The organism is Marinomonas sp. SBI8L (genome assembly GCF_001624705.1).
Taxonomy (GTDB): Bacteria; Pseudomonadota; Gammaproteobacteria; order Pseudomonadales; family Marinomonadaceae; genus Marinomonas.
This window is the reverse complement of sequence record NZ_JSEO01000005.1, coordinates 288,358-385,654: the sequence shown is the minus strand read 5'-3', so window position 1 is coordinate 385,654 and position 97,297 is coordinate 288,358. Positions and strand designations below refer to the sequence as shown.

Annotated in this window: 89 protein-coding genes (1 of these 89 cut by a window edge); 47 read left to right on the top strand and 42 right to left on the bottom strand. The window is 41.6% G+C overall.

Annotated features, from left to right (window positions below):
• Positions 1-179: 179 nt before the first annotated feature.
• The 6 genes from OA91_RS10170 to OA91_RS10145 form a co-directional block, all read right to left on the bottom strand.
• Positions 180-1,304 (bottom strand): LPP20 family lipoprotein, encoded by a 1,125-nt coding sequence (locus OA91_RS10170; protein ID WP_063338110.1) that lies wholly within the window; start codon positions 1,302-1,304, stop codon positions 180-182.
• A 1-nt stretch (position 1,305) separates the two neighbouring features.
• Positions 1,306-1,905: a penicillin-binding protein activator LpoB gene (locus tag OA91_RS10165; RefSeq protein ID WP_046015588.1), complete on the bottom strand. Its 600-nt coding sequence runs from the start codon at positions 1,903-1,905 to the stop codon at positions 1,306-1,308.
• 63 nt (positions 1,906-1,968) lie between these two features.
• Positions 1,969-3,660, bottom strand: a complete 1,692-nt coding sequence (locus tag OA91_RS10160) for a hypothetical protein (RefSeq protein WP_046015589.1) — start codon at positions 3,658-3,660, stop codon at positions 1,969-1,971.
• Between the two features lie 208 nt (positions 3,661-3,868).
• Positions 3,869-4,327: a protein-export chaperone SecB gene (gene secB / locus OA91_RS10155; protein WP_046015590.1), complete on the bottom strand. Its 459-nt coding sequence runs from the start codon at positions 4,325-4,327 to the stop codon at positions 3,869-3,871.
• Between the two features lie 54 nt (positions 4,328-4,381).
• Positions 4,382-4,636: a glutaredoxin 3 gene (gene grxC, locus OA91_RS10150; protein WP_046015591.1), complete on the bottom strand. Its 255-nt coding sequence runs from the start codon at positions 4,634-4,636 to the stop codon at positions 4,382-4,384.
• Positions 4,637-4,646: 10 nt separating this feature from the next.
• Positions 4,647-5,063, bottom strand: a complete 417-nt coding sequence (locus tag OA91_RS10145; protein ID WP_046015896.1) for a rhodanese-like domain-containing protein — start codon at positions 5,061-5,063, stop codon at positions 4,647-4,649.
• Between the two features lie 127 nt (positions 5,064-5,190).
• Here OA91_RS10145 and OA91_RS10140 point away from each other — a divergent pair, with 127 nt between their 5' ends.
• The gene (locus tag OA91_RS10140) at positions 5,191-5,877 is read left to right on the top strand and encodes a hypothetical protein (RefSeq protein WP_063338109.1); all 687 of its coding nucleotides are present in this window, start codon (positions 5,191-5,193) and stop codon (positions 5,875-5,877) included.
• Positions 5,878-5,920: 43 nt separating this feature from the next.
• Here the strand turns inward: OA91_RS10140 and OA91_RS10135 are convergent, their stop codons facing one another.
• Both OA91_RS10135 and OA91_RS10130 read right to left on the bottom strand, forming a co-directional pair.
• Positions 5,921-6,718, bottom strand: coding sequence for a DUF1338 domain-containing protein (locus tag OA91_RS10135; protein ID WP_063338108.1), 798 nt, complete (start codon positions 6,716-6,718; stop codon positions 5,921-5,923).
• Between the two features lie 156 nt (positions 6,719-6,874).
• On the bottom strand, positions 6,875-7,741 hold the full coding sequence (locus OA91_RS10130; protein WP_046015594.1) for a LysR family transcriptional regulator: 867 nt from the start codon (positions 7,739-7,741) through the stop codon (positions 6,875-6,877).
• A gap of 165 nt (positions 7,742-7,906) precedes the next feature.
• On the opposite strand from OA91_RS10130, the gene amaB reads away from it, so the two are divergent.
• From amaB to OA91_RS10070, 12 genes are all read left to right on the top strand, one after another.
• Entirely contained in the window at positions 7,907-9,454 is a 1,548-nt protein-coding gene (gene amaB, locus OA91_RS10125) for an L-piperidine-6-carboxylate dehydrogenase (RefSeq protein WP_063338107.1), read from the top strand.
• 79 nt (positions 9,455-9,533) lie between these two features.
• Entirely contained in the window at positions 9,534-10,802 is a 1,269-nt protein-coding gene (locus OA91_RS10120; protein ID WP_063338106.1) for an NAD(P)/FAD-dependent oxidoreductase, read from the top strand.
• A 175-nt stretch (positions 10,803-10,977) separates the two neighbouring features.
• Entirely contained in the window at positions 10,978-11,904 is a 927-nt protein-coding gene (locus OA91_RS10115; protein ID WP_046015597.1) for a LysR substrate-binding domain-containing protein, read from the top strand.
• 103 nt (positions 11,905-12,007) lie between these two features.
• A complete protein-coding gene (gene gpmI, locus OA91_RS10110; RefSeq protein WP_063338105.1) occupies positions 12,008-13,537 on the top strand; it encodes a 2,3-bisphosphoglycerate-independent phosphoglycerate mutase in 1,530 nt (509 codons plus the stop codon).
• Positions 13,538-13,574: 37 nt separating this feature from the next.
• Positions 13,575-14,714 (top strand): murein hydrolase activator EnvC family protein, encoded by a 1,140-nt coding sequence (locus tag OA91_RS10105; protein WP_046015599.1) that lies wholly within the window; start codon positions 13,575-13,577, stop codon positions 14,712-14,714.
• A gap of 81 nt (positions 14,715-14,795) precedes the next feature.
• A complete protein-coding gene (locus OA91_RS10100; protein WP_046015600.1) occupies positions 14,796-16,055 on the top strand; it encodes a S41 family peptidase in 1,260 nt (419 codons plus the stop codon).
• A gap of 22 nt (positions 16,056-16,077) precedes the next feature.
• The gene (locus OA91_RS24025; RefSeq protein WP_082827865.1) at positions 16,078-17,337 is read left to right on the top strand and encodes a divergent polysaccharide deacetylase family protein; all 1,260 of its coding nucleotides are present in this window, start codon (positions 16,078-16,080) and stop codon (positions 17,335-17,337) included.
• Between the two features lie 395 nt (positions 17,338-17,732).
• Positions 17,733-18,854, top strand: a complete 1,122-nt coding sequence (locus tag OA91_RS10090; protein WP_063338104.1) for a branched-chain amino acid ABC transporter substrate-binding protein — start codon at positions 17,733-17,735, stop codon at positions 18,852-18,854.
• A 101-nt stretch (positions 18,855-18,955) separates the two neighbouring features.
• Positions 18,956-19,867 (top strand): ABC transporter permease subunit, encoded by a 912-nt coding sequence (locus OA91_RS10085; protein ID WP_046015602.1) that lies wholly within the window; start codon positions 18,956-18,958, stop codon positions 19,865-19,867.
• Positions 19,868-21,139 (top strand): high-affinity branched-chain amino acid ABC transporter permease LivM, encoded by a 1,272-nt coding sequence (livM, locus tag OA91_RS10080; protein WP_046015603.1) that lies wholly within the window; start codon positions 19,868-19,870, stop codon positions 21,137-21,139.
• Positions 21,136-22,020, top strand: a complete 885-nt coding sequence (locus OA91_RS10075) for an ABC transporter ATP-binding protein (RefSeq protein WP_063338103.1) — start codon at positions 21,136-21,138, stop codon at positions 22,018-22,020. The genes livM and OA91_RS10075 overlap by 4 nt, the downstream gene beginning before the upstream one ends.
• The gene (locus OA91_RS10070; RefSeq protein WP_046015605.1) at positions 22,017-22,730 is read left to right on the top strand and encodes an ABC transporter ATP-binding protein; all 714 of its coding nucleotides are present in this window, start codon (positions 22,017-22,019) and stop codon (positions 22,728-22,730) included. The genes OA91_RS10075 and OA91_RS10070 overlap by 4 nt, the downstream gene beginning before the upstream one ends.
• A gap of 98 nt (positions 22,731-22,828) precedes the next feature.
• Here the strand turns inward: OA91_RS10070 and OA91_RS10065 are convergent, their stop codons facing one another.
• The 5 genes from OA91_RS10065 to glnA all read right to left on the bottom strand — a co-directional run bounded on the left by OA91_RS10065 (position 22,829) and on the right by glnA (position 28,285).
• Complete coding sequence (locus OA91_RS10065; protein WP_063338129.1) at positions 22,829-23,386, bottom strand: L-threonylcarbamoyladenylate synthase; 558 nt, start codon at positions 23,384-23,386, stop codon at positions 22,829-22,831.
• Between the two features lie 125 nt (positions 23,387-23,511).
• On the bottom strand, positions 23,512-23,892 hold the full coding sequence (locus OA91_RS10060; protein ID WP_046015607.1) for a DUF3461 family protein: 381 nt from the start codon (positions 23,890-23,892) through the stop codon (positions 23,512-23,514).
• Between the two features lie 265 nt (positions 23,893-24,157).
• Entirely contained in the window at positions 24,158-25,585 is a 1,428-nt protein-coding gene (gene glnG, locus OA91_RS10055) for a nitrogen regulation protein NR(I) (protein WP_046015608.1), read from the bottom strand.
• Between the two features lie 17 nt (positions 25,586-25,602).
• Positions 25,603-26,667, bottom strand: coding sequence for a nitrogen regulation protein NR(II) (gene glnL / locus OA91_RS10050; protein ID WP_046015609.1), 1,065 nt, complete (start codon positions 26,665-26,667; stop codon positions 25,603-25,605).
• Positions 26,668-26,878: 211 nt separating this feature from the next.
• The gene (gene glnA / locus OA91_RS10045) at positions 26,879-28,285 is read right to left on the bottom strand and encodes a glutamate--ammonia ligase (protein WP_046015610.1); all 1,407 of its coding nucleotides are present in this window, start codon (positions 28,283-28,285) and stop codon (positions 26,879-26,881) included.
• 339 nt (positions 28,286-28,624) lie between these two features.
• On the opposite strand from glnA, the gene thiI reads away from it, so the two are divergent.
• The 4 genes from thiI (at position 28,625) to dtd (ending at position 34,366) form a co-directional block, all read left to right on the top strand.
• Positions 28,625-30,076 (top strand): tRNA uracil 4-sulfurtransferase ThiI, encoded by a 1,452-nt coding sequence (thiI, locus tag OA91_RS10040; protein WP_063338102.1) that lies wholly within the window; start codon positions 28,625-28,627, stop codon positions 30,074-30,076.
• Positions 30,077-30,297: 221 nt separating this feature from the next.
• Positions 30,298-31,860, top strand: a complete 1,563-nt coding sequence (locus OA91_RS10035; RefSeq protein WP_063338101.1) for a methyl-accepting chemotaxis protein — start codon at positions 30,298-30,300, stop codon at positions 31,858-31,860.
• A gap of 134 nt (positions 31,861-31,994) precedes the next feature.
• Positions 31,995-33,806, top strand: coding sequence for a translational GTPase TypA (gene typA, locus OA91_RS10030; protein ID WP_046015613.1), 1,812 nt, complete (start codon positions 31,995-31,997; stop codon positions 33,804-33,806).
• Positions 33,807-33,931: 125 nt separating this feature from the next.
• On the top strand, positions 33,932-34,366 hold the full coding sequence (dtd, locus tag OA91_RS10025) for a D-aminoacyl-tRNA deacylase (RefSeq protein WP_063338100.1): 435 nt from the start codon (positions 33,932-33,934) through the stop codon (positions 34,364-34,366).
• Positions 34,367-34,395: 29 nt separating this feature from the next.
• Here dtd and OA91_RS10020 read toward each other — a convergent pair whose 3' ends face one another.
• A complete protein-coding gene (locus OA91_RS10020) occupies positions 34,396-35,292 on the bottom strand; it encodes a LysR family transcriptional regulator (protein WP_046015615.1) in 897 nt (298 codons plus the stop codon).
• Between the two features lie 161 nt (positions 35,293-35,453).
• Between OA91_RS10020 and OA91_RS10015 the strand changes: the two genes are divergently transcribed.
• The 3 genes from OA91_RS10015 to OA91_RS10005 are packed head-to-tail and all read left to right on the top strand — an operon-like array spanning position 35,454 to position 38,040.
• Positions 35,454-36,152 (top strand): CoA transferase subunit A, encoded by a 699-nt coding sequence (locus OA91_RS10015; protein ID WP_046015616.1) that lies wholly within the window; start codon positions 35,454-35,456, stop codon positions 36,150-36,152.
• 33 nt (positions 36,153-36,185) lie between these two features.
• Positions 36,186-36,842 carry a 3-oxoacid CoA-transferase subunit B gene (locus OA91_RS10010; protein WP_046015617.1) on the top strand — a complete coding sequence of 219 codons (657 nt, stop codon included), beginning with the start codon at positions 36,186-36,188 and terminating at the stop codon, positions 36,840-36,842.
• A 22-nt stretch (positions 36,843-36,864) separates the two neighbouring features.
• On the top strand, positions 36,865-38,040 hold the full coding sequence (locus tag OA91_RS10005; RefSeq protein ID WP_063338099.1) for an acetyl-CoA C-acetyltransferase: 1,176 nt from the start codon (positions 36,865-36,867) through the stop codon (positions 38,038-38,040).
• 115 nt (positions 38,041-38,155) lie between these two features.
• On the opposite strand, the gene OA91_RS10000 is transcribed toward OA91_RS10005, so the two are convergent.
• Positions 38,156-38,674: a thioesterase family protein gene (locus OA91_RS10000; protein WP_063338098.1), complete on the bottom strand. Its 519-nt coding sequence runs from the start codon at positions 38,672-38,674 to the stop codon at positions 38,156-38,158.
• Positions 38,675-38,800: 126 nt separating this feature from the next.
• Here OA91_RS10000 and OA91_RS09995 point away from each other — a divergent pair, with 126 nt between their 5' ends.
• From OA91_RS09995 to OA91_RS09975, 5 genes are all read left to right on the top strand, one after another.
• Positions 38,801-39,757 (top strand): GlxA family transcriptional regulator, encoded by a 957-nt coding sequence (locus OA91_RS09995; protein ID WP_046015620.1) that lies wholly within the window; start codon positions 38,801-38,803, stop codon positions 39,755-39,757.
• Between the two features lie 213 nt (positions 39,758-39,970).
• Complete coding sequence (locus tag OA91_RS09990; RefSeq protein WP_063338128.1) at positions 39,971-40,861, top strand: 3-keto-5-aminohexanoate cleavage protein; 891 nt, start codon at positions 39,971-39,973, stop codon at positions 40,859-40,861.
• A 10-nt stretch (positions 40,862-40,871) separates the two neighbouring features.
• Positions 40,872-41,840, top strand: a complete 969-nt coding sequence (locus tag OA91_RS09985; RefSeq protein ID WP_046015621.1) for a 3-hydroxyacyl-CoA dehydrogenase NAD-binding domain-containing protein — start codon at positions 40,872-40,874, stop codon at positions 41,838-41,840.
• A 124-nt stretch (positions 41,841-41,964) separates the two neighbouring features.
• Positions 41,965-43,644 (top strand): BCCT family transporter, encoded by a 1,680-nt coding sequence (locus tag OA91_RS09980; RefSeq protein ID WP_046015622.1) that lies wholly within the window; start codon positions 41,965-41,967, stop codon positions 43,642-43,644.
• A 76-nt stretch (positions 43,645-43,720) separates the two neighbouring features.
• Entirely contained in the window at positions 43,721-44,719 is a 999-nt protein-coding gene (locus OA91_RS09975; RefSeq protein WP_046015623.1) for a GlxA family transcriptional regulator, read from the top strand.
• Between the two features lie 44 nt (positions 44,720-44,763).
• On the opposite strand, the gene OA91_RS09970 is transcribed toward OA91_RS09975, so the two are convergent.
• From OA91_RS09970 to OA91_RS09925, 10 genes are all read right to left on the bottom strand, one after another.
• A complete protein-coding gene (locus tag OA91_RS09970) occupies positions 44,764-45,948 on the bottom strand; it encodes a TauD/TfdA family dioxygenase (protein ID WP_063338097.1) in 1,185 nt (394 codons plus the stop codon).
• Between the two features lie 205 nt (positions 45,949-46,153).
• A complete protein-coding gene (gene tatC, locus OA91_RS09965; RefSeq protein WP_063338096.1) occupies positions 46,154-46,924 on the bottom strand; it encodes a twin-arginine translocase subunit TatC in 771 nt (256 codons plus the stop codon).
• A gap of 22 nt (positions 46,925-46,946) precedes the next feature.
• The gene (gene tatB, locus OA91_RS09960) at positions 46,947-47,339 is read right to left on the bottom strand and encodes a Sec-independent protein translocase protein TatB (RefSeq protein WP_063338095.1); all 393 of its coding nucleotides are present in this window, start codon (positions 47,337-47,339) and stop codon (positions 46,947-46,949) included.
• Positions 47,340-47,342: 3 nt separating this feature from the next.
• Positions 47,343-47,552, bottom strand: a complete 210-nt coding sequence (tatA, locus tag OA91_RS09955) for a Sec-independent protein translocase subunit TatA (RefSeq protein ID WP_046015627.1) — start codon at positions 47,550-47,552, stop codon at positions 47,343-47,345.
• Positions 47,553-47,580: 28 nt separating this feature from the next.
• Complete coding sequence (locus OA91_RS09950) at positions 47,581-47,913, bottom strand: phosphoribosyl-ATP diphosphatase (protein WP_046015628.1); 333 nt, start codon at positions 47,911-47,913, stop codon at positions 47,581-47,583.
• Between the two features lie 16 nt (positions 47,914-47,929).
• Positions 47,930-49,573: a ubiquinone biosynthesis regulatory protein kinase UbiB gene (gene ubiB, locus OA91_RS09945; RefSeq protein WP_046015629.1), complete on the bottom strand. Its 1,644-nt coding sequence runs from the start codon at positions 49,571-49,573 to the stop codon at positions 47,930-47,932.
• 2 nt (positions 49,574-49,575) lie between these two features.
• Complete coding sequence (gene ubiE / locus OA91_RS09940) at positions 49,576-50,331, bottom strand: bifunctional demethylmenaquinone methyltransferase/2-methoxy-6-polyprenyl-1,4-benzoquinol methylase UbiE (RefSeq protein WP_046015630.1); 756 nt, start codon at positions 50,329-50,331, stop codon at positions 49,576-49,578.
• Between the two features lie 179 nt (positions 50,332-50,510).
• Positions 50,511-52,025: a GGDEF domain-containing protein gene (locus tag OA91_RS09935; RefSeq protein WP_063338094.1), complete on the bottom strand. Its 1,515-nt coding sequence runs from the start codon at positions 52,023-52,025 to the stop codon at positions 50,511-50,513.
• A 14-nt stretch (positions 52,026-52,039) separates the two neighbouring features.
• Positions 52,040-52,669 (bottom strand): thiol:disulfide interchange protein DsbA/DsbL, encoded by a 630-nt coding sequence (locus OA91_RS09930; protein ID WP_046015632.1) that lies wholly within the window; start codon positions 52,667-52,669, stop codon positions 52,040-52,042.
• A 202-nt stretch (positions 52,670-52,871) separates the two neighbouring features.
• Positions 52,872-53,474 carry a c-type cytochrome gene (locus tag OA91_RS09925; RefSeq protein ID WP_046015633.1) on the bottom strand — a complete coding sequence of 201 codons (603 nt, stop codon included), beginning with the start codon at positions 53,472-53,474 and terminating at the stop codon, positions 52,872-52,874.
• A 203-nt stretch (positions 53,475-53,677) separates the two neighbouring features.
• On the opposite strand from OA91_RS09925, the gene yihA reads away from it, so the two are divergent.
• Entirely contained in the window at positions 53,678-54,313 is a 636-nt protein-coding gene (yihA, locus tag OA91_RS09920) for a ribosome biogenesis GTP-binding protein YihA/YsxC (protein WP_046015634.1), read from the top strand.
• Positions 54,314-54,390: 77 nt separating this feature from the next.
• On the opposite strand, the gene OA91_RS09915 is transcribed toward yihA, so the two are convergent.
• Together OA91_RS09915 and mutY are read right to left on the bottom strand one after the other, a co-directional pair.
• On the bottom strand, positions 54,391-54,675 hold the full coding sequence (locus tag OA91_RS09915) for an oxidative damage protection protein (protein ID WP_046015635.1): 285 nt from the start codon (positions 54,673-54,675) through the stop codon (positions 54,391-54,393).
• A gap of 100 nt (positions 54,676-54,775) precedes the next feature.
• Positions 54,776-55,825 carry an A/G-specific adenine glycosylase gene (gene mutY, locus OA91_RS09910; protein WP_063338093.1) on the bottom strand — a complete coding sequence of 350 codons (1,050 nt, stop codon included), beginning with the start codon at positions 55,823-55,825 and terminating at the stop codon, positions 54,776-54,778.
• A gap of 608 nt (positions 55,826-56,433) precedes the next feature.
• Between mutY and hisB the strand changes: the two genes are divergently transcribed.
• Genes hisB through hisF form a run of 3 tightly spaced genes read left to right on the top strand, consistent with a single transcriptional unit; the run spans position 56,434 to position 58,541 of the window.
• A complete protein-coding gene (gene hisB, locus OA91_RS09905; RefSeq protein ID WP_009834134.1) occupies positions 56,434-57,027 on the top strand; it encodes an imidazoleglycerol-phosphate dehydratase HisB in 594 nt (197 codons plus the stop codon).
• 25 nt (positions 57,028-57,052) lie between these two features.
• Complete coding sequence (gene hisH, locus OA91_RS09900) at positions 57,053-57,715, top strand: imidazole glycerol phosphate synthase subunit HisH (RefSeq protein ID WP_063338092.1); 663 nt, start codon at positions 57,053-57,055, stop codon at positions 57,713-57,715.
• 52 nt (positions 57,716-57,767) lie between these two features.
• Positions 57,768-58,541 carry an imidazole glycerol phosphate synthase subunit HisF gene (gene hisF / locus OA91_RS09895; RefSeq protein ID WP_046015638.1) on the top strand — a complete coding sequence of 258 codons (774 nt, stop codon included), beginning with the start codon at positions 57,768-57,770 and terminating at the stop codon, positions 58,539-58,541.
• A 47-nt stretch (positions 58,542-58,588) separates the two neighbouring features.
• Here the strand turns inward: hisF and OA91_RS09890 are convergent, their stop codons facing one another.
• Entirely contained in the window at positions 58,589-60,745 is a 2,157-nt protein-coding gene (locus OA91_RS09890) for a helix-hairpin-helix domain-containing protein (RefSeq protein ID WP_063338091.1), read from the bottom strand.
• Between the two features lie 270 nt (positions 60,746-61,015).
• On the opposite strand from OA91_RS09890, the gene OA91_RS09885 reads away from it, so the two are divergent.
• The gene (locus OA91_RS09885; RefSeq protein WP_046015640.1) at positions 61,016-61,411 is read left to right on the top strand and encodes an H-NS histone family protein; all 396 of its coding nucleotides are present in this window, start codon (positions 61,016-61,018) and stop codon (positions 61,409-61,411) included.
• A gap of 55 nt (positions 61,412-61,466) precedes the next feature.
• Here the strand turns inward: OA91_RS09885 and trmB are convergent, their stop codons facing one another.
• The 5 genes from trmB to OA91_RS09860 all read right to left on the bottom strand — a co-directional run bounded on the left by trmB (position 61,467) and on the right by OA91_RS09860 (position 64,819).
• Positions 61,467-62,192: a tRNA (guanosine(46)-N7)-methyltransferase TrmB gene (gene trmB / locus OA91_RS09880; protein WP_063338090.1), complete on the bottom strand. Its 726-nt coding sequence runs from the start codon at positions 62,190-62,192 to the stop codon at positions 61,467-61,469.
• Between the two features lie 63 nt (positions 62,193-62,255).
• Positions 62,256-62,657, bottom strand: coding sequence for a DUF423 domain-containing protein (locus OA91_RS09875; protein WP_063338089.1), 402 nt, complete (start codon positions 62,655-62,657; stop codon positions 62,256-62,258).
• A 1-nt stretch (position 62,658) separates the two neighbouring features.
• Complete coding sequence (locus OA91_RS09870; protein ID WP_046015669.1) at positions 62,659-63,627, bottom strand: WD40 repeat domain-containing protein; 969 nt, start codon at positions 63,625-63,627, stop codon at positions 62,659-62,661.
• A gap of 4 nt (positions 63,628-63,631) precedes the next feature.
• Positions 63,632-64,102 (bottom strand): Rsd/AlgQ family anti-sigma factor, encoded by a 471-nt coding sequence (locus tag OA91_RS09865; RefSeq protein WP_046015670.1) that lies wholly within the window; start codon positions 64,100-64,102, stop codon positions 63,632-63,634.
• A gap of 171 nt (positions 64,103-64,273) precedes the next feature.
• Positions 64,274-64,819: a disulfide bond formation protein B gene (locus OA91_RS09860; RefSeq protein ID WP_052701815.1), complete on the bottom strand. Its 546-nt coding sequence runs from the start codon at positions 64,817-64,819 to the stop codon at positions 64,274-64,276.
• Positions 64,820-64,914: 95 nt separating this feature from the next.
• On the opposite strand from OA91_RS09860, the gene OA91_RS09855 reads away from it, so the two are divergent.
• A complete protein-coding gene (locus OA91_RS09855; RefSeq protein WP_046015671.1) occupies positions 64,915-65,319 on the top strand; it encodes a flagellar basal body-associated FliL family protein in 405 nt (134 codons plus the stop codon).
• 59 nt (positions 65,320-65,378) lie between these two features.
• Here the strand turns inward: OA91_RS09855 and gshA are convergent, their stop codons facing one another.
• Positions 65,379-66,965: a glutamate--cysteine ligase gene (gshA, locus tag OA91_RS09850; protein WP_063338088.1), complete on the bottom strand. Its 1,587-nt coding sequence runs from the start codon at positions 66,963-66,965 to the stop codon at positions 65,379-65,381.
• A gap of 275 nt (positions 66,966-67,240) precedes the next feature.
• On the opposite strand from gshA, the gene OA91_RS09845 reads away from it, so the two are divergent.
• The 6 genes from OA91_RS09845 (at position 67,241) to OA91_RS09820 (ending at position 74,120) form a co-directional block, all read left to right on the top strand.
• Positions 67,241-67,726: a hypothetical protein gene (locus OA91_RS09845; protein WP_063338087.1), complete on the top strand. Its 486-nt coding sequence runs from the start codon at positions 67,241-67,243 to the stop codon at positions 67,724-67,726.
• Between the two features lie 62 nt (positions 67,727-67,788).
• Entirely contained in the window at positions 67,789-68,391 is a 603-nt protein-coding gene (locus tag OA91_RS09840; protein WP_063338086.1) for an SCO family protein, read from the top strand.
• 38 nt (positions 68,392-68,429) lie between these two features.
• On the top strand, positions 68,430-69,269 hold the full coding sequence (locus tag OA91_RS09835; protein WP_063338085.1) for a LysR family transcriptional regulator: 840 nt from the start codon (positions 68,430-68,432) through the stop codon (positions 69,267-69,269).
• A 117-nt stretch (positions 69,270-69,386) separates the two neighbouring features.
• Positions 69,387-70,754, top strand: coding sequence for a bifunctional UDP-N-acetylglucosamine diphosphorylase/glucosamine-1-phosphate N-acetyltransferase GlmU (glmU, locus tag OA91_RS09830; protein ID WP_063338084.1), 1,368 nt, complete (start codon positions 69,387-69,389; stop codon positions 70,752-70,754).
• A 109-nt stretch (positions 70,755-70,863) separates the two neighbouring features.
• Complete coding sequence (glmS, locus tag OA91_RS09825; protein ID WP_063338083.1) at positions 70,864-72,696, top strand: glutamine--fructose-6-phosphate transaminase (isomerizing); 1,833 nt, start codon at positions 70,864-70,866, stop codon at positions 72,694-72,696.
• A 179-nt stretch (positions 72,697-72,875) separates the two neighbouring features.
• Positions 72,876-74,120: an O-antigen ligase family protein gene (locus tag OA91_RS09820; RefSeq protein ID WP_157203818.1), complete on the top strand. Its 1,245-nt coding sequence runs from the start codon at positions 72,876-72,878 to the stop codon at positions 74,118-74,120.
• A gap of 81 nt (positions 74,121-74,201) precedes the next feature.
• Here OA91_RS09820 and OA91_RS09815 read toward each other — a convergent pair whose 3' ends face one another.
• The 3 genes from OA91_RS09815 to mqo all read right to left on the bottom strand — a co-directional run bounded on the left by OA91_RS09815 (position 74,202) and on the right by mqo (position 76,982).
• Entirely contained in the window at positions 74,202-74,909 is a 708-nt protein-coding gene (locus OA91_RS09815) for an FKBP-type peptidyl-prolyl cis-trans isomerase (protein ID WP_063338081.1), read from the bottom strand.
• A 220-nt stretch (positions 74,910-75,129) separates the two neighbouring features.
• Positions 75,130-75,393: a YfcL family protein gene (locus OA91_RS09810; protein ID WP_046015691.1), complete on the bottom strand. Its 264-nt coding sequence runs from the start codon at positions 75,391-75,393 to the stop codon at positions 75,130-75,132.
• A gap of 95 nt (positions 75,394-75,488) precedes the next feature.
• On the bottom strand, positions 75,489-76,982 hold the full coding sequence (mqo, locus tag OA91_RS09805) for a malate dehydrogenase (quinone) (protein WP_063338080.1): 1,494 nt from the start codon (positions 76,980-76,982) through the stop codon (positions 75,489-75,491).
• Between the two features lie 414 nt (positions 76,983-77,396).
• Here mqo and OA91_RS09800 point away from each other — a divergent pair, with 414 nt between their 5' ends.
• Positions 77,397-77,810 (top strand): CBS domain-containing protein, encoded by a 414-nt coding sequence (locus OA91_RS09800; protein WP_063338079.1) that lies wholly within the window; start codon positions 77,397-77,399, stop codon positions 77,808-77,810.
• Positions 77,811-78,139: 329 nt separating this feature from the next.
• Here OA91_RS09800 and hslO read toward each other — a convergent pair whose 3' ends face one another.
• Positions 78,140-79,033, bottom strand: coding sequence for an Hsp33 family molecular chaperone HslO (hslO, locus tag OA91_RS09795; RefSeq protein WP_063338078.1), 894 nt, complete (start codon positions 79,031-79,033; stop codon positions 78,140-78,142).
• Between the two features lie 51 nt (positions 79,034-79,084).
• The gene (locus OA91_RS09790) at positions 79,085-79,681 is read right to left on the bottom strand and encodes a TIGR02444 family protein (protein WP_063338077.1); all 597 of its coding nucleotides are present in this window, start codon (positions 79,679-79,681) and stop codon (positions 79,085-79,087) included.
• A gap of 113 nt (positions 79,682-79,794) precedes the next feature.
• On the opposite strand from OA91_RS09790, the gene OA91_RS09785 reads away from it, so the two are divergent.
• From OA91_RS09785 to ppk1, 3 genes are all read left to right on the top strand, one after another.
• Positions 79,795-81,717, top strand: coding sequence for an ATP-binding cassette domain-containing protein (locus OA91_RS09785; protein WP_063338076.1), 1,923 nt, complete (start codon positions 79,795-79,797; stop codon positions 81,715-81,717).
• Positions 81,718-81,757: 40 nt separating this feature from the next.
• Positions 81,758-82,747: a porphobilinogen synthase gene (hemB, locus tag OA91_RS09780; protein WP_063338075.1), complete on the top strand. Its 990-nt coding sequence runs from the start codon at positions 81,758-81,760 to the stop codon at positions 82,745-82,747.
• A gap of 209 nt (positions 82,748-82,956) precedes the next feature.
• Positions 82,957-85,299: a polyphosphate kinase 1 gene (gene ppk1, locus OA91_RS09775; RefSeq protein WP_052701818.1), complete on the top strand. Its 2,343-nt coding sequence runs from the start codon at positions 82,957-82,959 to the stop codon at positions 85,297-85,299.
• A gap of 70 nt (positions 85,300-85,369) precedes the next feature.
• Here the strand turns inward: ppk1 and OA91_RS09770 are convergent, their stop codons facing one another.
• Entirely contained in the window at positions 85,370-86,887 is a 1,518-nt protein-coding gene (locus OA91_RS09770) for a Ppx/GppA phosphatase family protein (protein WP_063338074.1), read from the bottom strand.
• 508 nt (positions 86,888-87,395) lie between these two features.
• On the opposite strand from OA91_RS09770, the gene rho reads away from it, so the two are divergent.
• The 3 genes from rho (at position 87,396) to OA91_RS09755 (ending at position 91,056) form a co-directional block, all read left to right on the top strand.
• The gene (gene rho, locus OA91_RS09765) at positions 87,396-88,661 is read left to right on the top strand and encodes a transcription termination factor Rho (RefSeq protein WP_046015699.1); all 1,266 of its coding nucleotides are present in this window, start codon (positions 87,396-87,398) and stop codon (positions 88,659-88,661) included.
• Positions 88,662-88,767: 106 nt separating this feature from the next.
• Positions 88,768-90,261: a 4-hydroxy-3-polyprenylbenzoate decarboxylase gene (gene ubiD / locus OA91_RS09760; RefSeq protein ID WP_063338073.1), complete on the top strand. Its 1,494-nt coding sequence runs from the start codon at positions 88,768-88,770 to the stop codon at positions 90,259-90,261.
• A gap of 81 nt (positions 90,262-90,342) precedes the next feature.
• Complete coding sequence (locus OA91_RS09755; protein WP_063338072.1) at positions 90,343-91,056, top strand: NAD(P)H-flavin reductase; 714 nt, start codon at positions 90,343-90,345, stop codon at positions 91,054-91,056.
• Positions 91,057-91,152: 96 nt separating this feature from the next.
• On the opposite strand, the gene OA91_RS09750 is transcribed toward OA91_RS09755, so the two are convergent.
• Positions 91,153-92,073: a lysine exporter LysO family protein gene (locus OA91_RS09750; protein ID WP_063338071.1), complete on the bottom strand. Its 921-nt coding sequence runs from the start codon at positions 92,071-92,073 to the stop codon at positions 91,153-91,155.
• Positions 92,074-92,314: 241 nt separating this feature from the next.
• Here OA91_RS09750 and OA91_RS09745 point away from each other — a divergent pair, with 241 nt between their 5' ends.
• A complete protein-coding gene (locus OA91_RS09745; RefSeq protein ID WP_046015703.1) occupies positions 92,315-93,691 on the top strand; it encodes an MATE family efflux transporter in 1,377 nt (458 codons plus the stop codon).
• A gap of 305 nt (positions 93,692-93,996) precedes the next feature.
• Here OA91_RS09745 and OA91_RS09740 read toward each other — a convergent pair whose 3' ends face one another.
• Positions 93,997-95,478, bottom strand: a complete 1,482-nt coding sequence (locus tag OA91_RS09740; RefSeq protein ID WP_063338127.1) for a cobyric acid synthase — start codon at positions 95,476-95,478, stop codon at positions 93,997-93,999.
• Positions 95,479-95,609: 131 nt separating this feature from the next.
• Here OA91_RS09740 and cbiB point away from each other — a divergent pair, with 131 nt between their 5' ends.
• Both cbiB and OA91_RS09730 read left to right on the top strand, forming a co-directional pair.
• The gene (cbiB, locus tag OA91_RS09735; RefSeq protein ID WP_063338070.1) at positions 95,610-96,545 is read left to right on the top strand and encodes an adenosylcobinamide-phosphate synthase CbiB; all 936 of its coding nucleotides are present in this window, start codon (positions 95,610-95,612) and stop codon (positions 96,543-96,545) included.
• 50 nt (positions 96,546-96,595) lie between these two features.
• Positions 96,596-97,297, top strand: the 5' portion of a protein-coding gene (locus tag OA91_RS09730; protein WP_063338069.1) for an aminotransferase class I/II-fold pyridoxal phosphate-dependent enzyme. It continues 405 nt past the right edge of the window; the window shows 702 of its 1,107 coding nt (coding positions 1-702); the start codon lies at positions 96,596-96,598; its stop codon lies off the right edge, out of view.

The following is a 97,297-nucleotide window of genomic DNA, read 5'->3' as shown; positions in this document are numbered from 1 at the left end:
AATATTGTTTTTCAAGTTGGCAAGAAGATGTGCTATCTAAACACGCCTTGGCAACGAGAAGTTTTAACTCACGACTATATTTGGACATAAAAGACCCCCAGTAATTAGTTTGTCCAACTATTGGGGGTCAGTTCATAAGAGGCTTTTTTTATATAGCTTTCAGAAGGTTTTAGCTTTGCTTATTGAGCATTGGCCAAATTACCTTGCGTTAAATAGGTAAAAACTTCATCGGCTAAAGATTTAGCTGCTTTTTTATAGGCAGACTGAGTGGCTTGTTCTGGTGTGGCAGAAATACCTCGACCAGTTAAGCTCCAGCTTGCCAACATTTTAGAGCTATCATGGCTAACTTCATCAAGTGATGCATTCAGGTTAACAAACTGATAAGTGCGTCCTTCTTTTACTTGCTTGTTAGTACTAATGTGCAAGTTAATACGGAGAGGACTGCTGGCTTTACTCGATGGGGTTAAGCCCTTATCTGTTAGCTCACTGCGTAGCACCTTGATTAAAGATTGGCTTCTTGCGGATTGGCTACTCACTTGAATTGAGAGTTGCGTTAACAGACTAGATAGCTGCTTTTCTAAGCCTTTAATCGTCTCGCTTTTAGCTGACGCTAGGTTAGCGCTTGTGCTGTATAGCTGTAATAGATCAAGCTTTTGTGCACGTTCTGACAAGATAGGGAGAGCCGGCAAAATGGATTGCCATTGCTCAACCAGATTACCTTGGGTTTTTGCTTCAAGGGCGATGGCTTCTAGTTGAGAGTCTAGTTCTGTTATCTCACGACGTAAACGCGCCGTAATTTTTGCTCTATCAAGGCGTTGCAATACATAAACGTATTTGCCTGTGGCAACATTTTCAACCGTTTCACTTTGCTCTAATACTAAAGACTCAGTGTCCATATGCGTGGTTGATGAAAAGGATTTCAACACCTGCTCAGACTGTGACGTGTTTTGGCTAACCTGAGTACTTTGTACATTGCTTTGAGAAACCGTGACTCTTAGCTGATTGGCCATGTCTGCATTAGCTTGCTGACGTGCGCCTTTAATATCGGCGACCAAATCTTCCGACTGAATCACACTGCCAACACCATAAAGGTAGCGTGCATCACTTGGCGGTGATAGCACCCAGCTAGGAGTCGCATTTTTTGCGGCTGTATTAAGCGTGCTGCTGCTTGCTTTAGCGGCAGGCGCTGCTTGGTTTGTATTAGCAACTTGAGTTGGTTCGCTTGAGTCATCTGATTTCACAAATAGCTCGGTGCAAGCACCGAGCATCAAGCTAGAAACGAGAATTAAAGAGCGGGACCACATGTTAGAAGAAGCTCTTATCGGCAAGTTTCTTAAGTTTTTTCTGTCCATTCCAAACTTCCCTATTGGTTGTCATATCAATCAATTTTAGGTCAACTTGATAGAAGGTCACACGCTTGTCCCCATCGGAATCAACAATAGAGTTGATTGTGCCTGAAAGAGCAAATCCAGCACCTTGTTCTTCACCAAATTGTGCAGCAGTACCTTCGGCAGCATTTAGCTCTTGGTCTTCTCTTTCGGTACGAATGTCAGCTCGTTCGCTACCTGATGCAACAAAATCAACTTTGCCAGCACGTAATAGAGAGCGCTTTATATCGTTGATAAAGGTATCAACAGGAATATGTTCATGACTCTTGTTGCGGATGCTTTGTACGATAACAGTTGGGTTGCCTGAGTTTTTGAAACTAAAATCTCTAAACCAAGGGAAAGACAGCATGTCTGTCATCATCTCTTCAGCAACTAGGCTAGAGTCTTTATCGTTCCAGCGGTCTGATAAAGCAATTTCTTCATCAACTGATACACGTTTTACACTGGTTGAACCACATGCCATCAACATCAGGCTTAGGATACCAACCGCAAGGGTTTTCCAAGAAAAACTAGTCATTTTGTGCTTCCTTTATTAGCAATGTCTAAAACCTTTATCTCTAGGATGAGGTTATATCAAAAGTTAGTTTGGGTTACGAATATTCCAAACTTTAATTTGGTTTTTATTTAATTCAAATGGGTCTAACGTGAAGTTTCTACCATTGGTTTGGTAATTTAGAGATTGTAAGCCTGTATCCGCTGCTTGTCGTGTTAAACGTATTTGAGCTGGTAGAGTCGACCAATTTCGAGTTTCAGATGATGCGGATGCCAATACGGCGATTTTGCCGACAAAGCCTAGCAACAAGCTGGCTGTCTCATCTTGCACTTCACTAGACACTTTATAGGCCAAGTAATTACGCAAAAGTTCCCTTAGCAAGGTCTCATAGATATCACGGCTTGCTTGGCTGAGTTGTACTTGCATAGTGATGTCAGCCAAGGACGTCATACGTACGGAATCATGCTTGCTAGCACCAGAGGTTGCTAAACTTGAGCTGAGTTTGGTTTTAGTGCTGTCTAGCACTACAGGGTCGTAATAAGGGACAGCAATGCGAACAGGGGCTTCGCTTAGCATCTTATCTATGCCGACAGAACGTAATGAACGCCAGCCAGCATTGCCTAAAATAATGCGTTTAGTGAATACGCCAGCAAAAGTATTCCAAGCTCCCCCCGCCTGATAGTTAGCAAAGAGGTTTAGTAAACCCTGATCAGCATAAACCATGCTAAACCAGCGTGAGGCATTATTCGCATCTTGGTGGGTGCCTGTGTAAAGCGGCTCTAGTACTAATGAATAACTTTGTGGGGATGCATATAACATCAAGTTGAGCTCTTTTCGTTCAGGTACAAAGCCCTGTTCTTCAAGAACAATAATTTCAGCTGGCTTTTTATCATAGTCTGCTAGCAATGCTTGATACTTTTTGTTGAGCTTTTCTTTGGCAAGGCTTGGGTATTCACTTTGCCAACCGCCTGCTTTTTTCATCATGCGTATGGTATCAAGCCAAGCTCTTTGGCCTGCATCTTTAGGTAGATTGTATTGCTTGGTATAACCTTTGTCGTAAAGGTTTGCTGAGGCTTGGTAAGCGATACGAGCATCGTCATACTCGCCACTTATTTCATACTGTAAGCCTTCCATGTACCTGGCCCAGGCATCGTCGCGGTAAACATAGTCATCACTATTTATGCCGCCAGTATAGAAACCAGAAAGCCAATCCACCGCCTTAGATAGAAAAGCCTTGTTAGCGCCATCTATGTCTTCATAGCTTGGGTTAAGTGCCGCAATTTCATTTAACTTAAGATCAATACGGCGGGATTCAACTAGGGCAGCATCAAGTAGGCTTTGACGCTCTTGTCGAGATTTCGCTTGTTCGGCAAGTGCAAGATAGTTGAGAGACTTGAAAAAGTTGATGTAAACACGTTCAAAGCCAGTTGGTTGGAAATCTCCTTGCATAGGGTTAGCAAGCAAGGCCCAAGAACGGCTACTAATACTCTCTTCTAGGAAGGTGTCGCTAAGTCTTTCTGCCTGTTCAAGAAGTTGATTACTGCGCTCATAATCACCTTGATACTGAGCTAATGCCCCTTTTTCTAATAGGCGTAATAGGTGGTCCTGTGAGCTATCTAGTGTCTCAGAGATAATCTCTTCGGCTTCATGCCATTGGCCTTGTTTAGCAAGGTCTCGGCTATCACTGATACCTTGATTATAAGTGGCACAGCCAGATAAAAATAAAACAGAAAGAAGGGCTAGGTAGGCGCTTCTAAAGTCCTTTTTGCATATATTCATGGGTAAACAACACAAGTATTAGGGCAATACAGGCACAGTAAAGGACCATCCAACGTATTTTCATACATCGGGCACAAGGTTTTTTCTTGCGGACACTTTTGGTTTTTGCCATGTTCTTCCCTGGGTGAGTGGAAACAATAAGCTGCGGTTGATTATTTATAACACAAAAAAAAGGGCAATTAAGCCCTTCTTTTTATCACTCAATAATTTATTGAGATGTTTCTTCAGCTTGCTGCTTCTTAAGGCTATCCATATAAAGCGCATCGAAGTTAACTGGTGCAAGCATCAAAGCAGGGAAGCTGCCTTTAACGCAAAGTGCGTCGATGTTTTCACGAGCGTAAGGGAAAACAGTGCCTGGGCAGAAAGCGCCTAGAGCGTGGTGTAGCTGCTGATCGTCAAGACCTGCAATGGCAAACAGACCACCTTGTTGAACTTGAACTAGGAAAGCACTCTCGCCGTTGTTTTTAACATTAACAGTGACTTCTAATACTACTTCATACAGGTTTTCGCCTACTTGACGACTTTTAGTATTCAGTTCTAGACCAACTTCTGGTTTCCACTCTTCTTGAAAAACCATAGGTGAACGTGGAGATTCAAACGAGATGTCTTTTAAAAAGATACGTTGTAGTGCAAGTTGCGGTGCAACTGCTTCTGTAGTTTCAGCCATTGTATTTCCTTAGTCTTATATATTTTTTAGTATTTTTAGTCAGGTTTTAATGCATTACTGAGACAGTAACGCATCTAACTTACCATTACGTTCCAAGGCAAATAATTCATCACAACCGCCGACATGATGCTCTTGGATCCAGATTTGAGGAACCGATGTACGGCCGCTCTTTTCTGTCATTTCTCGGCGTAGCGCAGATTGTCCATCAACATTAATTTCGTTGAATTCTACCTGCTTCATTTTCAACAATTGTTTCGCTCTAATACAAAAAGGACAATAGTCACTTGAGTAAATAGTTACCTGAGACATTTTGACCTCTCTAGTTAGTTACTAATGGCAAATTAGCACCTTGCCACTCAGCGATACCGCCTTGCATTTTATAGACAGTGTAACCTTCTTTTTGCAGCTCTTTCGCGCTAGCACCAGAAGTCATACCTGTTTTACAAACTAAGATGATGGGGTTTGATTTATGATTCTCAAGTGTCGCCATCTGATCTTTTATTTTTGTCGCTGGAATATTGATTGCACCGGTAATATGACCAGTTTTAAACTCAGCAGCAGGACGAATATCAAGGACAACAGCGGATTCGTTGTTCATCATGTTAGTGGCTTCTCCTGTGGACAAGCTACCAGCGCCACCTTTCTTCTCAACCCAAATAACAAGTGCTAGTAAGGCAATAAAAAGGGAAACCATTTCCCAATGGTTGGTGGAAAACTCAATTAGTTGGTTCATCATACGCGTAAGACCCATTAGACCTATCAAAAAACTGCAGGCATTATACACGGCAAAAGCAGGGCGTACATGATAGAAATAGAATCTCAGGGCGACTTGAATAAGTAGAAGAGGTAAAAGACGTAAGGATATGAATACTAAATTATTAAAAGCGGGTCTTGGTGTCTTACTGATTATCTTAGTGACGGGCTGTACCAGTCAGGTTAAACCGTCTCAAACACAAGCTAAAATAGAACCGCCGCTTGACGAAGTTCAGCTGCTTAAACAGCAAAGATCACAATTACAGTTTCAATTCTCTCGCCTAACCGATGAGTGGTGGCAAAGAAGCGGTGAACTTGCCTCGACCCAATCTGAATTACCTCTCCTATCCAATAACCCAGATACTATTGTTGAAATTAATCGTGTACTAAAAAACAAAAACGAGGCGCTGACAAAAAAGTTAATCGCACTTAATAAGAAAGTTGAAGCGAGAAAAAGAGGGGATATTGAATGCATAAAGCTGAACTTAGCGCTTAAATATGCGGGTTATAAAGCGGCAAATGCGGAAAAATCCAAAGCGGTACAGCCAAGCCAGATTAATCTAGTGCAAGGTGAAACGCAGCTTTGGCAGCTTTATACGAAACAAGGTTTAGTATTACCCAAAGTTGCTGTGACTTTAAGTGAAGCTAATCAGCTTTTTATTGAAAACCAATTGATTGCACAATTAGAACTCGATAAACCTAGCTCAAACTTTATTACCAGTGTCACTCTTTATGGTCAGCAAATTTATGCAGCAGGTCAGCTAGATATGATGTTGGCACCGACTATCGCGAAATAGTGGTGCCAACAGATTGGTCGTGCCAGAGAATCTTGGTGTGCAATTATTGATTAGTAGAATCAAAAATTTTGTCGGCATTACCTTCGATAAAGCTATCAAACACTTCACCGTTTTCCATCTTGTGTCTTAGGGCAAATTCATAGAAGCAAGATGGAATTTCAACCTTCTTAGCTGAAGAGAATTCAAACTTAATCTTATCCGCCATAGTTGAAGACTGCTCTAGGAAAAGCTCAGGTGTGCCTTTAATCAGACCGCCAACTTCGTTTAGGGTATAACCTTCATCTATCAATAACTGATTCACGCTTTCGATAGTTTCGAAGTTCTCTAGGTGGTTGATGCTAACAGTAAAGTGGTTAGCTTTAAGGCCCATAGTCGATAACCAGGCCGCATATTCACTTTCAGCAGCAAGGACTTGATACTCTTCGTAACTAGGCTTGCTCCACAAACGGCCTTGCCAAAAAATACTTGGAGATTGAACAACCTGTGCAGGAATTTGGTTAACTAATTTGTTAATCACCTCTTGCGCAACCTCAGACAGTTCATGAGATAGAAGCTCACTGACAAAAATCTTAGGTTGGGTTGGATCTGAATGTTTGAAACATTTAGCAAACAGGTGTTTCTTTTCAAAAGTGAAAGCGCCATAGGCTTGGTAGCCGATTTGCTCAAGCATAGGTGTTAGCTTGTCTAGGCTAATAGGAGAGTTCGCAAAGGTACGAAATGCCACGTGGTCATTCAGTACTTTTTCACCCTTACTTTCAAATAATTCTTGGATGCGTTTTGCTTGTGGTGTGACTGCAATATAGCTGTGCCATAGGGAGTTGAAAAAATCTTGAACTAACATCTTGGAGTATCCTGTTTCAGTTGAGCTGCATTTAACTTGCATTAACTGTAGCGAATTATAGGACAAGTTAACAAAAGCTTAATTATCATCTTCTCATGCAAAAAAGTTGGGCATGACTTATATCATGGCTATTTAAGTCTTCATTGCTGTTTTCAGTTAAGTCTCTAGGGCTTGTTTTTGAAGCGCTTTTTGCAAGTCCATTTTACTGTTTAAAATACTTTGTAAGAGCCTATTTGGCAGGCTTTGCGACTTATGATGCGCTAAACCAACTAGGCGTTTAAAGTTGGCATCATTAAGTGGCCGTAAGCAGATGTCTGATCTTTGTCTGGCTGAGTGCTCTGGAATCAGGGAGATACCAAGGCCTGCTGCTACTAAATCGAGTGCGTATTCTTCGGTTTTTACCTGAGCTCTTACATCCACCTGAATACCTTGTTTGTGAATTAAATAATGCCAAGACTCAATAATGTCGCAAGGGGTGCGACTAATAAAAGGTAAGCCGTCTATTTGTTTGAGGCTGATATCTTTTTGTTTCGCTAGAGCATGGTCTGGTGCCATCGCAAGCACATAATCGTCTTCCCACAAGGGATGGAAAATATCTTCACTGGTTAGGTAGCGTTGGCAGGTAAACCTCAAATCCGCTTGTTCAGATTCATCCACCAAATTGAGTTGTAAGTTTGGTACCTGTGCCAGCATGGTTTTAATCACCTGACTGACCAGAGAACCTGATAAAAATGGCATTAATGAAATAGATAAATCAAGGTTGCTTTGTTGAGTGTTGAAGAGGCTAGGCAAAGCTTGTAAATCATTAATGACTTTACAGGCATGAGGATATAAGTCCTTGGCGTTATCGGTTGCAGTGACCCCTTTAGAGTGACGAGTAAAAAGGGAGACTTTTAATGCTTCTTCTAATTGCGCAATGGCGGCAGAGATAGAAGGCTGGGCAACAAAGCAGCGCTTTGCCGCTGCGCTCAAGCTTCTTTCTTCATAGACGGCTTTAAAATACCTGAGACTGCGAATATCCATAGTTTTGAGCTCTATTAAACCAAGTAAAGTGTGATATTGGCTAAGAGTATGCGTTTAGCTATAGGAAAAAACTAGAGCATTACTAGGAAAAGTGTATTTCCTCTTTGTATTTGCTGGCAGTAGTCTTGATGGAAATCGTCACAATTTTTTCTATTTGAGGTGTCTATGTCGACTTTAACTTGTCTTGAAACCATTGGTATTAATCGTCTTCGTCAAGGTGATCATTTTTTTAGTGTGTTAACAGGTAACCAAGAAGCGTTGGGCCAAGGTGATAGCTTTACCGCCTCTAGCCCTATTAATGGTGAACCTCTGTCTTCTTTCAAAAATGCGAGCCTTGATCAGCTTGACTCGATTAACGAAGAAATGACCCAAGCTTTTAAAACCTTTCGTACTATTCCTGCGCCTCTTCGTGGTGAGCTAGTGCGCCGTATTGGTGATGAAGCGCGTAAATATAAGACGGAACTTGCTCAGATTATTTCTTTGGAGGCAGGCAAAATCATGCCTGAAGCCCTAGGTGAAGTACAAGAATGGATTGATGTGTGTGACTTTGCTGTTGGCCAATCAAGAATGTTACATGGTTTGAGTATTGTGAGTGAACGACCAGGTCATAGAATGATGGAGCAATGGCATCCGTTAGGCCCTGTTGCTGTGATTACTGCATTTAACTTCCCTATGGCCGTTTGGTCTTGGAATGCCATGCTAGGTTTAGTTTGTGGTAACCCAATTCTATTAAAACCTTCTGAAAAAGCTCCGCTCTGCGCGCTTGCCATGTATAGCATTGCTCAAAAAGTATTGGCTGATATGCCTGAGATTCCAAAAGCCGTATGCAGTGTGGTTATTGGTGATCGTAACGTGGGTGAAGCTATGGCGGCAGCGCCAACTTATCCACTTGTTTCTGCCACTGGCTCAACGGCTATGGGGCGTCAAGTGGCACAAACGGTAGCCGCTCGCTTAGGTCGCTCTTTATTAGAGCTTGGTGGCAACAATGCCATGATAGTGTCGAAAACAGCCGATCTTGATTTAGCTTTAAGAGCCATTGTTTTCTCAGCAGCAGGTACCGCAGGTCAGCGTTGTACGACTTTAAGACGCTTGATTACTCACTCTTCTGTTGTGGATGATCTAGTTGCACGCCTTGTTAAATCTTATGCCTCCTTGCCTATTGGTGATCCAATGGTAGAAGGGTCATTGGTTGGCCCTCTAGTGGACGAACAAAGCTTTAATGCGATGCAATCTGCTTTGGAGCAAGCTAAAGCTCAAGGTGGTGAAGTGGTGTTTGGTGGTCAGCGTGTCACAGCTAACGTGCCAAGTGGTGGTTTTTATGTACAGCCTGCAATCGTTCGTATTGCCCATGATGCCAAAATCGTTCAGCAAGAAACCTTTGCGCCAATTCTTTATGTACTGACTTTTGATGAGTTTGAAGAAGCCATTGAAATTCAAAACAATGTACCTCAAGGCCTATCCTCGGCTGTATTCACAGAAAGTATGCGAGAAGCTGAAGCCTTTATGTCTCCAGCGGGTTCTGATTGTGGTATTGCTAACGTCAATATTGGTACATCAGGTGCTGAAATTGGTGGGGCATTTGGGGGCGAGAAAGAAACGGGTGGCGGCCGAGAGAGTGGTTCTGATGCATGGAGAAACTATATGCGTCGTACCACAAATACAGTGAATTACGGTGGTGATTTGCCGCTAGCTCAAGGTATTGTTTTCGAGTAACGCTGTGTGATCTAAGTATCTCATTCTGGTTAGTCTTAAAAGGCTAACCAGAACCTTTCTTAATATGCGAGGTAATAGCATGACCGACGCGAATTTATCCCTATGGCAGGCCTCTGCAAAAGAACAGATTAATTTAACTTCTTTAAGTGAATCGATACAGGTCGATGTTGCCATTATTGGCGCAGGTTATTCTGGATTATCTTGTGCGCTTACTTTGGTTAAGCAAGGTGTGAAAGTCGCTGTGTTAGAGGCAAATACTGTAGGTTATGGTGGATCAGGTCGTAATGTAGGTCTTGTTAATGCGGGGTTATGGATGCCGCCAGATGAGGTAGAAGCTGTATTAGGTGTTGAGGCATCAAACACGCTTTATGAGGCACTGGCACAAGCACCTGATATGGTTTTTTCATTGATTAATGATAATCAGATTGAGTGTGAAGCGACACGAAATGGCACCTTACATGCGGGTGTTGGTCGTGTTGGTATGAAGCAGCTAGAAAGCCGTTATTTACAGTTAAACCAAAGACAAGCCCCTGTGATTTTGCTTGATGAAAATGAGGCAAGGGCTCGCATTGGTTCAAACGCTTTCTCTGGTGCCTTGTTCGATCCAAGGGCAGGGACAATTCAGCCATTATCTTATGCATTAGGGTTGGCTAGAGCTGCCATATCTCAATCGGTTAGTATTTATCAAAATAGCCAAGTAGTGAGTATTGATGCTCACGCTCAAAAATGGCGGCTTAAATCGAGCTCAGGTGGCGAGGTGCTCGCAAATAAGGTGGTCATGGCTACTAATGCTTATCCAGAAAAGCTTTTCCCTCAGCTGCAGCAGTCTTTTGTGCCGATTCAATATAGCCAATTTGCAAGCCAAGCGTTACCGGATGAAATTTTAAAGCGGATCTTGCCGAACAAAGAAGGTGTTTGGGATACCTGTACAGTGATGAGTTCAATTCGTCTTGATCAATCGGGTCGATTGATTTTTGGTGGTATGGGGGGAGCCGGGTTGAATACGCGTTTACGCGACTGGGCTGATAAAAGGGTTAAACAATTGTTTGATTACTTGCCTAAGCTTGATTGGCAATACGCTTGGAGTGGTCAGATAGCCTTTAGCCATGATCATTTACCCCACTGCCATTTGCTAGATGATGGCATTTATAGCCTTGTTGGTTATAGTGGCCGAGGTATTGGTCCTGGCACTGTAATGGGTAAAGAGTTGGCTCTACACCTTATTAATTCAAACCATAAAATGCCACTTGCAATGACTCAAGTGAACAAGGTTTCTTTGCGTGAAATGAAACGTTCCTTTTATGAGGTTGGGGCGCATATCTATCATTATGGTCAAGTTTTGACATGATCTTGATGGGTTTGAATCGGCTTTAAATATTGTTATCACAGTATTTTTATATTTTTGGGCTATTTCGGGGCGTTTTTTCGAAGAAATGGCTAATTTCCTCAGTTTTTTGTGTTGTCTTAGATCAAACTCGGTTACAGTTTCTACCTTCTTATGTAACAAGTTGTGGCAAATTTAAATGCGCCGATACCTACCGTCATCTACTGCCCTCAAATGTTTTGAAGCATCTGTTCGTCATCTGAGTTTTACCCGTGCTGCCCAAGAGCTACATTTAACTCAAAGTGCTGTGAGTCGACAAATTCGTAATCTTGAAGAGTTTCTCTCAAGGGATCTGTTTATTCGGCTTAATAAACGTTTGGTATTAACAGGGACAGGTGCGGCGTATTACAAAGAAGTGGTGCCCTTGCTAGATAGTATGGAAAGTGCCTGCTTAAAAATGCTACACAGGGAAGATGAAAAAATTTCCCTACAACTTGCTTCCTTACCCACTCTAGCTTCTTTCTGGCTAGTGCCTAAATTAGCTAACTTCCAACGTGCTCACCCACAATTTAATATCAAGGTGAATGCCATGGATGTTACCGATAATCTTGACCCTAAACAGGTCGATGTGATTTTGCATTATGGCGGTGATCATTGGCCAAAAGGGGTATCGCATCATCTAATGAATGAATATGTGATTCCTGTTTGTTCACCCGCTCTATTAGCTGAAAAAGGTTTAACGGTTAACACAGCTAAACGCAGTGATATTAGCCACTTTCCTTTGATGCATTTGACTTCGCGCAGCAATGCTTGGTCCGAGTGGATGGCACAACAAGAGTTAGCTGCTAGCCATTTAACTGGGCCGGGCTTTGAGCACTTTCATATGTTGTTAGAAGCCGCTAAATCTGGAATGGGTGTGGCGATTATGCCAACCATGATAGTAAAAGAGGCTCTTGCTTCTGGGGCTTTGGTGGCACCATTTGGTGAAGCTTGTATGACGCCTCATGAATACTTCCTTTCTTACCCTGCAAATAAAGCTGATTTAGAACAAGTGGTCACATTCCGTGATTGGTTGTTAGAACAGGTAGACCCGCAGACCCAAGTTGAGTCTCTAGTTGTTGGATAATCAACCAAAATTAGCCCTAATTCGCTGAGATCTTGTAACAAAATTACAAGCCTGTGTTAGTATCGAAAGACGATGATTATTTAACTTAACGGGTATCGGTACAATGGCGAAGAAGACAACCGCACTTTTTATTTTGGATGGCTGGGGCTATAGCGAAACATCTAAGTCAAATGCAATTGCAGCGGCAAATACGCCTAACTGGGATAAATTATGGCAAACAAGGCCACATAGCTTGATTCAGACTTCAGGTATGGCGGTTGGTCTACCAGAAGGTCAAATGGGTAATTCAGAAGTGGGTCACATGAACCTAGGCGCAGGCCGTACGGTTTATCAAAACTTCACCCGTATTGGTAAAGCCATTGACGAAGGTTCGTTTTTTGATAATGAAGCCCTAGTAAATGCGGTTGATACAGCCGTTAAAGCAGATAAAGCCGTTCATATATTAGGCCTATTATCTGCAGGCGGTGTACATAGTCATCACGAACAAATTATGGCTATGTGTGAAATGGCAGTAAAACGTGGTGCTAATAAGGTTTATGTACACGGTTTTACTGATGGCCGTGATACGCCACCTCGTTCTGCACAAACACCAGTGGCAGAGCTTGAAGCGAAACTAACTGAACTAGGTACGGGCCGTATTGCGACCTTGACTGGCCGTTATTTCGCCATGGACAGAGATAATCGCTGGGAGCGAGTTGAAACTGCTTACAATGCAATTGTTTGTGGACAAACTGAATACCAAGCACAAACGGCTGATCAAGCAATTCTAGCCGCATACGATAGAGATCAAAATGACGAATTCGTGCCAGCGACAATTGTTGGTGATGCCGTAAAGGTTGAAGATGGTGATGCCATTGTCTTTGCAAACTTTAGACCTGACCGTGCTCGTCAAATTACCCGCGCTTTTACAGAAGCAGACTTTGAAGGCTTCACACGTCAGGCAGTGCCAGAGTTAGGTGCATTTGTTACCTTCACAGAATATGCCTCTGATATTAAAGCTGGTGTGGCTTTCCCACCGCTTGCTCTGAGCAACACCCTAGGTGAAGTACTCGCTAAACTAGGTAAAACACAATTACGCATTGCTGAAACTGAAAAATATGCCCATGTGACTTTCTTCTTTAATGGCGGTGAAGAAGCGTTGTTTGAAGGTGAAGAGCGCGCTCTAATTCCTTCTCCTGATGTTGCTACCTACGATCTAAAACCTGAAATGAGTGCGCCAGAAGTTACCGATAAGCTGGTGGAAGTTATTACAGCTGGTACCTATGACACCATTATTTGTAACTTTGCCAATGGTGACATGGTAGGACACAGTGGTGTTTTCGAAGCAGCCGTCAAAGCTGTCGAGGCCGTTGATGCCTGTATTGGTCGTGTATTAGAAGCACTAGATGCGAATGGCGGTGCTTGTTTGATTACTGCAGATCATGGAAATGTGGAACAAATGTTAAGTGATGACGGAACTCAGCCGTTAACGTCACATACGATTGAACCTGTACCTCTGGTACTTGTCTCTCCTGATGCAAGTTTATCAATTAAAGGTGGTGCGTTAAGTGATATTGCGCCAACACTACTTGAAATGATGGCAATAGAAGCGCCGGCCGAAATGACAGGTCGTAGCTTACTATTACGAGATTAACCTGATCTGAATAGATTGAGAGTGTGGTAACGACTTTATGGGCAAATTGGTACTTATTTTGTTTGTGAGTCTTTGCTCCTTCTTTTCATTACATGTGTCTGCCGCAGAGCCCAAATCTGCGGCAGAAGCTGAGCAACAAATTAAGGCTTTGCAAGAAGAATTAAAGTCGCTCAATGTGTGGTTAAAAGAGGTGCAGTCAGAGAAATCACAAATTGAAGGGCAGTTAGAAGGTAAAGAAAAATCTATAAATGAGCTCTTGAAACAAATTAAAACCATTCAAGACAATATTAAACAGAGTGATGGTCAGCTCAAGGAGCTGGCCATAAAACAACGAAAGCTGAAAATAAGTATTCAGCAACAGAATCAACAGATAGCCGCCCAAATAAGGGCGGTTTATCGTTCTGGTGAGCAAGAAGGCATGAAATTTTTGCTCGATGGCCGTACGCCCGAAGAGATAATGCGTATGGTGAGATACAACCGATATTTCTCACAAGCACGCCAATCTTTAATTAATGGCTATGGAATACAGGTAAATGAACTAAGCTTAATTGAAAAGAGCATGCGCTCTCATAGGGCACAGCAAGCGCGAGAAGAAGCTCGGCTAGTTGAAGAGCGCAAAGTGTTAGCTAAACAACAGAATGAGCGTCAGCAGATTCTGGCTAAACTTCAAAAGGATATTCGATCGGGAGGTAATAAGGCAAAAACGCTAAAACGTAATCAGCAACAGTTACAAGCCCTATTGCTTAAGCTTGAAGAAGCCTTAGCAGAAATGCCTGTTATTGATGAGAAGGTAGCGTTTAGTTCCTTGAAGGGTAAGTTAAATAAACCCCTAGGACGGTTAAATGTACTGCAAGAGTCAGGGCAAGTGAACTTAGGTGGCGTTACATTGTCTGCCAAAGAAGGTACTGAAGTGAATGCGGTTTACCACGGAAGGGTGATTTTTTCTGATTGGCTAAGAGGGTTTGGCCTAGTACTGATTTTGGATCACGGTGATGGATATATGTCTTTATATGGCTATAACCAGAGCTTGCTCAAAGAAGTCGGAGAGTGGGTAAATACGAATGACCCAGTCGCGACGGTCGGGAGTTCAGGTGGTCGTACTATACCGGGGCTATTTTTTTCTATTCGTCATAACGGTACCCCCGTTAACCCGCTTAAGTGGGTCAAACAAGGCTAAGCCTGCTTATTTGCATTAATAAGGTTGGTAAGCAAAACAGCAATCTTGATGCTAATTGTAGGTACAGTCAGAGGTTCAAGTATGAAATGGTTAAAAGAAATAAGTACAGCGTTTCTTGTGGTTGTGTTGAGCAGCTCGGTTGCGCAAGCCAAAGAGCAACAGGTCCCATTAGCGGAAATTCAATCCTTTGTTGAGTCTTTTGAAACCATCAGCCAAGGCTATGTGGACGAACTTTCTGATCAACAAATTTTAAGCAAAGCATTAAAAGGCATGGTTGCGGCACTGGATCCGCATTCAGAATATTTAACCCGAGAAGAAATCTCCAAATTCAGAGAAATGACATCAGGCAAATATGCAGGTGTTGGTATTGAAGTTGAAATGATTGAAGGACAGCTTGTCATTGTTTCTCCAATCGATGGTTCACCAGCTGCAACGGCTGGCTTGTTGCCAGGCGATACTGTTCTTCGTATAGATGACACCTTAATTAATGATATGGGTTTACAAGAAGTGATAGTGCTCATGCGAGGTGAAGTGGGTACGAAAATTCATCTGACCATAGAAAGAGAAGGCGATTTAAAAAACTTTGATATCATGCGTGGCCTAGTACAAAGTGCCAGTGTGACAAATAAATGGCTAGAAAATGATGTGGGTTATGTGCGTATCAGCCAATTTCAAGGCAGCACAGGTGTTGAGTTTCAAAAAGCGCTTGAGAGCATGAAAGCTGAGCACCCATTAGAGGGTTTGGTTTTAGACTTAAGAAATAATCCAGGCGGAGTCTTGCAAGGTGCTGTCTCTGTTGTTGATGCGTTTTTAAGTGATGGCATCATAGTTTATACAGATGGCCGACATAAAATGTCTAAAGCCCAATTCAATGCGACAAAAACGAAATACCTAGATGCTGTTCCTACCGTCGTATTAGTGAACTCTGGCTCTGCTTCTGCCTCAGAAATCGTGGCAGGCGCATTACAAGATCACAAACGTGCTGTGATTATGGGGACTGAAACCTTTGGTAAGGGCACAGTACAAACCGTGGTGCCATTAACGGATGGTTCAGCAATCAAACTTACCACGGCGCTTTATTACACACCAAAAGGGCGATCTATTCAGGCCCAAGGTATTATTCCTGATATGGAAGTGCCTCAAGCTAACCTCGTAATACAGGATACGGGTTTTATTGTTAAAGAAGCTGATTTGAGTGGTCATATCGCAAATGGCTTAGGCGGTGAGGATAGAAATAGCCTAGATGCTGAAAATAGCTTCGATGATATTGCAAAAAACGACTTTCAATTGTTTCAGGCCTTGTCTGTACTGAAAGCCTTCCCTAAACTTGTGCCTCAATAAATCCTGTACTAGTTGAGAAATTATGTTTGACCCATTTCTGCGAGCAATAAAACGCTCGCAGCTTCTATTTGTAAGCCTATTACTAACGTCGTCTTCTTTCGTTTTTGCTGCTGAATCTGGCCCACTTGTCACTGAGGAGCCAGATGCACTTGTTAACTCACTTGAGTTGCAAGCGGCTGTCTCGGATGAGGCTGACAATCTTGAGGAACTAGCACCAGCATCAAGTGAGCTTGATTCAGAGTATGAGGTTCAAGCTGCAGGCCCTGAATTAGCGCTAGAAGCAGAGGCTGAAAAAGTAGAAGTGAAAGTGGCTGAAAAAGAGCCTGAAAAAGAGCTTCTTATTGTTCCGCAAGAAACGTCAGGCAGTGCCCAAGCACAAAACTCTCAGCTACTAGGACCTGTAATAACGACGCCAAAAGTGACGGCAGAAGTACCAACTAATCCATCAACACCCTTGTTGCCCAGCTACCCTAATATCAAGTTAACTGGTGCTGAAGATGAATCTTTAGACTTTCTGTGGCAAAAAACCTTCCCTACTCTCAAGCATTCAGAACCTGAAGCTATTCAGCTAGTTGAGCAAGACAAAGCCAAAACTAATACAGAAGATGTCACTGTAATTGATGATAGGCCAAGTATTAGCATTATTATCGATGACCTTGGTTATAACCGTAGAGGTATGGAGGAATCACTTTCTTTACCTATAGAAGTCGCCTTGGCGATTTTGCCTCACACTCCTTTTTCGAAAAAAACAGCACTGGCTGCAACAGAGCAAACTCGTAACATTATCCTGCATGTGCCAATGGAAAATGAGAGGGAGCTTAAGCTAGGTCCAGGCGGACTGTATAAGAGCATGGGGGAAAAGGAGCTAAAAGAGACTCTGAAGGCTGGCATTGATAGTGTGCCAGGTATTCAAGGTATTAATAACCATATGGGCAGCCTGTTAACGCAGGATACTCAAAGAATGGAATGGGTCATGGAAGTCATCCAACCTATGGAGCTCTTTTTTGTTGATAGTTTAACTAGCCCGAATAGTGTTGCCTTAACCAATGCCCTTAAATTTAATCTGACGACGACACGTCGTGATGTCTTTCTAGATAATGTTCAGGATGAAAAAGCCATAGATAGGCAATTTAAGCGTCTAGTCGCGATAGCGAAAAAACGTGGTAAGGCGCTAGCGATTGGTCATCCTTATCCTGCGACTATGAGTTATTTATCGAAACGACTAACTAAGTTGGAAGATGAAGGTATAAGACTAATCTCAATTTCTGAATACATTGAATAAGCCTCAATAAACTTAATTAAACGAAATTAGAAAAATTTAGATAAGAAGTTTTTAAGAAAAACTTCTTATCTCTGTCGAAACCTATCTGTCTCAATATCCTTCTGTATATCGTATAAAATCTGCTAAAAGCAATGGAAATGCCTAGTTTTTGCTTATTTTTCAGGCAATTTCTTTTGTAATCCTTTGTTCTGATAAAATATTATTTGGTTATTTATAACTCAATTGTGTTGACCTATCCGCTTGTTAAAGATTAATGTTTATCTCATATTAAGTCGCGAAACAGAGTTAATCTGGCACTTTATATGTTCCATTTGTTCGTTATTTCGAGCCAATGAATGGAACGCTTCTTGCTTTAATATAATAATCATAAACTGGAATGAGTAGGAGCTTGACTAATGTCAAATGCTATTGTGAAAAAATCTTTACTTTCTATCGCAATCGCTGGTGCTATGGGTGCATCAGTTCTAGCACAAGCGGATGTTGTAATTGGTGTAGCAGGCCCTCATACGGGTGCATATGCTGCATTTGGTGAGCAATTATGGCGCGGTGCTGAACAAGCCGCTAAAGACATTAATGCTGCAGGTGGTATTAATGGCGAAATGATTAAACTAGTAAAAGCTGATGATGCTTGTGAACCTAAACAGGCCGTTGCTGTTGCTAACCGTTTAGTAGATTCTGATGATGCTGTTGGCGTTGTTGGTCACTTCTGTTCTTCTTCAACTATGCCTGCTTCTGATATCTATGAAGAAGCTGGTGTATTAATGGTCACTCCAGCCTCAACTAACCCTCGTGTAACTGACCGTGGTCTATCTAACGTTTTCCGCGTATGTGGACGTGATGATCAACAAGGTGATGTTGCTGGCGCTTATATTATTAGTGAATTAAACGCGAAACGTGTTGCTATCATTCACGACAAAGATACTTATGGTAAAGGTCTGGCTGACGCAACTAAATCTGCGTTGAATAACTATGGTGTAACCGAAGTGCTTTATGAAGGTCTAACACGTGGTGAGAAAGACTTTAATGCCTTGGTTACTAAGATTCGTTCTGTTGATGCTGAAGTGGTTTACTTTGGTGGACTTCACTCAGAAGCTGGTCCGCTAGTACGTCAGCTACGTGAGCAGGGCTCTAAAGCTATCTTCATTTCTGGTGATGGTATCGTATCTAATGAGTTTGCAGCTGTTGCTGGTTCACCAGAATATATCGATGGTGTATTGATGACCTTTGGTGCGAACCCAAAATCTTATCCGGCAGGTAAAGCTGTAGTGGATAACTTCATCAAATCTGGTTATGACCCAGAAGGTTATACCCTGTATTCATATGCTGCAATGCAGGTTGTTGTTGAAGCCCTTAAGAATAATGACCTTGATCCTATCAAGGGAGCTGATTGGCTGAAAACAAACAGTGTTTCTACTGTAATGGGCGTTAAGGATTTCGACTCTAAAGGTGACCTTAAAGTGTCTGATTACGTTATGTATGAGTGGGACAATCAGGGTAACTATGCTCAAGTAAACTAATATTCTATTGGTTTACATTGGCATAATGCATGAAGATCACAGCCCGCCTTGGCTGGCTGTGATTCATTTCTACGTTTTTAAAATCCCCACGAGGTCTTACGATGGATATCGTTCTCCAGCAGTTGGTTAACGGTCTTACCCTTGGGTCTGTTTATGGACTCATCGCTATCGGGTATACCATGGTATACGGCATTATCGGTATGATTAACTTCGCCCACGGCGATGTATACATGGTGTCCGCATACATTACTGCGATTGTTGTCGCATTATTATCTTTCTTCGGAATAGAATCCTTCCCGATTATTATTATCGGTACTCTCTTTATCACAATTGCCATTACTGGCGCATATGGTTGGGCTATAGAACAAATCGCCTACCGCCCCCTTCGTAATTCCGGTCGTTTATCTGCTTTGATTTCTGCGATTGGTATGTCCCTCATATTACAAAACTATGTGCAAATCAGCCAAGGCGCACGCCAGCAGGGTATTCCTACCATGCTTACCGGTGCTGTTAGGTTTGATGTTGGTGATGGTTTTGTTCAGATCACCTATATGAAACTGGTAATTTTGTTAGTGGCCTTCTTAGGCATGGGTACACTGACCTACATTATTCAGAGAACCAAGTTAGGCCGTATGTGTCGAGCGACGCAACAAGATAGAAAAATGGCATCCATATTGGGAATTAACACTGATCGTGTAATTTCCATTGTCTTTGTAATCGGTGCTTCCATGGCCGCACTAGCAGGTGTGTTGATTACATTAGATTATGGTGCTTTTGATTTCTATGTGGGCTTTATTATAGGGATTAAAGCGTTTACCGCTGCCGTACTCGGTGGCATTGGCTCCTTACCAGGAGCCATGTTGGGAGGAATCATTCTTGGGGTCTCTGAATCCTTGTTTGCTGGTTTGATTAGCTCAGACTACAAAGATGTTTTCTCTTTCTCCTTGCTTGTGATTATTTTGATTTTCCGTCCAAGTGGTCTTTTAGGTAAACCTGAGGTGGAGAAAGTTTAGATGAACGCAACAATTGATTATAAAAAGAGCACCATAGATGCCATCATCGCAGGCTTAATGGCATTAGTGCTATTTGGCCCTGTAGTGGGTGTTGTTCTGCAAGGCTATGGCTTTACCACTGAGTTTGATCGAGTTGCTTGGATGGTTGCAGTGGTCGCGATTGGTCGCTTTGTTATTTCAAGTTTCTTGCAATCCAATAAGGGTAAAGAGATTCTCTTCAAGCACAGCTCTGGCGATGATGCTGGTGTCGTGGTTAAGTCACCCGACTATAAATCCAATATGGTCTGGATTATTCCTGTTGTCATCTTAATCGGCTTGATGGTGCCTTTTATTGCATCTAAGTATGTACTGACAGTCATTATCCTAGGTTTGATTTATGTCTTACTGGGTTTAGGTCTAAACATAGTGGTTGGTTTAGCTGGCTTACTTGACTTAGGTTTTGTTGGTTTCTATGCCATAGGGGCTTACGGTTTAGCGCTTGGTTATGAATACTTAGGTTTAGGCTTTTGGTCTATGTTGCCTATTGCCGCTATTTTGGCTGCTATTGCTGGCGCCATCTTAGGCTTCCCCGTATTGCGGATGCATGGTGACTATCTAGCTATCGTAACCTTAGGTTTTGGTGAAATTATTCGATTGATCCTGAATAACTGGTCTGCCGTGACTCATGGTCCTAACGGTGTATCTGCACCACTACCACAACTATTTGGTTTAGAGTTTAAGCGACGATCACGGGACGGTACGCCATTCCATGAATTTTTCAACCTAGATTACAACTCAGGTTTCAAGTACATGTTCGTTTACTTGATTCTATTTATTGTTGTGTTAATCGTGCTTCATGTTAAGCAACGTCTAGTGAAAATGCCGATTGGTCGTGCTTGGGAAGCCCTACGTGAAGATGAAATTGCCTGTCGTTCTTTGGGGTTAAACCACGTACTGGTTAAATTATCTGCTTTCATGATGGGCGCATCTGTTGCCGGCATTGCTGGTGTTTTCTTTGCAACCTACCAAGGCTTTGTTAACCCGTCTTCCTTCACCTTTATGGAATCCGCTTTGATTCTTGCGATTGTGGTATTGGGGGGAATGGGGTCAACCTTAGGGGTAGTGATAGCCGCCTTCTTCTTAACGGTAGCGCCAGAGTTGCTGCGGGAGTTTGCGGAATATCGTGTCCTCATGTTTGGTATCTTGATGGTAGTTATGATGATTTGGAAACCCCGCGGATTAGTCAGGGTGACACGTACCGGTTTTGCGACACGTAAGGGGGTATTGAAATGAAACAGGAAAATATCCTAGAAGTAGAAAACCTCGTGATGCATTTTGGCGGTATTAAAGCCTTAAACGATGTAACTTTTGATATTAAGCGTGGTTCAGTTTCAGCCCTTATTGGCCCAAATGGTGCGGGTAAAACCACAGTGTTTAACTGTCTGACAGGCTTTTATAAAGCCACAGGTGGGCAAATTACTCTGGGTGCGAAAGGTAAAGAAACGAGTGTGATTAAGGTTCTTGGTGAACCTTTTAAAACCAGCGATTACTTCTCCCCTGTGGCATTTGCCAACCGTCTTAAATATAAGATGTTTGGTGGTTCTCACCTAGTGAACCGTGCAGGACTTGCTCGTACTTTCCAAAACATTCGTTTGTTCAAAGAAATGTCTGTAGTGGAAAACCTTTTGGTTGCTCAGCACATGACAGTGAAGGGTAGTATCATGTCAGGCATTGCTAATACTGAGTCTTTCAAACAAGCGGAAGAAGATGCTTTGCAAAAAGCCTTTTACTGGCTTGGTGTGGTAGACCTAGTTGCCCATGCCAACCGTTTGGCGGGTGAGCTATCTTATGGCCAACAACGACGTTTAGAAATTGCACGCTCTATGTGTACTAATCCGGAAATCATTTGTCTTGATGAGCCTGCTGCGGGTCTTAACCCTTCTGAAACAGATGCTCTAACTAAAATGATTCGTATCTTACGTGATGAGCATAATGTCACTGTGCTCTTGATTGAGCATGATATGGGTATGGTGATGGATATTTCTGACTATATAGTGGTGCTTGATCATGGTCAGGTCATTGCCAAAGGCGGCCCTGATGATATTAAGAATAACCATAAAGTGATTGCTGCCTACTTGGGTGCTGAAGACGAAGATGAAGAGGTAGGCCTATGAGTGCATTAATGCAATTTAAAGACGTTGATGTCTATTACGGTCCAATTCAGGCCCTTAAAAAAGTCTCCCTGGATGTGAATACGGGTGAAATTGTGACCTTGATTGGTTCCAATGGCGCAGGTAAATCAACCTTGCTGATGTCTATTTTTGGTCAGCCTAGAGTGTCTTCCGGTGAAATTATTTATCGCGGAGAAGATATCTCTAAAAAGTCAGCCCACTATGTAGCCTCTAACGGTTTGGCACAATCTCCAGAAGGACGACGTGTTTTTCCTGGTATGTCGGTGGAAGAAAACCTCTTAATGGGGACGATTCCAATCGGAATGAAACATGCCGATGAAGATATGCAAAAGATGTTTGAGATTTTCCCTCGTTTAAAAGAGAGGCGAAATCAACGAGCATCCACTATGTCTGGTGGTGAGCAACAAATGTTGGCGATTGCACGAGCTCTTATGAGTCGTCCAAAGCTGTTATTGTTGGATGAGCCGAGTTTAGGTTTGGCCCCAATCGTAGTGAAGCAAATCTTTGAAGTACTCAAAGAAGTTGCAGCGTCTGGTATGACTATCTTCTTAGTTGAGCAGAATGCGAACCATGCGTTAAAACTCGCTGACCGTGGTTATGTGATGGTAAATGGTGAAATCCGTATGACGGGAACAGGTGATGAACTGCTGGTGAACCCAGATGTTCGTGATGCCTACCTTGGCGGACATTAAACCTAGTTAAAATAAAAAGCCTCGTCTTGGGTTCAAGGCGAGGCTTTTTATGAATTGGACAAAGCAATTATCTGATCAAATAGCTATTTGATATGACATTATTGCCTGATTACCTGATCATCCAATAAACTTTTTATTTGAGATGGTTGCTTTGATTGCCCTAATGGTACATCAAAAATTGCATCTATCTTATCTCTAAAATAAACCATTACCTCTTCTAAACTGAGGGCAGGATCTAACCCTGCAGGGTTTGCTGATGTAGAAACAATACAAGCATTAAATGCTTGGCAAATCGCTTGAACCCCCTCATGTTGGCTCAATCTTAGCGCAATACTTTGATGTTCTCCTCTTACCCAGGTTGGCGCTATGCCTTGGTCTGGTACTATCCAACTGGTGGGGCTAGGATAACGAGTCGTTAGTTTGGTCTGTAGTTCTGGGTTAAGTTGAGCTAACCAAGGTGCTAAATGGGTTTTATTCCCAGCGACTAGGATCATGCCTTTGTGCATAGGACGAGACTTAATATCAAGTAACTTGATAACAGCAGCCTGATTATGAGGGTTACAACCAAGCCCCCAAACGGCCTCAGTTGGATAGGCTATGATGCCGCCTTGTTGCAATACATGGGCAATAATATTTGGGTCAGACGTTATTATCATGGTGCGGTATTTATAAACTGATATGAATAGGAGAAGTGATAAATAGCTAGACAGACGTAAGCCCCAGAAATGCATCCGAGGCTAGCATCTATATCTTGCTTAAGGCGTTTGCTGAAGACGCTAACTTAAGACATAGTTTCGATTTTTTCTTTTAGCTCAGCAATTTTACTTGTCATTACTTTTTCTAGGTGTACAAGCTCTTCAACAAGTTCAGCTTTAGTGATCTTGTCTTCTTTCTGCTTGCCAACTATTTTACCTAGCTCTTCAACCGCTCTTAGTACGACAAGAGATGGCTCTTGTACTTGGCGATAAGTTTGTTGTCCGCCGTCAGCTAGTACGGTTTTTGTTGAACGACCAAATTTGAACTTTTTACTTTTTGGAAGTAACGAACCTTTTTCACGACGATAGTAAACTTTTAAAACGTCATATCCATTTTCATAACGAAGTGTAAATTTTTCGATGTCGTCAAAACTAGTGACGCCCATTGATTCCAAAGTTTGATACATATTGATTGTCCTATCAGCTTATTTTGCTTTTTAAAAATAAATCCCTTCCTACCTATTTAACAGGAAGTCGTGTGGTTCAAAAGCTGATGTCTCGGGTAGAGGCCTGTAAAGTCGCTTTCATAACCACATTAGTTCATTACTAAATTATTGTGGGTACGAAAGCAAGTTTTTAAAGGATAAATGAATGGAATTCGTGAAAACTCCATTTTAATTAAAAAATAAGCTGATTTAGGTCGATTTTTTAAGTTATTAATAAGAAGAGGACTTAGTCCTCTTGCTCATTGCTATCTATACCTAACTCTTTAATTTTGCGTGTTAAGGTGTTGCGTCCCCAGCCCAATAACAGGGAGGCATCACGTCGACGACCGGCAGTATGGGTTAATGCTGTTTCTATCATGATGCGTTCAAATTTAGGAACGGCATCGTCTAGAATGGCTTTTTGACCTTGTGCTAAAGCATTATCGACCCAAGTCTTCAGACCATCTTCCCAGCTTGCATAATTGTTTTCACTTGGTGTGGTTTCAAGCAATTCTGGCGGTAAGTCTTGCACCAAAACCTCGCGTCCTGATGCCATCACGATTAACCAACGACAAGTATTTTCTAATTGGCGCACATTACCGGGCCAATCCATACGAGCTAGGTAGTCTTCTGTTTCCTTGGTGAGCACTTTTGGTTCTACCGATAGTTCTTCTGCTGCTCGTTTTAAGAAATGGCGTGCTAGCTGAGGTATATCTTCACGTCTTTCTGATAGTTTAGGCAGGTGTACTCGGATAACATTGAGGCGGTGAAATAAATCCTCACGGAAAGATCCTTCGGTTACCTGACTTTCTAGGTTTTGGTGAGTGGCAGCAATAATACGCACATCAACTTTAACGGGAACATGACCACCCACGCGATAGAATTCGCCATCCGCTAATACGCGTAATAAACGTGTTTGCGTTTCTGCCGGCATATCTCCTATTTCATCTAGAAACAGGGTGCCACCATTTGCTTGCTCGAAGCGACCTCGTCTTAAGGTATTGGCACCAGTAAAAGCGCCTTTTTCGTGGCCAAACAATTCTGATTCAATTAAGTCGTGTGGAATGGCAGCCATATTAAGAGCGATGAAGGGGCTGGCAGACCTTGGGCTATGTTTATGTAACGCATGAGCAACGAGCTCTTTACCTGTACCTGACTCACCGTTGATAAGCACAGTGATATTTGAATTTGCTAATCGACCAATAGCGCGAAACACTTCCTGCATGGCAGGTGCTTCACCAATAATTTCTTTTTCAACAATTTCAAGCTCGGGTGCTTCTTCCTCTATGCTTGGCATAGATTTGTGATGATGCAAAATAGCGCGCTTTACTAAGCTAACGGCTTCTTCTACATCAAAGGGCTTAGGTAAGTATTCAAATGCACCACCTTGATAGGAGGCGACGGCACTATCTAGGTCTGAATGTGCTGTCATGATGATAACGGGTAAATAGGGGTTATCTTCTTGTATCTTGGTTAGCAGGGTTAAACCGTCCATGCCTGGCATACGGATATCGCTGATAATAACGCTTGGTTTTTCATGCTCTAGCAGATTCATTAGTGACTCTGCGTTATCAAATAGCTTGGCTTGAATACCTTCTTGCTCAAGGGTTTTCTCTAATACCCAGCGAATCGACCTGTCGTCGTCGACTATCCATACTGTATCTTGTTGTGACATGTAACTTTCTCCTTGCCTCAATTTGCGCTTTCAATTGGCAGCAATATATTAAATTGGGTCTGATGAGGCTCACTCTTACATTCAATGAGGCCGTGGTGTTGGTTTATTATGGATTGTGCAATAGATAGGCCAAGTCCGGTTCCATCCGGTCGACCACTGACCATGGGGTAAAATAGGGTCTTTAATATTGGCTCTGGAATGCCTGGGCCATTATCTATCACGCTGATTTTACAAACCAATTTATGGCGTTTTGAACCTATGGTGAACTGGCGTAAAGTGCGCGTCATGACGCGCACTTCTTTGTTATCTTGAGAGCTATCTTGCAGTAGAGCTTGCATGGCATTACGTACTACATTTAATAGGGCTTGGATGAGCTGTGAACTGTCCCCCATGATGTCTGGAATACTTGGGTCATAATCACGAATAAAGCGAACCTGCTCATTCGCTTCGACTGTCACCAGTTGATTCACTCTCTCTATTACCTTGTGAACATTGAGAAGCTCTATTTGAGGTAGTTGTCTTGGGCCTAATAAGCGGTCCACTAAGTCTCTTAGTCGATCGGACTCTTCGATAATAACTTGGGTGTAATCCTTCAGCCCTTCGTCTTTAAAGCTACGGCTAATAAGCTGGGCGGCACCACGTATGCCGCCTAAGGGGTTTTTAATTTCGTGTGCGAGACCGCGAATCAGCTCTTTACTGGTTTGATGTGTAACCAACAATTCGTCTTCTTGAGAAATACGTTTCATCCTATCTCTAGGGTATAACTCAATCAGTAAACTCTCTGTGCTATTAAGTGTGCCCATTACTGGCGTGACGGTATAATCCAAAAATAGTTTTTTGCCATTAGGCATTTCTAATCTGGCTTCACGTTTGGTAAAAGGGTAACCCGTATTAGCCGCATTATGTAGCGCTGAAATGCTGTCTTCGTCTTCAAAGAAAACATTCTCAATACTTTGTCCATAGACACGGCGACGACTCACTGCTAATAGCATTTCTGCTGCAGGGTTGAGGTACTCGATAAGTAATTCATTATCTAGCTTTACTACGGCGGTTGATAAATGGTCAATCAGTAAACTATGCACGTTAATATCCTCTTACTTCCCTTTAGCTTTGCAAGATACGAACCAATCTTATAAAAGCGTTAAAAGAGGTCATATCCTAATAAAGTGTCATTAATACTAGATATTTTAGCGCACCATTATTGTGCGTGCGAGGCAGGCGCTCTTTTTTGGGGCATAAAAAAACCCAGCCTAAGCTGGGTTTTTATTAAGCTTAAAGCCAGAGGCTTTAGTCTTATAGGCTGTAGTACAAGTCGAACTCAACTGGGTGAGTTGTCATAGATACTTGAAGCGCTTCTTCTGTTTTAAGAGCGATGTAAGCATCGATCATGTCATCAGAGAATACGCCACCTTGAGTCAAGAACTCACGGTCATTATCAAGCGCTTCAAGAGCTTGTTCTAGGCTGTTAGCAACAGTTGGGATTGCTAAAGCTTCTTCAGCTGGTAGGTCATATAGATCTTTATCAGCTGCATCGCCAGGGTGGATCTTGTTCTTAATACCGTCGATACCAGCCATCAACATTGCAGAGAAAGCTAGGTAAGGGTTAGCGGTTGGATCAGGGAAACGAGCTTCAATACGCTTGCCTTTAGGGCTAGCTACGTATGGAATACGGATAGAAGCAGAACGGTTACGTGCTGAGTAAGCTAGCATAACTGGTGCTTCGAAGCCTGGAACAAGACGCTTGTAAGAGTTTGTTGAAGCGTTTGTGAAAGCGTTTAGTGCACGAGCGTGTTTGATGATACCGCCGATGTAGTAAAGCGCCATTTCAGACAGACCAGCATATTGATCACCAGCGAATTGGTTCTCGCCGCCTTTCCAGAAAGATTGGTGTACGTGCATACCAGAACCGTTATCACCAACGATAGGCTTTGGCATGAATGTCGCAGTTTTACCATAAGCGTGAGCAACGTTATGTACGCAGTACTTCATTACTTGTACTTCGTCAGCTTTCTTAACTAGAGTGTTGAATTTAACACCGATTTCGTTCTGACCCGCTGTTGCTACTTCGTGGTGGTGTACTTCGATCACAAGACCCATAGACTCCATTGCGCCACACATAGCGCCACGAAGGTCGTGGTGAGAATCTACTGGTGGTACTGGGAAGTAACCGCCTTTAACTCGAGGACGGTGACCCATGTTGCCGCCTTCGAAAGACTTGTTAGATGCCCAAGCAGCTTCTTCAGAGTTGATTTCAACCATGGTGCCTGACATGTCAGTTTTCCACTTAACATCGTCAAAGATGAAGAACTCTGGCTCAGGACCAAAGAAAGCAGTGTCACCAAGGCCTGTAGACTTCAAGAACTCTTCAGCACGTAGTGCAACAGAACGTGGATCGCGATCGTAACCTTGCATTGTAGAAGGCTCGATAATAGTACAGCGAACAATAATAGTTGCTTCTTCTGTGAAAGGGTCGATTAGGCAAGAATCGTCTTCAGGCATCATGATCATGTCTGATTCGTTAATGCCTTTCCAGCCAGCAATAGATGAACCGTCAAACATTTGTCCGTTTTCGAAGAACTCTTCATCAACAGTAGATGCAGGGATAGTAACGTGCTGCTCTTTACCTTTAAAATCTGTAAAACGAAGGTCTACCCATTTAGCATCGTGTTCGGCAATTAACGCCAGAGTTTTGTTTGACATACTAGCTCTCCAGTAATTTAGTTTATTCCTAAGTGCGTGAGTAATTTTCACATAACTTTTGCTGTGCTTCACAATGAAGCGTTTCTTATTGGAAATAAAGCATTTTCTGTGCCACCTAACCTGAAAAATAATTAATGTCTTATTTTACAATGTGTTATGACGATTATTTTTTATTCTCGCCGTAATGCGAAAAATAAGTATAGAACACATCTCTCTTTATGCTCTTATTTGGTGCGCAATTTATTTTGTGTGTCACTTATTGGTGCGAATAAATAGTTTTCTGCTTTTCCGACTTTTCTTTATAATGTGTTCACATTATTTATTCAGTCGTAAGCAGCCATGAAATTCATTGTTAAGTTCTTTTCAGAAATCACTATTAAAAGTCGCCCTGTCCGTAAAACCTTCGTTAAACAGCTAAGGCAGAATATTCGTCAAGTGTTAACAGAGCATGACGAAAATGTTGTTGTAACAGGAAACTGGGACTTTATTGAGGTGTTATCTGAAAAAGATGAGCTGCGAGATGAATTTACCCATAGATTAGCGAATATTGCGGGTATTGCTCACTTTCAATATGTACGTGAATTCGAATTCACAACCTTAGAAGCTATCGTTGACGAAGCCATCGTCTCTTATGGAGATGTGTTAGAAAATGCCGTGTTTGCAGTCCGTGTAAAGCGTGTCGGTCAGCATGATTTTACATCAGTAGATGCCGAGCGCCAAATTGGCGGAACCTTAAAAGCACGCTGTAATGCGTTAGCAGTAAGGTTGAAGAACCCAGAAGTACTTGTACCTATTGATATTAGAGACAACCGAGTTTGGATTATTGAACAACGTATAGATGGCTTAGGGGGCTATCCTATTGGTTCCCATGACCCTGTTTTATCTCTTATTTCAGGTGGTTATGACTCTACCGTATCAACTTACATGACCATGAGTCGTGGCCTGAAAACCCATTTTTGTTTTTTCAACCTAGGTGGCGATGCCCACGAAATAGGTGTGAAGCAGGTTTCTTGGTATCTGTGGGAAAAGTACGGTTCTAATATTGGGGTTAAGTTCGTCACTATTCCATTTGAAGAGGTTGTTGGTGAAATTCTAACGAAAGTCGATAATTCGCAGATGGGCGTTATTCTAAAGCGCATGATGTTAAGAGCGGCTGGTAAGGTAATGGAAGATCTTGGTGCAAAGGCGTTAGTCACTGGTGAATGTGTTGCACAAGTATCGAGCCAAACCTTGGTCAACCTAAAAGTGATTGATGATGTGACAGATGAGCTAGTGATTCGTCCACTTATTACAACGAATAAACAAGAGATTATCGATCAGGCGACCAAAATTGGTACCGCTGCTTTCGCTGCTAGTATTCCTGAATATTGTGGTGTGATTTCTGTTAAGCCAACGACTCGCGCTAAGCTCCCTAAAATAGAGCATGAAGAAAGTAAGTTTGATTTTGCTGTATTAAATGCTGCCGTTGAAAATGCAAAATCAGTGTCTATTCGTACCGTAATGGAAGATGTAGATAAGCAATATCAAGGTGAAGTGCCGATTGTACGAGTACCTGTCTCAGATGAAGTTATTATTGATATTCGCCACCCGGATGAGATCGAGAAAAAGCCGCTTAAAGTGAGTGGTCGACCTGTGATCGAAATTCCGTTTTTTGCGTTAGAAAGCAAATGGTCAGAATTAGATAAAGAGACAACACACCTGCTTTACTGTGGTAAAGGAGTTATGAGTAAAATACATGCAGCTTCATTACTCGGAAAAGGTCATGAAAAGGTCGGTGTATATCTGCCTTAAGTAAAGAAAAGTCGCAACTTTACACTTAAAAAGCCAAAACTTGATCTAATCATCTTGTTTTGGCTTTTTTTATGTTTTTATAAAAAATGCTTGTTACGCAATATTACACAAAGGACAAAAAGTAACCAATAGCCCCCAAGTGAGTTTGATGCTGATCAAATAATGAGGCTTTTTAATGCCTTAATATTTTTCTCTCTGATCTATCTCACAAGGAAGGCAAAATGAGTTCTCATAATGAACAACTGCTTGCATCGGATGCAAACATACTTTCAACCACAGATCTAAAAAGCAAAATTCAGTACGTGAATCCCGATTTTGAAAAAATCAGTGGTTATAGTATGGATGAGCTAGTGGGTGAGAAGCATAATATTATTCGCCATCCTGATATGCCTGCTGCTGCTTTCTCTGACATGTGGCAGCACCTATTAGAGCAAAAGTCTTGGATGGGGGTAGTGAAGAATCGTTGTAAAAACGGTGACTACTACTGGGTAGATGCCTATGCTAGCCCTGTTATTAAAGAGGGTGAAGTACTTGAATATCAATCTGTTAGGCGACGCCCTAATGATGAGGTAAAAGCCAGAGCTGAAAATCTTTATCAAGCGCTTAATCAAGGCAAAAAGCCTAGCTATGCTAAGTTTCCTCGCTTTTCACTTTTTTCTAAAATACTGGCAGCCAACAGCTTTATCCTCTGCCTTTTGTTTTTATTGCTGCAAAACCAAACTTCAAGCTTTATCAGTCTAATCGAATTTATCTCATTACTGGCGCTATCAAGCCTAGTGACAGTCTGGCTATTTAAACCAATTCAAACCTCCCTTAAAAAAGCGGCAAAAATATCAGATTCAGATTTAGCCAAATACATTTATACCGGACGCGTAGACGAAGCTGGGCAGATAGAGTTAGCACTAACCCGTTTAAAAGGTGAAACGGCCGCCGTAGTTGGGCGTATTAGTAATTTCTCTAAAATTATACGACGTAAGCAGCAAGATCTTCAGGATTGTATTGCCGATAATCAAATGGGGCTAATGAGCCTTTCTAGTGATTTTAGCCATATAGAAAGTGCCATGAGCGATATGTCTGGCGCTATTAGTGATGTGGCCCATAACTCTACTCAAGCGGCGAGTATTGCGGGGCAAGCGGCTATGGATATGCAAGCCAGCTTAGCGGCAGTGAATGAAAGTGAGCAAGTAGTTGGTGGCATGATAGCGAAAGTTAAAGACGCTACCAATATAATGGATGACCTAGAGTCGCAAAGCTCGGCCATTAGTTCTGTGGTCGAAGTGATTCGAGATGTAGCAGAGCAAACTAACTTGCTTGCCTTAAATGCGGCTATTGAAGCGGCTCGTGCTGGGGAGCGTGGCCGAGGTTTTGCTGTGGTGGCCGATGAAGTACGTGCTTTAGCCACGCGCACCCATGATTCAACCAATGAAATCGTAAAAGCGATTGATAGTTTGCAGTTAAGCGCTGAAGCGGCCTCAAGGCAAATGCGTGATACTTTAGAGAGTGCCCATCAATGTGATACCCAGACACAGAATGCGGTTAACTCGATTGGTGCAGTGCAACAAGGTATAGAGGGAATCCATAGTCATGCGGATCAAATTGCACAAGTGATGGAAGAGCAGAATGCAGCGGCAAAAACCATTAATGGTTATATGTCTCAAGTGAGCCAAACAACCAACGAAATTGCCTCACGCAGCAAGCAAGATTTGAACACTTGCAACGAAATGCAAACTTTAGCGCAAAAAATGGATGCCTTAGCAGGACAATTTTGGGTGAATCTGACCTAGATCATCTTGTTTTGTACGATGTTTTTCAGAAACAGCAGAATAAAGTGATTTATTTGAGTGTTTTTTTAACAAATTGCTAGCAAGATCGCCTATAATGCGCGCAACTTTTTATCAGCTAGCCGAGAAACACTACTGTGATCGAGAATTTAAGAAACATCGCCATTATAGCCCACGTTGACCATGGTAAAACTACCTTGGTTGATAAACTTTTGAGCCAATCAGGTACCCTCGATCGCAAGGACGAAGGCGCTGAGCGTATCATGGACTCAAACGACCAAGAGAAAGAGCGTGGTATTACCATTTTGGCTAAAAACACAGCCATCAAATGGAATGACTACCGCATCAACATCGTAGACACACCTGGACACGCCGACTTCGGTGGTGAAGTAGAACGTGTACTATCTATGGTTGACTGCGTATGTCTATTGGTTGATGCCGTTGATGGTCCTATGCCTCAAACTCGCTTTGTAACTTCTAAAGCATTCGAACAGGGCCTACGTCCAATTGTTGTAATCAACAAGATTGACCGTCCTGGTGCTCGTCCTGACTATGTAATGGATCAAGTTTTTGACCTTTTCGATAGCCTAGGTGCAACAGAAGAGCAATTAGACTTTCCTGTTATCTACGCATCTGCAATCAATGGTATTGCTGGTGAAGATCCAGACGAAATGGCTGAAGACATGACGCCACTTTACCAAATGATCGTAGATAGCGTACCAGCACCTAAAGTTGACCCTGAAGGTGACTTCCAAATGCAGATTTCTGCATTGGATTATGACAGCTATGTCGGTGTAATCGGTGTAGGCCGTATCACACGTGGTAAGCTTTCTCCTAACCAACAAGTTGTTATTAAATCAGCTGATGGTTCTGAGCGTAAAGGTAAAGTACTAAACGTGAAAGGCTACATGGGTCTTGATCGCATCGATACTGAACTAGCGACTGCGGGTGACATCGTATGTATCAATGGTATCGACAAGCTAAGTATCTCTGATACCTTGTGTGAGCCAACAAATGTTGAAGCACTTCCTGCTCTAAGCGTAGATGAGCCAACCGTTAGCATGAACTTCATCGTTAACGATTCTCCATTCGCTGGTAAAGAAGGTAAGTTCGTTACGACTCGTAACATCAAAGACCGTCTAGACCAAGAGCTTATCCACAACGTTGCATTGCGCGTAGAACAAGGTGACACACCGGATAAATTCATCGTTTCTGGTCGTGGTGAGCTTCACTTATCTGTATTGATCGAAACAATGCGTCGTGAAGGCTTCGAAATGGGTGTATCTCGTCCAGAAGTTGTAACGAAAGAAATCGACGGCGTAATGTCTGAACCTTTTGAACAAGTGGTTATCGATGTTGAAGATCAACATCAAGGTGCCATCATGGAAGAGCTAGGTTTGCGTAAAGCAGAGCTAACTAACATGGAACCAGATGGTAAAGGCCGTACACGTCTTGAATTCATGATGCCTTCTCGTGGTTTGATTGGTTTCCGTGGTTTGTTCCTAACCCTTACTTCTGGTTCAGGTATCATGACCAGCGTATTTGACCACTATGGTCCAGTTAAAGTAGGTGAAGTACAAAGTCGTAAGAATGGTGTACTAGTTAGTATGCTTGCAGGTAAAACAGCTGCTTACTCACTATTTAACCTACAAAGCCGTGGTCGTATGTTCCTAGGTCATGCGGTTGAAGTATACGAAGGTCAAATTATCGGTATTCACTCACGTGACAACGATCTAGCGGTTAACCCTGTTAAAGGTAAGCAGCTAACTAACGTACGTGCATCTGGTACTGATGAAGCTCTAACGCTTACTCCACCAATTCGTCACACACTTGAGCAAGCGCTTGAGTTCATCGAAGATGACGAACTAGTCGAAGTAACACCGGACAGCATCCGTGTACGTAAGAAACTATTGACTGAAAACGAACGTAAACGTGCGGGTCGTAAGTAAGTTAGACAATCTAAGTAATTAGAATGTCATCAAAAAAGCGCCTTCGGGCGCTTTTTTTGTGGGCTTGATTTATTAATGGATAAATGAACAATCATTTCATTAGCGATAAAAAATTAAGGGTTCAAATGAAACTACTGATACAAAGAGCAAAACAAGCCAGTGTGACTGTGGCAGGTGAAGTGATTGGCGCCATAGACCATGGGCAAATGGTGTTGGTGGGCATCGAAAAAGCCGATACAGAAGCAGACCTTCAACGTTTAGCGGATAAGCTTTTGAAATACCGCATGTTTAGCGATGAAGCAGGCAAAATGAACCTTAACGTTAAACAGGTTGAAGGTGGCGTGCTCTTGGTGTCTCAGTTCACCTTGGCTGCTGAAACTAAAAAGGGTCTAAGACCTGGGTTTTCAACAGCTGCTGTGCCTGCTGAAGCAGAGCGTTTGTTTAATGTGTTTGTCGATATGGTGCGCAAGCAACACGACAAGGTGGCAACAGGTGAGTTTGGCGCAGACATGCAAGTGGCATTAATCAATGATGGCCCAGTTACTTTTATGCTGGACTAAGAGTCTTATGTTGGATGAAGGTGCTTAACTTAATTCAGATTTTGGTCCGCCAAGGTTTCAATTAAGGTCTCGACCATGGCCTCTGCTGCAATGGATAGAGGTGTTTTGGCTCTGGTGATTATGCCAACATTTCTGGCGATAATGGGGGCTTTAATGGGTAAGCATATTGCACCTTGTTCCCTCATTTGACGCTCGCATAAGGCGGGCACTACTGCGACGCCTAAACCTTCTGCGACCATGCGACCTACGGTGGCAAGTTGGTGGGCATCAAAGGTGACCTGTAAATCAATTGATTCCTTAAACAGGGCTTCTTCAATCATACTTCTCACGCTCGAAGGCCTTTGTAGCGTGATAAAGTCGTAATCTAATAGTTGTGACCAAGTGAGTTCTTTGATGTCTTTTAAAGGGCTGTTGCTTGGAACGACAGCAATGAATCTATCATTAAACAGGGTTTGAAAATTCAAATCTTGCGTATTGTCTGGGGCAAAGGAAATACCAATTTCTATTTGTCCTGAGCGAACCAACTCCACCACTGTGTCTGCGAGTACGTCATGAACCTCGACCTTTATATTCGCGTGTTTTTGTCTATATTTGAGCAAGCCTTGTGGTAACAAGGAGGCTGCAAAAGATGGCATGGCAGCTAAGGCGATTTTCCCCATATTTAAGGTAAACCTTTGATGTAGCTCATGTTCCGCATCCGCCCAAGAGGCTAATAACGACTTTGCAATTGGCATAAGTGCCTCACCTTCTGGGGTGAGGTGAGTGGTTCTCGTGGTGCGGGTAAAGAGCCTGCCACCAAGGGAGTCTTCTAAGTTCTTAATGGATAAACTGACCGCAGGTTGAGACATATGTACCAAGGCTGCAGCTTCGGCAAAACTTTTGGTTCTTGCCACAGCAAGGAAGACTTTGAGTTGTTTCGGATTCATGTCAGTTATCCAGTCTTAATGATGCGAATGAAAGAGCTATCTATAAATAGAAAGATTAATAAGTAAAAAGTATTAATAGATAAAAATTATAAACTTAATTAATGAGTGAAGATGGTACAGACTAATATCAAATAAAGCATGTATTAATTTGAGGTGAACACATGGCTGGTTTTAATAAGGTAGTAGACACCTACGAGGAAGCCCTTGCAGGTCTAGAAGATGGAATGACAGTGTTAGCAGGCGGTTTTGGCCTGTGTGGTATTCCTGAAAATTTGATTAGTGAAATTAAGCGTAAGCAAACCAAAAACTTAACTGTGGTTTCTAATAACTGTGGTGTGGATGGTTTTGGTCTTGGCATCTTGTTAGAAGATATGCAGATCAAAAAAATGGTGTCTTCTTATGTGGGTGAAAACGCCTTATTTGAAAAGCAGCTATTAGAAGGTGACTTGGAAGTCGAGTTAACACCTCAAGGTACCTTGGCTGAAAAAATGCGTGCTGGCGGTGCAGGTATTCCGGCATTTTATACGGCAACAGGCGTGGGTACTCCCGTTGCAGAAGGTAAAGATACCCGTGAATTTAATGGTCGTGAATACCTGTTAGAAGAGTCTATTACAGGTGATTTTGCCATAGTAAAAGGCTGGAAAGCAGATAGATATGGCAATGTTGTTTATCGCCATACCGCGCAAAACTTTAATCCACTTGCGGCAACGGCAGGCAAGATTACCGTGGTTGAAGTAGAAGAATTAGTTGAAACAGGTTCTCTTGATCCTGCTCATATTCACACTCCTGGTATTTATGTGGATAGAGTGATTGTAGGTACCTTTGAAAAACGTATTGAAAAGCGAACTGTGTCTGAATAAGGCGTTTGATTTCTAAATTATATAGGTGATTTTATGACTCTTTCCCGTGATCAAATGGCCATTCGAGTGGCACGTGAACTACAAGATGGTTATTACGTAAACCTAGGTATTGGTATTCCAACTTTAGTGGCTAACTTCGTACCAGAAGGCATGGAGGTTATGTTGCAATCAGAAAATGGTTTACTTGGTATGGGCGCCTTCCCAACGGAAGAAGAACTAGACGCTGACATGATTAATGCGGGAAAACAAACCGTAACCGCTGTGTCTGGTAGTTCTATTTTCTCGTCGGCCGAATCCTTCGCTATGATTCGCGGTGGCCATGTGGATCTCACCGTATTAGGTGCTTTTGAAGTCGATGTGAGCGGTAACATTGCATCTTGGATGATTCCTAAGAAGTTAATCAAAGGCATGGGTGGCGCGATGGATTTGGTAGCAGGTGCTGACAATATTATTGTCACCATGACTCATGCATCAAAAAATGGCGACTCTAAGTTATTAGATGCCTGTACCTTACCTCTAACGGGTAAAGGTTGTATTAAAAAAGTACTGACAGATTTGGCTTGGCTTGAAATCGAAGATGGCGCTTTTATCTTAAAAGAACGTGCACCAGGTGTGTCGGTTGAAGAGATTCAAGCGAAAACCCAAGGCCGTTTGATCGTGCCTGATCATGTTCCAGAAATGACGTTTTAATTAAGAGACAGGTAGTTAAGTTATGCAAATTGTAATTGTAGCAGCAGGGCGTTCGCCAATTGGCGCGTTTAATGGCAGCTTATCATCTTTGTCTGCGGTTGAGCTGGGTAAGCAGGTATTAGCGGGTTTGCTGGAAAAGCAGCCAGTATTAACGAATCAAATTGATGAAGTCATTTTAGGCCAAGTACTAGCAGCAGGCTGTGGTCAAAACCCTGCGCGTCAAACAGCGCTTAATGCCGGACTGCCTGAGTCTGTATCTGCATTAACCATTAATAAGGTATGTGGCTCTGGCTTAAAAGCAGTACAAATGGCGGCTCAAGCTATCTTAGCGGGCGATGCCCAAATGGTTGTGGCTGGCGGTCAAGAAAGCATGAGTCAAGCGGCACATGTTTTACCTAATAGTCGTAATGGCCAAAAAATGGGTAATTGGGCATTAAAAGATACCATGATAAGTGATGGTCTATGGGATGCCTTTAATGACTTCCATATGGGGATTACCGCTGAAAACATTGCACAAAAATGGGATGTTAGCCGTGAAGATCAGGATGCGTTTGCGCTGGCTTCACAACAAAAAGCACAAGTGGCCATGGAAGCAGGTCAATTTGAGCAAGAAATCATCCCTATTCGGGTTCCGCAACGTCGTAAGGATGACCTGATTGTCGATACCGACGAACAGCCAAGACATGGTACTGAGTTAGCCTCACTTGCCAAGCTTCGTCCAGCTTTTAATAAAGAAGGAACAGTGACAGCGGGTAACGCATCGACCATTAATGATGGTGCGGCTATGGTGGTTGTCACTACCAAAGAGAAAGCAGACGAACTAGGTTTACCTGTGCTTGCTACTCTGGATGGTTTTGCGAGCTCAGGCTGTGCGCCAGAAATCATGGGGACAGGGCCAATTCATGCTAGCCGTAAGTGTTTGGATAAACTGGGTTGGGATATCGCCAGCCTTGATCTAGTCGAAGCCAATGAAGCGTTCGCGGTACAAGCGATGACAGTGAATAAAGAGCTTGGCTTTGATACCGCTAAAGTGAATGTGAATGGTGGAGCCATTGCGCTTGGTCACCCCATTGGTGCATCCGGCTGTCGTATCTTAGTGAGCTTGATTCATGAGATGCAAAAACGTGACGCTAAACGAGGCCTTGCGACCTTGTGTATTGGCGGTGGTATGGGAATCGCAGCAGCGCTTTCTAACTAATCGTTTTTTTTGCTCTCTTGTAGCGCTCATCAATAAAAAGGGTGTCCATTGGACACCCTTTTTATTTTGTCTGAGAAAGTAGCTCTCTAAAAAGTAACGGCTTTAAAAGCTAGCGTTAAAATTTAGGGCGCCTAATCGCAATGGCTTTACCTGCATTTATAGGTGTGTCTAATAGGTTGTGGGCGGCCTGTATTTCATCAACAAATGCTTGTGTCTGTGTTAAGAAAGGTGCGGCTCTATGTGCTTGCATATCCATATGTAACAACAAGGTTTCCATTGTGGCTAATTCATCATGGGTTTGTCCGTGGTACATGGTCATGAAGAGTCTTAGTTTTTTATTATCACTTTCTAATAATTGCCCTTGGATAATGATGGGCTCAGCTTCAGCGACCTCTTTTAGGTAAGTCACCATACTTTGTAGGGTGTAAATAGAAACACAGTGTTCTTCTCTAAAGGTTTTATCCAGACCAATATGCAACATAAAGGCGTCAATAGCCTGACTAAAAGCGACCACATAATAGGCATCATTCATGTGTCCGTTGTAATCTATCCATTCAGGTAAAACTGGGCTTTCGAATAAGTTAATCATATCAGGCTCGTTTGGCTGTTCAGCCAGTGCAGTTTGGTTTGGCATTTTTTCTCCTAGTTCAGTAAGTAGTGTGGCTGGCTCCTATGCTAGGCATAAAAAAACTATGCTATTGATTAAAGTCGCATATAAATTGATTATTATCGACAACTTAATCGGGAGAGGAGATGAAACTTGTTTGGTGATCCATCAAGAACGAAAGTACAAAAGATTCACTTTTTGTTACTACCAGGCTTCTCTCTGTTTGGCTTAACCTCCATGTTAGACCCTTTACGCCATGCAAATCGTACTCAAGGAGAAGACCTGTATGAGTGGCAACTTATCTCAGAAAGCGGTGGTTTAATCTCAAGCAGTGATAGCATTGAGATAATGACTCATACCCAGATTCAAGCCATAGATAAGTGTGAAACTTTGATTATCTGTTCAGGCAGTGATCCTGATTTGGTAACGACACCAGCCCTATTAGGTTTTATTCGACAGCAAAGCCATTATGGTGCCGATATTGGTTGTCAGGATACAGGTGCTTATATTGCGGCTGCGGCGGGCATTTTAGATGGCTATCGAGTCACTATGCATTGGGAAAACCATGAAACAACTCAGGAGGCTTTCCCTAAGGTAACCTTAGTGCAGGAGTTGTTGGTTATAGATAGAAAGCGTTTTTCTTGTCCTGGTGCCTTAGCGGGTTTAGATATGATGCTGTATCTGATTAGAGCCCAGCATGGACAAGAGCTAGCCACCTTAGTGGCTGATGAGCTTGTTTATACCCACCAAAGAGAGCATAGCGAACCTCAGCGACGTTCCTTGCAACTTCGTCTAGATAGCCGCAATCCAAATTTGCTCGAAGCAGTGCAATTAATGGAACAAAATATTGAAGAGCCTCTGTTGATAGCAGAGCTAGCTGAGCATATTGGTATTTCAGATAGAGAGCTTGAACGTTTATTTAAACGACATCTAGAACAAACCCCAAAAGCATTTTACCGTCAGCTTAGGCTAGAGAAAGCCCGCTGGATGTTACAACAAACTAAAGACAGCGTAACCTCGGTGGCGACTGCTTGTGGCTTTGTTTCTCTTTCTCATTTTACCCGCTGTTATCAAGAGCAATTCTCCAAACTTCCTAGCCGAGAAAGGTAGCTCTAAAGCAAAATATCCATCTCAATATGTCGTAAACAGATAGGTGTATCTATTTACGACATCCCTTCTTTTTTGTGGTTTTTAGGTTATTAATCATCGATTTTAGACAAAATCATCCTTTTTTAAGGTGTAACTTTGATGTCACTTGATGATGAGAGCGAGACATACCGACTTGTCTCTCGTTTTTATTTAACCCATGAAAGAGTCCTTATGATGAATCAAGATGTCATTATTACTTGCGCTATTAATGGTGCTGGGGATACAGCAGATAAAAACCCGAATGTGCCCGTTACCCCAGAGCAAATTGCTAATTCAGCGATAGAAGCTTGGAATGCAGGTGCGGCCATTGCCCATATTCATGTTCGAGACCCAGAAACAAAGCAAGGCTCTAGACGAGTCGACCTTTACGCTGAAGTATGTGAGCGTCTTCGAGCATCTAACTGTGACATTGTCATTAACCTAACCGCTGGTATGGGTGGCGACCTTTATATTGGACCCGAAGAAAACCCAACCGCATTTTGCCCAGAAACAGATCTGGTCGGTGGACTCGAGCGTCTTGTTCATATTGAAGAGCTCAAACCTGAAATCTGTACCCTAGATTGCGGTTCATTAAATTTCGGTGATAACAATCTTGTCTATGTGTCGACACCCGACATGCTTCGCCTCGGCGCTGCTCGTATTAAAGAGCTCGGTGTGACGGTTGAATTAGAAATCTTTGATACCGGTAATCTTTGGTTTTCTCTGCAAATGATGAAAGAAGGTTTGCTTGATGACAATGCTATGTTCCAGCTGTGTCAGGGGATACCTTGGGGAGCACCACCGGACTTTACTTTATTGAAAGGTATGGTGGATATGCTGCCTGATCACAGCCAATGGACAGCGTTTGCCTTGGGCCGTAACCAATTACCTTGGGCTGCTCAGTCTGCCTTGTTAGGTGGTCATGTCCGTGTTGGCTTGGAAGACAACTTGTATTTAGGTAAAGGTGTATTGGCAACAAATGGTCAATTGGTAGAGCGCTCAGTCAATCTTATCGAGAGTATGGGAGCACGTATTTTAAGCCCAACTCAAGCCCGTGAAAAATTACGCCTACGTGGCACTCAATAGGAGATAGATTATGGCGCGTCCTAATCCGGATCAGGTATCAAAAGTTGGGGTAATAGGTACAGGTGTTATTGGTGGCGCTTGGGCTTTGCATTACCTTCGCATGGGAATGGAAGTTGTTGCGTACGACCCTGGCCCTAATTCAAAAGAAAAATTGTTGACCATGGTCGACAACATTTGGCCCACGATTGAAAAGTTAGGCTTAAGAGAAGGGGCAAGCAAAGATAAATTACGTTTTGTTGACTCTCTTGATGCTTTGGCTAATCAGGTTGAGGTTATCCAAGAAAGTACGCCAGAGCGACTAGATGCTAAACGTAGTTTGTTTGCGGACCTTGATCGTATTGTTCCTGCTGATGTCGTGATTATTTCCAGTACGTCAGGATTTGCCATGACAGACATGGCAAATGAGCTTGAGGCTCAGCCTGATAGATTTGTCGTTGGTCATCCTTTTAACCCGCCTTATCTAGTGCCTTTTTGTGAGGTTTGTGGCGGTGAAAGAACCAGTCAAGAAGTGGTTGACTGGACTGCGGCTTTTTATGAAGCAACAGAAAAACAAGTCGCCAAAATGGATAAAGAATTGCCGGGCTTTATTGGTAACCGTCTACAAGAAGCTTTATGGCGTGAAGCCTTGCATATGGTGGCTAACAAAGAATGTTCGGTTGAAGACATTGATAAGGCGATCGCCTATGGGCCGGGTTTACGTTGGGCCATTATGGGGCATTGTTTAACCTTCCATTTAGGTGGTGGGCAAGGCGGTATGGCACATCTATTGGATCACTTTGAAGATGCATTAGAAGAGCCTTGGACGCGTCTTAAAGCGCCGAAACTGACACAAGAATTGAAAGATGACATGGTGGCTGGGTGTTTGACACAAGCCAATGGCGCGTCCATCGATGAACTTGTGCAAGAGCGTGATGATTGCCTGATTCGTATTATGCAGACACTAGACGAATATCGAGCGGAGAAAGGCATTAAACGCTAAGCGTTTGATATGTGTGAGTTCAGGATGACTGGTCTGGCATGGATGCCAAAGAGGTGAAAATGAAGTTGTAAAAGTAACAAAGAAAGCTCTCTTAATAAAAACTATAGAAATGGAGAATACGCTTATGTCGTCTACCCCTCAAGAAGGCTTTGAAGCATCAGAGTCTAGGGTATTTAAAGCTGAAAAACTGGCCCAAACAGGGCTATTTAAAGGTATGCATAAAGGCATGACGATTAGTTCGTCACTCTTAGTGCTCTTGTTCGTATTATTTACTGGATCGAATACAGAATTAGCTGGGGAGCTATTTGGCAGTATTCGTACCTGGATCGAAGTGACCTTTGGTTGGTATTACATGGTCACCATTGTTTTCCTAATCGCTGTTTGTGCCTTTATCGTCTTTAGTCGATTCGGTAGCGTGCGTTTAGGTGACGATGATAGCCGACCTGATTTTAGCAATTTCGCTTGGTTCTCTATGCTATTTTCTGCCGGTATTGGCATAGGCATCTTATTCTTTGGGGTTGCTGAACCGATTTTCTATCTGGATAACAGTGGTGCGTTTGGTTACCCAAATAACCCTTATGCCGATATGGCAGGTGCGGGAGCAATTGGTTATGAAAGGGCGGTAGATGCTCTGAGAGTGACATTTTTCCACTGGGGTTTTCATGGCTGGGCTGTTTACGTCATCGTTGGTATGTCGTTAGCTTACTTTGCTTATCGTAAAAAGCTTCCTCTGGCGCTACGTTCTGCACTTTACCCTTTTATTGGTGATCGTATTTATGGGCCTATAGGGCATATTGTTGATATCTTCGGTGTGCTAGGTTGTGTGTTTGGTGTGGCTACTTCACTGGGGTTAGGTGTCAGTCAGATGTCGGTTGGGCTTGAAAGGCTCATTGGCGTTGATTCTGGTGTACCGACACAACTTGTTTTGATTGTTTTGATTACCATAGTTTCTGTGTTGTCTGCGCTGTCTGGGGTTGGACGCGGTATTAGAATTATCTCTCAGTGGAATATTATTGTCTCCATTCTCGTCGTTGCTTTCTTTTTATTCGGCGGACCAACAAGTTGGTTATTAGCTATTTTTGGTGCTTCGTTAGGAGATTATCTCGCAAACTTTGTTCAAATGGGGCTCTGGTTCCCAGAAGAAGATGGCCCTGCAAAATGGCAAAACGGCTGGACAGTTTTTTACTGGGGCTGGTGGTTAGCTTGGGCACCTTTTGTTGGCTTATTTATCGCGCGGATTTCTCGCGGACGTACCCTAAGAGAGTTTGTGATTGGTGTCTTGCTAGTACCTACTATCATTATCTTTGTATGGCTAGGTATCTTTGGTGGCACTGCACTTTTCCAAGAATTAACCAGCAGTGCTGGAGTGGGTAACGCCGGAATTATTGAGCTTGTTAAAGCTTGGAACTTGCCTGCTGCTTTATTTGCGAGTGCTGACGGTATCTTTGGCGAAGGTGTTATTGGCTGGATAGTATCTGCCATGATGGTATTCCTACTAATGAGCTGGTTTGTGACATCGTCAGATTCAGGTACCTTGGTATTAACGACTATCCTATCCTTAGGGAATGAAGAGCCACCAAAAGTTTTCCGTATCTTTTGGGGTGTTGTTATCGGATTAGTTGCAGCAGCCTTGTTAGTTGCTGGCGGTTTAAGTGCTTTGCAAACTGCAAATATTGCAGCCGCGCTGCCGTTAAGCTTGATTATTATTGTGATGACGCTAGGTGTCCTTAAATCTCTCTTTAGCGAAGTGAGTGGTCTGGGTAAAACTGGAGGCGATAGCGAAACGCAATTAGTAAAAGATTAACAACCTTTAGCTTGTTGGCTAAAACTTTAAGATACGGCTGTAAAATCAAGGTCGTATCTTTTTTTTAGGAGTTTTGATGCAAACCTCGCCATACCCAAAAACGCAAAAGCCTTTAATTGCAGATGATGATGGGGTTTTTACCTTATCTTTTTTGCTTTTACCTGAATACGCTATGGCGTCGCTGCTTTCTGCTATCGAACCTTTGCGCATAGCTAACCGTTTAGCGGGTAAAACGTTATTTAGGTGGCAGTGTTTTAGTGAAGAAGGGGAAGCGGTTTTTGCCAGTAATGGTTTAGCTTTGCAAGAATCTAAATCAATAAAGAGCGCTGAGAAACCGAGAAACCTCTTTGTGAATGCGAGCTTTCATCCTGAAAAACACACTTCAGACAAATCTATTAAATGGCTACGTGAACTGCATCGTCTCGGGTTCATGATAGGTGCCCTAGATACCGGGTGTTATTTGTTAGCTAAGGCAAAGTTATTAGAGGGCTATCAAATTACGTTGCACTGGGAAGCTAAACCAGCTTTTCAAGAACGTTATCCCGAACTTGAAATTAGTGACGAACTCTTTGAAATTCAGGATAAGCGCATCACCTGTGCAGGTGGTACTGCTGCAACCGATATGATGCTGTATTTAATAGAAGCCTATTTTGAACCAGAGCTGGCGATTCTAGTGTGCGAGCAACTCATTAAAAGTGAGGCTCGAAATCCAGCCGATCATCAAAGGGTTAGCCAAGGTGAAAAACTCAACTTACATCATCCTAAAATTTTAAAAGCCTTGGAGTTAATGGCATCCAATATTGAAACCCCGCTAACCACATCGGATCTAGCTGACTGTTTGTCTATTTCAGTTAGGCAGCTCGAAAGATTGTTCTTACAGTATTTAGCATCAACGCCTTCAGCTTATTATGTGCAATTGAGAGTGGAGCACGCACGCTACCTCTTGTCTGATTCTGGTCTTAGTATCTCAGATATTGCGCTTGCCTGTGGTTTTAGCTCAACCGCGCATTTTAGCCGTCGTTATCGAGCGCTTTATGGTACAACGGCCAGCCAATATCGCTCAGGCATAGAATAGCGGCCTATTTTTATGACCGCTAAACCTCTATTTTGTTTGAACCCTTAGAGCGCATCCCTTTCAAGTACTCTTATGCGAGATAAGAGCTCGTCTCTATCGACATAACAACCTTGTAGGTGTCTTGATCCTGTTTTCAGGTCGAACGTATTACGGGCGTGTAAGACTCTACGATTATCAAAGACGATGAGGTCGCCGCTATTCAGGCGATGGAAGAACTGAAACCTTTCTTCTCGAGTGAGTCGTATAAAGCAACGGTAGGCTTTATATAGGGCTATGGTCTGATGTCCTGGTACATCAATTGGCCCTCTTAGGAAGTTAGCAAGGCGAACTTCAATAACCTGTTTTTTTTCATCAAGCACTATCGCTGTGCCTCGAAAGCGATAGTCACTGTGTTTGTCTTTATTATAAAAGGCCATGGGGATACTGGATAAGCTTTCAAACTCTTCTGGGTAATGTTCGCGCATATGCTCGGCTATCTTAAAACCATCTACCAAAATTGATTCGCCACCTGCTGCATCGTTGACTAGGCAGTGTAAAAACTGCAACCCAGGTTGTAACTCTCGGGTCGGTAAATCTGTATGCAAAGGTAAGCGTAAATCGGTATAAGCGGTACTATTGGCATCGGCTTTTGCCTGAACATTAAAAATAGTGCCAAAGTTAGTTTCTCGAATAAAAGAGATGCGGTTTGCCACCTTAATCAGAGTGTTTGGCTCTCTTTCTACGCTCTTAATAAGCGCTATTCCATAGTCCCTTAAATCTTTTAGCCAAGTTAAAAGGTGTTGGTCGCTTTGCATGATATTGACGCAAGTATTGGTGGGTAACTCTTGATGTATTGTTTCTTTATCCCACACTTTTGCATGCCACTGTTTAGCCTTTAAGGCGCTGTCACTATAACAATGACTGAATAACCAGCCGGGGTGATACTGGCTAATATGATCAGCATGATCCCACTTGATTACTAGTCTATTATCATCGGATAAGTAGGCTTCTTGAGGTTTTATTGTTTCTGGCACATCACAAATTTCAAATACCTGCTCCCTTGTGAGTGTGGCAATACATTCAGAACAATGACAGTTATCTCTTAACCAAAGGTAGTGGTATTCGCTCTCATGGCCGTTATCCCATGTGATTAAAAGCGATTCGTTTCCTAGTTGAACAGTTAGCGGAATTTGCTTTATAGGGTAAGGGGTAAATGATGCAATTTCTGTATGGGCGTCGGCTAATGTCATGGTACTTTCCTAGTTAATGTTTCAATGAGAGAGGTAACTCTTTGAATCATCTTATAACGAGGATTAACGATTTTTGTGGTACCGAGTCGACATCATATTGCACCAATCCGACAAATTTATGAGGGTGTTTTTCTCGCCAATCATAAGTTTTAGCCATAAAAAAAGAGAAGCTAGGCTTCTCTTTTTAATTTGCTTGTAAGAGTCTTTATTCTGTCTGAGTGGATTCTTCACCAGGCTTTTCTTCTTCGACTTTGACGGTTCGTCCTGCTAATAAACCAACTTCAAATAACATCCACATAGGGATAGCTAACAGGGTTTGAGAAAAGATATCAGGTGGGGTGATCAACATTCCCATAACAAAGCAGCCAAGAATAATATAAGGGCGCTTTTTAGATAAGGATGCAACGCTTGTGACACCCGCTTTGATCAAAAGATAAGTCGCAATAGGGATCTCAAAAGTAACACCAAAAGCAAAAAATAGTTTTAAAACAAAATTAAGGTAACTATTTATGTCTGTCATGACGGTTACTTCACTTGGGCCGACCGAAGTAAAGAAACCAAATACAAGTGGCAATACCACGTAATAGGCAAAAGCTACGCCGCCATAGAAAAGAAGAACACTCGAAACGAGTAAAGGAATCGCGAGCTTCTTTTCATTTTTGTATAGGGCTGGGGCAATAAAAGCCCAAGCTTGGTATAAAGTAAAAGGAATGGAGATTAAAACGGCAACAAAAAAAGTTAGCTTTAACGGCGCTAAAAAGGGAGAAGCTACTTCTGTTGCAATTAACGAACTCCCTTCTGGCAATAACGCCCTAAGTGGTTCTGAAATTGCTAGGTATAGTTCGTTAGCTATGGCATAAAGCGCCAGAAAACAAATCAAAATAGCCAAAACAGATTTGAGTAAGCGGTTTCTTAATTCGATAAGGTGAGAAACTAGCGGCGCTTGGCTCTGATTATTTTGTGTTTCACTGCTCATATTAACATCTTAAATCTAGGGATTAACCAGTAACAGATTTGTTATCCGCTTCATTGGGTTGGGCTGAGGTTTGCGTTTGCTCAGATGCTTCAGCAGAGGTTTCTTTAGACACGTCTGGTTCATCTTTGGTCATAGCACTTTCAGGCAAGGGAGTGATGGTGTTTTGAATCACATCTGGCGAGTTGGACGCCGGGTTTTCTTGCATGATGCGTTGGTTATTTAAATCCAATTTACGCTGCAGCTCTTCTTGGTCTAGTTGTGCATTGATCTCACGTTGAACCGAGTTGATACTTCGTCGTATTTTACGAACCCATAATCCAGCTGTTTTTGCGGCGTGAGGTAGGCGTTCTGGTCCTAAGATCAGAAGGCCTACAATAAACACGACGATTAACTCAGAGAAGCCAATATCGAACACGGATTATGCGCTCTTGTCGTCTTTTTTAGATTCGCCATCAATTGCTTTTGCTTGGGCGTTCTTATCATCTTCGTCTTTGTTAACGGCTTCTTTAAAGCCTTTAACAGCACCGCCTAAATCACCACCTAGGTTTTTAAGCTTCTTAGTGCCAAAAATTAAAATAAGAATGGCCAAAACGATTAATAGTTGCCAAATGCTGATTCCACCAAGCATAGTTTTTCTCCTAAATTAGGTTATCTGGTTATTTAGTACGGTTGGCTTTTTCTTCCAAACCGGACAAGTTAAAACGACGGGCCAGTTCATTTAAAACATCTTCTGGACCTAAATCTAGGTGAGAAAGCATGATTAAAGAGTGAAACCATAAGTCAGCTGTTTCATAGATAAGTTCAGACTTATCGCCAGATGCTGATGCATCTTTTGCCGCTATAATAGCTTCAACAGATTCTTCGCCGACCTTTTCCAATATCTTATTTAACCCTTTTGCGTGCAGGCTAGCAACATATGATGAATCTGGGCTAGCTGTTTTACGCTCTTCAATTGTTTGTGCGAGCTGGGCTAATACTTCTTCTTTCATTGTAAAATCTCTTGTACTACTTCTTTAATACTAACAGGTATATACCAATAGCGAATAGGGCCAAGCTAGTTAAATCAGCATTTGCAATACGGGTGAGGCTAATCTCATCTGCATTTAACCAAGCTGTTACTAAGCTAATAACACCTAATATTTTAAAAGGTAACATCCGATTGTTACGTTTTAGCTCTTGTTCTAATTTAATAATTGCTTGAGTGTTTTGTTGATGTCTCACATCTTGATGACTTATCTGCTCGAGTGCTGAATAAACGAGATTTGGGATCTTAGGTAAATGTCCTGCCCACTCTGGTGCTTGTACTTTTATCTCTTCAAAGACTCTTTGTGGACCAATTTGTCCTTTTAACCAACGCTCTAAGAAGGGTTGTGCGGTTTCCCATAGATCTAAATCTGGATAAAGCTGACGACCTAGGCCTTCAATATTGAGTAGGGTTTTTTCTAATAATACAAGCTGAGGTTGGACTTCCATATTAAAGCGACGAGCTGTTTGGAATAAACCAATAATGACTTGGCCAAAAGAAATGTCTTTTAGCGGTTTTGCAAACATAGGCTCGCAAACACTACGAATAGCTGATTCAAATGCGTGCACCGGTGTGCCTTTTGGAACCCAGCCACTTTCAACATGGAGTTCGGCAACCAGTCGATAATCGCGTTTGAAAAAGGCAAGCAAGTTACGCGCAAGATAGCTTTTATCCTCATAGGAAAGGCTACCCATGATGGCGCAATCAATACCTATGTATTTTGGTGATTTAGGGTTAGTAATATCGACAAAAATATTACCTGGGTGCATGTCTGCATGGAAAAAACTGTGGTCGAAGACTTGAGTGAAAAAGATCTCTACGCCACGAACAGCTAAGCACTTCATGTCTACATCTGCTTGTTTTAACTCATCGATGTTAGCGACAGGGATACCAGAAATTTTCTCTGCTACCATGACGTTTTGGCGAGTGTAATCCCAGTAGATATTAGGAACATAGAGTAGGTCTGAGTCTTCGAAATTGCGCCTTAGTTGGGCTGTATTAGCGGCTTCTTTAGTCAGGTCTAACTCATCAAGAATGGTATGTTCGTAGTCTTCAATAACTTCAACTGGTCTTAAGCGACGACCATCATCGTTGATGTTTCTAACTAGTTTCGCGATGGCATAAAGTAGACCTATATCTTTACGAATTGTCTTCTCTATTTTTGGTCGAATAACTTTAACAACAACTTCTTCACCGCTGGTTAAGGTCGCACAATGAACTTGTGCAATAGAGGCTGAGGCAAGAGGCTCTATGGTAAAGTCTTGAAAAACATCTTCAACACTTGCACCTAGGGCTTTTTCAATAAGGCTACGCGCTTCTTCTTTATTAAATGGCGGGACTTTATCTTGTAATTTAGCCAATTCATTGGCGATATCATCATCAAGTAAATCACGGCGTGTTGATAAAATCTGTCCAAATTTGACAAAAATAGGCCCAAGAGAGATTAAAGCCATGCGTAATCTCTCGCCTCTTGTATAGCGCTTACTGGGTTTAAGTAAGCGACTAACCAGGCCAACCGAGTACTTTAGGTACCAAGGGAGTTTGTCGTAAGGTAAAAAAGCATCTAGACGAAAGCGTATAATTACGGCCAGTATCCGTAGCGCTCGTGATAAATTTTGAAACATTTTTACAGCTTAAATCCCTTGTGAAGTGCAACTATGCCACCTGTCATATTTTGGTAGCTAGTGCGCTCAAAACCTACATCATCCATCATGCCTTTTAGTGTTTCTTGATCTGGGTGCATGCGGATAGATTCTGCTAAGTAACGATAGCTTTCTGAATCATTGGCAATGAGCTTGCCCATCATAGGTAATAAACGGAAAGAGTACTGATCATAAATATTGGACAGACATTCAGATTCAGGCTTTGAGAACTCAAGAATGAGAAGACGACCACCTGGCTTCAAGACACGATACATAGAAGCAATGGCAGCATCTTTATTTGTTACGTTACGAAGGCCAAATGCAATAGTGATACAGTCGAAGGTGTTATCGGGAAAAGGCAGGGCTTCAGCGTTGGCTTGAACGAATTCAACATTACCTACAACGCCTCGATTAGCCAGCTTGTCACGACCTACTTTTAGCATGGAGTCATTGATATCAGCTAAAACAACTTTACCTTGAGAGCCGACAATGCGGGAGAACTTAAGGGTCAAATCGCCAGTGCCGCCTGCGATGTCTAGTACCTTGTTACCTGAACGAACACCTGACTGGTTGATCGTATGCATCTTCCATAAGCGATGAATACCACCAGACATAAGGTCATTCATGATGTCGTACTTTGCCGCTACAGAATGAAAAACCTTGGCTACGGCGTCGACTTTTTCATCAACTGGAATTTCTTGAAAGCCAAAGTGTGTCGTTTTGTCGTGTTGATCTTGCATGAAAATGTGTCCTAAACCCTAATCTTAAGGGTGACTAGTATTCCGCTTTTGCATGTTTGACTAATAAAGTGAAACGAAGAAGACGGCTAAAGGTTAAAATATAAGGCTATTATGAAGATCTATGAGTAAAAACTCTATTGATCTCACATAATTATTATTAGATTTTTGACAAAACAGAGTTACTCACTAATCACTCTGTTTCTGCCTGCACTCTTAGCTTGATAAAGCAGTTTGTCAGCTCGCTCAAATAAGGCTTCGTGAGACTCACCCGTAGCTAGTTGAGCTATGCCTATCGAGATAGTAATAGGTACAGGTTCACCGTTAACGTTGAATGGCATCTTTTCAACGGCATCACGAATGGCTTCTGCTTTGTTTTTAGCATCCGAGAGGTTGCAATTAGGGAGCAGAAATACGAACTCTTCACCACCATAACGGAACACCATGTCTTTTTCTGAAAGGACGTTTTTTAGCTGTCGAGGTAATAGATTTAAAACTTTATCACCAGCTAGGTGACCCCAGGTGTCGTTCACATTTTTGAAGTGGTCTATGTCGAACACGCCTAATATTAGAGGCTTTTTGCTCTTTTGCGCTAGCTGACACATGGGCATGATAGTGTCTTGGTAAGCGCTACGGTTAGGCAGGTTAGTAACAGTATCTGTAGTTGCTTGTGCAATTTTTTGTTGCAGGTTTATTCGTAAGTTTGAACTGTCTTTCTCCATCTTGGAGACTTTTTGTCTGAGCTGAGTGATAGATTGAGTGGCAGTTTTCTCTTGCTCTATCATTTGCTTTTGATACTCAGTCATGGTGTTAGAAATATTATCTAAACGCACAGATATGAGTTTCTGTAATTCGGTAAGGTTGTCAGCTTCATCAACGGCGGTAGAGGTTTCACTTACTTGCTGCTGAATCTTGTCATTAAAGCTTTCCCTATGGGTAGAAAGCGTTTTTTGCGCCTTATAACTATTGCCAACACTGATGTTAATTGAAGCTAGTTGTTTATTTAGCTTGCCTAGGTAAGAGGTTAGCTCTTGCTGAGATGAGCCTAGCGCTATCATAGTTAAATTAATACTTTCAGATAATATCTGCGGCACAATTTGAAGTTTCTTTTCCTGTTCAAGCAAAGACTTAAGTTCGCTTACTTGTTCATCGTATTCGATTGGAAGTGCCAAATTGCCTAACAAGTTTAATAGAGTGCGCGAGATATCGTTAACGACGTCCTGTTCGGACTTTTCAGATTTTGTTTCTTCTTTGGCAAAAAGGCGACTGAAAAAAGAACGTTTTTTGACAGCCTCTTGATTAAAGGTCGCTTTAGTTAGGATTAAAAACTCTGCTAAAAGAGCGGGCCATTGGTAACTACTTTGCCAGTGAGAGCGAATGTTGGTTTCTAACGCGCTCTTTTTTTGATTAGGGATATGATGATTTGGCAGGCTATTTAACGACTCGATGAGATCCAACAAGCTGTCTTTAAATAGTTTGGCTCTTTCTGCTCTTGATTTATCTGCAGCGATTAACCTTGGTTCAGCTTCTTTCAAAGCGAGGCGAACATCATTTTCGTCCGCCTCACCAGAAATTGTACGCCTGATTTGAGCTAATGTTTTATCTAGCTCAGGGTCCATGCCCTCAGCCATCATACTTGTTCTAGAAACGGCCTTCCGTAAGGCTTCGACAAGGTTATCACTAGATGGATCAGGCATTGGGCCTCGCTTAATTAATTTTTCATAGTTTGGCGTTCTTGTTCGATCAAGAAATCAACCACGCTATAAATTTTATTATTACCACCTGCAGATTGCGCTGTGACTAGGTATTTTCCGTTTACGATTAAACCTGGAACACCACGTGCGCCGTAAGCTCTGATTTTTGCATCAGCTTGTGACAGACGGCTATTTACTGCAAATGAGTTAAATTGCTTTTTAAAGTTAGCTTCACTTACTCCGAATTGAGTGAAGAACTCAGCAAGTTTATCTTCAGAGTTTAGCCTACGTTTGTCTAGATGAATTGCATTAAATATTGCGCCATGTGTTTTTTCTTGTAAACCCAACAGTTCTGAAACGTAATAAGCTTTAGCTTGAGCTTGCCAGCTACGACCGAAAACAGCAGGCATAAACTTAAAATCTACATCGTCTGCGATGTTCTTGCTCCAAGCTTGAGTAACAGGTTCAAGGCTGAAACAGTGTGGGCATCCGTACCAAAAAATCTCAACAACTTCTATTTTGTTTGGGTTTGCAGTACGTACAGGGTTTTTAATCAGTGTATAGCCGTTCCCCGGACTATAGTCAGCTGCCAATAAAGATGCAGGTAAGCATAGTAATACAGCTAAAGTGATTAAGATCTTTTTCATGAAATCATCCTATGTATTAGAAAAAACTAGGGGCATGTCTATGCCAATAAGGTTGCAAGCAGTAAGTTAGGATTCCGCTAGCAAACAAAAGTTCATTCGAATGTTGGAAAAATACAAAAAAACCTCCACGTGGAGGTTTTTTTAGTCTCAAGCCTCTGTAGTAATGCACTCACTCAGAGGTTTGAGTTAGGTTTGGATTCCACTAGTACAAACCTTGAATGTAGCTAGAAACCGCTTTGATTTCGCGATCATTCATTTTGAATGCGATATCTTGCATGATTTTAGCTGGGTCATTTACACGCTCGTTGCTTTGGAATTTCTTCAACTGAGCTGCAGTGTAGTCTGCGTGTTGACCTGCAAGTGCAGGAAATGCTGCTGAACCTAGGCCTTTACCTGCTGGACCGTGGCATGCCATACAAGCAGGAACGCCAGTTTTTGGGTTACCTGTACGGTAAACCGCTTTACCAGCTTCAACAAGCTCTGGATCTGCCTGACCAGTAACCACTGGGTTGCTAGCAAAGTATGCTGCAATGTCACTTAGGTTTTGGTTGTTGTAACCATCTAACAAGCCAGTCATCTCTGTCACAGGACGTGAGCCAGATTTGATGTCTTTAAGTTGCTTTAGTAGGTAACCTTCTTGTTGACCTGCTAATTTAGGAAAGTTGGCAAGTGCGCTATTACCATCCGCACCATGACATGCTGCACAAACAGTCGTCAATTCTTTACCCGCTTCTGGGTTACCTTGCGCTACTGCGGCAGAAGATGCCCCCATTGCGACCAACATACCAATTAGTACTTTTTTCATTCGCTGCCCCTGACAATCCAATCAAAATGTGACGACTTTACCTGGCGAGTAGAGTCACCACCTAATTTGCCCGCCTATTAAACCAGATTTTCCAGCATGTTTAACTAGTTTAAACATGGTAAATAAGCAAATTAGCAGGCATTATATACAACCAGATGTAAAACGTGAACGCTAATCCTACTCTATTGACGAATATCAAGTATATGACACCCTTTGATTCCATTTTTCGCTCGGCTCATTTTATTAAAAGTGCTGAGAAATTATCCCAATGCCCAGTTGACCAAGGTTTAGAAGTTGCCTTCGCGGGAAGATCTAATGCGGGTAAATCAACTGCCCTAAATACCTTAACTGATCAGAAGAAACTGGCGCGTACTTCGAAAACGCCGGGACGTACCCAGTTGATTAACTGTTTTGGGCTAAATGTTGAAGATCGTCGTCTAATAGATTTGCCAGGTTACGGCTTTGCGAAAGTACCTGTTGCCATGAAAATGAAGTGGCAAGCGCATATGCAAGACTACCTAATGAATCGCCGCTCTTTGGCTGGTGTCGTTTTGGTTATGGATATACGTCACCCTTTAAAAGAGTTTGACCACATGATGTTGGACTGGGCTAAGTCTAATAAAATGCAAGTTCATGTGATTTTGACTAAATCTGATAAGTTAAAGCGTGGTCCTGCAAAATCAACTAAGTTGCAAGTGGCTAAAGCTCTTAAAGATTTAGAGGTAATAGGGACTGTACAAACTTTCTCCGGTTTGAATGGCGATGGTATTGATGAGCTTAGATTGAAATTAGCAACTTGGCTAAATCTAGAATTGTTTATTGAGCCTGAAGCAGAGTAATTCTGTAGAAGCTATAAAAAAAGCCGCGATTAATATTAATCGCGGCTTTTTTGTGTCTGTTATTACGGATTTAAGTTTTATAGCTCTTCTATATCGTCAAAATCTGTATGGCCTTGAATTTTGTCTGTTTCTTCATTGTTAAAAAACTTTTCCATCTGCTCCATTATGTATTTGCGTGAGTCTGCTTGCATCATGTTTAGTTGCTTTTCATTGATCAGCATAGTTTGCAGGGCTTGCCACTCTTGCCAGGCTTGTTTTGAAATGTTTTCTAGAACATCAATTCCTTTTTGGCCGGGAAAAGGTGCGCGATCTAAACCTTCAAGCTGCTTCTGATGTTTTTTGCAAAAAACTGTCTGTGCCATCTTCTCGGCCCTTATCTTGTTCGTATAAAAATGAATTATGTTTTAATAATGGGGCTTTAGCCCCAAGTTTCAAGCTATAAAGTTGGCTTGATTCATTGCCTTATTTATCTAATAAAGGCGTCAGAATTTTGCGAACCGGCGTTGGTAAACCTAAAGCCATGGTTTCTTTTAATGTATACCATTTGTATTTACCATCTTCACCTATTTCGTCGCTGGCTTGAATGCTTGCTAAGTAAGGCGTTATCTCTAAATGATAGTGGCTAAAGGTATGACGAAACTCTGTGAGAGTGCTTAGGTTTTCTATTGTTACTTTAAACCTTTGCTCTGTGGCTAACGTTATGGCCTCATCTTGGCTTTCAGGCAAACTCCACAATCCACCCCAAATACCTGTGCTTGGTCTTTTTTCTAACAAAACTTTTCCATCCGGGTTTTGTAGTACCAACATATCTGTTTGTCGTGTTGGAATACTCTTTTTAGGTTTTTTAATCGGGTAATCTGTTGGTGTACCTGAGGCAAGGGCTTGGCAATCATCTTGGATAGGGCAGAGCAAACATTGAGGCTTACTGCGAGTACAGAGAGTGGCACCCAAATCCATCATGGCCTGAGTGTAATCGCCACAACGTTTTGCCGGCATATAGCTCTCAGCTAGCTCCCACATGGCATTTTCGGTTTTCTTTTCACCTGGCCAAGTATCGATTGCATGGAAACGACCTAAAACCCTTTTAACATTGCCATCTAAAATAGCCGTTTGCTCATTACGAGAGATAGATAGAATTGCAGCAGCCGTGGATCTACCAATACCTGAAAGTTCACATACGCCTTCTAAGCTTGCCGGAAAAGTGCCATCAAGCTCATTAGCCAGCACTTTCGCTGCTTTATGAAGGTTTCTGGCGCGAGCGTAATAGCCTAAACCACTCCAGTGAGCGAGCACTTCATCTTCTGGGGCATCAGCAAGATGATATACATCCGGAAAGCTTGTCATGAATTTCTGATAATAGGGAATAACAGTCACTACTTGAGTCTGTTGTAACATAATTTCTGAAATCCAGACCCGGTAAGGCGTTTTATCCATTTGCCACGGAAGATCTTTGCGTCCATGTTGATCAAACCAAGTTAAAACTCTGTCTGCAAAATTATCGATAGGCTGCATTTTTGTGTCACTTAAATAAAGGTGGCGGCATGATATCACTAGTAATTAGCTTGCCATAACCTTTGCTTAAGGAAACTTCGAATCAGTCTCCTCTTCTCAGTCTCCTCTTTTAAGGTATATGGAAAAAAAGTGTCAAACAAGGTATCACGTTGATGCAATCTAGGCACATTTCGAGAAGAGCTAACACAGAATGACGCTTTTTCTGATATGCCGTTTAAGTATTCTTCAAAGACCCGGAGGGCGTGACCTAAAAGCCCTATATTTACGTTGAGGGCCTTATCAATAGAATAGCTATTAAGTTTCGCCCCTCGTCATAAATCTAGCGGCTTTTATCTACACGCTGAGACGGGAGTGCTTATTCATAGCTTCCTTAAAGTAGAACTTAATATATGCAAATAAAGTTGGTTTAATTTCCCGTTTAATTCCTTTATATAACTGCTTTTAGCGGCATTTTGAGTATATAATCGAGATCCTATGCAAATTTGAAAGTCGTTCAGCTTACTCGTTACGTCAGTCCGTATGAGTTGCACCCTCTTAGTGAGTCTAGAGAGAAGTCTTTTATTTTTATTGATTCAGCCAATACCAACAATGCCAGGAGAGTAATTCCTATGTCAGATCGGATCGCTAGTGTTGAGCGTAATACGCTTGAAACACAAATTAAGGTAAGTATTAACCTAGATGGAACAGGTAAATTTAACTGTGAAACAGGTGTGCCTTTTTTAGATCATATGTTAGATCAAGTTGCACGACATGGTTTGATTGATTTGGATATCCATGCAGTTGGTGATTTACATATTGATGCCCATCACACGGTAGAAGATCTAGGCATTACCCTAGGCCAAGCTTTTAATCAGGCTGTTGGCGATAAAAAGGGTATTAAGCGCTATGGACATGCTTATGTACCATTAGATGAAGCCTTGTCTCGTGTGGTTATCGACTTTTCAGGCCGTGCTGGACTAGAAATGCACGTGCCTTTTACTCGTGGCTCGGTCGGCGGCTTTGATGTTGATCTTTTCTCTGAGTTTTTCCATGGATTCGTTAACCATGCTCAAGTGACACTTCACCTTGATAACTTACGTGGTAAGAATACTCATCACCAAGCTGAGACAGTATTTAAAGCGTTTGGTCGCGCTCTACGTATGGCGCTAGAAGTTGATGAGCGTATGGCAGGTCAAATGCCATCTACTAAAGGTTGTTTATAAGCCGTAAGGCTCAGAGGGCATAAAAATGACACTAGCAAGTAACAAAACAGTTGCAGTCATTGATTACGGAATGGGAAACCTACACTCGGTAGCAAAAGCATTAGAGCATGTTGCTGACGAGAATACACAGGTAATAGTAACAAGTGATCCAGCCGTTATTGAGGCTGCAGATAGAGTGTTATTACCTGGCGTTGGAGCGATTCGTGATTGTATTGGTGAAATGTACAGCACGGGTTTGGTGCCAAGCATCCAAAAGGCGATGAAAGAAAAGCCATTTCTAGCGATTTGTGTAGGGATTCAATCCCTTATGTCTCATAGTGAAGAGAATGAAGGTGTTGATTGTTTAAATCACTTTGCAGGCAATGCGCTTTTCTTCGGTGAAGAGCACAAAGACTATGATGGCAGTAAGTTAAAAGTTCCTCACATGGGTTGGAATCAGGTTAAGCAAAGTATTGCGCACCCTTTATGGAAAGATATTCCTGATCAGGCACGTTTCTACTTCGTACACAGTTTTTATGTTGTGCCAGAAGATAAAAGCGAAGTGGCTGGGACCTGTGATTATGGCCATGAATTTTGTGTCGCTTTAGCAAGAGATAATGTGTTTGCAGTTCAGTTCCACCCTGAAAAAAGTCATAAAGATGGTTTGCAGCTTTATAAGAACTTTTTGAACTGGGATGGCAAGCCTTAGTTTGTTTTTGAATTATGCCTGAATATACGGCAGCAAGAGTTGAGGAGTCGAAATGGGCTTAGCAAAACGTATTATCCCTTGTTTAGATGTTGATAATGGCCGTGTGGTCAAAGGGGTTCAGTTTCTTGATATTCGTGATGCGGGTGACCCTGTAGAGGTCGCTAAGCGTTATGATGAACAAGGTGCTGATGAGATTACTTTTTTAGATATTACTGCCAGTTCAGATGATAGAGCGACTACTGTTCATATGGTTGAAGCCATCGCTAGTCAGGTATTTATTCCTTTGACGGTTGGTGGTGGTATTCGCACTTGTGATGACATTCGTCGCATGCTGAATGCGGGAGCGGATAAGGTTGGCATTAATACTGCTGCAGTGTTTAATCCTGAATTTGTAAGAGAAGCTGCCCAACGTTTTGGTTCACAATGTATCGTAGTTGCAATTGATGCAAAAAAAGTGAGTCAAGAAGGTGAAGAAGATAAATGGGAAATATTTACCCATGGTGGCCGTAAGCCAACTGGCTTAGATGCGGTTGAGTGGGCTAAGAAGATGGTTGATTATGGCGCTGGTGAAATTTTGCTAACTAGTATGGATAGAGACGGTACTAAAAACGGTTTTGATCTAGGTGTTACTAGAGCAATCAGTGAAGCTGTGCATGTGCCTGTGATCGCCTCTGGTGGTGTAGGTAACCTAGAGCATCTCGTTGATGGCGTTATTCAAGGTAAAGCGGATGCTGTGCTTGCTGCAAGTATCTTCCACTTCGGGGAGTACACTGTTCCTGAAGCAAAAGAGTTTATGGCTGAACGTGGCATAGAAATGCGTCTTTAGTTATTGCAGGCATGATCGGCTTATCATTAGCCGATCATGTTTTGTTGTTATAGACCTATGGCTTTTAAAGAAATTCTTTTTCGTTTCTCGTCCACATCTAACACTTCCACTTTTAAAATATCGCCAACTTTCACTAAGCTCGCAGGATCTTTTACGAAGCGGTTCGCTAGTTGTGAAATATGAACTAAGCCATCCTGATGTACGCCAATGTCAACAAAAACGCCAAAAGCCGCTATATTGGTTGCAACCCCTTCTAGAATCTTGCCTTCTACTAGATCAGAAATCTTTTCTATTCCCTGGTCAAATTTTGCGTATTTAAACTCAGGCCTAGGATCTCTTCCAGGTTTGGCTAACTCTAAAAGAATGTCTTCAAAGGTATAGTTATCAATGTGAGGGAACTCACTACGCAGTGATTTAATCTTGTCGATGGCTTGTGTATTACTGATTAATGCTTTTACCGAAGAGCCAAGTTTTGTGGCGATTTCAGCCACTAATGGGTAGCTTTCTGGGTGAACGCCAGATGCATCCAGTGGGTTATTACTGGTTTGAATTCTTAGAAAACCAGCACAATGCTCAAAGCTCTTATTGCCTATGCCTTTAACCTGCTTTAGCTCACTCCTATTGGTAAAGCTACCATGTGCATTTCTATAGGTGACAATATTATTGGCTAAGCTTGGGCTAAGGCCAGAGATATGCTCTAACAAACTTGCAGAAGCTGAGTTTAGGTCAACGCCTACTTTGTTAACACAATCCTCAATAACAATATTCAACGCCTCTTTTAATCGACTTGTTTTTATATCGTGTTGATACTGTCCTACACCAATTGATTCAGGATCAATTTTAATAAGCTCTGATAGGGGGTCCTGTAAGCGTCTAGCAATAGATATTGCGCCTCTAATAGTCACATCTAAATCAGGAAACTCTTTGCTAGCAATTTCTGAAGCAGAATATATAGAGGCTCCTGACTCGCTGACAGTGACACATATAGCATCTAGATTTTCTCGTTTAATTAAATCATTGAGAAATTTGTCTGTTTCTCTCGATGCTGTACCGTTTCCTAGTGCGATTAAGCTAACCCTAAAATTTTTAATTAAATTTATTAATGTTTCTTCACTTTGATGTTTTTTGTTTTGCGGCGGGTGGGGGTAGATGACAGCATCTTTTAGAAAGTTTCCCTGTTCATCAATGACGGCTATTTTGACACCATTTTTGAATCCAGGGTCAAGTGCCATGATTCTTTTGTTACCAGCAGGCGCTGCCATTAATAAGGCTTTTAAGTTCTGGGAAAAAACATTAGATGCTTCATTTTCTGCTTTATCTTTCAATTGAAGCAATAGGTTAGATTCTATTTTAGGGAGGACTTTAGTTAGCCATATCTGGTTTAAAATCTCTTCTTGAATGAAAGAAGTTCGATTTTGTCGAACTGTGTATTTTAAGTTGAGACTATTTAAAAAGTTTATAGCCAAACGGGGTATTTCATTTGTAGATAAACTGAGTGCTAGTTTAATAAAACCTTCTTTTTTGCCTCTAAAAAGAGCGAGAGCTCTGTGAGAGGGGATGCTTTTAATTGCCTCGCTATAGTCGAAGTAATCACGGTACTTTTCACCTGCTTCCTTTTTTCCTCTAATAACACGGCTGTTGATCATACCCGTATTATAAATATAGGTTTCACAGGCTTGTATGAAATCTGGCGTCAATAATAGAGGTTCACTGATCAGGTTAATAATATGTGTCTTAGCGTTTTCCAGAGAGATGTTTTCATCAATATTCTTAGTGTGTGCTAATAGTTTTGCATCGTTCCAGGATGTCCAGTGATTCCATGATTCTAAAGCCAGTGTTTCGAAATCTAGGTTTCTTGCTAATTCAAATACGCTCAGTTTGGTTGATTTGTAGGGGGCGTAAATTTCTTCAAGTTGTTTTTTTGTTTGGCTTGCTTGAATGCTGTTTTTTAATTCGCTTGTTAGTTGTTTATTATTTGTTAGCTTCTCTATTAATTTAATTTTATTGTTTTCAAGTTCTTGTAATTGCTTTTGTCTTATTTGGAAATTACGTAAATCAATATCACTCAAACCTTGAGTTTGATCCTTTCTGTAGCGTGCAATAAAAGGAATGCTTGCACCTTCATTAATCAGAGAAAGTGTGTTTTTTACAATTTTTACAGAAATATTAAATTCTTTCGCTAGTTGGTTTTCTAAATTAAACATTTATTACTTAATCCAATAGTTATCATTACAAACTTTTTACAAAAAAATAAGAAATCCATTATTCTTGCATGATTTCAAAGGAATAGATTCATGAATCGGGCTTTAATAATGGATGAAATGACTTTAAAGCACATTATATATACGGTTTTTTAAATGAAATAATTAAACACATTAGATTTTTTGCAATTCTTAATTTAGAATGCATTTTGATTTTAATGTGTAACGTGCTTATATTTAATTTATCACGTTTTTTATATTCAGAGGATAATTATGAGTCTTTTACTTGAACTTGCTGGCAATAAAGCAAAAGCACGCGCTGCTGCTAAAGAATTAACCATTGCCCAATTAGAAAATCTAATTTCTGGTTTTTCTAATGCACTAGAAAAGCTTAAGGAAGAGGAAAGCTTACGACAAGCTGAAGAGGCTCAAAGGACTGAGAAAGCAGAAGAGTTAGCAAAACTTATTGCTCAAAGCGGATTAACACTTGATGAAATTGCTGCACTTTCTGCACCTAAAGCAATTGCAACTAAAGGTAAAAGTGTTGAGCCAAAATATCGTTTGGAAGTAAATGGCGAAGAGCATTTATGGACTGGACGTGGCCGCACACCAAAAGTATTCCAAGAATACTTTGATGCTGGTAATAGCCGTGAGAGCTGTGAACTTTAAGTTCATCTGATTAAATTGAGACAATTAGTTTAATTGTCTCAATTTAAATGTTTCGTTATTTCTTGGTGTAGATTAAATCCCAAACACCATGCCCTAGTTTTTCTCCACGCAACTCAAACTTTGTTAATGGACGCCACTCAGGTCTTGGGTGATACTTATTTGCGCCAACAGAATTGGTGTAGTTTGTTTGCGCTTCCATCACTTCCATCATATGTTCTGCATAAGGTTCCCAGTCGGTTGCCATATGAAAATTACCTGACTCACTTAAAATTTCAGCGATTTGGTTGGCAAAGCTTGCTTGTACTATGCGACGTTTGTTGTGTTTCTTTTTATGCCAAGGATCTGGAAAAAATAATTGAAAGCAGCTTACAGAAGCTTTGGGGATACATTGAGCCATCACTTCTATTGCGTCATGGCAATATACTCTTAGGTTTTTAACTTCTTCTTCCTTGGCTGTCATCATAAGCTTAGCAACACCTGGTGGGTGAACCTCTATGCCAATGAAATCTTTTTCTGGAGCATTTTTTGCCATTTCGACTAGGGATTTACCCATGCCAAACCCGACTTCAACTACTACGTCTGCTTGACGGCCAAAAACATCTTGATAATTAAGTAGTCCATTTTCTACATCAAGCCCATAAAAGTCCCAGTTTTCGTCATAGGCTTTTTGTTGACCTTCGGTCATTCTACCGCCACGAACAACAAAGCTACGGATAGTTCTTTTATGCTCAATTTCGTCTAAATTGGGTTTGTTTTCTTGGTTTTTGTCGAGTTCTGTCATGATTTTTAATGCAATAGGTGGAAATTTAAAATGAGGGGCAATCCTAGCTTAATATAGGTCTGTTTAGCTAGTCGTCTTGGTTTTTAATCTTAAAAAGAGCCATATCATATAGCCCCAACCTGCTAAAAAGAAAAGCCCGCCAATAGGTGTGAGAATAGCGAGAGATTTGTTGCTTGTGAGGGCCATAAAAAAGAGGCTGCCACAGAATAAGAGGCTGCCGATACTAAATAGGGTGCAGCAGTGCCTTATTTGGGGAAGACTGGTGTAAAAAGATAAAGTAAAAAGAGATGCTAGGCTGTGATACATCAGATAGTCACTCGCTGTTTGCCACCAGACAATGTTTTTGTCTGGTAAGGCGTTCTGGAGTGCATGTGCGCCAAATGCTCCAGCAGCTACAGATATTAAACCGAGTAAAGGTGGAAGGATATAGAATACGCGCGCGATATTAGGGTTTAGGTTATTCATTCTAATCAAGCATATTTAATAAGCCATTACTGCCAATAGCATAATACTTATCACCAGAACCGAAGGCGACAGCAAGAACTGAAGAACCTGTTGGTCTTAATTTATCTTTTTTGTTGAGTGTCCAAGATTTAAGTGTGTCGCCTGTTAATACACTTAATAACTTTACGCTACTGTTAATGCCGCCAACTAATAATTGCCTATTATCAGCTGAAAACTTTGCTTTACCATAAGTGATATTTCTAGATGTTAGGCCGCCAGTGCTTATTTCACTGACAACTTCGCCTGAACTTGTTGACCAAATTTTTGCTGTGCCAAGCTGTGCAGCAGCAAAAACATATTTGCCATCTGATGAAAGGGCTACAGATGCAATGCGATTTGAAAGCTGCCATTTCTGGCGTTGTTCACCTGTTTTGATGTCCCATAGTATGACGTTGTAATTGTCGTCTCCTGTAACGGCAATTTCACCTGCTTTATCTAAGGCGACGGCACGAACGATGGCGCCTGTTCTAAGGGTTTGTTTGATGCCTCCGTTTTTAACATCAAAGTAGCGCGCAGTTTGATCATCCATACCTACCAAGGCGAAGTCACCATTCTCATTCGCCATGAGTGACTTAATATCTCCAGGTGTGTTCCAAAAACCCTCAGATTTACCTGTCACCGTATTCCAAAGAACTAATGTTCTTGCTCCTCCTGTAATTGCATAACTACCACTAGGGTCAATATCAACACTGATTAGAGGAGTGAACTCATCTTTTGCATGGTTCCAATTGAAACGCCTTTCGTTACTCTGGACTGACCATAAGCTGCCTCCATGCTGGATTGAGCCTACTAGTGACGTTTTTGCATCATCACTAATGTCAGCAGAGTAAAGTCCTTGGCTTGCTAATTCTGAGGTGCTAACGGCATCCCCAGATGAGCAGGCGATTAACAAGGTAGAAAAAGAAAACACCAAAAAGGATTTAACCAACATCTTATTAAGCACTTTTCTCGCTATGGGCCTCATGTAGTTCTTCTATCAATCGATCTTCTAAGCTAAATCTTTCTGCCATAACTAGGCTCAAAGCTTGTAGAGAAAATGGAAGTGCACCAAGCAATTCATTGCAGTGCTCTTTTGTGTCAAATTTATCATTAAACTCAACCACAACTTCGGTTGTGCCTTGAATTTCAGGTAGTAATTGTTTTAGCAGTAATAGAGCGCCATCATCGTTAAAGGCTTCAGCTTCTTTTGCTAATTGTTCATAAACCTCAAAGTGGCCTGTTGAGATATAATCAATTAACTGCTCGCATACCTTTTGAATATTGTTTGTATCCAAAGGTGTGAACTCGCCACGTTCCTTCAGTTGGACAAAGTTAATAATGAGGGCCTGGCGTGCATTTAACCAGCGATCTATTAAGTCGTGTACGCCACCCCAACGTTCTTGTGCAGATTTACAACCTTCTAACATGAGTATGACTCCATTTTGAGATTAATATCATTAGCGATAAATCTCTTATTTATGGCATTTGGATATGGCATTTGAGATATATCGCATGTCCTAACGCTTCCTAGCATATGCCCATCATCATTAGGCTGCAAGCAATGATGATGGGGAATTTGAATTGTAAATAGTCTCAGCTTAACGTTTCTTAAAGCTGCAAAAGATTACAAAATTTATAATGGCAATTCCTGCAAATGCGACTAGCGTCCAACCGGGAATGCTTAAGCCCAAAAATGTCCAAACAACATCGCCGCATTCACCTGTACCCATAATCATAGCGCTCATGACTTCTTGCCAAGGAAATACTTCGACCATATAGCTTAGCCCAGGCAGGCAGGCAGGCAATTGATCTTCAGGTAGGTTTTGTAGATATAGGTGTCTAATAGACAAAGCAGCGCCTAAAACAGAAAAAGTTGTGATGGCTAGAGCGTAATATCTAATTGCTGAGCTAGACTTATGTAAGAAGGAAATTAAAGCAATTATGCCAACGATTAAGAACATAATCCTTTGCAGCATACATAACGGGCAAGGCTCAAGCCCCATCTCATACTCCATATAAAAGGCAACGCCTAGTAATGCGAAGGAGGTAAATGCGATAAGCCCATGAAAGGCTGTTGGAGTTAGCCATTTGAAAATGCTGTGACTCGATTCTTTAAACGTCAATTGGTTTTCTTTGCTAGGCATTGCAATTCCTTAAAGATTATTAAACTAATTACTACTGACAAAACTCCTGATAGGGAGTTAGTATACTGTCAATTTAACTTTAAATGAGAGAGCTCATGTTATTCCGTATTGTTTTTTCCCTACTTATTTCAAGCTTGGTATTAGCTTCGAGTGCATTTGCTGAAAATGATTCCCCATCAATGCCAGTTTATATTGAATTAAGACCAGATTTTATTGTGAATTATACGACGGAGAATAATCGACTCAAATATATTAAGGCAAGTATTACCATTAGAGCCTCTGGCGCCCAGAGTGCAGGCATTATCGAAGCAAATATGCCAATCGTAAGAGATGGTTTGGTTATTTACTTATCAGAGCTTAGAGCGAATCAGCTAAAGGGAGCTATCGCGAGAGAAGAGTCTCGTAAAGGTGCGATTGATGTACTTAACGAAAAGCTAAAAGAAGAAACTGGCCAAGAACCTATTTTAGATGTGCTCTTCTCTAGCTTTGTAACTCAGTAACTGCTTGGTAAGAAAGCCATAATCTTTATGGCTTTCTTAGATACAATCTCGGCTTGAACTTATTGAGGTTTGAGATACTCATGTAAGAACTCATCAAAAGTTAGCTCGTCACTCTCTTCAATGTGCTTTTGACGCTGAATAGATGCAATAGATTCTTGCTGAAATTCGCTTTCAATTTCTGAGCTTAAAGACTCTTCCTGCCATTTAGCTTGATGCTTGTTCGCAAGTGCTAACATCGCTTTAGCATAACTACCTTCTTCTATTGATAAATTAGATATTTGATCTGAAGGTAATGTTTGCTTGCGATTTATCTTGTCAATTTGTTGTTGAACCGCGCTAACATAGGCTGCATTTCCTGTTAGCTTAGTCAGTGTATTGGCGACTTCTAAAATGTCATCTAATAGCATGCCTGCTTGATTTTTAATGCTAGCAGGGCCTTCTAAGAAGCGAATGACTTTATCAAGATCTCGCCCTTGAGTGACTGTTTCTTGCTGAAGAGATCTAAGTGCTTCACACTCTTCTGAAGTGAACTTCTCATCTCCGCGTAACATGCAATAAACCAAGTATGTGTCGAGGAAATAGAGAGTATCTTTACTCATACCAATAGCAGAGAAAGGGTCTAAGTCCATTATTCTGACTTCGATATATTCAACCCCTTTATCTCTTAATGCAGCACTTGGGTGTTCACCGGACTGGGCCACTCGCTTAGGGCGAATGTCGCTATAGTATTCATTCTCAATTTGAAGAATGTTGGAATTCAATTGGCGATATTTATTATCAACCTTGACGCCAATTTTTTCGTATTCAGAATACGGTGTTTGAATCGCATTTCGAATCGTTTGTATATAAGTTGATACTTCGTTGTAACAAACATAAAGATCCGCCTGGGCGTCATTGCTGTAGCCCAAATCACTCATTCTTAAAGATGTTGCATTAGCGCCAATAAGGGTGTCTGAGCTAGTTTCTGTTAGTTTGTTGTGGCCATTTGGTAAAAAACTTTTGTCGATTGCAGGAGATGCACCGAACAAAAGAGGGAGTAACCAAGAGCTGCGCCTGAAGTTTCTGATTAAAGCGAAGTAAGACTCAGATTTGAAATCGGTAGATGAGGTTTGGTTGTCTTCTTTATAGCTTTTTAGGAAGCGCCAAAAGTCTTCATCAAAAGAAAAGTTATAGTGCATGCCTGCAATACATTGCATGACACGGCCATAGCGATAAGAAAGTCCTTGTCGGTATGCGTGTTTTAATTGGCCTGAATTTGAGCTGCCATACTCTGCAATAGGTACATCTTTATCGCCATCTATTAGCCCAGGCATACTTGCTGGCCAAAGTGACTCGCCTTCTTTTTTTAATTCTTTGCTAACAAATAAGTGGATGTTGTCGAGCTCTTCTAGTGCACCTTCAACGTCAGGGTGAACGCTAGTAATAAACTCTAACAAGGCTTCTGAGTAGTCTGTTGTCACCGATTTGTGAGTGAGTGCCGAGCCAAGAGATATTGGGTGTGGTTTATGTGAAACACGGCCATCTTTATTGTTTACTCTTAGTGCTTCTCGCTCTATTCCACGGTGAAAGGTAAGCGTACTGGCGTCTTGTTCGTTAATGCAATATGTAGAAAGTGCTTGTAAGGCATTGTGTAAAGAGGTCGACAAGGCAAGTTCCTTAAGGCAATAAAAATGATTGGCTGATTGTACTCTGTTTCAGGTGAGACACAATATGATAAAAGCGACTTATGTTTCTGCTCTTTGCTTTCCTTAATATTTGCTATTTATACCGAATGATTTGAACTTAATATAATTTGTTTTTGTCATTGAATAATTTGGTGAGAATCAAACTTAGTCTCTGTATGATGTGTCACCTGATTATTGTGCGTTATCACTAGTATGTTTATTTTTTAACTTGAAAATTTTCTGGGCTGTTTTTTGAGATGAAACCTAAGTTTCTTTTACTTATATCTGTTGTTGCATTACCGCTTTTATATTGGATATCGAATAATGCTGCTGAATTCGTGTTGGCGGATACTGAAAATGCAACAAAAATTTCGACCAATGCATGTCAGTTTGGTCAAGATGTTTGTGAAGTGAGTATTGATCAGCAGGATTACCTTGTTTCTGTTGTGAATGACTTTTCAGCAGGGCAAGCAATCCAAATTGAAGTCGAGCCAAAGCAGCTTACTGGGCGTGAGCAAAATAATTTAGAGAGTGTGCACTTTCTTCTTCAAGGTAAGACCATGTATATGGGCATTAGCGAGACACAGCTTCAATTTGTTGATGGTAAATGGGTAGGTTTACTCAGAATCCCTTTTTGCACGACTCAAGTTATGTTGTGGCAACTGGATATGACGTTGCAAGAAAGTGGTGATAACTATTTAGCCAGATATGAGTTTGAGATGAGGCAGGAAAGTGGTTATTAATTGAGTATTGCCTCTCTGACTCTAAAGATAAGGTTTAAATCCATATTAAAGGAAAGCATGGAATGTTAAATAAAAAGACTAGTATTGTGATTTTAATGGCTTTGGCGCTTTTAGCTGGTGTTGGCAGTGCATTGTTTAAAGGTAAAGAAGCAAGTGGATCAAATAGTGCTTTCTCATCTTTAGGTGGTGAATTTACTTTGATGGGTGCTGATGGACCTGTTAGCTTGAGTGATTTTAGAGATGATAAGCTTGTTCTTATGTTTTTTGGCTTCACTCATTGTCCTGATGTTTGTCCTATTTCATTGACTAATGTCGCGCGTGCAATGAAGCAGCTAACGCCAGAGCAGGCAGAGCAAGTACAGGGGATGTTTGTCAGCTTAGACCCTGAGCGAGATACACCTACAATACTGTCTAACTATGTATCTTTCTTTAATGAAAGTTTTGTCGGTGTAACAGGAACGAAGAAGGAAATAGATAAAGTCGTTCAACAATACGGTGCTGTATACCGTATTGTAGAGCTTGAGGATTCAGCGATGGGCTATAGTGTTGATCATAGCTCTAGACTTTACTTGATTGATAAGAAAAGTGAATTGGTTAAGTTGCTTTATCATGACTCAAAGCCTGAAGAGATCGCGCAGGCGATAGTTGCTACCTTAGCTCAATAGGTTTTAAACTTCACTCTCCTTTAAAAGGTGAGCGATAGATGTCAAAAATAACATTGGAACAATGGCGAGTTCTCCACACGGTTGTTGATGCTGGAGGGTTTACCCAAGCGGCTGAAGTGCTACACAAAAGCCAGTCCTCTATTAGTTATAGTGTTACTAAACTGCAGCAACAGTTAGGTTTTTCCATTCTTGAAATGGAAGGGCGAAAAGCTAAGTTAACGGATAGAGGCTTGATATTGCTGGAGCATTCACGTGCATTATTACAGCAGTCTGAGCAGTTAGAGAATCTAGCTAATGCATTAAATCAAAACTGGGGTGATGAACTACATATTTATATTAGCCCCAGTGTCCCATACTCTTTACTTCTTCGTGCTATTACTGAATTTAAGAGAGTGTCTCCAGGTACAAGGTTGAGCTTTAGTGAAGAGCTTGTTTCGAAAGTAAAACCCGAACCTTATTGTGCTCATACGAGTATTAAGCTAACTACTAACGCCTCAGAAAGCGATTTATCTGCCTCTATTTTAAAGCTTGAGATGGTTGCTGTTGTTTCAAAAACTCACAAGCTTGCTTTTCAATCTGATGGGGTTTGCTCTAGAGACTTGAAACGCGAGCGACAAATTGTGATTGATAGCCATTTAATGAGCGATGATACTTTTCAGGTTGCCAATATCCCTGCTGCAATTGCTATGGTTGAAAGTGGAATGGGTTACGCCTATTTGCCTCTATGTGAAGTAGAAAGTGAGTTGGTGTCGAGTAAGTTGTGTTCCTTGAACTTAATTAATGATTCTATTTTATCCTGTCCTGTCTATGCGCATATTGAAAACCCAGAAGGGCAAAATAATAGCGCTGAGTTATTTATTAATATCCTTAAAAGTTAAATAGTTAATTACTTGTCATTTTATTTATGACAATTTGGGTTGTTTTGATTTAACGCTCAAGGTTTAATTGCAAAATATTAAATTAATAATGAAAGTTAATAATTCTTTGGGGTGTTTATGAATCAGGATGTCGTAGTCTTAGCTGCCGGCAAAGGCAGTAGAATGAAGTCGAATAAATCTAAGGTGCTCCATAATATTGCGGGTGTACCTATGATAAGACGAGTATTAGATACGGCTACGACACTTGCTAATGTTAATTTACACCTTATTGTTGGGCATCAAGGTGATGCTGTTGCAGAAGCGTGTCAGAGCTTTGGCGCTAACTTAGTTTGGCAGAATAACCCAAAAGGAACGGGCGATGCGGTTAAGCGAGCTGTTGATAGTTTAGATCCAGACGGTATGACGTTGACCTTATATGGTGATGTTCCACTGATTCGTTCTGAAACTTTGCAAAAAATGGCATCGCTAGCAAACGAAAATACCTTGGTGTTATTAACTGCCGTTCTTGAGAGTGCGCAAGGTTACGGTCGCATTGTGCGAAATGAAACTGGCAAAGTAACGGCAATTGTAGAGCAAAAGGATGCTTCTGAGACTGAGCAAGAAATTAAAGAAGCGAATACTGGTATTTTGCTAGCGCCAAATCAAAAACTCATTCCTTGGTTATCTCAGTTGAATTGTAATAACGCTCAAGGTGAATATTATTTGACAGATGTTATCGCCATGGCGGCACGAGATGGTGTTGAGATAGTCACTGTACATCCAAGCTCGGAAGCGGAAGTGTCTGGCGTGAATGACAAAATTCAATTGGCTCAGTTAGAAAGAGAGCTGCAAAAAAATCAAGCAGAAACGCTTATGGCTGAAGGCTTAACGCTTGTTGACCCTGCTCGATTTGATCTGCGGGGAAAATTGAAAATAGGCATGGATTGTCAAGTCGATGTTAATTGTATCTTTGAAGGTGATGTTGAGCTTGGAGATAATGTTTCTATCGCTGCCAACTGCCACCTTAAGAATTGTGTGATTGGTGATAATACTGTTATTAACTCTAATACCTTGATTGAGAATAGTCAGGTAGGCGATAGCTGTAATTTAGGTCCTTTTGCTCGCCTAAGACCTGGCTCCGAATTGGCAGAAGGTGCCAAAATCGGAAACTTTGTAGAAACAAAGAAAGCGGTTATAGGAAAAGGCAGCAAAATTAGTCACCTTAGTTATGTAGGCGATACCCAAATGGGTGAAGAGGTGAATGTTGGGGCGGGTACGATAACCTGTAACTATGATGGTGTTAACAAGTCGCTAACTCAAATTGGTGATGGTGTATTTGTTGGCTCTAACACTTCTTTAGTTGCCCCTGTTGAAATTGGTGAGGGTGCGACTATTGCTGCTGGATCAACAGTGACAAAAACAGTTAATAAAGATCAATTAGCTTTTGCCAGAGCACGTCAGATAAATAAAGATAACTGGCCAAAACCTGTTAAAAAGAAATCATAAGAACGGTTTTAAAAAGAAAATTATTTTAAAAATAATATTTATTGAATGATTAAAAGATTAAACATGCTTTAAACATATCTTGTTTAAAGATGTTGTTAAGGAAAATATTATGTGCGGAATTGTTGCGGCAATAGCAAAAAGAAATGTTTCAAAAATCTTAATTGAAGGTTTGAGTCGTCTTGAATATAGAGGATATGACTCTTCTGGTGTAGCGGTTAATAATGAAACCGGTGTTTATTCTCACCGAGCTGTGGGTAAAGTTCAGGCTTTAAAGGATAAGTTTGAATCTACCCCGTTAGATGGTCAAATCGGGATTGCTCATACTCGTTGGGCAACTCACGGTAAGCCAACAGAAGCGAACGCTCACCCTCACTTTTCTAGTGATGATTTGGCGCTTGTTCACAACGGTATCATTGAAAACCATGAAGTGTTACGTAATGGCTTGATTGAGCAAGGTTATCAATTTAAATCTGAGACAGATACGGAAGTGATTGTTCACCTTATCCATGCTGAGCTTAAGCGTGCGGATCAGTTTGACCTTTTATCAGCAGTACAAGCGGCATTGTCTCAACTAGAAGGTGCCTTTGCGATCGCGGTTACTCATAAGGCTGAAAAAGAGCGCTTTATTGCTGCGCGTAAAGGTAGTCCCCTCGTTGTTGGTGTTGGTATTGAGGAAAATTTTGTCGCTTCAGATCAGCTGGCTTTATTGCATGTTACTGACCAGTTCATCTTCCTTGAAGAGGGTGATGTAGTGGATGCTAGCCGAGAGGCTGTTGTTATCTATAATGTGAACGGTGAGCAACAAGAACGACCTGTTCATGTGTTTAATCATAATGTCGATGCAACTGATAAAGGTGAGTATCGTCATTATATGATGAAAGAAATTTATGAGCAGCCTGCTGTTATCAGTGCATGTCTTGAAGGGCGTATCAGTAAGGATAAAGTCTTAACTAGTTGCTTTGGTGCTGATTCTGCTTTTTTAAGAGATATTGAAAACATTCATATCGTTGCGTGTGGGACAAGTTATCATGCAGGTATGGTTGCAAAATATTGGATAGAAGATCTAGCTGGCCTTCCTTGTACGGTTGAGGTTGCAAGTGAATATCGTTACCGCAAGGTTGCTGTGCCTAAAAATACGTTATTTTTAACGCTTTCTCAATCTGGTGAAACGGCAGATACTTTGGCTGCCCTTCGTATGGCAAAAGAGCTAGGCTATCTCACAACTTTGGCAATCTGTAATGTGCCATCGAGTACCTTGGTGCGTGAATCTGCGTTAACACTGTTAACTAATGCTGGCGCAGAAATTGGTGTGGCGTCTACAAAAGCATTCACAACTCAGCTGACAGCTCTGCTAATCACGAGTGTAGCCATTGCTGTAGAGCAAGGTCTTCCAGAAGCTAAGCAAGCTGAACTTGTTCAGGCGATGCGTGATCTACCGGCTCATGTTGATGCTGCATTAATGCAAGACTCACATATTAAAAATGTAGCGGACAAGTTTGCGAATAAACATCATGCTTTATTTCTAGGTCGTGGACCTATGTTCCCGATTGCGCTTGAAGGTGCATTGAAGCTTAAAGAGATCTCTTACATTCACGCTGAAGCTTACCCCGCAGGTGAATTAAAACACGGCCCTTTAGCGTTAGTTGATGAAAGTATGCCAATTATCACCATGGTGCCTCACAATAATTTATTGGATAAGTTAAAATCTAACCTTCAAGAAGTTAGTGCACGTGGTGGTGAATTGTTTATCTTTGCTGATAGATCAACGGACCTGCACAACGAAGACTCGATCACCTTTACAGAAGTGCCAAAAGTGCCTGAAATACTAGAGCCAATCGTTCATACCATTCCAATGCAGTTATTGTCTTATCATGTTGCTGTAGTTAAAGGCACGGATGTGGATCAGCCTCGAAATTTAGCTAAATCTGTGACGGTTGAGTGATATAAATCTGGCTTTTTGGTATAAAAGATTGGCATCTTATTATTTTACTTAATTGAAGGCTTTATTTCAGTATTCTTATATGTTTTAAGCATGAGATTATGGATAGGAAAAAAGTTTAAAAGTACTAACCTCAAAAAACATATAAAGTTAGAGGTTATTTTTAGAGATATTGACACATAATGAAAAAAAAATTTTCTTCTTTGATATGGTTTTTTGCAGCTTTAACTTTAGCTTTATCAATTGGTTTACCGGATGGTTATAATTTAGGTATATTTCTTATTTTTTTGTCATCTTTCAGTATAGTGTTCAAGAATCATAAATGGACAGTTGATGGAGAAGATAGGTTAATATTACTTGCTTTTGGTTTATATACTATTAGCTTTTTTACAGCGATTTATTTTGACGATGGAGAGGTTCGACGTTTAGATAGGCCATCTCGATTCATTCTTGCCTTACCTGTATTGTTATTGTTATTAAATCATTCTGAGAGAAAGCATTGGCTCTGGTATGGTTCATTAATTGGTGCAGCTAGTGCATTTATAGTTGCATATTATGAAAAGGCAGTTTTAGGTCTTGATAGAGCTCATGGAGGAGAAAACCCAATAATGTTTGGTAATATAGGTATGATGTTAGGCTTGATAAATTTTGTATCCGCAACTTATTTTTTTACAGAGAAACGATACAAATTTACGATTTTAGCTATTTTTGCTGGCTTTTTAGGTTTGACTGTATCTATTTTATCCGGGACTAGAGGGGGGTGGGTTGCTTTGCCAATTATTGGTTTTTTTCTAGTGTGGCAATCTCGTAATTTACTCGGGAAAAGAGTGCTTTACACAGTCGTTCTGGCATCTACTGTGGTTTTTTTAACTGCAATTTTTACTCCTCATATAGGTGTAAAAAATAGAATAGATTTAGCGTTAGAAAATATTTATCAATATCATCAAGGCGTTAAAACTGAGACACCTGTAGGTTATCGGTTTGATATGTGGAAAGCAGCTTTTGTTATGTTTGAAGAGTCTCCAATCATAGGTGTTGGTAATCAAGGTAGCTTAGATATTAAGAAAAGGATGGTAGAAAGTAATAAAATATCAGAAAAAACCCTTAAATATAGTCATGCGCATAATGAATATTTTGAAGCACTTAGTAAGAGAGGGATAATAGGTCTATTTTTTCTTATTTTAGTTTATATTGTACCTTTAAAGCTTTTCTTACGTAAAATGAAAAAGTACTCTAATAATTGGAAAATTAAGTCTTATGCTATGGCTGGAGTATTGGTTCCAATGTCTTATATGGATTTTTCATTAACGCAAGTTATGTTTGGGCATAATATAGGTGTAATGATGTACGCATTTCCTATAGTGTTTTTCTGGGCCGCTACGCGTTGGGCTGAAAGGGAAGAGCGAGAGCTGGGGAATATAGCTTAGTTTATTATGGCTTAGCTTTTAGGTATTTTATAGATAATAAAAAACCCACCAAATGGTGGGTTTTTTGTTTAAACAATAAGCTTACTGAGCTTCAGCGACTGCCGGTGTTTCGATCGCTAATAGCTCCACAACAAACTTAAGTGCTGAATGTGGTGGGATAGGGCCTGTACCGCCTGGCCCATATGCTAGCTCAGATGGGATGTATAGTTCGTACTTAGAACCAACTGACATAAGTTGTAGACCTTCGGTCCAGCCAGGAATAACTTGATTCAGAGGAAAGCTAATTGGCTCGCCACGCTCGTATGAACTATCAAATACGGTGCCGTTAGCTAATGAGCCTTCATAGTTTACTTTTACTGTATCGGTTGCAACTGGTTTTTCGCCAGTACCTTCCGTCACTGCTTTATAAAGCAGACCAGAGTCAGTTTTCATGATGCCTTCTTGTGCTTCAATCGATGCTAACCATTCAACTGAGCCTGCCTTCGCTTGTTCCGCTTCTTTTTCTTGAGCTAAACGTGCTTCTTCCATTTTTTGCTGTTGGAAGGCTTGGAAAATACCTTTTAGCTCTTCTTCAGGAATCGCTGGCGTTTCACCTTTATAGGCTGATTCGAAACCTTTCATAAAAGAATCAATGTCTAGATCCTCAACACCCATGCTTAATTGAGCGCCTACCATGGTGCCAAAGGTATAACCAAGTTTTTGTGACTCTGTTTCTGGGGTATAAGCTGTATCAGCAGCAAATGCTAGTGATGTAGATAGCGTTAATGCTGCAATCAATGTTTTTTTCATAAAAGCGTTCCATTCAATAAGGTGTTATCAATATGTTAGTGTTTGTTTATCAGTCAGATCAATAGAATGATTTAAAGTTCCAAAATGCTAGACCAGCATCTTTAACTTTACAAAAAAATAATCATTTACTAACAAAATTAAGAGTCTTTATAAGAGCTGAGGCCCATTAAGAGATAATTCAAGGTGTATTTAAAAATAAACTTGTTTATCACCTTGAAGCTTAAGCGATCACCTTGTTCCAAAGGGCAAGAATTTGAGCTTGATCTTCTTCACTCATATTCTCATTAGCAAATGCATCTTTGAGAGCTGCTTCAAAGTTTTCGTCGAACTCTGTTTGACCATGAGCATCAATACCGCCATGCACACCTAATAAGCCTAATAGATAGGCGCAGAAAAATAGGGTGTCGCTATCTTCTGTAGCATGTTCAATTTCTCTTAATTGATCGCAAATTTGATCTGCGCGTTGGGCAAATGACATTGTCATAAAAGGTATCCTGTCTTTATTTTTTTACTAATAATTTTATAAAACAAAGCCGCTATATAAGCGGCTTTGTTTGATTTTATGGGGTTAACTTAGAGCTAAATTTCTGGCATGTCACCAAGCTTTAATGTGCTAAGAGTACGGCTTCTTACTTGTTTCAGCAACTCTTTATCTTGAATCAGGGACTGGCCATAAGAAGGTACCATTTCTTTCAGTTTAACCTGCCATTCTGGGCTGCTCATCTTATCTGCAAAGCAACGTTCAAGAATGCCTATCATGGTATTAACTGTGGTTGAAGCACCAGGAGAAGCACCTAATAAAGCGGCTAGACTACCATCACTCGAAGCAATCGCTTCGGTACCAAACTCAAGTTTACCACCGCCCGTTTCTTTATCTTGCTTGATGATCTGAACGCGTTGCCCGGCATAGGCTAGCTCCCAATCTTCATCTTTGGCATTAGGGTAAAAGCTTCTAAGAGCATCAACTCTATCTGCTTGAGTTTGCCTTACTTCACTGACAAGGTAGCGGGTCAGGTCCATGTTATTTTTACCTACAGAAAGCATCTGTTTAAGGTTATTCAGTTTGATGCTTTTTGGTAAATCTAGGAAAGAACCGTTTTTCAAGAATTTAGTGGTAAAACCAGCAAAAGGGCCAAACAAAATGGCTTTTTTACCATCAATAATGCGGGTATCCAAATGAGGGACAGACATAGGCGGTGCGCCTATAGGTGCAGCTCCATAAACTTTGGCAAAGTGTTGCTCAACAATTTCAGGCTTATCACATACAAGCCACTGTCCACTTACAGGGAAGCCACCATAACCTTTACTTTCTTCAATGCCTGACATTTGTAAAAGAGGTAATGCCCCACCACCAGCACCGAGGAAGACAAATTTGCTGTTAATAGTATGTTTTTGATTTTTATCTTCAAGATCTACATTCCAGCTGCCGTTTTCTTGTTTAGAGAAACCAGTAACACTAGTGCTAAGAAGTAAATCGACATTTTCATCATTATCAAGGAAAAGGCTCATGTTACGAGCTAAGGCGCCAAAGTTGACATCTGAGCCATGGGCAATACGGGTTGCCGCACAGGCTTCATTGATATCGCGGTCTTTCATGATAAGAGGCATCCACTTAGCGAGAACATCAGGGTCTTCTGAGTATTCCATACCCGCAAATAAGTGATGCTCTTTTAGCGCCGCGTATCGTGTGCGTAAAAAGTTAACGTTCTTTTCGCCCCAGACTAAACTTTGGTGCGGAACTGAATTGATGAATTTGCTTGCTTCAGGTAGTACACCTTGTTCAACAAGGTAAGACCAAAATTGTAAGCTCACTTCAAATGCGGCGTTAATTTCTAATGCTTTATTTGTGCTGACGCTACCGTCTTGGTTTTCAGGTGTGTAGTTTAATTCGCAATAGGCCGCATGGCCTGTGCCAGCGTTATTCCAGCCATCCGTACTTTCTTGTGCCACACTGTCTAAACGTTCAACCAATGTGATTTTTAATGAAGGGTCAAGCTGCTTTAGCAGCGTGCCAAGGGTTGTGCTCATCGCACCTGCCCCTACTAATAGTACATCTACAGATTTCTGGGTCATTACTGTATCGCCATTTCATCGCCAATTTTGGTGGATTGAGAGCAATCTTTAACATCTATTTTGTACGTTTTAGTACTTATTATTGTGAGTAAAAATGGATAATTTTACTTAAAGTTGCTTCTCTCAACAGTATGATAATTCAGGTCAGGTTTTGACCAGTATGTAACTTTCTGTTGCGTGGATGGACTAAATTATACGGATTTTATGATCAATGTCTTGTTAGACATCGGTATGAGGCGCATTTATCTCTGTTATGTTTATTATCAGCTTGAGTATCTTGATAAAACTCAGAAGATGTCAGATTTTGACTAAGATTTTACGTATTTTAGCAACAAAGTTTAGATACTAATTTTTCTTTTTTGCTATTTGTGAAATATATGTTTCTAGCGATTATCAAAGGATGAAGTATATCAAATGAAGAATTTAACAATTGCTCAGGTGATGAAGACGGCTCCTATTAGTGTTGATATGGATACGCGTTTGGGGGAGGTGAGAAGCTTGCTTGAAAAACATGGCTTTCACCATCTACCAGTATTAGATGGGGAGGAGCTAGTGGGTATTATTTCTGATAGAGATATTCTGAGGTTAGTGAGCCCTTTTTTAGATACTGCAGCCGAGATGACAAGAGACCTTGATGTCCTTGATAAAGCGGCTCATCAAGTTATGACACGACAACCTATTTGTGTGTCACTAGATGACTCTTTAAACAAGGTTGTTGAGTGGATGCTAAATGCACGTATATCTTGTATACCTGTTTTAGATAAGGGGCGTCTCGTGGGAATAATTACTTGGAGAGATTTGGTTTCTTTGTTGGAGTTTGTCAATTAATCTAGGGAACCTGCGATTAAGTCACCTCTTCTCAGTCTTTTCAGAAAAAGCGTCAAGCAAGGCGTCACTTTGACGTAATGTAGGCACCTTTCGAAAAGGGACAACACAGGGTGGCGCTTTTTCTGAAAGACCCGAAGGGCGTGGTCTAAAAGCCCTATCTTTAAGTTGAGGGCCTTATCAATAGAATAACTATTAAGTTACGTCCCTCGCCATAAACCTAGGCGCTTTTATCCACACGCTGAGGCGGGAGGACTTATTCGCAGGTTCCCTAGGAAAAAGTCTTTTTCCCCTAGATTAATTTAGCAAGTATTCTGAATTGGCTTCAAATACTAGTGAGTTTTTGCGTGCTCACCTAGAACATTGACCAAATCTGCTTCTAAAAATTGGTAATGCTCAGCGCAGAATTGGCAGTCAATATTGATAGAGCCTTGTTCTAATAAAATCTCTTTGATTTCCTCTGCACCAATTGAAATTAACGCTTCAAGTGTTCTTTGGCGAGAGCAAGAACAATTGAACTGCATTGCTTTAGCGTCATAAAAGCGTAACTCTTCTTCATGATATAAGCGGTGAAGAAGCTCAAGCGTATCAAGCTTTAAAAGCTCGTCATCTTTTACGGTTGAAGCCAAGTGAACGAATCTTTCCCAGGCATCTTCATCGTCTTCTTTAGCTTGTTCTGCAGGTAATCTCTGTAGAAATAGACCTGCGCAGCTTGCACCGTCAGCGGCTAACCAAACGCGGCTAGGTAACTGTTCGGATTGAGTAAAGTATTGCTCAAGGCATTCTGCAAGCGAGTTACCCACTAGTTCAACAACCCCTTGGTATCTGCGGCCATTGGTTGGTGTAATGGTAATAACAAGGTAGCCGCCTGCTAACGTTTCTTTTAGTGATATCTGCTCAGGGAAGGCTGCACCATCTTGCCACTGAGCAATGCCGCGTAAGTTTTGCAACTCATCACATTCCACCATGATAGCGGATAGATCTCCTTCTCCCTTTGCTTGTAGAGAAAGGACGCCATCAATCTTGATAATGTCTCTGAGAAGTGCAATTGCTGCCACAAATTCACCTAATAGGTTCTCTAGAGGTGCAGGGTAGTTTTTGCGTTGAATGATCTCTTGGTAAGCTTGATTCAAAATAACGCGCTCACCGCGTACATTAGTATTATCAAAAGAAAAGCGTTGTATTTCGTTTAATTGATTCGCACTGAGTTGGCTTGTGTCGTTCACGGTCGTATTACCTTAGCTTGTAAGGAGGCAGGCTTAAACTTGTCTCATTACTTAATGTTTAAATTTACCTTCTATTTTACGCTCGCTATCCATAATCATCCACTGGCTAAATTCTTTTATTAGCTTAGGTTCAGGTTTTTTTTCACCACAATCAGAGAATGCTTGCCAGCAAAGGCTTAAGTTGAATTCAAGAAGAGCTTTAACGTCGCCATGATTTTTCTGTTCAATAAGAGTTAGCTCGCTGATATAGGTGCGCTTTATTGCATAGAGTATGGCTTGTGCTTTTTGCTCTGCCTTAAGTTCACAGGCTTTTAATTGCTTATAAAGAGGGTCTTGTTTAGAATTTTCGCCAACATTTTTTCGTGCCAGCCTGATAGAAGGAATAATCTCACTCAACCAGTTTTGTAATTGGCTATTTTGTTTTATGAGTTGAGGCTCTAGAATGCAGCCTTCAGCACTAAGCCAAATACTATAAAGCAGAAGATTAACCTGCATATTGTGCTGGTCTTGCAAAGCCAGGCAATAGTTTGCAACCTCAGGTTTAACATATAAATCGAGAGAAAATTGCCAAAATACATTCTCCAACAAGTGAAAATCTTCTTCTTCTGAGGCTTGGTTAGTGATGGCTTTTGAATGAGCTGAACACATAGAACACCTTATAGTTCGCGCTATTTATCTTAGCTAATAGTCAGCGCGTAATGACCCTTATAATCTAACTGCTGTAAAAACACAGCACTGCATGACTAGAGAATAATTGAAACATGATCCAGTTTACCCAAGTAAGTTTACAGCGAGGCCGTCAATTTCTGCTAGAAATGGCTGATTTGACCATATATGAAGGCCAAAAAGTAGGCTTGATTGGCGCTAATGGCGCAGGTAAATCATCACTTTTTGCCATGTTGCGTGGTGACCTTCATGCTGATACTGGCGAAGTGGTCTTTCCTCAACAAAGACGTATTGCCTTTATGGCGCAAGAAGTGACAGATACTGATCGCAGTGCACTGGATTATTGTCTTGATGGAGATGAATGGCTAAGAGAAATAGAAGCCAAGATAGAGCAAGCGGAACAGAAAAATGATGCCAGTGCTCATGCCCATTGGTTAGGTGAGTTCGAGACGGCTCATGGTTACAGTTCAAGGTCGAGAGCCGAAACCTTGTTGCAGGGACTGGGTTTTAAAATGGCAGACATGGCGAAACCAGTAACAGACTTTTCTGGTGGCTGGCGCATACGTTTGAACCTTGCCAAAGCGCTTATGTGCCCTTCTGATGTGCTATTACTTGATGAGCCAACTAACCACTTGGATCTCGATGCGGTGATGTGGCTCGAGTCTTGGCTACGCCAATACCCTGGCACTCTCATTCTTATTTCCCATGACAGGGATTTTTTAGATGCCATCACGACCCACATTATTCATCTTTATCAGAAAAAGCTGACTGTTTATAAAGGGAACTACTCGGATTATGAGCGTCAGCGTGCCGCTCATCTGGCTCAACAGCAAGCCAACTATGAGCGCCAGCAAACACGTAAAGCCCATTTGCAAACCTATGTAGATAGATTCAGATATAAGGCGACAAAAGCTAAGCAGGCGCAAAGTCGCTTAAAAATGCTGGAGAAAATGGGCGATATCGCCCCTGCTCATATTGATTCCCAGTTCCAGTTTAGTATTCCTGTAGCGGATAAAACCTCTGCCCAGTTAGTGAATTTGGTCGAAGCTGATTTAGGCTATCAAGTGGAAGGGGCTGGCCCAACATCTCAATTGCCGCATTGTAACTTCAATTTGCGAGATGGCCAGCGTATCGGTTTGTTGGGGCCAAATGGTGCCGGTAAATCAACACTCATTAAGTCACTGGTGGGTGAACTCGATTTGCTGAGTGGTGATAGGGTATGTGGAGAGAATCTAAAAATAGGCTACTTCTCGCAACATCAGTTAAGTGCCTTAGACCTTGATGCCAGCCCAGTACTACATATTCAAAGGTTAACTGCGACAGCTCTAGAAAGTGACATACGTCGTTATTTAGGTGGTTTTGGCTTTATCGGTGATGATGCATTGCGTACAGTGCGTGACTTTTCTGGTGGAGAAAAAGCCCGCTTAGCTCTGTCACTAATTGCCTGGACCAAGCCTAATTTATTGATTCTCGATGAACCGACTAACCACTTAGATTTAGAGATGCGCCAGGCGCTGACTGAAGCCTTGCAAGAATTCCCAGGATCTATCTTATTGGTATCTCACGATCGTCATCTACTTAATAGTACTGTGGATGAGTTTTATTTGGTGGCAGATAATCAGGTCGCTGAGTTTGATGGTGATCTAGCTGCTTATTATGATTGGCTGCAAAAACGACAGTTAGCTGGGCGCCAACAAGAAAAAGCTAATGCCAGTGTTAATCTTGAGAAAGTTGATAAGAAAGAAGAAAGGCGTAAAGCCGCAGAGCTAAGGCAACAACTTAGACCACTGAGAAAACTCATAGAGAAACATGAAAAAGCCGTGCATAAAGCACAAGAGAAACTCGATGATATCAGTGAGAAAATGGCTGATGGTGAGCTTTATGAGGCAAAGAACAAAGATAAGTTGCAGGCCTTGTTAGCGGATGAGGCTAAATGGAAAAAAGAATTGGAAGACAATGAAGAAGCTTGGTTCGAGGCACAAGAAAGCCTAGAAGAAGCGGAAGCGTCTCTCAGTTAAGTAAGATATTTCAATTAAGAGGCTTTTAAGGAGCAACCTAATGACATTCCCTCTAGTGCGTATGCGCAGAATGCGTAAAGACAGTTTTTCTCGTCGCCTAATGCAGGAAAACCAAGTAACAGTGAATGACCTAATCTATCCAATGTTCGTGATAGAAGGTGAAAACGAGCGAGAAACCGTACCATCCATGCCGGGTGTAGAGCGAGTATCTCTTGATCAGCTTTTACTTGAAGCCGCTGAGCTTGTTGAATTAGGCGTGCCTGCTATTGCTTTGTTCCCTGTTGTACCCGCTGAGAAAAAGTCGCTTGAAGCGGAAGAAGCCTATTCTGATGATGGTTTAGCCCAGAGAGCGGTTCGCGCACTTAAGTCGACGTTCCCTGATCTAGGTGTGATTACTGACGTTGCCCTTGACCCTTTTACCACTCATGGTCAAGACGGCATTATTGATGACACAGGTTATGTTTTAAATGACGTGACCACAGAGGTGTTAGTTCAACAGGCTCTTTCTCATGCTAAAGCCGGCGCTGATGTTGTTGCCCCTTCAGATATGATGGATGGTCGAATTGGCGCTATTCGTGAAGCGCTTGAAGCCAATGGTTTTATCAATACCCGTATCATGGCTTATTCGGCTAAATATGCATCTGCTTACTATGGCCCTTTCCGTGATGCGGTAGGTTCTAGTGGTAATTTAGGTAAAAGTAACAAGTTTAACTACCAGATGGATCCCGCTAATTCTGATGAAGCTATTCGTGAAGTACAGCTAGACATAGAAGAAGGCGCGGATATGGTGATGGTCAAACCTGGTATGCCTTATTTGGATATTGTGCGTCGAGTTAAGACAGAGCTTGCTGTCCCTACCTTTGCTTATCAGGTTAGTGGTGAATACGCCATGCAAATGGCGGCATTTGCCAATGGTTGGCTGGATAAAGAAAGCGTCATGATGGAGTCACTTTTATCCTTTAAGCGAGCGGGTGCAGATGGCATTTTGACCTATTTTGCGAAAGACGTTGCGCGATTATTGAAGGGGTAATCAAAAAGTCATCTTAACTTGCGACCATGAGTGTGAAACTGCTCAAGCTTGAATAAATTTGCAATAAAAATGTGAGTTAGCACAAGGATGTACGTTAACTTCATAAAATTGTGTTATACAGGTAAGAGTAGTTTTAAAAAATAAACTCTTTTTGATATAGAAAAAGAGTTAAGCAATTGCACCTTTGTTGAATTGGGGTAGTAAAACTCATGGCTGACCTAGCAGGAAAAATTGCACCAGATACAACGACAATACTAGATAAGAAGCTGGTGGATAAAAGCGTGACTGAGAAGAAAGTAGCAGACAAAAAAGTCCCAGAAAAAAAGACATTAGAGAAAAAGACATCAGATAAAAAGGAACCGACTGAAAAAAAAGAGGCTCCGGCTTCTGATGTTGTTGAAGTAAATGAACCTGCGTTGGAAACCATCCCAGAACAACCGCAGGATCAGAAAAAAGTTGCGATCGAAAAACGCAAACCGGAAGAAATAGATTTAAATGACTCGGAATTATACTTTAACCGAGAGTTAAGCAACCTTGCTTTCCATGCTCGTGTGCTTGAGCAGGCGATGGATGAGAACCATCCTGTATTAAATCGCCTAATGTTCTTATGCATCTTTAGCAGCAATATGGATGAGTTCTTTGAGATTCGTGTCGCAGGCCTAAAAAGCCAATTAGAATTTAGCCGTGAACAAACCGGTCCTGATGGCCTTTATCCAAAAGAAGTTTTACGTCAAATCAGTGATCAGGCCCATAAGCTAGTTCGTCGCCAGTATCGTATTTTAAATGACATTATCTTTCCTAAACTATCTGAACATAATGTTCACTTTATACGCCGTAGTTTATGGACTGAGTCACAAGCGGCTTGGGTTAAAAAGTATTTCCGCGAAAATGTCTTGCCTATTATTAGTCCGATTGGCTTAGACCCAGCTCACCCTTTCCCTCGTCTTGCTAATAAAACCTTCAACTTCGTTGTTGAACTAGAAGGGCGAGATGCTTTTGGGCGTGAGAATGGTCTTGCTATCGTGCCTGCACCGAGTTCTTTGCCGCGTTTGGTAAAAATGCCTGCAGAAGTGAGTGAAGATGGTGATAACTTAGTTTTCTTATCTTCTATCATTCATGCCCATGCGGATCAGCTTTTCCCTGGCATGACGGTGAAAGGGAGTTATCAATTCCGTCTGACACGTAATGCTGACTTGGAAGTTGACTCAGACGATATTGGTTTAGATTTGGCAGGTGCTTTAAGGACTGAGTTACAAACACGTCATTATGGTAGCTCGGTACGTTTAGAGGTTGCTGAGAACTGTCCAAAAAGCGTGATCACCTCCTTGCTTGATCAGTTTGATCTACATGAAAATGACCTTTACTTGATTGATGGCCCTGTTAACTTAAGTCGATTGCTCGCTGTTCTTGATCTCGTTGATCGTCCTGATCTCCTGTACTCGCCATTCTCTCCAGGGTTGCCACGCAAACTGTCTACCTCCAAAGGAGATGATATGTTTGAGGCGATAAGGCAAAAAGATTACCTCTTGATGCATCCTTATGAATCTTTCGCCCCAGTGATTGATTTCTTAAGTAATGCCGCGAAAGACCCAAATGTGGTGGCCATTCGTCAAACTCTTTACCGAACTGGTGCTCGCTCTCCTATTGCTAATGCGCTAGTAGATGCTGCGCGTAATGGTAAAGAGGTGACAGTAGTTATCGAATTAAGGGCGCGATTTGATGAAGCGGAAAACCTTGCCTTAGCAAGTAGGCTTCAAGATGCTGGAGCCATTGTTGTTTATGGCGTTGTACGTCATAAAACACACGCTAAGATGATATTGATAGTACGTCGTGAAGGCAGCGTTTTAAGACGCTACGTTCACCTAGGAACAGGTAACTACCATGCTGGTAATGCGCGTCTTTATACTGACTATAGCTTGCTAACCTGTGACAGCGATATTGGTGAAGATATCCATAAGGTATTCCAGCAGTTAACTGGTATGAGTAAAGAGTTGAAAGTGAAGAAAATTCTTCACGCACCTTTTACGTTAAGAGACCGTTTGCTGGATATGATTGCCAAAGAAGCTGAAAGTGCGAGAAGTGGTAATCCATCTAGAATCATTATTAAAGTGAACTCGCTTACCGAGCAAAGGCTAGTGCAGGCGCTTTATAAAGCGTCTCAAGCAGGGGTTAAAATTGACCTGATTGTGCGTGGTATTTGTACCTTACGTCCAGGTATCAAAGGTGTGTCTTCCAATATCAGAGTGCGTTCAATTATTGGGCGATTCTTGGAGCATACAAGGGTTTATTACTTCTACAATAACCGTTCTCCTTTGGTATACCTATCAAGTGCTGATGGTATGGATAGAAACTTGAATAACCGAATTGAAGTTGCTTTCCCTATTCAAGATCCAAAACTAGCAAGACGTGTTAAGAAAGAGTTAGAAACCTATATTACGGATAATACTCAAAGCTGGGTGCTACAAAACGATGGTTCATACCAACTTAATAAACCTCGTAAGGGTGAGTACAGAAGTGCACAGCGTACCTTGTTAAGTAATTTGGCTGACTAGTTTGATTATTTAATCGTTGGAATAAAAAGGCCGAGAATCATTCTCGGCCTTTTTGTATCTAGCTTTTTTATTAACTAAAGGTAAGGGTAAAGTTCTTAGCTAATAGGTAATCGGCTTCAAGCTGTAAATTAGCGTAAGTTAATGGCCGCGCTTCAAGCCAGCCGGGTAAGAACTCTATGTGTAGGGTGTTATCTTTTGCCTTCATTGAAAAGATAGGCATATCACCTTCTTTTCTGTCATGGTGAAGGTTGATGGCAAAACGAAGTAAGACAGCTAAGTGATCTAACTCCTGCTGGTCTCTTCGAGTAAAGCGGTAATTTAAGGATTGAGTAAACTTGCGGCGGTGGCGCAAAATTAAGTTCGCTAATGCCTGTTGCTCTTGTTGAGAAAATCCCGGTAAATCAGATTCACTGATAATATAAGCCCCATGCTTGTGGTATCGACTATGGGATATTCCCATACCTACCTCATGAAGCAAACTTGACCAGCGTAAGAAGTTCTCACTAGAAATGCTGTTTATTTGCCAATCTTCTTTTACTTGAGCCAAAGCAGATAGGCCAGTGTGGGCAACAAGTTTCGCTTGCTCTTTATCTATGTGGTATTGGTTTAAAAGGTATTGAACTGTCGTTTCGCGAATGTCTTTCTCTGCGTAGCGCCCCATCACATCAAAGAGTACACCTTCACGTAATGCGCCAACGGATAAGTCCATGCTTTTAATCTGAAAGCATTCAAATACGGCTGTCAAAATAGCAAGGCCGGCGGCAAAGGTGGTTTTACGTTCAGGTTTAAGGCCTGCAAGATCAAGGTTGTCGGCATGGCCTGCATCAAATAGTGCTTTTTGAATAATCTTGATGCCTTTGAGTGTAATGCCTTTTTTACCCCAGTTATTTTCCTTAATAATATTGAAAGCTGCTTTAATCGTGCCGGAGGAACCTATGGCTAGGTCCCAGTTTTCTTCAAGATAATCATCTTGAATACTGAGCATTTCAAGTCTTGCCGCTGTCACCGCTTTTTGGAAGTTCGATTTAGTAATGCTGCCATCTTTGAAGAAGCGTTGCCTAAAACCAACACAACCCATATGCAAGCTTTCGGTTAGGATAGGCTTTTGCTGACTACCTATAATGAACTCTGTACTACCGCCCCCTATATCGACAACTAAACGTTTTTGCTCCCCATGGTCCATGGTATTAGCAACGCCCACATAAATTAGTCGGGCTTCTTCTCGTCCCGCAATGACTTCTACAGGATGTGGAATGATATCCATGGCTTCGCCAATAAAGTCATAACGGTTCTTAGCAACCCTAAGCGCATTGGTGCCGACGATTCGAACTGAGCCTAAGGGCATGTTCTCAATTACTTGAGCAAAGCGTGTTAAGCAAGCTAAGCCCCTTTGTTGGGAGTCATCATCTAAAATATTATTTTGCAGACCCGCAGCCAGTTGTACTTTTTCTCCATACTCTCCCACGACTCTGAGTTGTCCATGGGTGACTTGAGCTATGACCATGTGAAAGCTGTTTGAGCCTAGATCGATCGCGGCAATTTTTTCAAAAGGAAGATTGTGAGCAGGTTGTTGAAAAAGTGACTGCATGCAAAAGGAACCTTATTGTGCTTGGTTAATACAGGTGCAGGTTATCTTAGATGAGCTGATAAGTCATGAATTTGCGTAATTATGGGCATAGTTTTAGTGAATTTATGCGACTTTTAGTTACGCTTAATTCCTCCTGAGGGACTCAATAACGCGGTCTAACAGGCTTAAAATGTAAAATTTGCTAAAAATTGATCAAAAAAGTGATTTTTCCATTTTTTTTCTATAGACCTTAACAATAACACCAACTATAGTAGGTGTGTTCTTGATCATTCAAATGCGTTTATTTCTTTTATTTATTGCGCTTAAGCAATAGGTTATAGGCTTTGAGAACAAGAGTTCCAATCAAATCGTTACGCGCTATTTTTCAACATTGTTTCAGAAATTGTGTCTCGGTCAAATTATTATTAAGAAGCTTCCTGATTAAGATTAAATATGTATATATCAACGTATTGTCAAATTAGAGTAGTCCTGTCAATTTTCCTCAATTAGAAATCGTAAAAATCCGTTTATGAACCTTACCGAATTAAAACAGAAATCAGTACAAGAACTATTAAACATCGCAGCTGAAATGGGGTTAGATAACCTTGCTCGATCCCGTAAACAAGATGTTATTTTCGCTATTCTTAAGCGACACGCTAAAAGCGGCGAAGACATTTACGGCGATGGTATCTTGGAAATCTTACAAGATGGCTTTGGCTTCTTGCGTTCACCAGATAGTTCTTACTTAGCAGGTCCTGATGATATTTATGTATCACCTAGCCAAATACGCCGATTCAACTTGCGTACAGGTGACACAATTGCCGGTAAGATTCGTCCACCTAAAGATGGCGAGCGTTATTTTGCGTTGCTAAAAGTTAATGAAATTAACTTTGATAAGCCTGACAGCGTTCGTAACAAAATTCTTTTTGAAAACTTAACGCCGCTATTCGCTGATCAGCGTTTGGTAATGGAAGCAGGTAATGGTTCTACTGAAGATGTCACGTCACGAATCATTGACCTTGTTGCTCCAATGGGTAAAGGGCAACGTGCCTTGGTGGTTTCTCCGCCAAAAGCAGGTAAAACCTTCATGCTACAAAATATCGCTAATGCGATTACCCGCAATAACCCAGAAACACACCTAATTGTATTACTTATCGATGAGCGTCCTGAGGAAGTAACTGAAATGTCACGTACTGTACGTGGCGAAGTGGTTGCTTCTACTTTCGATGAGCCGCCAAGCCGTCATGTACAAGTGGCTGAAATGGTTATAGAGAAAGCGAAACGTTTGGTAGAACACAAACGTGATGTCGTTATCCTATTAGACTCTATTACTCGTCTAGCCCGTGCTTACAACACTGTCATTCCTTCATCTGGTAAGGTATTAACAGGTGGTGTTGATGCCAATGCTCTTGAACGTCCTAAGCGTTTCTTTGGTGCCGCTCGTAATATCGAAGAAGGTGGTAGCTTAACTATCATAGCGACTGCTCTGGTAGATACTGGCTCTAAAATGGATGAAGTTATCTTTGAGGAATTCAAAGGAACAGGTAACTGTGAACTTCACCTAGATCGTAAGATTGCTGAAAAGCGTACTTTCCCTGCGATTAACATCCGTCGCTCTGGTACTCGTCGTGAAGACTTACTAACATCTGAAGACGAACTACAACGTATGTGGATTTTGCGTAAGCTGCTTAATCCGATGGAAGATGTTGCCGCAACTGAATTCTTGATTGACCGTCTGAAAGTAACCAAGACCAATGATGAGTTCTTTGATGCTATGAAGGGTAAAGGTAAATAAGCCTAAACCCTAGTTAAAAAAACCACTTTTATAGTGGTTTTTTTTGCCTCATTTTTTATTTAGTTTGGCCATAACCTAGGCGAAACTATGTCCTAAGAGAGTCGTCATGAAATACAAAGACCTTCGAGACTTTATAGCTGTCCTTGAGGAAAAAGGGGAGCTGATTCGTATACAAGCCGAAGTTGACCCTTATCTTGAAATGACAGAGATCAGTGATAGAACCTTACGTAGTGAAGGGCCTGCTTTGTTATTTGAGAACCCTAAAGGTCATGACATGCCTGTATTGGCTAACTTGTTTGGTACGCCAAAACGCGTTGCTATGGGAATGGGAAAAGAGTCTGTTACTGCACTTCGTGAAATCGGTGAGTTGTTAGCTTTCTTGAAAGAGCCTGAGCCGCCAAAAGGCATGAAAGACGCTTGGCAAAAACTGCCTATTTTCAAGCAAGTCATGAACATGGGGCCAAAAGTAGTTAAATCAGCACCTTGTCAGCAAGAAGTGCTCGAAGGTGACCAAGTTGACCTTAATAAGATACCGATTCAAACTTGCTGGCCTGGTGATGCTGCGCCGTTAGTGACTTGGCCGTTAGTAATTACCAAAGGTCCGCATAAATCACGTCAAAATCTGGGCATTTATCGCCAGCAGCTGATTGGTAAAAACCGCCTTATTATGCGCTGGTTATCTCATCGTGGTGGTGCATTAGATTTTCGTGAGTGGCAACAGGAGCATTCAGGTGAGCCTTTCCCTGTCGCTGTGGTATTGGGAGCCGATCCAGCGACTATTTTAGGCGCGGTAACACCTGTGCCAGATACCTTGTCTGAATATGCGTTTGCTGGCTTGTTAAGAGGCAGTAAAACAGAACTTATCAAATGTATTGGTAATGATTTACAAGTACCTGCCAGTGCGGAAATCGTATTGGAAGGCTTTATCTATCCAGATGATGAAGCTGTCGAAGGGCCTTTTGGCGATCATACGGGTTACTATAATGAGCAAGATACCTTCCCTGTCTTTACGGTAGAGCGTATTACTCAGCGTAAGAATCCTATTTATCATAGTACTTATACAGGGCGTCCACCTGATGAACCCGCTATTTTGGGTGTTGCTTTAAATGAAGTATTTGTACCTATACTTAGAAAGCAGTTTCCAGAAATTGTCGATTTCTATTTACCACCTGAGGGCTGTTCGTATCGTATGGCGGTGGTGACCATGAAGAAGCAATATCCAGGTCATGCTAAACGTGTCATGTTAGGTGTTTGGTCTTTCTTGCGTCAGTTTATGTACACCAAGTTTGTGATTGTCTGTGATGATGACGTTAATGCCAGAGATTGGAATGATGTGATTTGGGCAATTACCACTCGTATGGACCCAGCAAGGGATACCACCTTGATTGAAAATACCCCGATAGACTATTTGGATTTTGCCTCACCTGTTTCTGGGTTAGGTTCCAAAATGGGGATGGACGCGACGAACAAGTGGCCGGGTGAAACCGATAGAGAGTGGGGCGTTCCCATTGAAATGACATCGGAAGTGAAAAACAAAGTAGATGATATTTGGTCTTCTTTAGGTATCGAAGAGGCGATTTCAGGTAAATCTGCAAAGTAAATTTGCCTTATACCTAGTCATCACAACGCAAAATTAAAAAATAAGCCCAGAAGGGCAGACTCGAGAGAACGGAGTAATAGCGTGAACGAAGTAATCGCAAAGGTAAGCAAGGTTGAGCTAATTAACCAAAATGTGTATCAGGTTAGCCTTGATGTGCCTGTTGATAGCTTTATTGCTGGGCAATATTTGATGATTCATTTGCCAAGTGGTGAAAGTGTCCCTTACTCCATAGGCAGTGCTGCCCATGAGCTACCCAGTTTACAGCTTTATATTTTGGTCGCAGATGAAGAGTCTTTGGCGTTTAAAGTGATTTCTTATCTAAAAGATAATGAAACAGTGAGCCTTAAGATTCCAGGTGGTGATTGTCATATCGAAAACGGCGCTTTGCAGGATTCAGTGGATCAAGTTTTATTAGTGGCTGGTGGAACTGGTTTTGCGCAAATGAAGAGTATGTATGATGCTCTTACTGAGCAAAATTATCAGGGTAAGGTGTCTTTATACTGGGGTGTGCGTACACCGGACGATAGTTTTTTAGTTGATTGGATTGAAAGTAAAGAAAATATCAGTCTGGTTGCTAATGAAGCGGATAATGATTGGCAAGGTACAACTGGCTGGTTATATGAAAAGATTGTTGCTGATAACCCAGATCTAAGTCGTTCTGTGGCTTATGTGAGCGGTTCGCCAGGTATGGTATATGGCACACTGGATAAACTAGAAGAAGCAGGGCTTGCTCATGATGCTAGCTTCTCTGATGTATTTGCTTACGCACCTCGTCCAGAGAAACCACAACTTTAAACACCAGCAAAAGATCTAAAAAAACCGCTTTTAGAGAATATCTAAAAGCGGTTTTTTATTTGGCGCTTTCTTTGTAGATAAAAGGTTGTAGAGGAATTAAAGACCCATAAAGAGTGGAATGAGAATAGGCACAAGTAAACTCATAATAAAGCCGCTTGCAATGGCTGTCGGGATAATATCAGCCCCATGAAACTTGCCTAACATAGGCAGTGTAAAATCCATGGCGGTGGCTCCTGAATAACCAACGGAAACATGGCTGTTAATGCGACAAAAGACTGGAATGAGGAGTAAGGCTAGAATCTCACGCCCTATATCCAATAAGAATGCAGTGGTTCCTAATACCGGGTTTCCAAGACCTGTGATGAGTATGCCGGATAAGCTGTACCAGCCAAAGCCAGACACGACAGCAAGACCATGGCTGACTGGTAAATCCAGAGCTAAAGCGCCAATCAATCCGCCTAAAAGAGTGGTCGCTACCGTAGTAAACGCAATAATGAGACCTTGGGTATTTAAGAAAAGTTTGCGTAACCGATAGTTGCCTTGCTGTAACTGGTGGCCGATTAAAAAGAGCAGTAGGTAAAGCAGATAAGTCACTATGGTATCGACATGAGTTAAGCCGTCAGAAGCAAAAATGCCAATGATAAGCCCAATCAATACAAAGGCTAGGGTTTTAATGGCATCAGAAAATACCGCAAAACTGATTTTCACATCCTCAGCTTTTGCTTGAGTATGAAGTGATTTTTCACTTGGGTTAAAGTGTTTGCCTGTATACCAAAGGGCGGTAATTGCCAGAAGTGAAATCGCTGCGAAGAAGACTAGAGCTTGGGCACCCGCAGTGACCAATTTTTCAGGTAAATTCTCTAACGCTCCAATACTAAAACCTATCATGCCTAAAATAAGGTAAGTCAGCCAAGTAAGGCTTGTTTGGATAAATTTTTCTGAGAAAAAATGAATCTTTAGCCAATAACCCGCTAGTAGAGCTAAAAGTAATGGGCCAAGTGTTACGAGTATTGTCATTTTGCTGTCCGTGTCGCTACATGCGTGAATTTCTAAAATCGAACTGATCGGCAATTCTCATGTTATTTCAATGGCTTAGCAAGCACTAAATCATATAGTGAAAATCAGGTGGCGCAGATTGAAAAGGATCTGCTGCCATTCCTAAAATAAAGTGATACATTAGGCCCGATTATCTCAATACGCCCCTTTTTAGGGCGTTTCAGGATGACCTTGATAGGCGTAAATTTATAAGGATTAAGTGATGTTAGATCGTTGGCCGGTGTTAAAAGAAGTGCTGCATTTATTAATGCCAATGGTACTAACCTTGACTTTAGAATTGTCTATAAGCATGGTCGACACTCTCATGCTAGGGAACTATAGCCCTTATCATTTGGCCGCCGTAGGGTTGGCCTCGAGTTTGTGGACACCTGTGGGTTGCTTCTTAATGGGCATCACTTTTGGCCTAACCCCATTAGTAACCCGTCATCTTCATGGTCGCCAAATGAAGATGGTTAATATTTACATGTCGCAAACCTTAGGTGTGTGTTTAACCGTTGGTTTATTAGCAGCATTAACTGTGGCTTTCATCTTGCCGTATTTCGCTATCATGATGGCAACTGAAGAAGAAACCCAAAGAGTGAGTGCTCAATATCTACAGATACTTGCGCCCGCGATTCCTGCTCTTGCTTTTACTGTTGGTTATAAGAACTTATTTGAAGCAGCGGGTAGACCTAACTTTCCTTTGATTGCGGCAGCTATTGGTTTGTTAATGAATGCTGGGCTTAACTATCTCTTTATTTTTGGTAACTTTGGCTTCCCTGAAATGGGAGCAGCGGGTGCCGCTTTAGCTTCAACTATCTCAATTTATTTCAGTATTACTTTGTTCTTTGTATACGATAAGTTTTTTAGTCCTAAGACCTTATTTACCAAGATCAAAACGAAATACCTATTCAGGTTTGGCATCTTACTTAATGTTGGTTTACCAGCAGGCCTTGCATTCTCCTTTGAGATTGGCCTTTTCTCGTCAATGACTTGGTTAATCTCTAGCTTTGGGGATTTGGCCATTGGTGCTGGGCAAATTATCATGTCTTATACTTCTTTGCTTTTCACGCCGTTAATGGCGATGAGTGCTGTGACGGCGATAGTGGTAGCAAAATCATTATCAAAAGAGGGCGTGGAAGGGGTGCGTAAACGCATGCGAGTGATTGTTGGCTTAGGGTTAAGCTATGTCTTTATTTGCTTTGTGGTGACTCAAACCTTTAATGAAACTATTCCAACTTTCTTTAGCTCAGATCCTGATATTATTGCTATGGCTGCAGGCTTGTTGATAATTTCCTCGGCTTATCAAGTGGCCGACATGCTACAGACCGTCTTTACCGGTGGTTTGCGTGGCTTTAGGGATACTCGCTTTTCCATGATCGCCTTTGCCATCTCATTATTTGTGCTTTGCCTACCGCTAGGTTATTGGTTAGCACACTTCAGCCCATGGGCGACAGAATTGAATGTAAGAGGGTTTTATATCGGCCTAGGCTCAGGTCTCGCGCTCTTGTCTTTGTTGTTAATACTGAGATTCCGTTTTGTCGTTAACCGTGCATTGAAGCGTAAGATAAAATACGAAGAAGCAGGGGTTGTTGCTTAAGGAATCTGTGAATAAGCCCACTCGCCTCAGCGTGTGGATAAAAGTCTCTAGATTTATGGCGAGGGGCGAAACTTAATCGTTATTCTATTGATAAGGCCCTCAACTTAAAGATAGGGCTTTTAGATCACGCCCTTCGGGTCTTTGAAGAATGCCTAAATTACATCAAAGTGACGCCTTGCTTGACGCTTTTTCTGAAAAGACTGAGAAGAGGTTACTTAATCGCAGGTTCCTTAAATAAAATGTATCTGGCTAAACAATAGAATGTTTAGCCTGACTTGTATCTATTTTCTAAAATGCGAGAGAGGCTAAAGAGTAAGCTTAAATGCTTTGGCCTTATCGATAAGCGCATCAATATTCATGTGCTCCTCACAACTATCTGCAAGCCTATCTATTTCTTTGTTTTTATATTCATTGTAATCAAAAGCGGCTGCGGCATCTAACCCCGCCCAATTTAATAAAGCAGCTAATGCCTCTGGGTGATCAAACAGGCCATGTAAGTAGGTGCCAATAATCGCATTGTCATCGGCCAAATAACCTTCGTTTTCACCGGATGCGAAAGTACAGAATGCCTGATGCTCTTGAGTGAAAGAGGCAACACCAGCGTGAATTTCATAACCAGTAATAGCAGCGTTTTCTCCCCAAGCAAGCTTTGCTGTTTGTTGTGTCAGTTGTTTATCTGGAGATAAGTCCGTTTGCATGGGAATCAGGCCAAAACCTTGGCTAGTTGTTGGTGTATGATTCTCCAACGCAAGTGCATCGTTAAGGCAATCTCCTAGCATCTGATAGCCGCCACAAATACCAATCACTTTGCCACCATATCTTAAGTGGTGATTTAGATAAGGCTCAAACCCCTGTTGTTTCAAATAAGCTAAATCTGACTGTACGCTTTTAGAGCCAGGTAAGATAATCAGGTCAGCAGCAGGGAAGGGCTGGTTTTCTTTAACCAGTATGACTTCAACCTCTGGGTGCAAACGTAAAGCGTCCCAATCAGTATGGTTACTGACTCTTGGGTAGATAGGAATGACGACTTTTAATTTAGTTGCTTGTTTTTCAACAGGGGTAGAATCAGCGACAGCATCTTCAGATTCTAGGTGAAAACCTTTGAGGTAAGGTAAGACGCCTAACACAGGCTTGCCTGTGTGCTCTTCCAGCCAATCAAGGCCAGATTGCAGTAAACTCACATCACCACGAAAGCGGTTAATCACAAAGCCGATGACTCTGTCTTGTTCGCTTTGGCTGAGTAGGGCGAGCGTACCAACAAGGTGAGCGAAAACGCCGCCTTTATCAATATCGGCGATAATAATGACAGGCGCGTTCACACTTTCTGCAAAGCCCATATTGGCAATGTCTTTGGCTCTTAGGTTGATTTCTGCTGGACTACCTGCGCCTTCAATAATGATGCCGTCATAGGTTTCGCTAAGGCGTTTAAAAGAATCTAGAGCAGCAACTTTAGCTGTCTCTTTGTAGTCATGGTAAGAGCGCGCATTCATATTACCTATGGCTTTACCTTGAATAATGACTTGAGCGCCTATGTCTGTATTTGGTTTAAGCAGAATAGGATTCATATGAATATGAGGTTCTATGCCAGCGGCATAGGCTTGAACTGCCTGAGCACGGCCTATCTCACCGCCTGATGCAGTGACCGCACTATTAAGCGCCATGTTCTGTGGCTTAAATGGCGCAATAGCGAGATTACGGCGTTTAAGTAAACGACATAGGGCCGTGGCAAGAGTGCTTTTACCTGCGTCAGAGGTAGTGCCTTGAATCATTAGGCTAAATGCTGTCATTATCTTTGAATCACTATTCAGGGTAATAAGGTGGTAGAATTCTACCATCTAACGTATGTTCCTGATTGAAAAAATCACCTATTCCCATGACCCATTTTAAGAATCGCACAGGGGTCTATTAAGATTGAAAGATGACAGATACCTTTTTTACTAGCGCTATTATTCTCTTACTTGCTCTTATCATTGACCGAGTTTTGGGCGAACCAAAATCTTGGCATCCTCTTATTACTTTTGGCCGTTGGGTTGATCAATGCCAAGCTTGGTGTCAATTACCCCTAAGTTGGTCCGTATTCAGTCAAAGGTTATTTGGTGTCTTTGCTTGGCTGTTGGCTGTGGTGCCTTTATTACTGCTTTGGAGTCTGCTTGAGCACCTACTGCCGACATTGATTCTAAATGCTTTAGCGGTTGTCATTGTTTACTTTAGCATTGGCTGGCAAAGCTTAAGGGAGCATGGACTTGCTATTGCCAAGCCTTTGATGAAAGGAGACCTAGTGCAGGCACGTATTGCCGTTTCTTATATTGTGAGTCGAGATACTCAAACACTGAATGAAGAACAAGTAGCCAAAGCAGGCATTGAATCTGTTTTAGAAAATGGCAGTGATGCTGTGTTCGCTCCTATTTTTTGGTTTTTGATTTTAGGCGTGCCGGGGGCAATTTTGTATCGCCTTGCTAACACCCTAGATGCCATGTGGGGCTACAAAACAAGTAAGCTATTACATTTTGGTTGGTGTGCTGCAAGAGTAGATGATGTGCTTAATTATATTCCCGCCAAGCTGGTGGTATTTAGCTATGCTTTGTGTGGTAAATACTCGAATGCAATGCAGGCGGCAAGCGCGCCAGAAGCCAGTTGGAAAAGCCCTAATGCAGGCCCTGTCATGGCGGCGGGCGCTGCTTCTTTAGGCTTGGCTGTTGGTGGTGAGGCTGTTTATTTTGGTAAAACTGAATCTCGCCCTGTTTTAGGCAAAGGACAAGCACCTCAAGCTAAAGATCTTGCAAGATCTATCGCTCTGGTTGATAAGACCCTCTACCTTTGGTTTTTGTTTGTTGCCTTTATTGCGCTTTTTTAATATCGCTTTCCCCTTATAAGTTTTAATTCGACCTTTGGTCAGTAGAAGATATGAATAATGAACTAGATCTGAGCTTAGAGAAGCCTAAACATGGTGGTAATCTCTTGGCGCTTCGTCGCTCTTTAGGTGACTCTTCACATATTAAAAGCTCTTGGATAGACCTATCCTCTGCGGTAAATCGACACCCTTGGCCTGTGCCTGAGGTGCCTGTTTCTCTTTGGCATGAGTTACCAGATCTTGATGGTTTGAACCAAGCGGCGGCAAGTTATTATGGTGTGAATAACTTTGTGCCCATTGCTGGTACACAACAGGCGATTGAGGCTTTACCTAGCTTATTATTTGCCGCTAATGCACGTACAGAAACTCAGATTCTAGTGCCAGAGGTAGGCTATCAAGAACATGGCTTTGCTTGGACTAAATGGCAGTATGCAGTAGATACCTACAATAATACTCAGGATCTCGCTGTAAAAAGTTGGCAAGTATTAGTCTTGATTCAACCTAATAACCCAAGTGCCAATAAATTAACCTTAGCTGAATTACTAAGCTTGATTGAAACAGCACAAGTGCGTGAATCCTATATCATTATTGATGAAGCTTTTATTGATGGTGTGGTCGGTGCGAGTTTGCTTTCGTACTATCAAGATAAAGCATGGCCAGCTTGCTTGATTGTTTTGCGTTCAGTGGGCAAGTTTTTTGGTTTGCCAGGAGCCAGAGTCGGCTTTTGTTTTGCTAGCCAGTCAATTTTAAAAGGG

Excerpts from the sequence above, each read along its gene's own strand:
- OA91_RS09865 (WP_046015670.1), bottom strand. The coding sequence starts at position 64,102 with ATGTTAGAAGGTTGTAAATCTGCACAAGAACGTTGGGGTGGCGTACAC.
- mutY (WP_063338093.1), bottom strand. The coding sequence starts at position 55,825 with ATGCAGCCTATCGATAATTTTGCAGACAGAGTTTTAACTTGGTTTGAT.
- OA91_RS09985 (WP_046015621.1), top strand. The coding sequence starts at position 40,872 with ATGGCGCGTCCTAATCCGGATCAGGTATCAAAAGTTGGGGTAATAGGT.
- OA91_RS09980 (WP_046015622.1), top strand. The coding sequence starts at position 41,965 with ATGTCGTCTACCCCTCAAGAAGGCTTTGAAGCATCAGAGTCTAGGGTA.
- OA91_RS09740 (WP_063338127.1), bottom strand. The coding sequence starts at position 95,478 with ATGACAGCATTTAGCCTAATGATTCAAGGCACTACCTCTGACGCAGGT.
- OA91_RS09875 (WP_063338089.1), bottom strand. The coding sequence starts at position 62,657 with ATGAATAACCTAAACCCTAATATCGCGCGCGTATTCTATATCCTTCCA.
- hisH (WP_063338092.1), top strand. The coding sequence starts at position 57,053 with ATGACACTAGCAAGTAACAAAACAGTTGCAGTCATTGATTACGGAATG.
- OA91_RS09815 (WP_063338081.1), bottom strand. The coding sequence starts at position 74,909 with ATGAAAAAAACATTGATTGCAGCATTAACGCTATCTACATCACTAGCA.
- OA91_RS10170 (WP_063338110.1), bottom strand. The coding sequence starts at position 1,304 with ATGTGGTCCCGCTCTTTAATTCTCGTTTCTAGCTTGATGCTCGGTGCT.
- OA91_RS10070 (WP_046015605.1), top strand. The coding sequence starts at position 22,017 with ATGAGTGCATTAATGCAATTTAAAGACGTTGATGTCTATTACGGTCCA.
- OA91_RS09925 (WP_046015633.1), bottom strand. The coding sequence starts at position 53,474 with ATGAAAAAAGTACTAATTGGTATGTTGGTCGCAATGGGGGCATCTTCT.
- OA91_RS09800 (WP_063338079.1), top strand. The coding sequence starts at position 77,397 with ATGAAGAATTTAACAATTGCTCAGGTGATGAAGACGGCTCCTATTAGT.
- OA91_RS10160 (WP_046015589.1), bottom strand. The coding sequence starts at position 3,660 with ATGAATATATGCAAAAAGGACTTTAGAAGCGCCTACCTAGCCCTTCTT.
- OA91_RS09890 (WP_063338091.1), bottom strand. The coding sequence starts at position 60,745 with ATGTTTAATTTAGAAAACCAACTAGCGAAAGAATTTAATATTTCTGTA.
- secB (WP_046015590.1), bottom strand. The coding sequence starts at position 4,327 with ATGGCTGAAACTACAGAAGCAGTTGCACCGCAACTTGCACTACAACGT.
- OA91_RS10085 (WP_046015602.1), top strand. The coding sequence starts at position 18,956 with ATGGATATCGTTCTCCAGCAGTTGGTTAACGGTCTTACCCTTGGGTCT.
- grxC (WP_046015591.1), bottom strand. The coding sequence starts at position 4,636 with ATGTCTCAGGTAACTATTTACTCAAGTGACTATTGTCCTTTTTGTATT.
- OA91_RS09820 (WP_157203818.1), top strand. The coding sequence starts at position 72,876 with ATGAAAAAAAAATTTTCTTCTTTGATATGGTTTTTTGCAGCTTTAACT.
- OA91_RS10100 (WP_046015600.1), top strand. The coding sequence starts at position 14,796 with ATGAAATGGTTAAAAGAAATAAGTACAGCGTTTCTTGTGGTTGTGTTG.
- OA91_RS10105 (WP_046015599.1), top strand. The coding sequence starts at position 13,575 with ATGGGCAAATTGGTACTTATTTTGTTTGTGAGTCTTTGCTCCTTCTTT.
- OA91_RS09810 (WP_046015691.1), bottom strand. The coding sequence starts at position 75,393 with ATGACAATGTCATTTGCCCAACGCGCAGATCAAATTTGCGATCAATTA.
- OA91_RS09935 (WP_063338094.1), bottom strand. The coding sequence starts at position 52,025 with ATGCCTGATCCATCTAGTGATAACCTTGTCGAAGCCTTACGGAAGGCC.
- mqo (WP_063338080.1), bottom strand. The coding sequence starts at position 76,982 with ATGACCCAGAAATCTGTAGATGTACTATTAGTAGGGGCAGGTGCGATG.
- OA91_RS10115 (WP_046015597.1), top strand. The coding sequence starts at position 10,978 with ATGCGCCGATACCTACCGTCATCTACTGCCCTCAAATGTTTTGAAGCA.
- OA91_RS09870 (WP_046015669.1), bottom strand. The coding sequence starts at position 63,627 with ATGTTGGTTAAATCCTTTTTGGTGTTTTCTTTTTCTACCTTGTTAATC.
- OA91_RS09785 (WP_063338076.1), top strand. The coding sequence starts at position 79,795 with ATGATCCAGTTTACCCAAGTAAGTTTACAGCGAGGCCGTCAATTTCTG.
- yihA (WP_046015634.1), top strand. The coding sequence starts at position 53,678 with ATGACACCCTTTGATTCCATTTTTCGCTCGGCTCATTTTATTAAAAGT.
- OA91_RS10035 (WP_063338101.1), top strand. The coding sequence starts at position 30,298 with ATGAGTTCTCATAATGAACAACTGCTTGCATCGGATGCAAACATACTT.
- ubiE (WP_046015630.1), bottom strand. The coding sequence starts at position 50,331 with ATGCAAGATCAACACGACAAAACGACACACTTTGGCTTTCAAGAAATT.
- OA91_RS10000 (WP_063338098.1), bottom strand. The coding sequence starts at position 38,674 with ATGCCAAACCAAACTGCACTGGCTGAACAGCCAAACGAGCCTGATATG.
- OA91_RS09835 (WP_063338085.1), top strand. The coding sequence starts at position 68,430 with ATGTCAAAAATAACATTGGAACAATGGCGAGTTCTCCACACGGTTGTT.
- OA91_RS10120 (WP_063338106.1), top strand. The coding sequence starts at position 9,534 with ATGACCGACGCGAATTTATCCCTATGGCAGGCCTCTGCAAAAGAACAG.
- OA91_RS09915 (WP_046015635.1), bottom strand. The coding sequence starts at position 54,675 with ATGGCACAGACAGTTTTTTGCAAAAAACATCAGAAGCAGCTTGAAGGT.
- OA91_RS10010 (WP_046015617.1), top strand. The coding sequence starts at position 36,186 with ATGACTCTTTCCCGTGATCAAATGGCCATTCGAGTGGCACGTGAACTA.
- trmB (WP_063338090.1), bottom strand. The coding sequence starts at position 62,192 with ATGACAGAACTCGACAAAAACCAAGAAAACAAACCCAATTTAGACGAA.
- rho (WP_046015699.1), top strand. The coding sequence starts at position 87,396 with ATGAACCTTACCGAATTAAAACAGAAATCAGTACAAGAACTATTAAAC.
- tatC (WP_063338096.1), bottom strand. The coding sequence starts at position 46,924 with ATGAGCAGTGAAACACAAAATAATCAGAGCCAAGCGCCGCTAGTTTCT.
- ubiB (WP_046015629.1), bottom strand. The coding sequence starts at position 49,573 with ATGTTTCAAAATTTATCACGAGCGCTACGGATACTGGCCGTAATTATA.
- glmS (WP_063338083.1), top strand. The coding sequence starts at position 70,864 with ATGTGCGGAATTGTTGCGGCAATAGCAAAAAGAAATGTTTCAAAAATC.
- ppk1 (WP_052701818.1), top strand. The coding sequence starts at position 82,957 with ATGGCTGACCTAGCAGGAAAAATTGCACCAGATACAACGACAATACTA.
- amaB (WP_063338107.1), top strand. The coding sequence starts at position 7,907 with ATGTCGACTTTAACTTGTCTTGAAACCATTGGTATTAATCGTCTTCGT.
- OA91_RS09845 (WP_063338087.1), top strand. The coding sequence starts at position 67,241 with ATGAAACCTAAGTTTCTTTTACTTATATCTGTTGTTGCATTACCGCTT.
- OA91_RS09790 (WP_063338077.1), bottom strand. The coding sequence starts at position 79,681 with ATGTGTTCAGCTCATTCAAAAGCCATCACTAACCAAGCCTCAGAAGAA.
- OA91_RS09840 (WP_063338086.1), top strand. The coding sequence starts at position 67,789 with ATGTTAAATAAAAAGACTAGTATTGTGATTTTAATGGCTTTGGCGCTT.
- OA91_RS10060 (WP_046015607.1), bottom strand. The coding sequence starts at position 23,892 with ATGTATCAAACTTTGGAATCAATGGGCGTCACTAGTTTTGACGACATC.
- dtd (WP_063338100.1), top strand. The coding sequence starts at position 33,932 with ATGAAACTACTGATACAAAGAGCAAAACAAGCCAGTGTGACTGTGGCA.
- gpmI (WP_063338105.1), top strand. The coding sequence starts at position 12,008 with ATGGCGAAGAAGACAACCGCACTTTTTATTTTGGATGGCTGGGGCTAT.
- OA91_RS09950 (WP_046015628.1), bottom strand. The coding sequence starts at position 47,913 with ATGAAAGAAGAAGTATTAGCCCAGCTCGCACAAACAATTGAAGAGCGT.
- glnA (WP_046015610.1), bottom strand. The coding sequence starts at position 28,285 with ATGTCAAACAAAACTCTGGCGTTAATTGCCGAACACGATGCTAAATGG.
- thiI (WP_063338102.1), top strand. The coding sequence starts at position 28,625 with ATGAAATTCATTGTTAAGTTCTTTTCAGAAATCACTATTAAAAGTCGC.
- OA91_RS10065 (WP_063338129.1), bottom strand. The coding sequence starts at position 23,386 with ATGATAATAACGTCTGACCCAAATATTATTGCCCATGTATTGCAACAA.
- OA91_RS10140 (WP_063338109.1), top strand. The coding sequence starts at position 5,191 with ATGAATACTAAATTATTAAAAGCGGGTCTTGGTGTCTTACTGATTATC.
- OA91_RS09885 (WP_046015640.1), top strand. The coding sequence starts at position 61,016 with ATGAGTCTTTTACTTGAACTTGCTGGCAATAAAGCAAAAGCACGCGCT.
- glnG (WP_046015608.1), bottom strand. The coding sequence starts at position 25,585 with ATGTCACAACAAGATACAGTATGGATAGTCGACGACGACAGGTCGATT.
- OA91_RS09860 (WP_052701815.1), bottom strand. The coding sequence starts at position 64,819 with ATGCCTAGCAAAGAAAACCAATTGACGTTTAAAGAATCGAGTCACAGC.
- OA91_RS10015 (WP_046015616.1), top strand. The coding sequence starts at position 35,454 with ATGGCTGGTTTTAATAAGGTAGTAGACACCTACGAGGAAGCCCTTGCA.
- hemB (WP_063338075.1), top strand. The coding sequence starts at position 81,758 with ATGACATTCCCTCTAGTGCGTATGCGCAGAATGCGTAAAGACAGTTTT.
- OA91_RS10075 (WP_063338103.1), top strand. The coding sequence starts at position 21,136 with ATGAAACAGGAAAATATCCTAGAAGTAGAAAACCTCGTGATGCATTTT.
- ubiD (WP_063338073.1), top strand. The coding sequence starts at position 88,768 with ATGAAATACAAAGACCTTCGAGACTTTATAGCTGTCCTTGAGGAAAAA.
- OA91_RS10135 (WP_063338108.1), bottom strand. The coding sequence starts at position 6,718 with ATGTTAGTTCAAGATTTTTTCAACTCCCTATGGCACAGCTATATTGCA.
- OA91_RS10020 (WP_046015615.1), bottom strand. The coding sequence starts at position 35,292 with ATGAATCCGAAACAACTCAAAGTCTTCCTTGCTGTGGCAAGAACCAAA.
- OA91_RS09970 (WP_063338097.1), bottom strand. The coding sequence starts at position 45,948 with ATGACATTAGCCGACGCCCATACAGAAATTGCATCATTTACCCCTTAC.
- OA91_RS24025 (WP_082827865.1), top strand. The coding sequence starts at position 16,078 with ATGTTTGACCCATTTCTGCGAGCAATAAAACGCTCGCAGCTTCTATTT.
- OA91_RS10005 (WP_063338099.1), top strand. The coding sequence starts at position 36,865 with ATGCAAATTGTAATTGTAGCAGCAGGGCGTTCGCCAATTGGCGCGTTT.
- hisB (WP_009834134.1), top strand. The coding sequence starts at position 56,434 with ATGTCAGATCGGATCGCTAGTGTTGAGCGTAATACGCTTGAAACACAA.
- hisF (WP_046015638.1), top strand. The coding sequence starts at position 57,768 with ATGGGCTTAGCAAAACGTATTATCCCTTGTTTAGATGTTGATAATGGC.
- OA91_RS09745 (WP_046015703.1), top strand. The coding sequence starts at position 92,315 with ATGTTAGATCGTTGGCCGGTGTTAAAAGAAGTGCTGCATTTATTAATG.
- livM (WP_046015603.1), top strand. The coding sequence starts at position 19,868 with ATGAACGCAACAATTGATTATAAAAAGAGCACCATAGATGCCATCATC.
- OA91_RS10145 (WP_046015896.1), bottom strand. The coding sequence starts at position 5,063 with ATGATGAACCAACTAATTGAGTTTTCCACCAACCATTGGGAAATGGTT.
- OA91_RS09975 (WP_046015623.1), top strand. The coding sequence starts at position 43,721 with ATGCAAACCTCGCCATACCCAAAAACGCAAAAGCCTTTAATTGCAGAT.
- OA91_RS09990 (WP_063338128.1), top strand. The coding sequence starts at position 39,971 with ATGAATCAAGATGTCATTATTACTTGCGCTATTAATGGTGCTGGGGAT.
- OA91_RS09770 (WP_063338074.1), bottom strand. The coding sequence starts at position 86,887 with ATGCAGTCACTTTTTCAACAACCTGCTCACAATCTTCCTTTTGAAAAA.
- OA91_RS10165 (WP_046015588.1), bottom strand. The coding sequence starts at position 1,905 with ATGACTAGTTTTTCTTGGAAAACCCTTGCGGTTGGTATCCTAAGCCTG.
- OA91_RS09750 (WP_063338071.1), bottom strand. The coding sequence starts at position 92,073 with ATGACAATACTCGTAACACTTGGCCCATTACTTTTAGCTCTACTAGCG.
- cbiB (WP_063338070.1), top strand. The coding sequence starts at position 95,610 with ATGACAGATACCTTTTTTACTAGCGCTATTATTCTCTTACTTGCTCTT.
- tatA (WP_046015627.1), bottom strand. The coding sequence starts at position 47,552 with ATGCTTGGTGGAATCAGCATTTGGCAACTATTAATCGTTTTGGCCATT.
- OA91_RS09855 (WP_046015671.1), top strand. The coding sequence starts at position 64,915 with ATGTTATTCCGTATTGTTTTTTCCCTACTTATTTCAAGCTTGGTATTA.
- OA91_RS09930 (WP_046015632.1), bottom strand. The coding sequence starts at position 52,669 with ATGAAAAAGATCTTAATCACTTTAGCTGTATTACTATGCTTACCTGCA.
- OA91_RS10090 (WP_063338104.1), top strand. The coding sequence starts at position 17,733 with ATGTCAAATGCTATTGTGAAAAAATCTTTACTTTCTATCGCAATCGCT.
- glmU (WP_063338084.1), top strand. The coding sequence starts at position 69,387 with ATGAATCAGGATGTCGTAGTCTTAGCTGCCGGCAAAGGCAGTAGAATG.
- OA91_RS10130 (WP_046015594.1), bottom strand. The coding sequence starts at position 7,741 with ATGGATATTCGCAGTCTCAGGTATTTTAAAGCCGTCTATGAAGAAAGA.